Annotated in this window: 77 protein-coding genes; 41 read left to right on the top strand and 36 right to left on the bottom strand. The window is 44.1% G+C overall.

The annotated features are described in order from the left end of the window. On the top strand, window positions 1-555 hold a 555-nt coding region (locus R7P67_RS16135; protein WP_170894384.1), incomplete at its 5' end, for a flagellin. 116 nt (window positions 556-671) lie between these two features. Beyond that, window positions 672-1,796, top strand: a complete 1,125-nt coding sequence (locus R7P67_RS16130) for a flagellin (RefSeq protein ID WP_262652592.1) — start codon at window positions 672-674, stop codon at window positions 1,794-1,796. 94 nt (window positions 1,797-1,890) lie between these two features. Here R7P67_RS16130 and crr read toward each other — a convergent pair whose 3' ends face one another. From crr to cysZ, 5 genes are all read right to left on the bottom strand, one after another. After that, complete coding sequence (gene crr / locus R7P67_RS16125) at window positions 1,891-2,400, bottom strand: PTS glucose transporter subunit IIA (protein ID WP_005382041.1); 510 nt, start codon at window positions 2,398-2,400, stop codon at window positions 1,891-1,893. A gap of 121 nt (window positions 2,401-2,521) precedes the next feature. Continuing rightward, window positions 2,522-4,246 (bottom strand): phosphoenolpyruvate-protein phosphotransferase PtsI, encoded by a 1,725-nt coding sequence (ptsI, locus tag R7P67_RS16120; protein WP_005389298.1) that lies wholly within the window; start codon window positions 4,244-4,246, stop codon window positions 2,522-2,524. Window positions 4,247-4,386: 140 nt separating this feature from the next. Continuing rightward, the gene (locus R7P67_RS16115; RefSeq protein ID WP_005382043.1) at window positions 4,387-4,644 is read right to left on the bottom strand and encodes an HPr family phosphocarrier protein; all 258 of its coding nucleotides are present in this window, start codon (window positions 4,642-4,644) and stop codon (window positions 4,387-4,389) included. A 300-nt stretch (window positions 4,645-4,944) separates the two neighbouring features. After that, a complete protein-coding gene (cysK, locus tag R7P67_RS16110) occupies window positions 4,945-5,913 on the bottom strand; it encodes a cysteine synthase A (protein WP_005382045.1) in 969 nt (322 codons plus the stop codon). Window positions 5,914-6,077: 164 nt separating this feature from the next. After that, a complete protein-coding gene (gene cysZ / locus R7P67_RS16105; protein ID WP_025998633.1) occupies window positions 6,078-6,821 on the bottom strand; it encodes a sulfate transporter CysZ in 744 nt (247 codons plus the stop codon). 251 nt (window positions 6,822-7,072) lie between these two features. On the opposite strand from cysZ, the gene zipA reads away from it, so the two are divergent. From zipA to R7P67_RS16090, 3 genes are all read left to right on the top strand, one after another. After that, entirely contained in the window at window positions 7,073-8,029 is a 957-nt protein-coding gene (gene zipA / locus R7P67_RS16100; protein ID WP_262652590.1) for a cell division protein ZipA, read from the top strand. A 90-nt stretch (window positions 8,030-8,119) separates the two neighbouring features. Next, window positions 8,120-10,132: an NAD-dependent DNA ligase LigA gene (gene ligA / locus R7P67_RS16095; RefSeq protein ID WP_017819968.1), complete on the top strand. Its 2,013-nt coding sequence runs from the start codon at window positions 8,120-8,122 to the stop codon at window positions 10,130-10,132. Between the two features lie 509 nt (window positions 10,133-10,641). Then, complete coding sequence (locus R7P67_RS16090) at window positions 10,642-12,051, top strand: OprD family porin (protein WP_262652588.1); 1,410 nt, start codon at window positions 10,642-10,644, stop codon at window positions 12,049-12,051. Window positions 12,052-12,890: 839 nt separating this feature from the next. On the opposite strand, the gene R7P67_RS16085 is transcribed toward R7P67_RS16090, so the two are convergent. From R7P67_RS16085 to bcsE, 5 genes are all read right to left on the bottom strand, one after another. Continuing rightward, window positions 12,891-13,352: an NfeD family protein gene (locus R7P67_RS16085; protein ID WP_047102904.1), complete on the bottom strand. Its 462-nt coding sequence runs from the start codon at window positions 13,350-13,352 to the stop codon at window positions 12,891-12,893. Between the two features lie 3 nt (window positions 13,353-13,355). Further along, a complete protein-coding gene (locus R7P67_RS16080) occupies window positions 13,356-14,273 on the bottom strand; it encodes an SPFH domain-containing protein (RefSeq protein WP_047102903.1) in 918 nt (305 codons plus the stop codon). 153 nt (window positions 14,274-14,426) lie between these two features. Next, the gene (bcsG, locus tag R7P67_RS16075) at window positions 14,427-16,052 is read right to left on the bottom strand and encodes a cellulose biosynthesis protein BcsG (RefSeq protein ID WP_213903615.1); all 1,626 of its coding nucleotides are present in this window, start codon (window positions 16,050-16,052) and stop codon (window positions 14,427-14,429) included. Then, a complete protein-coding gene (locus tag R7P67_RS16070; RefSeq protein ID WP_191116321.1) occupies window positions 16,052-16,228 on the bottom strand; it encodes a hypothetical protein in 177 nt (58 codons plus the stop codon). Before R7P67_RS16070 ends, bcsG begins: the two co-directional genes overlap by 1 nt. Continuing rightward, window positions 16,225-17,808: a cellulose biosynthesis protein BcsE gene (gene bcsE, locus R7P67_RS16065; protein ID WP_262652586.1), complete on the bottom strand. Its 1,584-nt coding sequence runs from the start codon at window positions 17,806-17,808 to the stop codon at window positions 16,225-16,227. Before bcsE ends, R7P67_RS16070 begins: the two co-directional genes overlap by 4 nt. Before the next feature lie 674 nt (window positions 17,809-18,482). Here bcsE and bcsQ point away from each other — a divergent pair. The 5 genes from bcsQ to R7P67_RS16040 are packed head-to-tail and all read left to right on the top strand — an operon-like array spanning window position 18,483 to window position 29,035. Continuing rightward, window positions 18,483-19,262 (top strand): cellulose biosynthesis protein BcsQ, encoded by a 780-nt coding sequence (gene bcsQ / locus R7P67_RS16060; RefSeq protein ID WP_021484815.1) that lies wholly within the window; start codon window positions 18,483-18,485, stop codon window positions 19,260-19,262. A gap of 3 nt (window positions 19,263-19,265) precedes the next feature. Further along, window positions 19,266-21,899: a UDP-forming cellulose synthase catalytic subunit gene (gene bcsA, locus R7P67_RS16055; protein WP_262652585.1), complete on the top strand. Its 2,634-nt coding sequence runs from the start codon at window positions 19,266-19,268 to the stop codon at window positions 21,897-21,899. Further along, complete coding sequence (gene bcsB / locus R7P67_RS16050; protein WP_262652583.1) at window positions 21,889-24,174, top strand: cellulose biosynthesis cyclic di-GMP-binding regulatory protein BcsB; 2,286 nt, start codon at window positions 21,889-21,891, stop codon at window positions 24,172-24,174. The genes bcsA and bcsB overlap by 11 nt, the downstream gene beginning before the upstream one ends. Then, window positions 24,174-25,280: a cellulose synthase complex periplasmic endoglucanase BcsZ gene (bcsZ, locus tag R7P67_RS16045; RefSeq protein WP_120458615.1), complete on the top strand. Its 1,107-nt coding sequence runs from the start codon at window positions 24,174-24,176 to the stop codon at window positions 25,278-25,280. The genes bcsB and bcsZ overlap by 1 nt, the downstream gene beginning before the upstream one ends. After that, complete coding sequence (locus R7P67_RS16040) at window positions 25,271-29,035, top strand: cellulose synthase subunit BcsC-related outer membrane protein (RefSeq protein ID WP_262652582.1); 3,765 nt, start codon at window positions 25,271-25,273, stop codon at window positions 29,033-29,035. The genes bcsZ and R7P67_RS16040 overlap by 10 nt, the downstream gene beginning before the upstream one ends. Before the next feature lie 60 nt (window positions 29,036-29,095). Here the strand turns inward: R7P67_RS16040 and R7P67_RS16035 are convergent, their stop codons facing one another. From R7P67_RS16035 to R7P67_RS16025, 3 genes are all read right to left on the bottom strand, one after another. Continuing rightward, window positions 29,096-29,950 (bottom strand): co-chaperone YbbN, encoded by an 855-nt coding sequence (locus R7P67_RS16035; RefSeq protein ID WP_005388628.1) that lies wholly within the window; start codon window positions 29,948-29,950, stop codon window positions 29,096-29,098. A gap of 472 nt (window positions 29,951-30,422) precedes the next feature. After that, the gene (locus R7P67_RS16030; protein WP_213912466.1) at window positions 30,423-31,250 is read right to left on the bottom strand and encodes an SDR family oxidoreductase; all 828 of its coding nucleotides are present in this window, start codon (window positions 31,248-31,250) and stop codon (window positions 30,423-30,425) included. Window positions 31,251-31,294: 44 nt separating this feature from the next. Next, complete coding sequence (locus R7P67_RS16025; protein WP_213912467.1) at window positions 31,295-32,209, bottom strand: TIGR01777 family oxidoreductase; 915 nt, start codon at window positions 32,207-32,209, stop codon at window positions 31,295-31,297. Between the two features lie 255 nt (window positions 32,210-32,464). Between R7P67_RS16025 and R7P67_RS16020 the strand changes: the two genes are divergently transcribed. The 6 genes from R7P67_RS16020 (at window position 32,465) to yfcE (ending at window position 35,711) form a co-directional block, all read left to right on the top strand. Continuing rightward, a complete protein-coding gene (locus R7P67_RS16020; RefSeq protein WP_213876700.1) occupies window positions 32,465-33,199 on the top strand; it encodes a DUF1538 domain-containing protein in 735 nt (244 codons plus the stop codon). Further along, the gene (locus R7P67_RS16015) at window positions 33,196-33,987 is read left to right on the top strand and encodes a DUF1538 domain-containing protein (RefSeq protein ID WP_205390755.1); all 792 of its coding nucleotides are present in this window, start codon (window positions 33,196-33,198) and stop codon (window positions 33,985-33,987) included. The genes R7P67_RS16020 and R7P67_RS16015 overlap by 4 nt, the downstream gene beginning before the upstream one ends. Then, the gene (locus R7P67_RS16010; RefSeq protein WP_005382084.1) at window positions 33,977-34,327 is read left to right on the top strand and encodes a P-II family nitrogen regulator; all 351 of its coding nucleotides are present in this window, start codon (window positions 33,977-33,979) and stop codon (window positions 34,325-34,327) included. The genes R7P67_RS16015 and R7P67_RS16010 overlap by 11 nt, the downstream gene beginning before the upstream one ends. Beyond that, window positions 34,324-34,731, top strand: coding sequence for a CBS domain-containing protein (locus R7P67_RS16005; RefSeq protein ID WP_005382085.1), 408 nt, complete (start codon window positions 34,324-34,326; stop codon window positions 34,729-34,731). Before R7P67_RS16010 ends, R7P67_RS16005 begins: the two co-directional genes overlap by 4 nt. 149 nt (window positions 34,732-34,880) lie before the next feature. After that, complete coding sequence (locus R7P67_RS16000) at window positions 34,881-35,090, top strand: hypothetical protein (RefSeq protein ID WP_005382086.1); 210 nt, start codon at window positions 34,881-34,883, stop codon at window positions 35,088-35,090. Window positions 35,091-35,165: 75 nt separating this feature from the next. Next, window positions 35,166-35,711: a phosphodiesterase gene (gene yfcE, locus R7P67_RS15995; protein WP_017634822.1), complete on the top strand. Its 546-nt coding sequence runs from the start codon at window positions 35,166-35,168 to the stop codon at window positions 35,709-35,711. A 39-nt stretch (window positions 35,712-35,750) separates the two neighbouring features. Here yfcE and R7P67_RS15990 read toward each other — a convergent pair whose 3' ends face one another. Genes R7P67_RS15990 through R7P67_RS15975 form a run of 4 tightly spaced genes read right to left on the bottom strand, consistent with a single transcriptional unit; the run spans window position 35,751 to window position 38,258 of the window. Then, window positions 35,751-36,029 (bottom strand): SelT/SelW/SelH family protein, encoded by a 279-nt coding sequence (locus R7P67_RS15990; protein ID WP_005382088.1) that lies wholly within the window; start codon window positions 36,027-36,029, stop codon window positions 35,751-35,753. Between the two features lie 21 nt (window positions 36,030-36,050). Continuing rightward, on the bottom strand, window positions 36,051-36,806 hold the full coding sequence (locus R7P67_RS15985; RefSeq protein WP_042523148.1) for a sulfite exporter TauE/SafE family protein: 756 nt from the start codon (window positions 36,804-36,806) through the stop codon (window positions 36,051-36,053). Window positions 36,807-36,852: 46 nt separating this feature from the next. Further along, a complete protein-coding gene (gene toxS, locus R7P67_RS15980) occupies window positions 36,853-37,368 on the bottom strand; it encodes a transmembrane regulator ToxS (protein ID WP_005382091.1) in 516 nt (171 codons plus the stop codon). Window positions 37,369-37,379: 11 nt separating this feature from the next. After that, a complete protein-coding gene (locus R7P67_RS15975; RefSeq protein ID WP_213962900.1) occupies window positions 37,380-38,258 on the bottom strand; it encodes a transcriptional regulator in 879 nt (292 codons plus the stop codon). A 271-nt stretch (window positions 38,259-38,529) separates the two neighbouring features. Between R7P67_RS15975 and htpG the strand changes: the two genes are divergently transcribed. From htpG to hemH, 3 genes are all read left to right on the top strand, one after another. Further along, window positions 38,530-40,434: a molecular chaperone HtpG gene (gene htpG / locus R7P67_RS15970; RefSeq protein WP_017819957.1), complete on the top strand. Its 1,905-nt coding sequence runs from the start codon at window positions 38,530-38,532 to the stop codon at window positions 40,432-40,434. Between the two features lie 320 nt (window positions 40,435-40,754). Beyond that, complete coding sequence (gene adk, locus R7P67_RS15965; RefSeq protein WP_005382094.1) at window positions 40,755-41,399, top strand: adenylate kinase; 645 nt, start codon at window positions 40,755-40,757, stop codon at window positions 41,397-41,399. A gap of 167 nt (window positions 41,400-41,566) precedes the next feature. Continuing rightward, window positions 41,567-42,529 carry a ferrochelatase gene (gene hemH, locus R7P67_RS15960; protein ID WP_017819956.1) on the top strand — a complete coding sequence of 321 codons (963 nt, stop codon included), beginning with the start codon at window positions 41,567-41,569 and terminating at the stop codon, window positions 42,527-42,529. 49 nt (window positions 42,530-42,578) lie between these two features. Here the strand turns inward: hemH and R7P67_RS15955 are convergent, their stop codons facing one another. Continuing rightward, complete coding sequence (locus R7P67_RS15955; protein WP_005382097.1) at window positions 42,579-43,967, bottom strand: peptide MFS transporter; 1,389 nt, start codon at window positions 43,965-43,967, stop codon at window positions 42,579-42,581. A gap of 333 nt (window positions 43,968-44,300) precedes the next feature. Between R7P67_RS15955 and rfaH the strand changes: the two genes are divergently transcribed. After that, window positions 44,301-44,801: a transcription/translation regulatory transformer protein RfaH gene (rfaH, locus tag R7P67_RS15950; RefSeq protein ID WP_005382098.1), complete on the top strand. Its 501-nt coding sequence runs from the start codon at window positions 44,301-44,303 to the stop codon at window positions 44,799-44,801. 115 nt (window positions 44,802-44,916) lie between these two features. Here the strand turns inward: rfaH and asnB are convergent, their stop codons facing one another. From asnB to nagA, 4 genes are all read right to left on the bottom strand, one after another. Then, window positions 44,917-46,581 (bottom strand): asparagine synthase B, encoded by a 1,665-nt coding sequence (gene asnB, locus R7P67_RS15945; RefSeq protein ID WP_005384979.1) that lies wholly within the window; start codon window positions 46,579-46,581, stop codon window positions 44,917-44,919. A gap of 230 nt (window positions 46,582-46,811) precedes the next feature. Continuing rightward, on the bottom strand, window positions 46,812-48,401 hold the full coding sequence (locus R7P67_RS15940) for a cation:proton antiporter family protein (protein WP_047102890.1): 1,590 nt from the start codon (window positions 48,399-48,401) through the stop codon (window positions 46,812-46,814). Window positions 48,402-48,482: 81 nt separating this feature from the next. Next, complete coding sequence (gene nagC / locus R7P67_RS15935) at window positions 48,483-49,697, bottom strand: DNA-binding transcriptional regulator NagC (protein WP_005382105.1); 1,215 nt, start codon at window positions 49,695-49,697, stop codon at window positions 48,483-48,485. Window positions 49,698-49,699: 2 nt separating this feature from the next. Continuing rightward, on the bottom strand, window positions 49,700-50,836 hold the full coding sequence (gene nagA, locus R7P67_RS15930; RefSeq protein ID WP_151514582.1) for an N-acetylglucosamine-6-phosphate deacetylase: 1,137 nt from the start codon (window positions 50,834-50,836) through the stop codon (window positions 49,700-49,702). Between the two features lie 489 nt (window positions 50,837-51,325). Between nagA and nagE the strand changes: the two genes are divergently transcribed. Both nagE and glnS read left to right on the top strand, forming a co-directional pair. After that, window positions 51,326-52,819, top strand: coding sequence for an N-acetylglucosamine-specific PTS transporter subunit IIBC (gene nagE / locus R7P67_RS15925; protein WP_005384985.1), 1,494 nt, complete (start codon window positions 51,326-51,328; stop codon window positions 52,817-52,819). Between the two features lie 276 nt (window positions 52,820-53,095). Continuing rightward, entirely contained in the window at window positions 53,096-54,766 is a 1,671-nt protein-coding gene (gene glnS / locus R7P67_RS15920) for a glutamine--tRNA ligase (protein WP_262652579.1), read from the top strand. A 222-nt stretch (window positions 54,767-54,988) separates the two neighbouring features. Here the strand turns inward: glnS and fcrX are convergent, their stop codons facing one another. Continuing rightward, window positions 54,989-55,438, bottom strand: a complete 450-nt coding sequence (fcrX, locus tag R7P67_RS15915) for a ferric iron uptake transcriptional regulator FcrX (protein WP_005382141.1) — start codon at window positions 55,436-55,438, stop codon at window positions 54,989-54,991. A 200-nt stretch (window positions 55,439-55,638) separates the two neighbouring features. Between fcrX and R7P67_RS15910 the strand changes: the two genes are divergently transcribed. Next, a complete protein-coding gene (locus tag R7P67_RS15910; RefSeq protein ID WP_005382144.1) occupies window positions 55,639-56,142 on the top strand; it encodes a DUF4442 domain-containing protein in 504 nt (167 codons plus the stop codon). Window positions 56,143-56,194: 52 nt separating this feature from the next. Here R7P67_RS15910 and fldA read toward each other — a convergent pair whose 3' ends face one another. From fldA to R7P67_RS15895, 3 genes are all read right to left on the bottom strand, one after another. Continuing rightward, window positions 56,195-56,728: a flavodoxin FldA gene (fldA, locus tag R7P67_RS15905; RefSeq protein ID WP_005382146.1), complete on the bottom strand. Its 534-nt coding sequence runs from the start codon at window positions 56,726-56,728 to the stop codon at window positions 56,195-56,197. Window positions 56,729-56,776: 48 nt separating this feature from the next. After that, window positions 56,777-56,998, bottom strand: a complete 222-nt coding sequence (locus tag R7P67_RS15900) for a DUF2788 domain-containing protein (protein WP_005393038.1) — start codon at window positions 56,996-56,998, stop codon at window positions 56,777-56,779. Window positions 56,999-57,110: 112 nt separating this feature from the next. Further along, the gene (locus R7P67_RS15895; protein WP_017634814.1) at window positions 57,111-57,878 is read right to left on the bottom strand and encodes an alpha/beta fold hydrolase; all 768 of its coding nucleotides are present in this window, start codon (window positions 57,876-57,878) and stop codon (window positions 57,111-57,113) included. A 92-nt stretch (window positions 57,879-57,970) separates the two neighbouring features. Here R7P67_RS15895 and seqA point away from each other — a divergent pair, with 92 nt between their 5' ends. Continuing rightward, window positions 57,971-58,513, top strand: a complete 543-nt coding sequence (seqA, locus tag R7P67_RS15890; RefSeq protein ID WP_262652577.1) for a replication initiation negative regulator SeqA — start codon at window positions 57,971-57,973, stop codon at window positions 58,511-58,513. Window positions 58,514-58,605: 92 nt separating this feature from the next. Further along, on the top strand, window positions 58,606-60,252 hold the full coding sequence (gene pgm, locus R7P67_RS15885; protein WP_017634813.1) for a phosphoglucomutase (alpha-D-glucose-1,6-bisphosphate-dependent): 1,647 nt from the start codon (window positions 58,606-58,608) through the stop codon (window positions 60,250-60,252). Between the two features lie 61 nt (window positions 60,253-60,313). Here the strand turns inward: pgm and R7P67_RS15880 are convergent, their stop codons facing one another. Further along, window positions 60,314-61,087 (bottom strand): DUF1853 family protein, encoded by a 774-nt coding sequence (locus R7P67_RS15880; protein ID WP_213973131.1) that lies wholly within the window; start codon window positions 61,085-61,087, stop codon window positions 60,314-60,316. A gap of 232 nt (window positions 61,088-61,319) precedes the next feature. Between R7P67_RS15880 and R7P67_RS15875 the strand changes: the two genes are divergently transcribed. Further along, on the top strand, window positions 61,320-62,078 hold the full coding sequence (locus tag R7P67_RS15875) for a Nif3-like dinuclear metal center hexameric protein (protein WP_170893752.1): 759 nt from the start codon (window positions 61,320-61,322) through the stop codon (window positions 62,076-62,078). Window positions 62,079-62,170: 92 nt separating this feature from the next. Here the strand turns inward: R7P67_RS15875 and R7P67_RS15870 are convergent, their stop codons facing one another. Beyond that, complete coding sequence (locus R7P67_RS15870) at window positions 62,171-63,460, bottom strand: citrate synthase (RefSeq protein ID WP_005382163.1); 1,290 nt, start codon at window positions 63,458-63,460, stop codon at window positions 62,171-62,173. 396 nt (window positions 63,461-63,856) lie between these two features. Between R7P67_RS15870 and sdhC the strand changes: the two genes are divergently transcribed. The 8 genes from sdhC to sucD all read left to right on the top strand — a co-directional run bounded on the left by sdhC (window position 63,857) and on the right by sucD (window position 73,566). After that, on the top strand, window positions 63,857-64,249 hold the full coding sequence (gene sdhC / locus R7P67_RS15865) for a succinate dehydrogenase cytochrome b556 subunit (RefSeq protein ID WP_017634811.1): 393 nt from the start codon (window positions 63,857-63,859) through the stop codon (window positions 64,247-64,249). After that, window positions 64,243-64,587 (top strand): succinate dehydrogenase, hydrophobic membrane anchor protein, encoded by a 345-nt coding sequence (sdhD, locus tag R7P67_RS15860; protein ID WP_005382169.1) that lies wholly within the window; start codon window positions 64,243-64,245, stop codon window positions 64,585-64,587. Before sdhC ends, sdhD begins: the two co-directional genes overlap by 7 nt. Beyond that, the gene (gene sdhA, locus R7P67_RS15855; protein WP_213871776.1) at window positions 64,588-66,354 is read left to right on the top strand and encodes a succinate dehydrogenase flavoprotein subunit; all 1,767 of its coding nucleotides are present in this window, start codon (window positions 64,588-64,590) and stop codon (window positions 66,352-66,354) included. It begins immediately after the preceding gene. A 15-nt stretch (window positions 66,355-66,369) separates the two neighbouring features. Beyond that, complete coding sequence (locus tag R7P67_RS15850) at window positions 66,370-67,080, top strand: succinate dehydrogenase iron-sulfur subunit (protein ID WP_005382174.1); 711 nt, start codon at window positions 66,370-66,372, stop codon at window positions 67,078-67,080. Between the two features lie 171 nt (window positions 67,081-67,251). After that, window positions 67,252-70,077, top strand: coding sequence for a 2-oxoglutarate dehydrogenase E1 component (sucA, locus tag R7P67_RS15845; RefSeq protein ID WP_005382176.1), 2,826 nt, complete (start codon window positions 67,252-67,254; stop codon window positions 70,075-70,077). A gap of 28 nt (window positions 70,078-70,105) precedes the next feature. Next, window positions 70,106-71,314, top strand: coding sequence for a 2-oxoglutarate dehydrogenase complex dihydrolipoyllysine-residue succinyltransferase (odhB, locus tag R7P67_RS15840; RefSeq protein ID WP_017819950.1), 1,209 nt, complete (start codon window positions 70,106-70,108; stop codon window positions 71,312-71,314). Between the two features lie 213 nt (window positions 71,315-71,527). Continuing rightward, entirely contained in the window at window positions 71,528-72,694 is a 1,167-nt protein-coding gene (gene sucC / locus R7P67_RS15835) for an ADP-forming succinate--CoA ligase subunit beta (protein WP_005382179.1), read from the top strand. Further along, complete coding sequence (gene sucD, locus R7P67_RS15830; protein ID WP_005382181.1) at window positions 72,694-73,566, top strand: succinate--CoA ligase subunit alpha; 873 nt, start codon at window positions 72,694-72,696, stop codon at window positions 73,564-73,566. The genes sucC and sucD overlap by 1 nt, the downstream gene beginning before the upstream one ends. A 119-nt stretch (window positions 73,567-73,685) precedes the next feature. Here the strand turns inward: sucD and znuB are convergent, their stop codons facing one another. After that, window positions 73,686-74,471 carry a zinc ABC transporter permease subunit ZnuB gene (znuB, locus tag R7P67_RS15825; RefSeq protein ID WP_005382183.1) on the bottom strand — a complete coding sequence of 262 codons (786 nt, stop codon included), beginning with the start codon at window positions 74,469-74,471 and terminating at the stop codon, window positions 73,686-73,688. Beyond that, entirely contained in the window at window positions 74,464-75,252 is a 789-nt protein-coding gene (gene znuC, locus R7P67_RS15820) for a zinc ABC transporter ATP-binding protein ZnuC (RefSeq protein ID WP_005382185.1), read from the bottom strand. The genes znuB and znuC overlap by 8 nt, the downstream gene beginning before the upstream one ends. A gap of 78 nt (window positions 75,253-75,330) precedes the next feature. Here znuC and znuA point away from each other — a divergent pair, with 78 nt between their 5' ends. The 5 genes from znuA (at window position 75,331) to R7P67_RS15795 (ending at window position 83,362) form a co-directional block, all read left to right on the top strand. Next, window positions 75,331-76,218, top strand: a complete 888-nt coding sequence (znuA, locus tag R7P67_RS15815; protein ID WP_033906913.1) for a zinc ABC transporter substrate-binding protein ZnuA — start codon at window positions 75,331-75,333, stop codon at window positions 76,216-76,218. Between the two features lie 202 nt (window positions 76,219-76,420). Next, the gene (locus tag R7P67_RS15810) at window positions 76,421-79,798 is read left to right on the top strand and encodes a helix-turn-helix domain-containing protein (RefSeq protein ID WP_262580019.1); all 3,378 of its coding nucleotides are present in this window, start codon (window positions 76,421-76,423) and stop codon (window positions 79,796-79,798) included. 833 nt (window positions 79,799-80,631) lie between these two features. Further along, the gene (locus tag R7P67_RS15805) at window positions 80,632-80,859 is read left to right on the top strand and encodes a ferrous iron transport protein A (protein ID WP_005382190.1); all 228 of its coding nucleotides are present in this window, start codon (window positions 80,632-80,634) and stop codon (window positions 80,857-80,859) included. Then, a complete protein-coding gene (gene feoB, locus R7P67_RS15800) occupies window positions 80,859-83,135 on the top strand; it encodes a Fe(2+) transporter permease subunit FeoB (protein ID WP_239932233.1) in 2,277 nt (758 codons plus the stop codon). Before R7P67_RS15805 ends, feoB begins: the two co-directional genes overlap by 1 nt. After that, a complete protein-coding gene (locus R7P67_RS15795; RefSeq protein WP_005382192.1) occupies window positions 83,132-83,362 on the top strand; it encodes a FeoC-like transcriptional regulator in 231 nt (76 codons plus the stop codon). The genes feoB and R7P67_RS15795 overlap by 4 nt, the downstream gene beginning before the upstream one ends. Before the next feature lie 108 nt (window positions 83,363-83,470). Here the strand turns inward: R7P67_RS15795 and R7P67_RS15790 are convergent, their stop codons facing one another. The 3 genes from R7P67_RS15790 to argS form a co-directional block, all read right to left on the bottom strand. Then, window positions 83,471-83,992 carry a YqhA family protein gene (locus R7P67_RS15790; protein ID WP_042523163.1) on the bottom strand — a complete coding sequence of 174 codons (522 nt, stop codon included), beginning with the start codon at window positions 83,990-83,992 and terminating at the stop codon, window positions 83,471-83,473. 150 nt (window positions 83,993-84,142) lie between these two features. Then, window positions 84,143-84,571 carry an HIT family protein gene (locus tag R7P67_RS15785; protein WP_262652573.1) on the bottom strand — a complete coding sequence of 143 codons (429 nt, stop codon included), beginning with the start codon at window positions 84,569-84,571 and terminating at the stop codon, window positions 84,143-84,145. Between the two features lie 174 nt (window positions 84,572-84,745). Next, on the bottom strand, window positions 84,746-86,479 hold the full coding sequence (gene argS / locus R7P67_RS15780; RefSeq protein WP_054576704.1) for an arginine--tRNA ligase: 1,734 nt from the start codon (window positions 86,477-86,479) through the stop codon (window positions 84,746-84,748). 220 nt (window positions 86,480-86,699) lie between these two features. Between argS and R7P67_RS15775 the strand changes: the two genes are divergently transcribed. After that, window positions 86,700-87,296, top strand: a complete 597-nt coding sequence (locus R7P67_RS15775) for a VOC family protein (protein ID WP_167415073.1) — start codon at window positions 86,700-86,702, stop codon at window positions 87,294-87,296. A gap of 72 nt (window positions 87,297-87,368) precedes the next feature. Here the strand turns inward: R7P67_RS15775 and R7P67_RS15770 are convergent, their stop codons facing one another. The 3 genes from R7P67_RS15770 to purU all read right to left on the bottom strand — a co-directional run bounded on the left by R7P67_RS15770 (window position 87,369) and on the right by purU (window position 90,401). Further along, entirely contained in the window at window positions 87,369-87,737 is a 369-nt protein-coding gene (locus R7P67_RS15770; RefSeq protein WP_005382200.1) for a hypothetical protein, read from the bottom strand. A 4-nt stretch (window positions 87,738-87,741) separates the two neighbouring features. Continuing rightward, window positions 87,742-89,361, bottom strand: a complete 1,620-nt coding sequence (locus R7P67_RS15765; RefSeq protein WP_005382202.1) for a S1 family peptidase — start codon at window positions 89,359-89,361, stop codon at window positions 87,742-87,744. Between the two features lie 206 nt (window positions 89,362-89,567). Then, window positions 89,568-90,401: a formyltetrahydrofolate deformylase gene (gene purU, locus R7P67_RS15760; protein WP_005382206.1), complete on the bottom strand. Its 834-nt coding sequence runs from the start codon at window positions 90,399-90,401 to the stop codon at window positions 89,568-89,570. Between the two features lie 218 nt (window positions 90,402-90,619). Here purU and R7P67_RS15755 point away from each other — a divergent pair. Beyond that, a partial coding sequence (locus tag R7P67_RS15755) for an ATP-dependent DNA helicase (protein WP_318086024.1) occupies window positions 90,620-92,322 on the top strand: 1,703 nt, incomplete at its 3' end.

Here is a 92,322-nt window from a genome sequence, read left to right as displayed (position 1 = left end):
GACCTAAAAATCAACCTAACGGACAGCTACGGCCAAGAGCAAGAAATCAACATCAGCGCAAAAGCGGGTGACGATATCGAAGAGCTTGCGACTTACATTAACGGCCAAACTGACCTAGTGAAAGCATCAGTAGACCAAGATGGTAAACTGCAAATCTTCGCTGGCAACAACAAAGTTGAGGGCGAGGTCGAGTTTTCAGGTGGTCTATCTGGTGAACTAGGTTTGGGCGAAGGCAAAAAGGTAACGGTAGATACTATCGACGTAACCTCAGTTGGTGGCGCACAAGAATCTGTTGCCATCATCGATGCGGCACTGAAATATGTAGACAGCCACCGCGCAGAGCTAGGTGCTTTCCAGAACCGTTTCAACCACGCAATCAGCAACTTGGACAACATTAACGAGAACGTGAATGCGTCGAAGAGCCGTATCAAAGATACTGACTTCGCGAAAGAAACGACGGCAATGACCAAATCACAAATTCTATCGCAAGCGTCAAGCTCAATCCTTGCGCAAGCGAAACAAGCGCCTAACTCAGCGCTAAGTCTGCTAGGTTAATCAATTTAACAAAGCAAGAAACCAAAGCCAGGCTCATCCCTGGCTTTTTGCTTATTGGCTATAACGATTCAGATGTGTCCTGACATTATGTTCGATAAGGCATTCATATCGATTAGATGATCTCTTTAAATTCCAATGTTTCTGCGATGGTGGCGCAGAGACACCTGAGTCAAGCAGCTGCGCAAAATGTTGAGTCACAACGCAACCTAACTTCGGGGTTTCGAATCAACTCGGCGAGCGATGATGCGGCAGGTTTACAGATATCGAATACTCTCCATGTACAAACGAGAGGGCTTGATGTCGCCTTAAGAAATGCACACGACGCTTTTTCTATTGCTCAAACAGCGGAGGGAGCATTGCACGAAAGCAGTGACATATTGCAACGCTTACGCTCTCTGGGGCTTCAAGCAGCAAACGGCAGTTATGACTCAAGTGATCGGCAAAGTATTCAATATGAGGTCGTAGCGCTGCAAGATGAGCTTGATCGTGTCGCGATCACGACAACATTTGCGGATAAAAACCTGTTTGATGGATCTTACGGTTCACAAAGTTTCCATATTGGCGCGAACGCTAATTCAATCTCTTTGACGTTACGTAACATGCGTAGCCATATCCCAGAGATGGGAGGGCAGCATTATGTTGGTGATGCGGTCGATAAAGATTGGCGAGTCACTAAAGATAACCAAACCCTAAAAGTCGAATACCAAGACAGTAAAGGGCAAACCCAAACGGAATCCATTGGACTCAAATTGGGTGACCGTATAGAACAGGTCGCCACTTACATCAATGCTCAACAATCGATAGTGAATGCTTCAGTAACGGAAAACAACGAACTGCAATTCTTCGCTTCTACGATGAAGGCGCCAGAGGGTGTGGTTCTCGAAGGGAGTTTAGCGGATGAGCTTGATGTGAGCGCTGGTCAATTAGTCACAATGGATGACATTGATATGTCGACGGCAGGTAAGGCTCAGCTTTCAGTTGGGGTGATTGATGCAGCAATTAAGTACGTTGATTCGCACCGAAGTGAAATTGGCAGCTTTCAGAACCGTGTAAACGGCTCGATGGATAACTTAAATACTGTGAATCGGAGTGTTACAGAGTCCAAGAGTCGAATAAGAGATACAGACTTCGCAAGAGAATCTACGGAAATGGTGCGTTCTCAAGTGCTCCAAGATGCGACAACTGCATTACTCGCTCAAGCGAAGCAAAGGCCGAGCTCAGCACTAGGCTTGCTCAGTTGAACGTGTTTCAGCGATGCACATCGCTCAGAAAAAAGTCAGATAATAAAAAACGCTGCCATTGGCAGCGTTTTTTTCGTGTTCGATTAAGTAAAAATTACTTAGTTACACGTAGAACTGGAGTTTCACCAACAGTTACAGAACCAGAAAGCTTGTTTAGCTCTTTGATTTCGTCCATGTTAGAGATAACAACTGGAGTTAGCGTTGACTTCGCTTTCTCTTCTAGAAGAGCTAGATCGAATTCAATTACAGTGTCGCCAGCTTTAACAGTTTGACCTTCTTCAGCGATACGCGTGAAGCCTTCGCCTTTTAGTTCAACTGTGTCGATACCGAAGTGAACGAAAAGCTCAACACCGTCGTCAGACTCGATAGAGAACGCGTGATTAGTTTCGAAGATCTTACCGATAGTACCGTTTACAGGAGCTACCATTTTGTTGCCTGCTGGCTTGATAGCAATACCGTCACCAACGATTTTCTCAGCGAAAACAACATCTGGCACGTCTTCGATGTTTACAATCTCACCAGAAAGTGGCGCGATGATTTCGATAGCACCAGCGTCAGCGCTGTCATCAGATACAAGCTTCTTAAGTTTGTCAAACAGACCCATTGTGTCATGCTCCTAAGGTTTGGTTTTATTCTGTCGAATTATAGTATACCAATATAGCTCATTAGACGACTTTTTTCGCCGTCTAATGGCCATTAAGTATTGAATTACTTGGTACTACCGATTACTGAGCTTTCTCAGCAATAAACTTTTCTACCACGGCTTCGATTTCTTCTGCTGTCGGTAGAGAAAGGGCTTCTTCAGCCATTGCTTTCACTTCTGCGAAGTTAGAGTTACGAACTACTTTCTTCACTTTAGGGATTGAAATGCCGCTCATTGAGAACTCGTCCAGACCCATACCTAGAAGTAGAAGTGTTGCACGCTCGTCACCTGCAAGTTCACCACACATACCAGTCCATTTACCTTCTGCGTGAGAAGCGTCGATAACTTGCTTGATCACTGTAAGTACAGCTGGTGATAGTGGGTTGTATAGGTGAGAAATCATCTCGTTACCACGGTCAACCGCTAGCGTGTACTGAGTTAGGTCGTTTGTACCGATAGAGAAGAAAGACACTTCCTTCGCTAAGTGGTGTGCGATCGCAGCAGCAGCAGGAGTTTCAACCATAACACCGATTTCGATGTTTTCGTCGAACGCGTGGCCTTCAGCGCGTAGCTCTTCTTTGTACTCTTCGATCGCTTTCTTAAGCTCACGGATTTCTTCGACAGAGATGATCATTGGGAACATGATACGCAGTTTGCCGTGTGCAGAAGCACGTAGAATGCCACGTAGCTGATCACGAAGGATTTCACGACGATCTAGACTGATACGTACAGCGCGCCAGCCTAGGAATGGGTTCATCTCTTTTGGAAGATCCATGTATGGGAGATCTTTATCGCCGCCGATATCCATAGTACGGATGATCACAGCTTGACCGTTCATTGCTTCCGCAACTTCTTTGTACGCTTGGTACTGTTCTTCTTCAGTTGGTAGCGCAGTACGGTCCATAAATAGGAATTCAGTACGGTACAGACCAACACCTTCACCGCCGTTACGAAGGATACCGTCACAATCTTTCACTGTACCGATGTTACCGCAAACTTCTACACGGTGACCGTCAGTCGTTTCTGCGTGTAGGTCTTTCAGTTTCGCTAGCTCTTCTTTTTCAGCTAGGAATGCTGCTTTAACCGCTTTCGCTTCTTCTAGCTCAGCTTCTGATGGGTTGACAACAATCTTGTTGTTCATTGCGTCAAGAATCAGCATGTCGCCATTCTTAACTTTCTTCGTGATGTCGTTAGTACCAACGATAGCTGGAAGCTCAAGTGAGCGAGCCATGATTGAAGTGTGAGATGTACGACCGCCGATGTCACAAGCAAAACCAAGCACGTAGTCTAGGTTAATTTGTGCAGTTTCAGATGGCGTTAGGTCGTAAGCAACAAGAATTACTTCTTCGTTGATATCGCTAAGCGAAACAATGTTGATGCCTAGTGCGTTCTTAACAAAACGAGAACCGATATCGCGGATGTCAGTTGCACGCTCTTTTAAGTATTCGTCGTCTAGAGACTCAAGAGCACATGCTTGCTCTTCGATCACTGAGTGGATAGCGTGATCAGCAGTCATCTTGTCGTTTTTGATAAGTGCTAGGATTTCCTCTTCTAGCTCTTCGTCTTCAAGAAGCATGATGTGACCTTCAAAGATCGCTTCTTTTTCTTCGCCAAACGTTTCAAGCGCTTTTTGCTTGATAGTTTCTAGCTGAGCTGCAGATTTGTTACGAGCGTCAAAGAAACGCTGAACTTCAGCTTCTACTTGATCGTCAGAAATAGTGTTTGTGTTTAGGACAATTTCATCTTCTTGAAGTAGTAGTGCTTTACCGATTGCAATACCAGGAGATGCTAGGATGCCTGAAATCATAGCCTTACCTTAAGTTTGGTCAACTTTATAAAACGGGAGAATAATGGGTGCGCTAACGAATAGTTTTAGCTTAGTTTTGAGCCTATTTCCAACGAAGCCATTTTGCTTTCACAAAATGGCTTCTGGAGTAGGAGACCGGATTAGTGTAGTTGGTCCATTAGAGCAACTAGGTGGTCAACTGCTTGCTGAGCTTGTGGGCCTTCAGCAGAAATAGTAACTTGAGTACCTTTCACTAGGCCTAGTGTTTGTAGTTTGAACAGGCTCTTAGCGCTAGCGCTTTTACCGTTAGAAGTCACAGTGATGTCTGCGTCGAATGCTTTTGCTTCTTTAACAAACTGTGCAGCTGGACGAGTGTGAAGGCCGTTTTCTGCTGTGATTTCTACTTGCTTCTCGTACATGTGATATACCCCAATAAATGTATTTTTTTGTTAGTTTGTGACCAGATTTTAGCTTAACTGCTTTACATCTTGTGCGCTAGCACGGGAAGAGTTCAAAGCGCGTCAGTTCTGATACTAGTCAAAAGTTTGGTAACTACGCAACTGTTTGCGTGCGTAATCACTTTGAAACCTTTTTGTGTTCTGCTTCTTTATTTTGAAGCTAGAAATAAAACACCCTGATATTACCAAAGGTAGGGCAGGGATCAACAAAAAAGCCCCTAAACGGGGCTTTTTTAAACTAAAAATTGATTTGAACACATATTATTGTTGGTTCTCTTTTTCGGTAAAGATACCTGCAAAGAGTGCTGTACTTAGGTAACGCTCACCGGAACTTGGCAAGACAGTTACAATTGTTTTTCCTTCAAATTCAGGTAGTTCTGCAAGTCGGTTCGCTGCAACAACCGCTGCGCCAGATGAGATACCAGCTAGGATACCTTCCTCTTCCATTAGGCGACGAGCCATCTCAATCGCTTCTTCTGAGGTAACTTGCTCAACACGGTCAATAATGTCTAAATCGAGGTTACCAGGGATGAAACCAGCACCGATACCTTGAATTTTGTGTGGGGCAGGCTGGATTTCTTCGCCAGCAAGTGCTTGTGCAATAACCGGAGACTCTGCTGGCTCAACTGCAACAGAAGTGATGGCTTTGCCTTTTTCACCTTTGATGTAACGGCTAGTACCTGTAATAGTACCGCCCGTACCAACACCAGCAACGAATACGTCGATTTCACCGTCTGTCGCTTCCCAAATCTCAGGGCCCGTAGTCTTTTCGTGGATTTCTGGGTTCGCTGGGTTGTCAAATTGTTGAAGAAGTAGGTACTTCTCAGGGTTGCTTGCTACGATTTCTTCTGCTTTAGCAATCGCCCCTTTCATGCCTTTCGCCGCTTCAGTCAGCTCAAGGTTCGCGCCTAGTGCTTTTAGTAGCTTACGGCGTTCTAGGCTCATTGATTCAGGCATGGTCAATGTTAGCTTGTAACCGCGAGCAGCCGCTACGAATGCTAGAGCAACACCAGTGTTACCACTGGTAGGTTCTACAAGCTCTACACCTGGCTTAAGAAGGCCCGCTTTCTCTGCTTCCCAAATCATGTTTGCACCGATACGGCACTTAACACTGAAGCTAGGGTTACGCGCTTCAATTTTTGCGAGAACTTTGCCTTTACTTACTTTGTTTAGACGAACGAGAGGTGTATTACCAATAGTAAGAGAGTTATCTTCGTAGATTTTGCTCATAGTGATGTTCCTTCATTACACGTTGTGTGAATATGGATAGAAGAATATGCGGTATGAAAAAAAGGGAAAAGGATTAAAAAGTTATATCTTATTAGGTTGGCCCAGAACTTGATAAAAGAAAAGGGAAAAGCTGGCGCTGATCCCTTTCCTTAATCTCTAATCGACTATCGTTGGTGCTTAAACTCCGCGACCCACATAGCGGTTGCACCACATATTGCTACAGGCATGACAATGAGGTTCAAAATTGGGATCGTCGTAAATACAGACACCAATACCCCAAAGCCATAGGCCTTACCTTGCTTTTGTTTCAATTTGTAACGCATGTCGTTAAATGGGATTTTGTGGTTATCAAACGGGTAGTCACAATATTGAATCGCGAGCATCCAGGCGGTAAAGATAAACCATAAAAATGGGCCTACTGTTTGTCCAAGGGCAGGGATGAGCAATAACAGGAATAGGCCTATTGCTTTAGGTAAAATGTAAAGGAGCTTTCTCCACTCACGAGCTAAAACGCGAGGAACATCTTTCAGGACGGCAGTGAAACCATCATCATTTACTTTTTGTCCCGTTAAGTACTCTTCCACTTTTTCAGCCAAGAGGCCATTGAATGGCGCGGCGATAAAGTTCGCGAGCGTGCTGAAAAAATAGGAGAAGGTAGCGAGTATCGTCAGAGCGAGTAAAGGCCAAAGAATGTAAGTTAACCAGGATAAAAACTCAGGCAGCTGCCCAATCCAGCCTTCTATCCATATATTAAGGTTTGAAAATAGATAGAAGATGGCACCACCTACAAGCAAGATATTTGCAAGTAGAGGTAAGATGACAAAGCGCCTGATTTTAGGGGCAAGTGCCAATTGTATCCCGTATAGAAAATAACCGAACCCGGTTCTCTGCTGATTGTTTTGCTTCATGTCTATTTTGGCTTCGTGTAAATGAAAACTCATTGTACCTGTGAGGACTTTTCTTTCAATGCCCTGACAAATGACGTCTTGTTAAGTGGAATCGTGGCAAGAATCACAACAAAAAACGGAACTTCTTGCATTAAGTTGTTCTAAATCTACATATAGTTTTGGTAAAGTAAACGTATCATTCAGATTTATTGCACTTGGGTTGCTGCTCAAGGAACTGCGAGTAGTAAAAACAAGTATATTGAGAGTAAATAATGCAGGAATTGCGATTCGTACTCATTGTTGTTGGCGCATTAGCCATCGCGGCATTACTGTTTCATGGTTTATGGAGCAGTAAAAAAGAAGGCAAAGCAAAGTTTGGTAACAAGCCACTTGGTAAGCTGGATGTTAACCAAGAAGACAAAAATGATCTTGTTGAGAAAGAACGAGACTTCGCTCCCGCTCCTGAAGATGACTTTGAGATCATTCGCAAAGATCGCAAAGAACCAGATTTTGGGATGGCGAGCTCTTTCGACAACAAGTTTGAATCTGACCCGTTATTCGGTGGTCCATCTGAAGTCAAACAGACGCAGCAGGAGCCGGATGACATCCCTTCATTTGTTGCAGAAAAAGATAAAGAAGAGGACGTTGAGCCTGTTGTTCAAGTAACAGTAGCTGAAGAGCCATTCCAGCCCGCTTTGGAAGAAGACGCTATTCCCGCCGCGTTTGATATTACGGAGAAAGAACAGCAAGTCGAAACGGTTAGTGAGCCTGTCGTTGCAGAGCCTAAGGAAGAGCCAAAGCCAGAACCTGAAATGCAAGTGATTGTATTGAATGTGCACTGTGCTGGTGAAGAGCCATTTGTTGGTACTGCTTTATTTGAAAGTATGCAACAAAACGGTCTAATTTATGGCGAGATGGATATTTTCCACCGTCATGTCGACTTGTCCGGTAACGGCAAAGTGCTGTTTAGCGTCGCTAATATGATGCACCCTGGTACGTTTGAGCATGCTGATCCTGCTGAGTTTACAACGAAGGGTATTTCATTCTTCATGACATTGCCCTGTTATGGCGAGGCTGAACAGAACTTTAACTTAATGCTCCGAACTGCGCAGCAAATTGCTGATGACTTAGGTGGTAACGTACTTGATGACCAGCGCAACTTAATGACGCCAGATCGTTTAGCATCTTATCGACGTCAAATAGTTGAGTTTAATGCCGCTAACGCATAATCTTAACAGCAAATAATAATAGGGCTCCGGATGGAGCCCTTTTTCTTGGATTTCCCAACCTCACCGATTGAAAATACACGGGGCTTTACTATGTCTGAATCAGTACTTCAGCGACTAGAAGAACTAAAAGAGTCGTTGCATTACCACGCTGTGCGTTACTACGTGGAAGATAACCCAGAGATCCCTGATGCCGAGTACGACCGTTTAATGCGAGAGTTACTGGATATTGAAGCTGAGAACCCTGACTTAATAACCGTAGACTCGCCAAGCCAACGTGTCGGTGGACAACCTCTTTCTGCGTTTAGCCAAGTGACACATGAAGTACCGATGCTTTCGCTTGATAACGCGTTTGATGATAGTGAACTTGATAGTTTCCACAAGCGCGCACAAGAGCGCGTGGGCAGCCAGAGTGTGAAAGAATACTGTTGTGAGCCTAAATTGGATGGACTCGCCGTAAGTTTGTTATATGAGAATGGCGTGTTAGTTCAGGCGGCCACTCGAGGCGATGGTACTACGGGTGAAAACATCACAGAGAATGTGCGTACGATTAAAGCCATTCCTTTAAAACTCAGGGGTAATGACTGGCCAAATCGTCTTGAAGTTCGTGGTGAAGTCTTTATGCCGAAAGCTGGGTTTGAAAAGCTCAATGAATTAGCAAGGAAGAAAGGCGAGAAAATCTTTGTTAATCCACGTAACGCTGCGGCAGGTAGCTTACGACAATTGGATTCACGTATTACGGCTTCTCGTCCGCTTAGCTTCTATGCATACAGTGTAGGCGTGGTGCAAGGCGCAGAATTGGCAGCAAGTCATTACGAACGCTTTTTGCAAATCAAATCTTGGGGGCTGCCAATGTGTCCGGAAACTAAGCGAGTTGAAAGCTTGGCGGATGTAAAAGCTTACTACCAAGATATATTGCAGCGTCGTGATGCCCTCCCTTATGAGATCGATGGTGTCGTTATTAAAATTGACGATATTGCCGTGCAAGAGCGTCTGGGGTTTGTTGCTCGCGCTCCACGTTGGGCGATTGCCTACAAATTCCCAGCTCAGGAAGAAATGACGACACTGAATGAAGTGGAGTTCCAAGTCGGTCGCACTGGTGCGATTACACCTGTTGCTAAACTAGAGCCTGTATTTGTTGGTGGTGTAACGGTAAGTAATGCGACGCTTCATAACGCAGATGAGATAGAACGTCTGCAGGTCAAGATTGGTGATCACGTTGTGATCCGCCGTGCTGGCGATGTTATTCCCCAAGTCGTATCTGTCATCAAAGAGCGTCGACCAGAAACAGCACGAGATATTGTTTTCCCAACTCAGTGTCCTGTTTGTGGTTCGCATGTTGAGCGGATCGAAGGAGAAGCGGTAACACGTTGTATGGGGGGCTTAGTTTGCCAAGCCCAACGCAAACAAGCGCTAAAACACTTTGTTTCTCGTAAAGCGTTAGACGTTGACGGTTTAGGCGATAAAGTGATCGAGCAGCTTGTTGATCGTGAGATGGTGAAAACTCCTGCTGACTTATTTAAGTTATCAGCGGGGATTTTAACCGTACTAGATCGCATGGGGCCAAAGTCTGCGCAGAATATTGTGAATGCGTTAGAAAAATCTAAAGAAACAACTTTACCTCGGTTTTTGTATTCACTGGGGATCCGTGAAGTTGGCGAGGCAACCGCAGCAAACTTAGCAATGCACTTTAAAACGTTGGGAGCGATCCAAAATGCTACCGAAGAGCAGTTGATTGAAGTGCAAGACATCGGTGCTGTGGTTGCTCAACATATTACGACTTTCTTTAGTGAAGAACAGAACCAAGCGGTGGTTAAAGATTTGCTTGAACAAGGAATTCATTGGCCAGAGATTAATACTACTGAGCAGGTGGGGGAATTACCATTAGAAGGTAAAACAGTAGTATTAACGGGAACACTTTCTCAACTGGGGCGTACAGAAGCCAAAGAAGCCCTCCAAGCACTGGGGGCTAAAGTGACGGGTAGTGTTTCTAAGAAAACCGATATTTTGTTTGCTGGTGAAAATGCAGGTTCGAAGCTCGCAAAGGCACAAGAACTGGGTATCGAAATTAAAACAGAACAAGACTTACTCGAACTGATGAATTAAGTCTTCTCAAAAAAGCTAAAAAATAACTAAAAGCCCCGTATGGTAAGCATGCGGGGCTTTTTCTTGTTCATAATTAAGTGTTTTTTATTGAGTAATTGATGCCTTTGTTCTTTTCAGTGATCAAGATCGAACCTTGGGTTATTGGTTTTTTTTGCTTTTTAAGTCTGCGAGTGACTTCAAGTTGATACTTTTAAGTTCAATTTAAGTTTTTGATTTTAAATGACATTTTATTGTCTTGTGTTGGTATTGTTAAAAATAAGATCTGGATCAATAAGTCATATGGAACTTTGGAGTGGCTCATATTTTTTTAGAAAAAAAATAAGTTCCATTTGGATGTTTTTAGCTGCGAAGTTAGTCTTAATCACGTGGATACACGGTGTGTATGCAGGAACTAAAAAAAGCCAAATTAGAAATAATGAGGTTTGATCAGGAATTTACTTCTCTCCTTCGGCGGCCAACTAAAGGTGAGATAGAAAAATACAGCTATATCCATTTTTAGGAGTTTTTCCATGGACAAATTTTTTAAGGTTTCAGCGTTAACCGCAGCAATGTTTGGTGTTGTTGCTGTCGCTCCAGCTATAGCGTCTACTGAAAGTGCAGCAGGTGGCGAGTACGTAGAGAAAGTGAACGAATTTATGCAAGACTCAAGTCTGAATGCATTATTCATAGTTGATACTCGTTCACGAACTCGTACAACAGGTAAGCCCGGCGGTGAAAATGGTGACCGTTGGAGTCGTCTAAACTACTCTTCTTACAACGCAATTTTAGACTTCACTTCTGGCTACCACGATGGTTGGGTGGGCGCAGATGTTGCGGCTTACTACTCTGGCGATCTTTACAACGATAGTCTTTACAATTCAAACGAAGGCTACCTATGTAACGAAATCTCAACTTGTAACAACCTAGACTGGGGTGCAGGTGATGGTCAGCAGCTTAAAGTTTACAAAGCAGCGCTGAAATTCAAAGCAAACGAAAACTTTAATGCTCGTTTCGGTATGTTACAGGCTGGTGGTAACGGTACAATCGGTAACGTTTGGAGCTTTGTACCTGGTACTTACCGTGGTTTCGAACTAAACGCTAAACTTGGGGATTTCAACCTAAGCTACTTTGGCGCAGACCAATTTACAGCACCTTGGCTGCTTCACGAAGATGATTACGCACCAGCGCTTTGGTCTGACACGTCATGGAGCTACCTACACTCTCTAGGTCTAAATGGTAACCTAACTGATAGCCTGTTTATGCAACTTGGCCTAGGCCAAGCAACTGGCGTTCAATATGCAAATGGTGTTGACTGGGGTGCAGGTCAAGTGACTAGCTACCACAACGAGACTGATAACACATCTTACAAAGCGTATTTGAAGTACACAGTGAGCGATCGTACAACTCTAGCATTTGATTTCTACGGTGTTGATGACGATGTGAAATACGATGGTCTAGGTTTCCACACTGGTCTGTCTTTGAACCAATCTTTCGGCAAGCTAGCTTGGATGTCTGAGTTGCGCTACACAGACACAGATAACCGTGCGGACTTCGTTCCTCGTACTATTCATACATATGGTATGAACAATGGTACTTGGTCTCAGTGGTGGGATGCGCTATCTGACTGGAACAAAGCGGGTGAGCTAGCATGGTACAACCGTCTATCTTACAACCAAGGTAACGGCTGGAACTACTATCTAGGCTTTGGTTACGGTACTGGCGCTGACTCTGCAGCAAGCGGAGCATCAGGTGACTGGGATTACGAAAGCGAATACGCAGTTAACGCAACAGTATCTTACTCACTACAAAGTGGCGCGCTTAAAGGTTCTACCATTCGTTTACACGGTACAATCCTAGAACGTGATGAGTACGCAGGTGCTGGCGATGCGGATGAAACAGACTTACGTCTACAAGTTCTTATCCCTTACAGCTTCCACTAATACTTAATGAGATAATAAAAGGAGCCGCTAGGCTCCTTTTCTATTTCACTTCTCGGCCGTCGTATATTTTGCAATATAACGGTGGCAACATATGTACATTACCGTTTGGCAACTCACACTTTATCTCTGGGCCTAACGTACGACCACCGGATGCACCATTAGCATGAGTGGTTAACGGAATTATGGCAAAAGATATTACTAATAGACCAGATAAAAATCTCATAATCATCACCTTAATATAAACTTTAAATATCTACGTACTTGTATAAACCGTGACTACGCAGAAAGGCAAGGTTGAATAGGGTTCTTATATCAAACTAAGCTCTTACTTCTTTACTATTCCCATTCCCCACCTCTAAATCGACACATTTCACTTGGAATATTCGTAACGTCGCCACTTGGCATCTTACATTCGACTATAGGTCCCAAATTAGTTGTACCGCCGTTTCCGTTGTTGTAGGCAAAGGAAGAAAAAGAAAAAATACCGCACAACATTAAAAAGAGAAGCTTATTCATAGTACATCCTCTTACTTACCAAATAAAAAGCACTCAACTTAAATGCTTATGCGTTAAGTATGTATCCGAGGATAAAAAGATCAAAAAATAATTCAATAAAGTTTTATTTTTAAAATAAATTTAGATCGATAATTTACCTAGATATATTTCTATCTTATTGATTGTCGTGTGTTGAATAATTAAATAATAGGAAATGGTAGGTAGGGTATTAATAATATTACTAATACTTATTTTTTTCTCGATTTTAATTAAGGTAATGAAATGAAAGCAGTTGTTTAGATTAAAGTAATGGAGCATGATTTGCCCCATTACTTTGGCATAAATTAATTAGAATCAGGCTCAATGATTAAAATAATACCTTCAACATCGGTGATTCTTACGCGGGTACCGGCTGGAAGTGCTTGATCCGATTGTGCGGACCATGTGGTATCGGCTACTTTGATGCGATTGAGCCCGACGGAAAAGTCTTCTTCAAGGATAAGAGTACGCCCAATTAACTGCTTGTACTTTTGGTTCAGATCTCTTTCTTGGTCTTCTTGCTTGTCTTTAGACCATTGTCGTCGCCACCAAAGCCAGGTGGTGATTAAGCTGAAGCTTGCAAAGCAAAGCCATTGTAATTGCCAGCTCATTGGCAAAACGGTCATGATTGCTCCAACGATAAGTGCAGACACCCCGAGCCAGAGAAAATACCCTGCGGTACCAAGTAGCTCAACTGCTAAAAGAGCAAAGCCAAACGCTAGCCAATGCCAGAAAGAGATACCTTCCAGCAAACTAAAAAAGTCCATAAATTATTCTTTACCTTGCTGTTTAAACATTTCTGCTATCCCTGCAACCGAGCCCATTAGTCCGGTTGCTTCTAATGGAAGCATAATGATTTTACCATTTTCGGCTTGACCAATGCTCTTGATCGCTTCGGTATAACCCTGTGCAATGAAGTAATTGACGGCTTGCATGTCACCTTTTGCAATGGCTTCGGAAACCATGTAAGTCGCTTTTGCTTCTGCTTGCGCGGCACGCTCACGTGCTTCTGCATGGAGAATAGCAGACTGCTTTTCGCCTTCAGCTTTTAATATCTCTGATTGTTTATGACCTTCGGCCTTTAATATCTCAGCTTGGCGAACCCCTTCTGCTTCAAGAATTTCCGCACGCTTATTACGCTCGGCTTTCATTTGCGCATTCATTGCAGCGGTCAGATCGGCTGGTGGCTGGACATCTTTAATCTCAATTCGTGTGACTTTTACGCCCCAAGGGTTTGTTGCTTGGTCAACAATCGCCAACAGCTTAGAGTTGATCATGTCGCGTTGGCTCAGCATTTCGTCCAGTTCCATTGAACCTAAAACGGTACGAATGTTCGTAAGGGTCAAGTTTCTAATAGCGTGTTCTAAGTCGTTGACTTCATAAGCCGCTTTTGCAGCATCGATCACTTGAACAAATCCGACAGCGTCAATAACCACGTTAGCGTTATCTTTTGAAATGACCTCTTGCGCAGGAATATCGAGAACGCGCTCCATCATGTTTACTTTTTGACCAACTTTATCAACGAATGGAATGATCAAGTTTAAACCCGGCTTTAATGTGTGGGTGTAGCGTCCGAAGCGTTCAACTGTCCAGTTGTTTCCTTGCGGAACCGTTTTAATGGCTGAAGATAAGATAACGACAGCAAGAACGACGAAAATACCGATGGTGATCAGTGAATCAATTGGCATGAGTTATTCCCTTAAGTGCATAATGTTCGATCCATTTTTACCTATTTATAGACAATAGACAATTGAAGTTCTGAGACCTTTGAGAGGTTATTGGTTTTTTATATGACAAAGGCCGGAAACACCGGCCTTTGTCATTGCATGGTTTTACTCTCGCTATTTCGCGGGGTATTCAATCCAACTTGAACCATCAAGAGAAACATAATACTTCCCTTGTACTTCAATCACAGTAGAGCCTGAGTTCTGCGCGACAACTCGTGTTTCTGGTAGGTTCTCTGTCAATATTGAAGGGCTAAACGTCTTACTTTGATAAATGTTTTTATCCAGGATATTCGAAACGAGCTGCGACAATGCCAGATAGCTAGATGGCTCGCTTACGTGTTCGGTGTCGCCCTGACGCTGAATTCCTTCTCCGAAGATTTTAATTCCTACCGGTGTATGAATGATTGTCGGTGCAGGAATTTCTCGCATACCTGAAATTTGCATGCGGTCTCCTCGCATACCACCACCATGTTCTGGTACCAAAGCGACAACGATGTTGTGTTTTGAGGACTCTAAGGTTTTAAAGAACGCGTGGAGGTCATCAAGCAAATTCTTAAGGCGCATTTTGTAGCTAGCAATAGATGTGCTTGAGTTCGCATTGATGATCCTGTTGCCATCATGTAGTGAAATTGAGTTGTAGAGTGCCACGACTTTGTCGTCACTGCTGTTAAGTCTTTGCTGCCACCAGTTATCCAATACTTGCTTATCGCGGAAGATCGAAGAGCCATCAAAAGATTTTTGGTAAGGAGTTAAGCCTTCTTGAGACATAAGAGCCCCTTGTAAGTCGCCGTCTTTTTTGATCAACTCAAGGAAGCTATCAAAGACACCATTGTGGTTCATCAGTAAATTTTCTGTGAAGCCTAGTTCTTTCAAACTTTCGAACAAGTAGCACTGCTTTGATGGTGCTGGCTGGAACAGTTGACTGTGTTCTTGTTGACCACAATTGGCTCGTAGCAGACGAATGACAGCAGGCCCACTGTATGACGTAGCGGAGCTAAAATTGTCGAACATGATGTCAAACTCTTTGAACAGAGGATGATCAGCCAGTCCTGCAATTTCGATGTCATCCCACGCGACCGAACAAATACTCAAGAACAGCAAATCAAAAGGAGCATCCATTGCGCTGTTGGTATCGAATGTTACATGTCGGGAAGCTTCTTTAGAAAAGAAATCTGCAGTTAACGTGTTGAGACTGGCATCATTAATTTCCGTTATTTGAGGTTGTTTGCTAGTAGTAACCTCGGTTGGTGGCTGTTGTTGAGTTACTTCTGCAGCCACTGTTGTCTGAGGTTCAGTCGTCATAGGAATACTTATATAGACCATCGCAATAACCACAAAGACTGAAACCCTAACAAACTTGCTCAAAATAAAGTACGCACCACACAAAGCGAGCAATCCGAGTATTGCTTGGAATGATAAAAATCGTCCCAAAAGCTCGACCAGATAACTCAATTCAAACTGCATTAACTGTCCCGCTTGAGCCCAAAGACGGTTTAGAGGAGGTAGGTAAGAATCGTAATGCAAGAGCCACGCTGCGGCGACAAATGAAACGATATGGCGCACCGCATTTAGGCTTTTCATCGAGATAGGAAGCAGGATGAAGATCAACAGCGCAAAGTTTTCCATTGGATGGAAATCGATGATTCCTTGAAAATAGAGCGCTGTTTTTGCGATAAAGTAAATGTTCCACCAGCCCAATCCTATAGTGAGGGGGGTAGAGTCATGAGAATGCGATGTCATTACTTAAGCTTCTTGGTGTTAGTGGCTGATGTATCTAGCTCAAAATAGCGCGAGCGTTTTAAGTGTTTGTGGTAAAAGCGTCGGGTAGCGTTTACTAGGTCACGTAGAAAGTATCCTAGGAGTAGGCCAATACCTGAACTGATACTCACGGTCAGTAAAAAATCGTTAATATTCATGAACGTTCCTTGAGCTCAATGGTTTTTTTCACAGCAAACAAAGGAGGAACATCAACCATAGAATTAATGGCGTTATGGAATATTTTCCTCTCTGTCGCCAGAGCTGAAACGTCGTCGGATATGACGGCTTCATCTTGAACGATGAATTTTAACTCTGTTTCGATATCTAATTGAGTATCAAACGTGTGAGTTGAGTGAAATAAGTCTCTCACTGGGAACTCAAATATATTGTTGAGTGCAATGTCAATATCGCTATGTCGAATAGCACTGAACAAGACATACAGAGCTTTGTTGCAGGCTGTCACAACGTCACCATCTCTTCGAATATGGCAAAGACGTAAACATTCCTCTGCCGTCATACCTGGTAATAAGTTCAGCTTGATAAGCGCAAAGTTCACATTTGAGTGTGTTGAGTGGGAAATGACGTCAATACAGTATTGGCTAAAGTCCTGGTTTTGTAAGTAGCCTTTGCTACCAAACTTAAGGTCATACTTTAAGAGCGCCTCTAAACTGTCAGGAATTGGACGCGTAAGCATCTGGCCTTGAATTGCTTCAACCTGAGTCATAAAGCGCATTGGGGGGATTTGCGCGTGAGAAATGAAGTTTGCCCCCGAGCGAAGTAAGAACTTTTCATCTGCATATCTCAGACATTGTTGGGTCTCCCTGACAATAATCTTTAGCTGACGGCCATACGCGGACCTTAAACGGTAGCAATCTAACGCGATCTGTTGAACTTCGCTTTGGTTATCACAGCTGAAAACAATAGTTGAAGAGCGAGGGTTGTTTAACATCGCTATGAGCTCTTGATTACTCTCAGCCATACTCATCCCTTTTGGGGCTTTCTCGCTTTCTCTGAAGGCTCCTCTGCTGATATATATTCTATCACTATCCGATTTGTCTTCCTGTATGGCACGAGGCTGATGCGTTTCGTAAGACGTTGCTTTTAGCTTCTTATCTTTAGTGTTAGAGAGAAGGTATTCGTCTTGGGAAATTACACCGTGTTTATTGGACCAAAAATCCACAAGATAGCAGTAGCGAGCATCATCTAATGATGTCATGGTCGCCAAACCGGCGATGTATCTATTATGAGAAATAAGAATGGGCTTTAATAGTGAAGTCGTCAGATGCCCATATATACAAACACTAATAGTGAGTTTTTTATTATTTGCTAGTTCATTTAAGTTTCGTAGGAAAATACTTACAAAATAATCATCACTTGATGATAGTAGTGAATCTGGAACTACTAATATATATGTGGAGAGTTTCTTTATATTTGTTTGGTGAATGTCTTTCACAAGATTTATAGCGTTCGGCGCTTTATTTGTGAATTTGTTGCTAAGAAAGAAACACTGTTCAATATCGAGTGTGGATAACTCATTGAATTTGCATAAGGCTTCATCATTCAATGCAGACAAAAAAGTTTCCTTGTCTGTAAAGCTTGTAAGTGAAGTGTTGTTATTTTCTGGTAGCGTACTGAACAAATAATCAATGACCATTTGCTTATGTGTAAACAAGTTTACATAAACAGAACTTATCTCTTTTTCAGAAGTAATAGCGGATAACCCGGAGATTGCTGACATCAAAAGGCCTTATATTCAATAGTTTACTGTCATTGTGCGTTGTGGCTTACAATCCGCTGTATGCTAATCGTTACAATGTTAACTTTTCTTGGCGACAAGAAAATGACGCCAAGATATTAAACGAAATTGATCAAAAATTAAAATAGTTATAGCATTGCTTCATATGATGTTTATAAGTTTAAATTCAATAATTTTCAAGCCTATGATTTTGCTGTAAATTATTTATTTCACTTATATGTCGTAAATGGATAATTACAATTCACCTTCATAACCCCTGTTTCTGAAGTCAAACATCATTTAGGGATTTATTAATTATGTGAACTAATAAACAGCCCTGTTCACATTCATTAGCATTCTGTAAATATGAGACGCATAGTTCGATGCGTCAATTTTTTAACAATGGAATTTATACTGCAAAGAGTAATTGGCGGGATTGCCATTACCGCAGTTTAAACACCGTTATATTGTGAAAAAAATGTTGTGACTGAGTCTGCAAAAGATATTAATTCGATCTACTCTTCTTATAACTTAACTCAACATAAGTATATTGAAACAACAGAAAACGAGTCTTACGTGCAAGCTAAAAATAAGTGGTTGGTCTTTCAAGCCAATGGTGCTCGTAATGCTCTGTTTCAAGTGCGTATTAAGCAGACAGGTTTAGAGACTGAAGCGATATGAAACGCCTTCTTTTTGTTAGTCTAAAAGGTGGTTGTGGCTCAACGACCGTCGCTGCGAACTTGGCACAAGCATTAGTTAAGATAAACAAACAGGTACTGGCCATTGAGGTGGTGCCTAACAGTTTACTGCAAACTCATCTTGGCTTGCCGCAGGAAGAGAAAGATGGCTGGGCGAAACAACTTCTTTCAGATAAACCTTGGACCCAGGCTGGTTATGAAAGCCCACAAGGTGCACTTTTTTTACCGTTTGGCCATCTGAATTCTGAGCAGTTAAAAGCGTTTTTTAACGAGCGTTCTCACTACCTGTCAATGCTAGGTGAAATGACGTTGCAAGTGAGTGAAAACCGTGGTGAGCAGTGGCTGCTTTTTCACGCCGACTTAGCAGAGCTTACTGATCCTGAAGTGCGATCTTTTGTCGACTCAATGGATATGATTGTGGTGGTGGTAACGGCAGACGCCCTGAGTTATCTCACTCTTCAATCTTGGCTACAACATGAAGAGCTATCGAGATTGCTTCGCTCTGACAAATTGCGTTTTTTGGTGAATAAGTATCAGCCAGAAACCGAAATTGGTCGTGATTTCATGTTGGTGCTGAAAAAAGAACTTAGTGAATCCTTGATTCCTGTTTCGATTCATCGAGATACGGCATTGCTTGAATGTGTGGCAAACCTGACGACCGTTCAACACTATTCGCCATCGAGCCAAGCCGCAAAAGATTTTCAGTCTTTTGCTTTTTGGTGTGTATCAGCGTTATCAAGCGCTCAGGACCAAAGCTAATTTATGCGAAGTCTTAATCTGATTTTCCAACGTTGGGTAGTGGACCAATTCAGACTGCAGAAGAACGCTTACGAGCAAGCCTGGAATTGCAAAACAAACTGGGTTGGTGAGTGTGCTTTGTCTTTTTGGTTTTCATTGAGTTTTGTATTTTTAAAGCCAGTTATTTCGGGTGTTCCCTCATGGAAACTGCCTTTGGTTTACTATCCAAACGTTAATTTTGCTGCGCCAAGATGGTTTGATCCTGTACGTTTTTTTATCCAAAGCGTGTGGTTGCTTTGCTTCAAGCAAAACGTAAATACAGCATGGTCCAAAAAAACCAGCAGCTTAGCGATGACTTTAGCCGAGCAAATTCGCAATGCGTTCTACTTGCCATTTGAATTGGTTGCAAAAGGCGTCCGCTGGTTAGAACAGACAGCGAACAACATCAAAGATCCGCAAGTTCGGGAGCGTATTAAAGCAAGTAAGTCAGCGATGGCGTTGAACTACACCTTGCTGTTTTTCGTGGTGTTAATCGCTTTGCTTTGTTTTACGGTGCCATTTGGTTATCAGGCTCAGACTGTCTTTGTGCTGTTACTCTGGGCATTAGCGATGATGGTCCGTCGCATGCCGGGTCGTTTTCCTACCATGCTTTTGATCATCTTGTCGGTTACGGCCTCATGTCGATACTTGTGGTGGCGTTATTCGTCTACCCTGAACTGGGACGATCCTGTTGCTTTGTTTCTAGGGGGCGTTTTACTTCTAGCTGAGACGTATTCTTGGATTGTGCTAATGCTTGGCTATTTCCAAAATATCTGGCCATTGAATCGCAAACCAGTATCGATGCCACCGGATCAGTCAACTTGGCCAACCATTGACTTGATGATCCCTACTTACAACGAAGATCTCGATGTTGTGAAAGCGACGGTTTATGCCTCGTTAGGTGTCGATTGGCCGAAAGACAAACTTAACATCCACATTCTGGATGACGGCAAGCGTGATAGCTTCCGAGATTTCGCCAAAAGTGTAGGGGTGAACTACATCCGCCGCCCAACGAATGAACATGCGAAAGCCGGTAACATTAACTATGCGTTGAAGCAGACCAGCGGTGAGTTTGTTGCGATTTTTGACTGTGACCATATTCCTACACGAGCATTTTTTCAGCTCACAATGGGGATGTTCCTGAAAGATCCAAAGTTGGCGCTTATTCAGACGCCGCACCATTTTTTCTCACCGGATCCTTTTGAGCGTAACTTATCGAACTTTCGTAACGTGCCAAACGAAGGCAACTTGTTTTACGGCCTGATTCAAGATGGTAACGACTTATGGGATGCGACTTTCTTCTGTGGCTCGTGCGCTATTTTACGTCGAGAGCCTTTAGAGGAAGTCGGTGGTATTGCAGTCGAAACCGTGACGGAAGATGCGCACACGTCTCTGCGCATGCACCGTTTAGGCTATCGTTCTGCATATCTTAAGCAGCCGATTTCTGCTGGTTTGGCGACAGAAACATTGTCTGCACATGTTGGGCAACGCATTCGTTGGGCTCGCGGGATGGCGCAGATATTTAGGGTAGATAATCCATTGACTGGAAAGGGGCTTAAGCTCTCTCAACGGCTTTGTTACGTCAATGCCATGCTGCACTTTCTATCTGGTATCCCGAGGATTGTATTCCTGATCGCACCCTTGGCTTATTTGTTGCTGCATTCCTACGTGATTTATGCGCCAGCGCTGGCGATCATTTTGTACGTATTACCCCACATGATTCACGCCAGCATGACCAACTCTCGTATGCAGGGTGACTACCGTTATTCGTTTTGGGGTGAGGTATACGAAACCGTGCTTGCTTGGTACATCGCAAGGCCAACAACAGTAGCTTTGTTTGCGCCCCATAAGGGGACATTCAACGTAACGGCAAAAGGCGGTTTGGTTGAAAAGTCTCACTACGATTGGGTGATCTCCCGACCATATTTGGTTTTGGTTGCACTCAATATTTTGGGCTTCGCTGTAGGGATTTACCGAATGGGGTGGGGGCCTCAAGACGAAATCGGTACGGTTATCGTGAACCTCGTTTGGACGATGTACAACTTGTTGATTTTAGGTGCTGCTGTCGCCGTTGCGGTAGAAGCCAAACAAGTGCGAAAAGATCACCGAGTAGAGGTGGCGATTCCTGTCGCGGTAAGGCTTCACTCAGGACACTTGATTCAAGCGCAGATGAAGGATTTCTCTTTGGGTGGCGTGCGCATTGAAATAGACGGAGTCGATGAACCAACCTGTGCGTACCTACTTGGCCAAACCTTAGAAGTGATCCTCAATCGCGGTGGTCAAGAGTTCGTGTTCCCGATGACGGTTGCCTATGCTCATAAGGGGATATTTGGTTTACAACTCAACGAATTGTCTCATCAACAACAAATCCAATACGTCCAATGTACATTTGCACGTGCAGATACGTGGGCGAAATGGCAACAAGGCTATCAATCAGATAAGCCTCTCTCGAGTATGCAGGCTGTACTGCAAGTCGGCTTTAATGGATACAAACGCTTGTTGCAACATTGCCCTAAATTTGTTCAGGCCAGTGTGGATGCACTTTTATTTTGTATCGAATTTATTTGGTCACTAAGACCTCGTTATGTCCCAATCAGGACCTCAAGTCATGCTAAATAATAAAAAACTAACAGCGTTGACGACGGCTATCACTCTCATGTGTATGTCGGGCAGTCTCGCGGCACAAGAAGTAAGTCAGCAACAACCAACGCCTTTGGCACAGCAAGATGCTGAAAATTCGACCGTATTTAAGCGTGTCATTCCATTTAGTCAATTGGGTTACAGTGGTTCAATTGCTATTCAAGGTAGTGAGGCCAGTGCTTATATTGGTTTCGGTTCGCGACTCGATGAGGTGGTGTCTAAAGCAACGTTGTACTTTGACATCACACCTTCACCAGCGTTGCTCTCTTTGGTTTCTCACGTCAAAGTGTATTTGAACAACGAGCTTATGGGAGTGGCGTCAATCGTCGATGGTCAGCAAGGTAAAAAATTGAGCTTATCGATGCCGCTGGATACTCGTTACTTCAGTAACTACAACCAAATTCGCTTTGAGTTGATTGGGAATTCTCAGAAAGAGTGTGCCAATCCAAATGACTCGAGCATTTGGGCTGAGATCAGCCAAAGCAGTCGAATTGAAATGTTCGCCCAAAAGACAATGCTGGAAAGTGACTTGAGCTTGTTGCCAGCGCCGTTTTTTGATGTCCGTGATTTCAGCCAGTTAAATCTGCCTGTCGTTATGGGCGGCAAATACGATCTGGATGATGTCAAAGCTGCCGGTGTCTTGAGCTCTTACTTTGGTGCTCTTGCGGGTTGGCGTGGCGCTCAATTCCCTTTTAGTGTCGACACGTTACCTAAGAGCAACGCCATTGTCTTTGTTACCAATGACAACAAACCTGAGTTTCTGAGAGATTTTCCAGACACGGATGGGCCTCGTCTTCAAGTCATCACTCACCCAACGGACCCGTACGTGAAGCTTCTTCTAGTGATAGGCCGTGACAGTAAGGATCTTAACGTTGCGGTGCAAGGTTTGGCGTTGGGAAACCAACTTCTTACTGGGCCAATCGCGAAGATTAATGAAGTCAAACAAATCAAACCACGAGTCCCGTACGATGCGCCAAACTGGGTGAGTACGGCTCGTCCCGTTGCATTATCTGAATTAGTCGAACAAAAAAGCATGTTGCAAGTGGAAGGCCGAACGCCTCCTCCAATCAATGTGAGTTTGCGCTTACCACCCGATCTCTTTACTTGGCAGAGCCGTGGTATACCGATGGATCTTAACTATCGGTATTCGCCACCTGCTGCGGATCATTCTGGTTCTCGCCTGACTTTGAGCATCAATGACCAGTTCATTGAGGCGTTTAACTTAACCACAAAAGGCCAAGGTGGTGAGTCTAACCGTGTGCGTGTTCCTCTGCTAGATGACAGTATTCTGAGTGGTGATGCGCTTGTTCGTATTCCGGCATTTAAAGTTGGCAGTAAAAACCAAATCGAGTTTGAGTTTGGTTTTGCGTCGGTGACTGATGGGCAATGTCAGGTGACGCAGCCAAGTAAGCAATACGCGGTAATTGATGGTGACTCTACGGTTGATTTTAGTGGTTTCCCTCACTACATCGAAATGCCAAATATGCGCGCTTTTGCTACTTCTGGCTTCCCTTACACACGCATGGCCGATTTGTCAGAAACTGCGATTGTTGTTCCAGAGAGAGCTCCAAAAGAAGTGTTGCAGACCTTCTTAAACGTCATGGGCTCGTTAGGAAGTGATTCTGGGTACCCAGGTATTCAGGTGCTTTTGACAGATAAATGGAATGCTGAGCAACTAAAAAATAAAGACATCCTGACGATTGGTGTTGTGGATGCACTAGAAGAAGCCGCTAATAACCCTGACCAAGTTAACTTAGTGGTTAAAGAAGGTCAGAGACAAATTCGCCTGCCAAGCAAAAATGAAAAGCAGCTCGGAATGAACTGGATGAGTCCAAGTGATGCTCGTCAAGTGGCCGCGGATTATGTTTCTGTTGAGGCAGAAGGCTCTTTTGCTGCTATTTATGGTGCAGAATCGCCATTTACGAAAAAACGCAGCGTCATTTCTATTATGGCGGCTCACCCGTCAGATTTTGCGTCGGTTGATCGCGCGTTGGCTGACTCCGGTAAAGTGGAGCACATGTTTGGCTCGGTAGTGACTTTGAGAAATAACGAAGTAGCTAGCTACAACGTGGGTTCGCACTACTATGTTGGTAAGCTTCCTGTGTGGCAGCTCGTTTGGTATCACTTCTCTAATCACCCAGTCATCGTTGCGTGCTTTGCCGCCTTGCTAGTGGTGATTGTAACCATTGTGCTTTGGCGCGTATTACGTCAAGTCGCGTCTAGACGTTTAGAAAAAACTGAGGAAGAGGAATAATGAAAAAACTCATCTCATTCCTTATGTTGTTCGTGTCTCCTTACTTGTGGGCTAACACCTGCGAGTGGCCACAATGGGAAACATTTAAGTCTGTATACATGGAGCAAGGCCGAGTCGTTGATGGCAGTGACGAGCGTATGATTACAACCTCGGAAGGCCAATCTTACGCATTGTTTTTTGCCTTGGTTGCCAATGACCCTAAAACCTTCGATCAGGTTTTAAAATGGGCTCAATCACATTTAGCTGGTGGGGACTTGACGGCAAGGCTTCCTGCTTGGTTGTGGGGAAGAAAAGAAAATGGTCAGTTCGGAGTGTTGGATTCTAACCCAGCGTCAGATTCTGATTTGTGGATAGCTTACTCTCTTGTTGAGGCGGGGAGGTTATGGAATAACTACTACTATCAGACCCTTGGACATCTGATCGCGAGTCGTATTTTACGTGAAGAAACCGTCAACATAGCGGGAGTTGGAACGGTATTGTTGCCAGCTCCAACGGGCTTTGATGCCGACGGCCAGTACCGTGTGAATCCGAGTTATGTTCCGTTACAACTGATTGCTCGTATGCAGTCGCTGTACCCGCAATACAACTGGGACTCAATGTATAAGGCAAGTGTTCACATGCTAGAGAAAACGATGCCAGCAGGCTTTAGCCCAGACTGGGCAGTATTGAGAAATGGTCGTTATAGCTCAGATGTGGTTACAGGGCCGATGGGCAGTTACAACGCCATCCGCACTTATCTTTGGGCGGGTATGCTAAATGACCAAGTTTCAGAAAAAGCAGTATTAGTACAAAAAATGCAGCCGTTTGTCGCGGCAACCAAAGCCCTTGGTGCGCCAGCGAGAGAAGTAAATACTGAAACGGGTAAATATACCCAAGCAGGAAGCGCAGGTTTTTCTGCTGCGGCTCTTCCGTTACTCGCGGCTTCTGGTGAATCTACGCTGTTGGAGACGCAGTTTCGTCGTGCTCAAAATGAACTTGTGGTGGACAAAAACGATCATTATTACGACAACGTATTAAGTCTATTTGGACTTGGTTGGCATGAAGAACGTTACCGTTTTGGTGTGCAAGGTGAATTGCTTCCTGTATGGAGCGAGAGATGTCAGTAACAGGACGCGTGTTATGGTGGATTCCACTGGTTGCTTTGGCGGCTGGTGGCGTCGGCACTGTGCATGCAGAAAGCTTTAGCTCAACACCTCTGACAAAGTCGCAGCTCGCACAGGTCTACAAGCCTATCGAGCTGGTTCAATTTTCCACATCATTAGCACGAGTTGACTCGGTTGAGTGGTTGGTTGAGCAGCTAAAACTGGCGGATGCGATTGGCCGAGATGATATTGTCGAGAGTACTCTGGAGAGGCTGTTCGCGATTGAAGAAAGCAATCCAACGGGGCTTTTCTATCAAGCGAATATGTATCTGAAACGTAAGCAGCCAGAATTAGCAAAACTGGTATTTGAGCGCTTAATCAGACAGGCGCCTCATTCGACTCAAGCGAAAAACTTGTCATCGATTATGGCTATTCAGGGAGAGAAAAGAGCGGATTATCAGCGCGCTCAGTTGCTTGCAAAATCTGGTCGTTACGATGAAGCGATTCAAGCTTACAAAGCCCTTTTCCCAAATGGAATGCCATCACCAGCGTTACAACTAGAATTCCTACAGTTGCAAAGTAATTTGCCTGGCAGTTGGAGCTCGGTAAAACAGGGACTGGAACGTTTAAATGCAAATTATCCTAGTGTTCCGTCTTTTCAACTCGCGTTAGCCAACCACATTCGCAAAGAGAATCCTGCCGATCCATGGATTCTCGATACCTATAAAAAGTTAGCGCTTGCTCCTTCGGTTGGAACAAATGCGGCAACGTCGTGGTTGCGTGCATTGGATCAATTGCCTATTTCAGATCAAGTTGTTCAGCAATATGCCATCTTAGCTAGCTACTACCCGTCTGACATGGAGATACAAAGAGCGAATCAAAGCGCGAAAGATCGCTGGAAAAAGGAAAAGGAACTACGCAAAGACCCCACTTATCTCGCCAAGCTCAAAGGGTTAGCGTTGCTCGAGGAAGATAAAACCGACCAAGCAGAAGCTCAGCTGCGTTATGCGTTGACGACTCGTCCGCAAGATCCTGAATTGCTTGGTGCTATGGGTAAGGTTTATCTACGTAGAGGGCAGCAACAAAAAGCGCTCGGATACTTTAAACAGGCTCAGCACTTAGATCATAATCCTGACTCGGCCTCAAAATGGGCAGCGCTAATCGAGACTTCTCAATATTGGGCGTATCTTGATCAAGGTGATGCCTTGGTCGAAAAAGGCCAGTTTAAGCAAGCAGAAAGCGCTTATCAAAAAGCGATTCAAGTAGATAAATCCCAACCTTATGCTTATTCATCATTAGGCTCTTTGTATCTGGTACAAGAAAATTATGCCGCGGCAGAGAAGGTTTTCAAACAAGCTTTGCAACTGGATAGCAGCAATAGCTCTGCATTGCGTGGTCGCTTAGATGTTCGTATTCAGCAGCAAGATTGGTCTGGCGCGGAAGCACTCGCGCGCAGTTACTCAGCCCCACAGCAGAAAGTGGTCGCTGAAAAAATAGCGAGCATCAAGTCGGAAGTTATTTTGACTCGTCTGCGGATCGCAATCGCTCAAAATGATCAGGCAACGATGAAAGCGTCCGTAGAGGAATTGATTGCGCTACAGCCAACCTCCCCATGGTTAAGGCTTGATATTGCTGACGTGGTTCATTCAATGGGCGACAAAGTACGCGCGGATACGCTGATGTCCGATTGGGCTACATCTAGTAATGACCCTGAAATGAAATTTGCTTACGCGCTTTATCTCGCGCAGGACTTCAAAGTGAATGAGGCCATCGCTGAGCTAGAGAGCATCGCACAACATGACATGACAGACGCAATGCAGCGCAATTTAACTCGCTTGAAGCTTGATGCCCAGTTGAGAGAGATTCAAACGCGTTACTTAGCTTCTCCTGAATCAGTAACGGCGACATTACGTGCGCTAGAGTCGGATTATCAAGGTCAAATTCAACCGCTCGCTCGTCTAGTGAGTGCGTGGTTAGACATTGATGAAGTTAAGGAAGCTGAGAGGATTTTCCAAAGCATTTCGTTTGCAGAAGATTGGTCAACCGATGACAAACTGGCTTACGGCAGCATGATGGTAAGCTTGAATCACTTTGAAGATTTTGATAGTTGGTATGCGAGCTTAGCATTAAATTCCGCAACACAAGATTTAAGTGCTTCGGAAGCATTACAGCTTGATGAACTCAAAACCCGTCGACTGTTGAGTCAAGCGGATCTGATGCTGGTTAATCAACAGCCTAAGCTTGCGTTGGATTTGTATGAACAAGTTTCTTTAAAGCCTGAGCCATTTAAAACTCAAGCAGAAATTGGCATGTTGCAAGCTAGTGCTTTGACTGGATATGAAGCGACGTATCACGACATGCACCTCATTTTGAATAAAAAGCGCGATAGCTTAACTGCGGCACAGTTGATGACAGTGGCCGCGGTGTTTAATCAACAAGGCTATCGAAATGACGCTAATGCGCTAAATCAGTTGTTGGATGCGATGCCTGATGCTGACGCATTAGCATTTCGCAATAGCATGTCTATAGCAATGGAAAATCAAAAGTGGGCGTTAGCTGAAACACGCGCCTATCAAGCCTTAAATCGTGACCGAATGGATAAAAATCGTGAAACTGAAGAGGCGAAAAAAGAACCCCTAAGCTTACGCGAGCTATATGATACTGCTGACGACTACTGGTTGACTCGTAACGTCAAATCGGACATCGATAAACTGCATGATCGGAGTGATGGGCATGTCATGATTGGCTGGGATTACAGTGCACGAGATGGCCGTAATACTTCGAATCAAGTGCCCATAGAAGCCCGAATCCCGATAGAGAGCTGGGATGGGCACCTGTTGCTAAAAGCCGATTATGTTTCTATCGATTCAGGTCAGTTGGACTATTATGAAAAAACTACCGATTCTGACAGCACTTCGTTCCAAAATGACGCATCAGGTATGGCATTTGGAGTGGGCTGGCAGGCTGAAGATTGGTTGGTCGATATCGGCACGACACCAATTGGTTTCGACCATACCACATGGGTTGGTGGTGTGCGCATCAATGGGGACCTGGGTGAGTTTGGTTGGACGGCAGAAGCTTCGCGTCGCCCAGAGACCAGTAGCACGCTTTCTTATGCTGGAATGTCTGTCCCTAGCGGCACGACTGACCCGCAAGGGACTAAATGGGGCGGAGTTGCTCGTACTGGTGTGAAGTTGAGCTCAAGTTGGGACATTGGTGGCCCTTACGGTTTTTGGAGTAGCTTGCAGTATCATGTTTTGACTGGTGAAAAGGTTGAGGACAACACTCGTTTAGGCGTGCTAGGTGGAGCGTACTACAAGTTAATTGCAACGGATGACCAGCGTTTAAGTATAGGTACGAACTTAATGTACCTTGATTACGACAAAAATCTGGGTGAGTACACGCTAGGTCACGGTGGCTACTACAGCCCGCAAAGTTACTTCTCGGTGTCTTTACCTATCAACTTTTATGGCCGATACAACAGTTCTTGGTCATATCAATTGAGTGCATCCGTCTCTAACTCTTGGACTAAGGAAGACGCGCCATACTTATCGACAGTAGCGGAGTCAGACAAAGGTGGTGGTTTTGGTACGTCGTTGCAAGCGGCGGTGGAAAAGCGAGTCAGCAAACGTTGGTATCTTGGTGCGTTAGTCGATGTACAACGTTCTGAGTTTTATACACCAAACCATTTCATGCTTTATGCCAAGTACACCTTTAATGATCGTTGGCAACCAATAGAGTATCCGCCAGCAGCACCAACGTTGTATAGCGACTTCTAACAAAAAACAAAGGCCGGAAATCCCGGCCTTTGTTGTCTTATTCTTAGAAGAATGCGGCGCTTAGTACAAAATTGAGTAAAGCTGGCGACGATATTTGCTTGCTAATGCGTTACCTTGACCTAGCGCACTGAGAATATCCATAAAAGTCTTCTTCACGTCACCGTCTTGGGCGCCCAAGTCTTTTTTAAGAATATTCCACAGCAGTTCCAACGCTTCTTCATCCCGACCAACTTGGTTGTATTGTACCGCCAATTCACAAGCGAGTTCGAAGTTTGCCATGTCTGCTGCGTATGCTTGTTCTAGTCGCTGTAACTCAGGGCTATCTGCAGCCTGCAAATGCAGCTCGAGCTTGGCTATTAGGCTCTTGTAGTAGTTATCTTGATACTCGAGAGGGATAGCGTTCAGTAGTTCTTGGGCAATATCAAATTGTTTGGTTTCTAGCAAACAATCAGCCATCGCGAGTTTCACATCACCACGCTCTTGCAGCTCTGGCGGCAAAGTGTGGATGATGCTCAAAGCCTGAGCATGCTCACCTTGCTGAAGAAGTTCACTGACTTGTTTTAATAGTTGTTCATCTGGGCTTGGCAAATGCTTTTGTAGCATGGTAGCAATGGCATCAATTGGCTGGGGGCCTCCCAGACCATCGACGGCTTGACCATTTATAAACAGCGCGATAGTTGGCAATACTTGCACGCCAAATTGAGACGCTAAAGCGGGCTGATCTTCACAATTTAGTAGAGCAAGCGTAAATGCACCGTTGTACTGTTGAGCAAGAGATTGCAACTCAGGGAGTATCTGTGCGCTTTCTGGCTGAGCGTTGGCCCAAAAGTGGATCAAAACGGGCGTGTTCATTGATCCTTCAAGCGTTTCGCGAAAGTTCTGTTCTGTTATCTCAACGATAAATGGGGATTGCATCAGAGTATCCTTGCCTTGTGTCTTGTCGTTGATATTAGATATGGAGTTGATTTAGGTGAAATTCAAGCGACATTCACCATCAATAATGAATCATTCTATTTTGAGAAAACGTGAGGTAATAGAGTGAGGTTATTGCTGCTCAGGTGTTAGATAAAAAGAAAACGCTGCCGAAGCAGCGCAATTCTAATGCTATTTGTTAGTGCGGTATCAAAATAGGATGAACATGGTCAACACTACACCCACACTAAGCCAGTTAAGCTGATTTAATGTCATTGTTGCCTCGCAGTAGTATAAACATTGCTACAAAACGTAATGGGTGGCGATACCAAATCTAAGCAACTCAATCACTTTGGGCGAAAGAATCCCCGCTGAATTGCGTAGAAATTGATTCGTTTAGTTGAGGTTTTTTTAACCTACATGTTCATAATGACATCACATTGTTACGGTGAAATTACATTTCGACAAAACTTTTTTATGCAGCCTGTCGCAAAATTTTATCAAGTACATGGGTTGGTAATAGTCTTTTCAAGACTGCGAATAATTTAGTCGGTGTAGTAATTCGATAACGAATTTTCGGTGAAACGCTAGTTAATGCATGAAGAACTGGTGCGATGCAAGACTCTGCAGGCAAAACAAATCGATTATTAGACTTGTCGTTGTTGAGTCGCTCTCTTTGTCCTTCATAAGCATGACGATGGGGGCTAGATTCAATATCAACCCACTTCTCAAAGGCTCGTAATGCATTGTTTCTAAATTGAGTTTCGATCGGTCCTGGTTCTATCAATGCCACTTTGATATTCGTATCCGCAAGCTCTAGCCTGAGCGTATCTGTCCAGCCTTCTAAGGCAAATTTTGATGCATTATAGGCACCACGGTATTTCATTGCGGCAAAACCAAGAACAGAACTGTTTTGTATGATGCGTCCTTCGCCTTGCAGGCGCATATGAGGAAGCACTTCTCTGACCAACTGGTGCCAACCAAAAAAGTTGGTCTGAAATTGATCTTGAAGAGCCTCGGTGGGTAAGTCTTCCAGTGCTCCGGGCTGACCATAGGCACCATTATTGAACACTGCGTAAAGCTTACCTTCTGCTAACTCTAGCGCTTGCTTCACGCCCGAAGAAATGCTTTCTGGGCTGTTTAGGTCTAGATTGATGCAGGTTAGCCCTTCATTAATTAGGCGCTGGACATCTTGTTCTTTCCTACAAGATGCAATGACATTAAATCCCTTGTTTTGTAGGGCGTGAGCGCACACGTAACCGATGCCGGTTGAACAACCCGTAATGAGAATCGATTTTTTCATAATTTAATTTAAGACTCAGAAACATTGATTAGAGCCATCATTCATCAGCTCCGTTCATGAAGCAAGTGCTTGAGTGCTGGCTCTATTCTGGAGTAGCTAAATTTAAAGCCCAGTTCGGTGAGTTTTTTGGGTTTGGCTCTCATGCTATCAAACAACAAGCAGGAAGATTCTCCCATTAGGAGTTCCATCGCCCATTTAGGCGTGAACAAGATATGCGGACGTTTTAGCGTTTTAGCTAGTGTGCCGCTGAATATACGATTAGTCACAGGGTGGGGCGCGCACATATTGAATGCACCGTGGGCATGTGGTGTTTCAAGCAAGTACATGATGGCGCGGACCATATCTAGGATGTGAATCCAAGGCATGTACTGATTACCGTTCCCAAGTGGGCCGCCTACGCCAAGCTTGTAAGGTAATAGCATCTTTGCCAACGCACCACCATTAAGGCCGAGTACCACGCCAGTTCTCATTAGACAAACCCGAGTTTGTTCCGACTCTGCGCGCTTGGCTATTTGCTCCCACTTTGCACATACCTCGTGAGGAAAGCCGTCGCTATTAACATGTAAGCACTCATCAAACGGATGATCTTGTTGATCACCATAGTAGCCAACTGCCGAGCCACTAATAAAAACAGAAGGAGGTTCGGTACTAGCGTGGATCAGCTCAACAATTTGCTCGGTAATTTTCCAACGACTTTTGCAGATTTTTTCTTTTTGCTCGCTGGTCCACCTTTTATCCGCAATACGCTCACCTGCAAGATTAATGACGGCATCAACGTGATTGAGATCGGCGAACGACTCGAGCGAGTCAAGGTATTCGATATTACCCAGATCAGCATGCTGTAGGCGTTGTTTTGCTCGCTCTGGAGAGCGTGTAAGTAGCATAACCTGGTGAGTTGATAGCAGCTTGAGCAACTCCGAGCCAATAAACCCAGTGCCACCTGTGAGTAATATCTTCATGTTATCTCTTTGAATGTACACGTATTAGAACATTATAGTCGTTTTGTGCTTAGCTTGATCATCTCAACACCATTATTTCTGGGATAGTGACAAGCTGACAGAGAGGCTATTAACTTCACATATTAGAAAATATGTAACTAAATGTTATAGATGGCGCTAGTGCATTCACGGTAGAAGAGTGAAATCTATGCCAGACTAAAAGTTATCGCTCATTGGAACGAGCGTAATCAGTTTGCATAATCAAGGAGGATAGGCATGGAAGCATTTGTTGCGCTTTTTCGAGCGCTCCTCAATAGTGCTCGTGACTTATTACCCATCATCATTGTTATCACTTTTTTTCAATTAGTCGTTTTGCAAGAGCCGCTGCCCAACCTGGTCTCCATTCTTTTTGGCTTGTTGCTTGTCGTTTTAGGATTAACCTTTTTTATCTTTGGCCTAGAACTTGGTCTTTTTCCTATCGGAGAGAGTATGGCTCAAGCCTTTGCAAAAAAAGGCAGCGTGTTTTGGTTATTAGTCTTTGCGTTTTGTTTGGGGTTTGGCACCACGATAGCTGAACCTGCATTGACCGCGGTAGCGGAAGAAGCCTCAGAAGTTGCGGCAGAGGGCGGAATGATCGCTAACTCAGAGCAGTCCATGCAGGATTATGGACAAGGGCTACGAGTAACGGTGGCACTTTCTGTGGGGATCGCTATCGTTATTGGCGTTTTGCGTATCTTAAAAGGGTGGCCAATTCATTACATGATCATCGGCGGCTACGTCGGCGTTGTAATACTGACGTGGTTTGCACCTGAAGCCATTATTGGCGTTGCTTACGATTCCGGAGGTGTAACCACGTCCACCATAACAGTACCTTTGGTCACTGCACTGGGCGTCGGTCTAGCGTCTTCTATTAAAGGGCGCAACCCTATGGTGGATGGCTTTGGTTTAATCGCTTTTGCCTCGCTGTTACCGATGATGTTTGTGATGGTTTACGGAATGGTCGTAACATGATTTCAATTGATCATTTCCTAGACACTTTATTATCGACCGTTCGAGACGTCGTTCCCATCGCCAGCATTATTTTTGGTTTTCAGTTAGCGGTTTTAAGGCGTCCTGTTAGCAACCTTAAGAAAGTTTTGCTTGGGTTCGTTTATGTGATTCTCGGGCTAGCTCTTTTTTTACTTGGATTAGAAATGGCATTGTTTCCACTTGGGGAGACGATGGCTGTGCAATTAACGGCGCCGGAGTTTTTACAAGAGTTTAAAGTATCGGTAGGGAAAGCCTTAATGTGGGTCGACTATTATTGGGTTTACACCTTCGCCTTTTTTATAGGCTTTAGTACCACGATTGCAGAGCCTTCTTTAATCGCTGTAGCGATAAAAGCAAACCAAGTCTCTGGAGGCAGTATCAGTATTAACGGCTTGCGCGTAGCCGTTGCGTTTGGGGTGGCAATTGGTATTGCATTAGGTAGTTACCGGATTGTCGTGGGCGATCCCATTCATTATTACATCATCGCGGGTTACATCGTCGTTGTGATTCAAACGTTTTACGCTCCTAAGCTTATTGTTCCACTCGCCTACGATTCTGGAGGCGTAACAACTTCTACCGTCACTGTCCCACTTGTAACTGCATTAGGGTTAGGGCTCGCTTCGACCGTCCCTGGAAGAAACCCAATGATTGATGGCTTTGGCTTGATCGCGTTTGCCAGTCTATTTCCTATGATCTCTGTGATGGGCTATGCGCAAATAACCCAGTGGCTGAATAAAAACGTCTCGGAGGAAGAAGAAAATGCGCTTTAAATTGATACTTGCGTTTGTTGAAGACAGCAAAACAGACAAGGTGTTGGACGCTGCACGCGATGCTGGTGCGACCGGTGCAACAGTGATTAACAATGCTCGCGGGCAAGGTTTAAATCAAAAGCGAACGTTTTTTGGTTTAACGCTAGAAGTGCAAAAAGATGTGCTGCTGTTTGTGGTCGAGGAACATCTATCTCGACACATATTAGAGACCATTAATGAGGTTGGTGAATTTGACAGAGAGTCGGGACAGGGGATTGCTATTCAGATCGATATTGAAGATGCAGTCGGTGTCGCGCATCAAGTCGAGACATTGACCAAAGTAGTCGAGGATGAATTATGAGTGATCAAACGATAATTAGAGTTCGAGATGTTATGGCGGCAACGTATGTAATGGTTGATGGACTGATGACCGTATACGAAGGCATAACGCTAGCGAAAAAATACCAAGTCAAAGCGCTGGTGGTGAAAAAGCGAGATGATAATGATGAATATGGCATCGTGTTGATGAATGATATCGCCAAAAAGGTGCTGGCGAATAATCGTTCTCCTCAGCGCACAAATATTTATGAAATCATGACCAAGCCCGCTTTGTGTGTCGAACCAGATATGAACGTAAAATATTGTGCACGTTTGTTTGAGCGATTTGGCATAAGCAGAGCGCCGGTCATTGAAAGTGGCGAGGTCATTGGGATGGTGAGTTATAACAATATTGTCATCAACGGTATGGTGCGAGAAGAAGTGTAATAGGTTGATATAAATGAAAAATCAACGAATTTTTTCTCAAGTCAGCGACTGTTACAAAGAACTAAAATATTTAATATATGTTAGGTTGCATATGTGTTAATTCACCATTATTCTTTGCGCCCTAAGCCTAATGTCGAGGAATCTGTATCATGCCTTTAGTCTCTTGCCCCGTGTGTGAGAAACAAATCTCAAAACGCGCTCATGCATGTCCAGGATGCGGAGAGCCCGATCCGCTGCACCATCTAGCCAAATCAAAGTTTATGTCGATGGTGTTTTGGATACTGGTGTTGGTTGGAACAGCGTATGCAGCATGGTTCTATGTTTTGCCTATGGTCATTGAATCATTGCGCTATCAGTAGTATTCAAACCGTCGTAGGTTGAGCTGCTAAAAAAATGCCGTAGAATGACCTCATACTTTTTGAGGAGACAATGTCGTGAAACTATTTTTTGCCTCAGACCTGCATGGCTCTTTGCCAGCAACTAAAGAAACCATTGAGCTATTTCTGGCCTCTGGTGCGCACCACCTGATTTTGCTAGGAGATACGCTAAACCATGGGCCGCGAAACCCTATTCCGGAAGGCTACAACCCTCCACAGGTAGCAGACTTATTGAACCAATACAGTGATCAAATTATTTCTGTACGTGGCAACTGTGATAGTGAAGTGGACCAAATGCTATTGAAGTTTCCAATGATGATGGATTACTCATGGGTGCTACTTGAATCTGGCAAGAGAATCTTTTTGACTCATGGTCACTTGTACAACTCTGAAAAACGGCCGCCACTACGTGAAGGTGATATCATCGCCCACGGTCATACACATGTTCCCGTCGCAGAGATGCAAGATGGAGCCATTATATTCAACCCAGGCTCGATGACATTCCCACGTAATGGCTTACCGAGAAGCTTTGGTACTCTAGAAGACAATAAGCTAACGGTAAAAACGCCAGAAGGCGAAGTATTAGCACAAACCATGATTTAACGGTTTTACTAAGTAAAAAAATAGGGAGCGAATTGCTCCCTATTTTGTGTCTGAATGTCCTAAATCGCGTTCTGGGTCGATAATGTCTCTAACGCGCTGTTTTAGCACCTTGGCTTCAGGAAAGCCGCTGTCTTTTTTCCGTTCCCAAATTTGCTGGCCATTACAGAAAATTTCGAAGCGACCACCTGTGTCTGGGTGTAAGCTGATTGTTTCTATTTCTTCACTAAAAGTATGCAGTAATTCTTGCGATAGCCAAGTTGAACGCAACATCCAGTTGCACTGGCGGCAGTAATAAATATCAATGATTGCTTTATCCATGAAACTTTCCTTTTAATCTTTTTAAACCAGCAACTTGATGCCCACGGCAAACGTGAGAATTTCGAATGCAACTTTAATCACTCTGTTACTGTATCGAGTCGCGGCCCATGCGCCTAAACTGCCGCCTAGAAATGAGCTTAACAATAAAACAGGCATCCAAGCCCAGTGAATAGGGGCCCCTGCCTGTACGACGGCAATGCCTCCAATGCCATTCCAAAACAGGCCGACACAAATCATGGTGTAAGCAACGGCTTGTTTGTAGTCGTAACCAAACCAGCGCACCAAAAATAGTGTCACGAGCAAACCAGAACCTGCGGTAAGAGATCCGTTGATGATGCCGATAAACAGTAAGCCAATTCCACCAATAACCCAACCGATAGGATGACGGTTACGTATTACTTCAGCTTGGCCTAGCGATGTCTTAAATCGCGAGTAGATACCTAGCGCTAGGATCATCGTGCCGAGCATCTTTTCCGCGATACCATCAGGGATCTGTACAATTAAGTTAGCCCCTAAAATCACGCCAATACTACCGGACAAGATAAGGTAGAGCGCGATTTTCCATTTAATAGTGCCTGATCTCAAATGCGTGCTTGCTGCGCCTAAGCCTAAAGCGACCGAAGCCACCTTATGTGTGCCTAGCGCAACGGAGAACGGTAAGCCGAGAAAGATGAGTAAAGGGAATTGAAGCAAGCCTGCTCCGCCACCAGAAAGTGAAGCCAGCGTGTTGGCGATTAGTGAACCGAAAAAGAGAGTAGTGGTATCTAGCCAATCCATAAGCAAAACAAAGGGGGCGTCTTGCCCCCTTATCATCCAATCAAAATTAGTTTTTAAACAGTACCGAAGAACCGTGGTTCAAGCTAGTGAGCAAGAGTGTTTTTTCGTTCACGACGTCAATACGACGACTTTGCTCCGCATCTAGCTTAAAAATTTGAGTAATCAAACGTAGCTGTGCTTCGGAAAAGTCTTTTGATTGAGAAGATGAAATATCTTTAAACTCCGAAGGCGAGACCAACAAATAGTTGTCACTTACTTCCCAGCGGCCTTTTTCCGAGATATTTATCGTTGATTCTGCGGTTGAACCTTGAGCGAATAGTTTTATATTTGCTACGCGAATATAGTCACCATTAGGGAGATATTTCACGTTTGATTCAACATTAACTCGGCGTAGTGGGCCGACAGTATCGTCAGGCAAGCTGTCTGTAATGACTGTCACCATGGTCGACTGCCATTCGTTTGCTGTGAGGAGCTGCTCCACTTTTAGGTCACTTCCCCAATACAACCAACTACTGAAAAGAACGGATACGGCCAAAACCGCAGATGCTAATTTAATCTTCATATTGGCCTCCTTTATTTACAGATGTCTGTTGGATCGTTTTGACCTGCGAAAATACGCAGTGTTACGTTCTCGTAAGAGTGGTTACTGTCATGAATGTAGTTCAGAATCAGCTGGTTATTTTGTCCGCCAGTGGCAATCACTTCCACTGGCAACGAGTCTTCTGCATGGTGCTTCACGTAGCGCTCAATGCATTGCTCTATTGAGGGCAACCAGTTGTTGATTTGAGGGTGATTTACAGGTGTCATCACTGGTACATTTTGATACTCACCAATCTGACGGAATTGGGATTCCGCAGGGTTCGTGAATAACAATACGCAAACAGGAAGCAGCAGAGACAAAAAGATAATGACACGCGGTAGCCAGTTAATCGTGTTAGATGCTGGCTTCGGCTGAGTTTTAGTCGGCTCTACTTGAGGCTCAATATCAGCAGTAGTATCGGTCACTACCTCTGTCGGTAGCATATCGCTCGCTTCTAACTCCACTGCTGGCGCTTCTTGTTCAGAAGCGGTTTCTTCAGCGTCAGTGTTAGAGTCAGTAGAAAATGGGCTCAAGCGTTCCACTGAACAAATGAGTTGGTAGCCACGTTTAGGTACCGTTTTAACAAACTCTGGAGATTTTGTTGAATCCTTCAACATCTTACGCAGAGTAGAAATCGCTTGAGTCAGGCTTGAGTCATCCACCTCAAAACCTTGCTCACGCCAAACAAACTCGTGAAGCTCGTTACGGGTTAAAACTTCGTTTGGTCTCTCTGCCAACATCAGAAGTATACGGCTTTCGTTGCTTCCTAATCGTACAACGTCGTTGCCGTTTTGTTGGTCAGCGAGCGAATTACTATTTGGATCAAAGGTGAACCTTTGAGCAAGTAGAAATTTGGTGCCAATGTTAGTCATTTAGTTCTTCTTAGATGGATGATGTTGTAATTATGGTGATTTATGTCACAAAATTACCGGGGCGCTTGGAGTGCGCACGACATTTTAGATGCTTTTAGACGGGTAGGATAATTAAAATTTTCTAAAAAAACACCGTTTTTAGCAATATTGACCTTGAATTTACATTTGTCAGCCACATGTTAAATGACATCTCGGTAAGGTGATTTCAAGGGGAAAGTCACAAACTTGTCCCTATGAAAAAGCCAATTAGTTTAGATGTTATGGAGCACACATGAGCGAAACCGTATCTCAAAATAAAGAAACTCGTGGTTTTCAATCAGAAGTAAAACAACTACTGCATTTAATGATCCATTCTCTTTATTCAAATAAAGAGATCTTTTTGCGCGAGCTGATCTCTAACGCATCAGATGCATCAGACAAACTGCGCTTTCAGGCGTTATCTAACCCAGATCTATACGAAGGTAATGCAGACCTTTGCGTGAAACTGTCGTTTGATGAAAGCGCAAATACCTTAACCATTTCTGATAACGGTATCGGTATGAGCCGTGATGATGTGATTGAGCACTTAGGTACAATCGCAAAATCTGGAACAGCCGAGTTTTTCTCAAAGCTATCTGAAGAGCAGAGCAAAGACTCTCAGCTTATTGGTCAGTTTGGTGTTGGTTTCTACTCGGCATTTATCGTTGCTGACGCCGTTACCGTGCGCACTCGCGCTGCGGGTCTAGCCGCTGATGAAGCGGTACAATGGCACTCAGCGGGTGAAGGTGAGTACACCATCGAAAACATTACCAAAGAGTCACGTGGTACCGACATCATTCTTCATATGCGTGAAGAGGGTAAAGAGTTTTTGAATGAGTGGCGTCTACGTGACGTTATCAGTAAGTACTCTGATCACATCGGCATTCCTGTTTCAATCCAAACTGTCGTTCGTGATGACGAAGGCAAGGAAACAGATGAGAAAAAGTGGGAGCAAATCAACAAAGCCCAAGCACTGTGGACGCGTAACAAATCTGATATTTCAGAAGAAGAGTATCAAGAGTTCTACAAGCACGTATCACATGACTTTGCCGATCCCTTGGTCTGGAGTCATAACCGTGTAGAAGGTAAAAACGACTACACGAGCTTACTATACATCCCATCGAAAGCACCTTGGGATATGATGAACCGCGACCACAAATCAGGCTTGAAACTGTACGTACAGCGCGTATTCATTATGGACGATGCAGAGCAATTTATGCCGTCATACTTACGCTTCGTACGTGGTTTAATAGACTCAAACGATTTACCGCTAAACGTATCGCGTGAGATTTTACAAGACAATAAAGTGACTCAGTCTCTACGTAATGCTTGTACTAAGCGCGTGCTAACGATGCTCGAGCGTATGGCCAAGAATGACGAAGAGAAATACCAATCATTCTGGAAAGAGTTTGGTCTTGTGATGAAAGAGGGCCCTGCGGAGGACTTTGCAAACAAAGAGAAAGTTGCAGGTTTATTGCGCTTTGCTTCAACTGAAGTGGATTCTTCTGAGCAAACTGTGGGCTTGGCGTCTTACGTTGAGCGCATGAAAGAAGGTCAAGATAAGATCTACTACTTGACGGCAGACAGCTATGCAGCTGCGAAAAACAGCCCTCACTTAGAACAGTTCAAAGCGAAAGGCATTGAAGTTATCTTGATGTACGACCGCATTGATGAGTGGCTGATGAACTACTTAACTGAGTTTGATGGTAAACAGTTCCAGTCAATCACTAAGGCTGGGCTTGATCTAAGTCAGTTTGAAGATGAAGCAGAAAAAGAGAAGCAAAAAGAAACCGAAGAAGAGTTTAAGTCGGTTGTAGAGCGCACGAAGTCTTACCTAGGCGATCGTGTGAAAGAAGTTCGTACGACCTTCAAACTCGCATCCACGCCTGCTGTTGTGGTAACGGACGATTACGAAATGGGCACTCAAATGGCGAAGCTTCTTGCGGCAGCTGGTCAAGCTGTGCCGGAAGTGAAATACATCTTTGAGCTAAACCCTGAGCACGAATTGGTTAAGCGTATGGCTGACGAAGCCGATGAAGAAGCGTTTGGTCGCTGGGTTGAAGTTCTGCTTGGTCAGGCAATGCTAGCGGAGCGAGGCTCTATTGAGGATCCAACAGAGTTCTTAGGAGCCGTTAATCAACTTTTGACTAAGGTGTAATAACCTCTGCAAATCAAAAAGCTCGCATTTCGCGAGCTTTTTGTTTGTTGTCGCAAAATTTTGCATCTCAAGTGCTGAGTTAATAATCAATAGGGCGTGAAAGAGGGTACTGTTAACATTCTTTAGTCTTAATACACTCTTTGCTCAGAGAACCTGTGATAGAATCTGCGACTTGAATGTGAGTAATAAGGCGTGTATTTTTGCTCGCCTATATACGTTATACCGAAACTTATCGTTGCAGGTGCTTCTCAGGTTTGATGTCTAAGAGGTCAGCTATTGTGAGCTTCGGTATAAATCTTAAATATTAAAGAGGATAAATCATGCGCATCATTCTTCTAGGTGCTCCAGGTGCAGGTAAAGGCACACAAGCAAACTTCATCATGGAAAAATACGGTATTCCACAAATCTCTACTGGTGATATGCTTCGTGCTGCTATCAAAGCAGGTACAGAGCTTGGTAAACAAGCCAAAGCTGTTATTGACGCTGGTCAGCTAGTTTCTGATGAAATCATCCTTGGTCTTATCAAAGAGCGCATCGCTCAAGAAGACTGTGCAAACGGTTTCCTACTAGATGGTTTCCCACGTACTATCCCTCAAGCTGACGGCCTAAAAGAAATGGGCGTAGACGTAGACTACGTTATCGAATTTGACGTTGCAGACGATGTAATTGTTGAGCGTATGGCTGGTCGTCGTGCTCACCTTCCTTCTGGTCGTACTTACCACGTGGTTTACAACCCGCCTAAAGTGGAAGGTAAAGATGATGTAACTGGTGAAGATCTTGTTGTTCGTGATGACGACAAAGAAGAAACAGTACGTGCTCGTCTAGGTGTTTACCACGAGCAAACTGCACCGCTAATCAACTACTACGGCAAAGAAGCTGAAGCAGGCAAGACTAAGTACCTTAAGTTTGATGGTACTAAGCAAGTAGCTGAAGTTAGTGCGGATATCGAGAAAGCACTATCTTAATTTGCTGAAGTCAAAAATTTAATATTTTGATATATTGAAAGCGGCCCAAGTGGTCGCTTTTTTTAGTTTACTCGTAAACATATATCTAATTAACTTCAGCTCGGCTATTCGTTACTTCGAGGTTACTTAAATATATGAACCAAGCCGTTTACCATGAATAGGATGTTATGAAAGAGAATAATAAACAGGGTGTACTCCTAGTTAACCTGGGAACTCCTGACGCACCAACCGCTCCTGCCGTAAAGCGCTTTTTAAGTCAGTTTCTTCATGATCACCGAGTGGTAGACATGACTCGATGGCTTTGGTGTCCACTATTGCACGGCGTTATCCTTCCTATCCGAGCTCCTAAAGTTGCCAAACTCTATCAATCAGTATGGATGGAAGAGGGCTCGCCGTTGATGGTGTACTCTAAACGCCAAACGGAAAAGTTAGCACAAAAGCTTGATATACCTGTAGAACTTGGTATGACGTATGGTAACCCAAGTTTGCAATCAGGCTTTGAAGCCCTATTGGCGCAAGGCGTTGATGAAGTCATTGTTTTACCGTTGTATCCGCAATACTCGGGCACAACAACGGCAGCGGTTTCTGACGGAATCACTAAAGCATTTAAGAACCTGCCTGTGATGCCAGGCTTTAGCTTTATTCGTGATTATTACAATCACCCGAAATATATTGAAGCGTTAGCGCATTCAGTTCGTGAACATTGGCAAAAGAATGGTCAGGGAGATTACCTGCTGTGTTCTTATCATGGTATTCCAAAACGCTATGCTGACAATGGTGATGTTTACCCACAGCATTGTGAAGAGACGACTCGCTTGCTTGGGGAAGCGTTAGGTTTAAGCGAACAACAAATTGGCATGACGTATCAGTCCCGATTTGGGAGAGAAGAGTGGCTTCAACCTTATACCGATAAGACCCTAGAAGCACTTCCTGCAAAGGGTGTGAAAAATATTAATGTTGTGACCCCTGCATTTTCGTCAGATTGTTTAGAGACGTTGGAAGAGATCTCTGAAGAGTGTAAAGAGATTTTCCTTGAAGCTGGTGGCGAAAACTTTACCTACATCCCTTGTTTGAACGATAGTGAACTTCATATCGAGATGATGGTTGAGTTAGTTCAATCTAAACTTTAGATACAAAAAAGGGTCGCAATAGCGACCCTTTCTACGTTTAGTTGAGCGATCAAGCAACTTGTACTTGCTGCTCTTCTACTTGCTCTGCCGTGCTGTGCGTATTTTCAGCGCCATGCATCCAGCGAACGAGTGTATTAGAGAATAGGAGCAAAATTACGCCACTTACGGTTGCGCTGACCGCAATACCACTAAAGATAGCCATAGCGCCTAACTCGCCTACGTGAGAGCCCACATAGCCCGCAACATAGTTAGCAATCGCATTACAGCCAAACCATGCCCCCATCATAAGTGAAGCTAAGCGAAGCGGTGCTAATTTAGTCACCAATGAAAGACCAATTGGTGATAAACACAGCTCGCCTAATGTGTGGAAGAAGAAAGCGCCGACCAACCATAACATCGATGTTTTTACTGTTGTATCTCCACCTTGTTCTAGCACTGCGCCAACCATACAAAGGAAACCAATCGCCAAGAAAAATAGTGCCATCGCAAATTTCACTGGCGAAGTAGGTTCACGTTTACCCAATTTTACCCAAAGGACAGCCAGAACTGGCGCTAGAGTAATAATGAAAAATGGGTTTAGTGATTGGAACCACGCAGCAGGAACTTCGAAACCACCAATCATGCGATCAGTATATTGTTGAGTGTAGATGTTCATCAGACCACCAGCTTGTTCAAAGCCTGCCCAGAAGACAATAGTGAATAAGCTCATGACCAGAATTACTTTTAGTCGATTCACTTCTTCTTTGGTGAGTGGCTGCTTCGTGGTGGCGTTTTTGTTGTTTAGATCTCGTTTCGCCGCTGGTTCGCGACCAATATCACCAAGCCATGATTGAGCCAGTACCATTTGCATCACTAGGCTAACCAGCATACCCACACCAGCGGCAACAAAGCCTGCTTTCCAACCGTAAGAGGTTGTCACAGAGCCAGAAACGACGCCGGCAAGTAATGCACCTAAGTTGATACCCATATAAAAGATAGTGAATGCGCCGTCACGACGGTTGTCACCTTCTTGATAAAGGTCGCCAACCATGGTTGAGATATTTGGCTTAAAGAGACCGTTACCAGTGATAAGTAAACCAAGGCCTAAATAGAAACTGTGTAGCGAACCAATACCTAAAGCATCAGCAGGAAGTGCAAGAGTAAACTGGCCGATGGCCATTAACGCGCCACCAAGCAAAATTGAGCGACGTTGACCTAAATAGTTATCTGCTAGGTATCCACCAATAAGAGGCGTGATATACACAAGCCCTGTGTATATGCCGTATAGGTCTAATGCGTCTTTGGTTGACCAGCCAAGGCCGCCGTTCATTGTTGTATCGGTGAGGTAAAGCACGAGAATGGCACGCATTGCGTAGTAAGAAAAGCGTTCCCACAGTTCAGTACCGAACAATAAGAACAGGCCACGTGGATGACCAAAATATTGATGTTGGTTTGACATAAGCTCTTCTAATAATAGTTATTACATTTTTTAACGACTTCTACGTATACAATGCAATTCAACGAGTGACAAATAATAAAATTTTGCCATTCAACTATTTTTGTTTGTTAAGTGGCTGTTTTTGATTAGATTTGCAGATTATATGATGGTGTATTGGTTGTGTTACAAACTTAATTTCCATTTTTGCCTATGGACTTCTTTGTCGTAAGTTGCTGAAAAATTTCGTTAATGCGAGCGATGTATAATCATACTTTTATAGATAAACTGAATATCAATGACTCAACTTTGGCTTAATGCTAGGATAAAAACAAAATAGAATTGGCTAGTAAAAAGATGAAACGTTGGTATCTACTTTATTGTAAACGTGGGGAGCAGGTTAGGGCGAAACAACACCTTGAAAACCAAGGTGTAGAGTGCTTTTATCCAACTGTAGAAGTTGAGAAGATTTTGCGCGGTAAAAGACAAAAAGTCGAGGAACCGCTGTTTCCTTGTTACGTATTCGCTTACTTTGATTATGAGCAAGGGCCAAACTTCACCTCAGTCCGCTCTACTCGAGGTGTTGTTGACTTTGTGCGTTTTGGTGCTCAACCGAAAGAAGTTCAAGGTGACTTGGTCTTCGAATTGATGCAGCTAGAAAAGTGTTGTAATGACAATACCGTTTCTGAATGCATGCCAAAACCAGGCGATCAAATTAGAGTTAAAAGCGGTCAATTTGCGGGCATAGATGCCATCTTCCAAGAACAAGATGGTGAGAAACGCTCAATTATGCTAGTTCAGATGATCACCAAGCGTGTGCCTGTCAGCATAGACAATAGTGATTTAGATTTAAAATAGCCTAATTCCATCAAACATAAAAAGAGGTGCAAAAGCACCTCTTTTTGATCGTATCTAATTTTTTGTCTGTTTTAAAAGGGTTGGACGAACCAACCCTTATCTTTATCGTAGAGAATTAGTATGAGTCGTTGTGAACGGTCTGTACTGCACGACCTGATGGGTCAACACAGTTTTGGAACGATTCATCCCATTCAATCGCCTTCGCTGAAGAACACGCTACTGAAGGGCCTCCTGGTACACACTCTGCTGCTGATGGAAGTGGGAATAACTCTTCAAAGATTTCACGGTACACGTAGCCTTCTTTTGTCGTTGGCGTGTTGTATGGGAATCGATATTGAGCTGTTTCCATCTGCTGGTCTGTCACTTTCTGTTCTGCTACTTCTTTCAGCGTATCGATCCAGCTGTAGCCAACGCCATCAGAGAACTGCTCTTTTTGACGCCATGCGATCGATTCTGGCAGGTAGTGCTCGAAGCACTCACGAAGGATGTGTTTCTCCATTTTACCGTTGCCACACATCTTGTCTGCTGGGTTCAAGCGCATTGCTACATCAATGAACTCTTTATCTAGGAAAGGTACGCGTCCTTCAACTCCCCATGCTGCCAGCGACTTGTTAGCACGAGCACAGTCGAACATGTTCAGAGCAAGCAGTTTACGCACAGTCTCCTCGTGGAACTCTTTCGCGTTTGGCGCTTTGTGGAAGTAAAGGTAGCCACCAAAGATTTCGTCAGCGCCCTCACCAGACAATACCATCTTGATACCCATCGCTTTGATCTTACGACCCATTAAGAACATAGGTGTTGATGCGCGGATAGTCGTCACGTCATACGTTTCAATGTGGTAAATCACGTCACGAATCGCGTCCAAACCTTCTTGAATCGTGTACGTCATTTCGTGGTGAACGGTACCAATTTGGTCGGCAACTTCGCGAGCGGCTTTCAGGTCAGGCGCGCCTTCTAGGCCAACAGCAAAAGAGTGCAGTTGAGGCCACCAAGCTTCAGACTTTTCATCATCTTCAATACGCATCGCTGCAAAGCGTTTTGCTACCGCAGATGTAATAGAAGAATCTAGACCGCCCGAAAGAAGTACACCGTAAGGCACGTCAGTCATTAGTTGGCGTTTAACAGCCGCTTCTAGCGCTTCAGTCAATTCTTCTTTGCTAGTGCTGTTACCTTGTACTGCTGCGTACTCGTTCCAGTCACGAACATAGTAACGTGTTGGCTCAGTATCTTTAGAGCTGTAATAGCTACCAGGAGGGAATTCACTTACTGTTTTACATACTGGAACAAGAGCCTTCATCTCTGATGCCACATAGTAGTTACCATGCTCATCGTGACCTTGATAAAGAGGGATAATACCAATATGGTCACGTCCGACTAAATACTCATCTTTTTCTTCGTCGTAGAGCACAAAAGCGAAAATACCGTTTAGTTCTTCAAGGAGATCTGCACCCATATCTTGGTAAAGTGCAAGAATGACTTCACAGTCTGAATCGGTTTGAAATTCGTACTTTCCTTCGTAACGAGCACGAATTTCTTTATGGTTGTAGATTTCACCATTGACGGCAAGGATGAGCTTCTTATCAGGGCTGTATAGCGGCTGTGCACCACTATTTAGACCAACAATCGCCAAGCGCTCGTGCGCTAAAATAGCACGCTCTGAAGAGTAAATCCCAGACCAGTCTGGGCCACGGTGACGAAGTTTTTTCGACATCTCTAATGCGATAGGGCGCAATGCGGCTGCATCGCTTTTAATGTCTAAAATGCCAAATACTGAACACATACTACATCCTTACTAAACTAAACAATTTCTAATCGGTATGGTTTAAATTTGCCATTACTAATAAAAAAAGCAACGTTTTGTGATTAAAAAAATGATAAAAGGCCTTGTTGTATGGAAAATATTTAACTCAACCGTTGTTTTGGTGAATGAGGTCAAGGTTTGGTATAAAAACTATACAAAAAAGGCTTTCTATCAATAGAAAGCCTTCCGAAAAATATCAGTGCTGTTGCTTATTTAATTGGTGTGAATTTAGGTTGAAGTTGTTTACAGACGTGTCGAGCAAAACCGCTACCAGCTTCACTATAAATATTGAATGCTGCGTCAACGCCATTTTCAAGTAAGCCTTCCAATTGATCTGGGTATTCGGCGATAGCGGCAATTTGCCCCTTATATTTTCTGCGTTTAAGCTGCTCAAGTGCTGTTTGGTTACCTTGATGATGTGGCATTGCAAGCAGAACCAGTTTTACATGACCTGTATCTAAAATTCGCTCCCAGAAATCCGGGTCGGTGGCATCACCAGAAATAACATTTCTTCCTTCTGAACGATGATGATGTGCAGCGTCTTCACGAATTTCTATACCCAATGAAATTTTGCCATAGCGTGAGCGTAGCTCATCATAAGCGCCCGTCCCAATACGCCCCATACCTAAGATCAATACTTGGGCATGACCTGGGTTGATGAGTTGGTCGCGTTGATTGAGCTTTTCTACCGCTGTCTCTTGCAGCCACTTACCTGAATGTTGATAAATTTTATGGCTAAGGCGGTTAAGTGGCGCGGAAATTACAAAGGATACCGACACCGCAACCGCAATCGCAGCAAGCATATCACTTGGCATCCAGCCCATTTTATAGGCCAACCCTGCAACAATAAGACCAAACTCACTGTAGTTAAATAGTGATAAAGAGGCGAGCAAAGAGGTACGTACTCGAAACTTAAAATGATTAATAGTAACGAAGTACAAGAGTCCTTTGATTGGTAGCAGTAAGATAAATAGCAGGGCGAGAACGACGCCATTCACGCTCAATGAGGCGGATAAACCAATGTTTAAAAAGAAGCAGACTAAAAAGAGCTCCTTCATATTGAATAATGACTTGGATAGTTCTGAGGCTTTTGGGTGACCTGCGAGTAGCATGCCTAAAATTAGCGCGCCCAAGTCTGGTTTCATCCCGACCAACTCGAATAGCCCAGCACCGATAACAAGCGCGAAGAAAATACCGAATAGCACTAGCATTTCGCCGTGGCCAACTTTATCGAGCAGCTTATAGAATAGAGGACGAAGGAAAGGCAGTGCGAACAAACCGATGGCATACCATTCTGGGACTTTTCCGGTTGAAGCAGTCAGGAATACTACGGCAAAAATATCTTGCATAACCAAGATACCGATCGCGAGTGTGCCGTAGGTCGCGTTCATTTCGCCTTTTTCTTGCAATGCTTTTACGGCAAAAACGGTACTAGAGAACGATAGTGCAAAAGCTAAAAGCAGGATTTGGCTGCCGTCCATACTGGCTAGCGAAGTCAAGCCCAGTAGTTTTAAGCCGGATAACGCTAGGGCAAAAAAAGCGGTAGAGAGTATGTTGTGGGCGGTTGCCCCTCCCCATATTTCTTTGGACAGCAGGGTTTTTACATCGAGTTTGAGTCCAATAGTAAACAGAAGAAGAGTAACACCAAGATCTGCGAGAGTGACGATAACGTCATTGCTTTGGTAACCAAATGCATGCAAGCCAAATCCAGCTAGTAGAAAACCAACGAGGGGAGGGAGGCTGCATTTAAGCGCAATAAAACCAGCTAAAAAAGCGGCTGTAATTAGAATAATTTCCATACTGTTAAGCTGTATTCCTGATATACAAAAACGGGCTGTGAAAACACAGCCCGAGATTGTAACTCAATTGGTTGTATAAACTTAGTCTTCCAGTAACTTTTGTAACAAAACTCCGTTCAGCATAGCGCGTTTAATCATCGCAAATGCGCCCATCGTTGGCTGCTTATCAATGTGAGAAGCCACGATAGGGAGGTCGTTATGGAAAGTTTTAAGAGATTGGTTCTCTACATTGCGTTGAATTGCAGGGAAAACAATATCTTGTGCTGCAGTAATATCGCCAGCAATTACAATTTTCTGTGGATTAAATAAGTTAACCGTAATCGCAATCGCTTTACCTAGCTGGTTGCCCACTCGCACTAAACTCTGTTTCGCAAGTTCATCACCATTCATTGCGTGCTGACATACCGCTTCAATTGTGATGTTTTCAAGGTCGGTTAAGCTTGATTCGTATCCTTGAGTAATCAGTTGCTTCACTCGTTGAATAATCGCTGGGTTTGCAGCTACGGTTTCTAAACAGCCAAAGTTTCCACATTGGCATTGCTCACCAAGCGGGTCAATTTGGATATGACCAATTTCACCGACGTTGCGGTTAAAACCAAGAAAAACCTGGCCGTTAACGATAATACCTGCGCCAGTACCGCGGTGGACGCTAACCAAAATAGAATCCTGGCAGTCTTGGCTTGCTCCAAAGTAGTGCTCAGCCAACGCCATGCCACGTACGTCGTTGCCAACAAAGCATGCTGTATTAAACTTCTCTCCAACAATTTCACCGAGAGCAAGATTATCGATATCGGTATTAGGCATGTATTCGACCACGCCAGTTGTTGGGTTAACAAGGCCCGGTAAAGTGATGCCGATAGCGATGAGTTGATCAATTTTGTCTTCGCAACGGCTTACGAAATCTTTTAATAAATCGATAAGCCCTGCGATTAAGTCTGCTTGGTTAGTGTAGTGCAATTCATGCTGATCTTCTGCCAGCGCGGTGCCACCTAAATCGTATAAACTGAACTGTACGTAATCTCGACCTAAGCGAACGGCAATCGAATGAAAAGGTTTGACTTCAGTAGTCAAAGAGATCGCACGACGACCACCAGTTGAAGCTTGTTGGGCGACCTCCTTAATAAGGCCGCGCTCTAAAAGTTGGCGGGTTATTTTGGTAACACTAGCAGGCGCGAGCTGACTCACGTCCGCGACTTGAATACGGGAGATAGGACCTTGCTGATCAATCAGCCTATATACCGCAGCGCTGTTAAGCTGTTTTACTAAATCTACATTACCAATCTGTCCGCCATTCATGCTTAATTTTGCTCGTATTGTCCGTTAACAACCGTCGCTTTTACTTTAAAGTCACGATCGAAAATAGTCAGGTTTGCAACCATCCCTTTTCGAACTCGGCCAAGGCGATCCTCAACACCAATTGCTGTTGCTGGGTATAACGTGGCCATTCGTAGAGCTTCGTCTAAAGCGATCCCCGCGTGCTCAACTGAATTCTGAACTGCTTCAATCATTGTCAAAGCTGAGCCGCCTAGCGTGCCATTTTCATCAACACACTTACCATCTCGGTAATATACTTTCTTACCGACAAAAATAAAGTGATCAATGTTAGCACCTGCTGGAGCTGTGGCATCCGTCACCAAAACAAGCTTGTCACCTTTGATTTTATGAGCAATTCGGATGTTTGCGTAGTCGACGTGAAAACCATCAGCAATAATGCCAGCGTATACGTCAGGAGTATCGTAAATTGCACCAACAACTCCTGGTTCACGACCAACCATTGGTGTCATTGCATTAAAGAGGTGTGTAGCAAAAGTAATGCCTGCTTCAAAGCTTTTACGTGCTTCGGCGTAGGTTGCATTTGTATGGCCAATTGAAACCACGATGCCAGCAGCCTTTAATCGCGCAATATGCTCTGGGTCGTTATGCTCAGGTGCTAGTGTTACTTTCGCTACGATATCGGCGTTTGCGCAGATAAGGTCGATCATGCTTTCGTCTGATGGGCGAATAAAATCGACGTTATGGATGCCTTTTTTCGCGACGTTAAGGTAAGGACCTTCGAGGTGTAAACCAAGCGATTGATTTTGATACTTGTTGTGGTACTCACGAGCTGCGGCAATTGCAGTTCGCATATCTTCATCAGATGACGTAATGAGTGTTGGCAGGAAGCTAGTACAGCCAGATTTGAGGTTTGCCTGGTGCATGATTTGCATGGTTTTAGGGGTAATTGCATCGTTTAGCATTACACCGCCACAACCGTTCAACTGCAGATCGATAAAGCCTGGACTTAGATTAGCGCCTGCAAGGTCTTTTACTTCGATGCTTTGAGGTAGCTCAGAAACCGGCACAATAGATTGAATAAGATCGTTTTCGATGATGACCGCATGATCGGTAAGAACATCACTACCGGTATAAATTTTACAGTTACTTAGCGCGTACATAGTCAGCTAGTCCTTATAGATGAGAATTCAATTTCTATATCGTTATCTAAGTAGAGACTGCTTCAGTCATATGGGTACTTAGTTTGTATCACTGAATTAGATAACGAGTCACATACAGCAAGTCGCGTTTTATCGATGTTATTGTCATAGTAACTCACTGAAAAGTAATAATTGTATGGTTTTTTATGATTCTTTTTCAGAGCAAAGTTACAGTGATTTACCCGCCTAGATACCAAAATAACACTGATTCTGCCTTGCATAAAGTGCGAGAATATTATCTTTAAAACGCCATTTTTTCGTATAATAAAATAAGTTTTATGATCTCGCTAGCAAAAACCTTCCGAAAGGGCAAATTGTGGTGATTATGATCACAAACGGTGAGCTTTTAATTTGCGGAGCAAAATTAATATCATAAACTTAGGATGACTAAATTGGACGGCTGAAATAAGTCATTCAACATAACATCTAATCCTATAGGGGGAACTTAAGGTGAACATTCTCGGATACTTCCAGAAGGTGGGTAAGGCGCTTATGGTGCCGGTTGCCACACTTCCTGCAGCAGCAATACTCATGGGTATTGGCTACTGGATCGACCCAAATGGCTGGGGCGCAAACAGTGCACTTGCTGCATTTCTTATTAAAGCTGGTGCAGCGATCATTGACAACATGTCAGTATTGTTCGCTGTTGGTGTTGCTTACGGAATGTCTAAAGACAAAGATGGCGCCGCTGCACTTTCAGGCTTCGTGGGCTTCTTAGTTGTCACAACGCTTTTGGCCCCTGGTGCAGTATCACAAATTCAAGGCATTGACCCAAGTGAAGTACCTGCTGCATTTGGTAAAATCAATAACCAGTTCGTCGGTATCTTGGTTGGTATTGTTTCTGCTGAGTTGTACAACCGTTTTTCTCACGTAGAGCTGCACAAAGCACTGGCGTTTTTCTCTGGCAAGCGTCTTGTACCGATCCTAACGTCTTTTGCTGGTATCGTTATTGCGTTCATCCTGATGTACGTTTGGCCATCAGTTTACGGCGGTCTGGTCAGTTTTGGTGAAAGCATTCAAGGTATGGGTGAAGCAGGTGCAGGTGTTTACGCATTCTTCAACCGTCTTCTAATTCCTGTTGGTCTGCACCATGCACTAAACTCAGTGTTCTGGTTTGATGTTGCTGGTATTAATGACATTCCAAACTTCCTTGGCGGTGCGAAATCATTAGCTGAAGGCACGGCAACGGTAGGTGTTACGGGGATGTACCAAGCGGGCTTCTTCCCAATCATGATGTTTGGTTTACCAGGCGCTGCTCTAGCGATGTACCATACTGCGAAATCAAAGAATAAAGAGAAAGTGGCATCTATCATGATTGCAGCTGCGTTTGCTTCATTCTTTACAGGTGTAACAGAACCACTTGAATTTGCATTCATGTTCCTTGCTCCAGGACTGTACGTTCTTCACGCAGCGCTGACTGGTCTATCAGTTTATATCGCGGCATCAATGCAGTGGATTGCAGGTTTCGGTTTCTCTGCTGGTTTAGTCGACTTAGTATTGTCGACTCGTAACCCGCTAGCGGTAAACTGGTACATGCTCATTGTACAAGGTCTTGGTTTCTTTGCGGTTTACTACTTCGTGTTCCGTACCGTGATTGTTAAGTTTGGCCTTAAAACACCGGGACGTGAAGATGATGAAGAAGCTTCATCTAACGTGGCTGGATCAAGCAATTCTTCAGAGCTTGCTCGTCAGTACTTGAAAGCACTTGGCGGTCATGACAACCTAAGTTCTATCGATGCCTGTATTACTCGTTTGCGCCTTTCTGTGAAAGATATGAGCGTTATCAATGAGAAAACTCTGAAAGATCTTGGAGCTATGGGAGTTGTGAAGCTAGGTACAAACAACCTACAAGTTATCCTTGGTCCACTAGCAGAGATTGTTGCTGGTGAGATGAAGAATGTATCTAAAGATGAAGACTTAAGTGGTGTTCAGTTACCAGCTTAACTGTTTAATAGTGGTGCGATTGTTTGTTATTGGTATTGCAAACAATTGATACTACAACATCGCAAAAGGCCTCCGCAGGAGGCCTTTTTTCGTTTAGGCCCTTTGAATCTGCTTTGCTTTCACGCCAACTCGATAAATATTGTCGTTTTAGAGCGAGTTCTTGTTGTCTAATTGCTTAGAATTGTGGATCATTAGGAACAATGTACTCTGTGAAACCATACTTGGATACAGGGTTCCGTTTTCTCTGACAATACTAATATTTTTGAGGTGCTATAGATGAGTGAAGCTGATGCTCGTCCATCAAACTTTATTCGCCAGATCATTGATAAAGATCTAGCGGATGGTAAACACACTAGCGTGCATACTCGATTCCCGCCGGAGCCAAATGGCTACCTGCATATCGGTCATGCTAAGTCTATCTGTTTGAACTTCGGTATTGCTCAGGACTACCAGGGTCAATGTAATCTGCGTTTCGACGATACAAACCCTGAAAAAGAAGACATCGAATACGTTGAGTCTATCAAGAAAGATGTAAACTGGTTGGGCTTTGAGTGGAATGGTGAAGTATGTTACTCATCAAACTACTTCGATAAGCTTTACGAATATGCAATTGAATTGATTAACAAAGGCTTAGCGTATGTAGATGAGCTAAGTCCAGAGCAAATTCGTGAATACCGCGGCACACTAAAGGCGCCAGGTAAACCAAGTCCATACCGTGACCGTTCTGTTGAAGAGAACTTGGCGTTGTTTGAAAAAATGCGCGCTGGTGAATTTGAAGAAGGTAAAGCGTGTCTTCGTGCTAAAATCGACATGGGTTCTTCATTCATGGTCATGCGCGATCCAGTTTTATACCGAGTGCGTTTTGCTACGCACCACCAAACTGGTGATAAGTGGTGCATTTACCCAATGTACGACTTTACGCACTGTATTTCTGATGCATTAGAAGGCATTACGCACTCTATTTGTACGCTTGAATTCATGGATAACCGTCGTCTGTACGATTGGGTTCTAGACAACATCACGATCGAAAGCCGTCCACATCAATACGAGTTCAGTCGTTTAAACCTTGAATACACAGTGATGTCTAAGCGTAAGCTTAACCAGCTAGTTACTGAAAAACTGGTTAATGGTTGGGATGATCCACGTATGCCGACTGTCTCAGGTCTGCGTCGTCGTGGCTTCACACCTGCATCTATTCGTGAGTTTTGTAAGCGTATTGGTGTAACGAAGCAAGAAAATATGATCGAGTTTAGTTCATTAGAATCTTGTATTCGTGATGACCTAAACGAGAACGCTCCGCGTGCAATGGCTGTACTGGATCCTGTTAAAGTTGTTATCGAAAACTTTGAAGCAGGCGCAGTAGAAAACTTGACAGTTGCCAACCACCCAAATAAACCTGAAATGGGCGTGCGTGAAGTGCCATTCACGCGTGAATTGTGGATTGAGCGTGAAGACTTCCGTGAAGAAGCGAACAAAAAGTACAAGCGTTTAGTGCTAGGTAAAGAAGTTCGTTTACGTGGTGCTTACGTGATCAAAGCTGAGCGCGTTGAAAAAGATGCCGAAGGCAACATCACAACGATCTTCTGTTCTTACGATGCAGATACGCTAGGTAAAAACCCAGCAGATGGTCGTAAAGTGAAAGGCGTTATTCATTGGGTGTCAGCTGATAAAGCTCTTCCAGCGGAAATTCGTCTGTACGATCGTTTATTTACGGTGCCAAACCCAGGCGCAGCGGAAGATTTTGCTTCTACTATCAACCCTGAATCATTAGTTGTGATCAATGGCTTCGTCGAGCCTAGCCTAGCTTCCGCAGAAGCAGAAAAAGGTTACCAGTTTGAACGTATGGGTTACTTCTGTGCAGACTCGAAAGACTCTTCAGCAGATAATCTAGTATTCAACCGCACGGTTGGTCTACGTGATACCTGGGCAAAAATTGAGAATCAATAATCTCAATTAATGCTGAGAACGATGAAAAAATGCCAGCAAACGCTGGCATTTTTTATACCTAATCCCACAGAGTGCTATATAGATGTGCAAAACTGTGGAGAAAAAAGATGGGTGTTTAGTAGCTTTTGTTCTGTAACCAAAGTACTGACGTCTAAGGTTCTGACTTCTAGAAACAAAAAACGCCAGCATGTGCTGACGTTTACTTTTTAAATTAACAAACCCTTATTTTTTCGGTTTGTGTGCATCTGGATTGTCTTTACAACCACCATCGCTACACTTGCCGTACAAGTATAAGCTGTGGTTTGTTAGTGTGACATTGTACTTAGCTGCAATCTCTTTTTGACGTTCTTCAATAAGATCGTCAGAAAATTCAATTACCTCACCACAGTCTAGGCACACTAGGTGGTCGTGGTGATGTTGAGTCGATAATTCGAAGACTGACTTTCCACCTTCAAAGTGGTGACGAGTTACAATACCAGCATCGTCGAACTGGTTTAGAACTCGGTAAACAGTTGCTAGGCCAATTTCTTCACCTAGATCAATCAACTTTTTGTACAAATCTTCAGCACTGATGTGCTGGCAGTCTGGCTGCTGAAGTACTTCTAGAATTTTTAGCCTCGGAAGGGTTACTTTTAAACCCGCATCCTTCAGCGCCTGATTATTATCTGACATATACTTTCCCGTTGGATCATCTGCAGCGATTTAACAGAATTCAATCTTCCTACCATTATAGGATAAGCGTTCGGAACATTAAACCACGAACTTCAAAGGGTTAATAGAATCTTTTTGTAAATTAGAAACAGGTCTATTATATTACAGCTCTGACCAGTTACAATTATGTAACATTAAGCTTGGAGAGGGCAGAGATAGCGATGAATAGGCGACTAGCGAAGATATACAAACCAGGAATTGTAAAGTTCGCACTCAATATTTGGCCTCCTTTTTGGGGGGCGGGTATTAAAATCTTACATATTTCTCAAGACTTCCGTACTGTAAAGGTACGTTTAAAGCTTCGCTGGTGGAATAAAAATGCCAATCGCACCCAATATGGCGGCAGTATTTTCTCTTTAACTGATCCTATTTACTCGTTGATGCTGATGGGGATTCTACGAGAGGAATATTATGTGTGGGATAAAGAGGCAAGCATTAACTTTATTAAGCCGGGGCAAAGTGATTTGTTTGCAGAATTTGAGGTCACTGAAGGGATGCTGGAAAACATTTATCAAATGACACGGAATGGAGAAAAGTGTTTTCCTGAGTTTATTACTCATGTAAAAGATAAACAGGGGAATGTGGTTTCAGAGGTTCAACGCAAGCTTTATGTAAGAAAGAAACCTCAGTATCGCGAAGAGGAAGTACTTACCGATGCTGTGTGACAATACATACAAAAAGACCTCCAAGTGGAGGTCTTTGCATCATTCAATTTGATTAGCCTTCTAGCTCAGCTAAACACATCTCTTCATAGATCTGTTTAACCCAGCTTTCAACACGCTCGTCAGTCAATTCTGGTTGGCGGTCTTCATCAATACATAGACCTACGAATTGGCTTTCGTCACCTTCAACAAGTGCTTTAGACGCTTCAAATTCGTAGCCTTCTGTCGAGGTATGGCCAAGAATTGTGCCGCCTTTAGACTCAACGATATCACGGACTGTGCCCATCGCGTCACAGAAGTATTCTGCGTAGTCTTCTTGGTCGCCACAGCCAAAGATAGCCACTAGCTTAGTAGAGAAGTCGATTTGCTCAAGTTCAGGGAAGAAGTCATCCCAATCACATTGTGCTTCGCCGTAGTACCAAGTTGGGATACCTAGAAGAAGAAGATCGAAGTTATCAATGTCTTCTTTGCTGCTTTTCGCGATGTCTTGAACGTGAACTAGATGTTTACCTAGTTGCTTTTGAATCATCTTTGCAACGGCTTCAGTATTACCTGTGTCGCTACCGAAGAAGATACCTACACTTGCCATAGAGTCTATACCTTTACATTGTTTGTTATTGGCGATGCTACTAAGGGTTTAACCTAACCCTGAGCCTTCCCAAGTTAGCTGAATTACACCTTTTGCAATAAAGCCAGCACAGCCTAGGAAAAGGACTAACCACACAATACGACGACCAAAAACAGGTACATTGCCTTGCTTTAGCACATCTTTTATCGCCATCCCGATGAAAAAAAAGATAGCAGCAAAAAGAAGATCGAGCCCAATAGACTCGAGCATATCCATATAGTCGTAAAGCATTTTAGCCCTTCATGCCGAAAAATCTTGGGCGCACTATACCACTGTTAAACGGTAAAGTTAATGCACTACAAGAAGGGTTATTTCAATAATCTAGTGTTGCTTTTCGAATTTGTTAACTCGAAATGTATTTTCGAATGACTCTCATTACTTCTGTCGGTTTCTCGGCGTGTAACCAGTGACCAGTGCCAGCGATAATGTGTGCTTTAGCATGGTTAAATTGTCGCTTCACTGCCGGCTGATGTTCTGGCATTAAGTAGTCAGAGTCGCCGCCTTTGATAAACAAAGTTGGGATATCTGTTGGTGTGATTTCTTGCCAGCCAATAATTTGGTCATAATTATCAAAAAGGCTCGGTACGTTAAACCGCCAATCCATCTTATCGCCATTTTTGTACAGTGATTTAGAGAGAAATTGTCTTACACCATCGAGTTCAATATGTTGAGCTAGGATATCCATGGCTTGCTGTCGATTTGCTGGTTTTTCATTAATAACAGCATGTAAGCCGTTAAAAACATTATCGTGACGGTTCGTAGTGTAGGCAACAGGCGCCATGTCGAGAACGACTAACTTCTTGACTACATTTGGAGCAATGTCCACAAGAGCCATCGCGACTTTTCCGCCCATGGAGTGCCCAATAACAATAGATGGCTCAACGTTTAAGTGCTGAAGGAGCTGAGCCACATCTTTTGCCATATCGGTATAGTTATGGACTTCGGAGTGGAAAGAGAGGCCGTGATTTCTCAGATCAATACTGATCACCGTGTGATCTTTAATAAGATCGCGGGCGAGTAGACCCAGATTACTTAAACTACCAAACAATCCGTGAATCAAAACAACTGTTTGGCCTTGGCCTTCCTGCTTATAGTTGAGTAATGCTGACATTTTATCTTATTCGTGATGGGTTTAACGTGGAGTATCCGCGTGGATCTCGTTATAATCCCCCAGAGTTTAAACATTGAGAATGTGAAAAGCGAATGAAAACAATTGAGGTTGATGAGGATCTATACCGTTATATAGCTAGTCAAACTAAGCATATCGGTGAAAGCGCCTCGGATATTTTGCGACGCCTTTTAAACCTTGATGGTCAGTTGCAGGAAGCTAAAGCCGCGCCTGTAGTAGAGAAGCCACAAGGGATTGTAGTAAGTAAAGATGCGGGTAAAACGGAATCTGTTGATGTAGTGAAAGAAATGCGTTTGCTGCTTATTTCTGATGAGTTTGCCGGTCTAAAAAAAGCGATTGATCGCTTTATGTTGGTATTATCGACCTTACATAAATTGAATCCAGAAGGTTTCGCCCAGGCTACGAATGTAAAAGGACGCAAACGCGTGTACTTTGCAGATAATGAAGAAACCTTGCTAGCAAACGGTAATACGACCAAGCCAAAAGCCATTCCTGGCACACCGTTTTGGGTTATCACGAATAACAATACAAGTCGTAAAAGACAGATGGTTGAACAAGTGATGGCACACATGGGGTTCCAACCTGACTTAATAGAAAAAGTAACAGGTTCAATCTAAGAAACCTGATAGAAGCCTCATAATGCGTCGCAGTGAGCGGATATTATGAGGCTTTTTTAATTTTATTTGTATTTAAAGAAAGGATGTCAAACATGGCTATGCACCCTCGTGCTGGGCAAAAAGCGCAGCAGGAAGATCTTCACAATATCCCAGCACTCGTTGCTAACTACTTCTTACTTCAACCAGACGCGGCAAACGCAGAACACAAAGTTCAATTTGGTACTTCTGGCCACCGCGGTACTGCAGACAAGCACACTTTTAACGAAAACCACATTTTAGCGATCGCTCAAGCGGTAGCAGAAGTTCGTGCTGAGCAAGGCACAATTGGCCCGTTGTTTGTGGGTAAAGACACGCATGCGCTATCTGAGCCTGCTTTCTCAAGTGTGATTGAAGTACTGATTGCAAACGGTGTGAAAGTGATTGTCCAACAAGACAACGGTTACACGCCAACACCGGGTATTTCACACGCGATTCTGACTTACAACATCAAACACGATGAAAAAGCAGACGGTATCGTTATTACCCCATCACATAACCCACCACAAGACGGCGGTATCAAATACAATCCGACACATGGTGGTCCTGCAGAAGCTGAGTTGACTCAAGCTATCGAAGATCGTGCGAACGAATTGATTGCTGAAGGTTTACAAGGTGTTAAACGCCTACCACTAGCAGAAGCAAAAGCATCGGATCTGTTTGTAGAGATGGACTTGGTGAAGCCATACATCGATGACCTGGTGAACGTTATCGATATGGAAGCAATCCAAAAAGCGAACCTGAAGATTGGTGTAGATCCATTGGGTGGCAGCGGTATCGATTACTGGCGTCAAATTGGTCAGGCATACAACCTAGACCTAACGCTAGTAAGTGAATCGATCGATCCTTCTTTCCAATTCATGTCGCTAGATAAAGACGGCGTTGTGCGTATGGACTGTTCTTCTCCTTACGCAATGGCGGGTCTATTGGCACTGAAAGACGAATACGATTTAGCATTTGGTAACGATCCTGATTACGACCGTCACGGTATCGTTACGCCAAAAGGTTTGATGAACCCGAACCACTTCTTAGCCGTTTGTATTGACTACTTGTACCGTCATCGTGACGAGTGGGGTAAAGATGTCGCTGTTGGTAAAACACTAGTTTCAAGTGCGCTGATTGACCGTGTTGTTGCGGATCTAGGTCGTGAGCTATGTGAAGTGCCTGTTGGTTTCAAATGGTTTGTAGACGGTCTGTACACTGGTAAGTTTGGTTTCGGCGGCGAAGAAAGTGCTGGTGCGTCATTCCTTCGTAAAGATGGCACGCCTTGGTCAACAGACAAAGATGGCATCTTGCTATGCCTTCTAGCAGCAGAGATCACTGCGGTAACGGGTAAGAACCCTCAAGATTACTATGAAGAGCTAGCGGCGAAGCACGGTGAGTCGAAGTACAACCGTATTCAAGCTGTAGCAAATGGCCCACAAAAAGACGTATTGAAGAAGTTGTCACCAGAAATGGTTGCGGCTGAAACTCTAGCAGGTGATGCGATCACTGCTCGTCTAACGCATGCACCAGGCAATGGTGCTGCGATTGGTGGCCTTAAAGTAACGACAGCTAACGGTTGGTTCGCTGCTCGTCCATCAGGTACAGAAGATATCTACAAGATTTACTGTGAAAGCTTCAAAGGTGAAGAACATCTGAAACAAATCGAAGCTGAAGCACAAGAAATAGTTAATCAAGTATTTGCAGCCGCTGGTTTGTAAAACATCCAATGGTCAATGTATCTAGCAAAGGGTTGATGTGAAAACATCAACCCTTTCATGTTTAAGTGCCCCGAACAGCTTTATCTCCGGGCCATGAATCTGGTACCACAAACCAGAATTGACCGTCTTCCGTTTGTGCGTGTATGAATCGATCTAAAGGCTTTTCAATAGGTTGAGAGAAATCGTCTGTACCGATCGCCCAGCATGGTTTATGTAAATGATAAAGTGGTTTACCAATTAAATCCCATTGACTTTGATAGCACCAGTAACCACTAATCTGACTTGGATTTAATTCATAACCCAAGCACTCCTTAGGAGTTGGCTCTGGAGTAAACGGATTAATATAGAGTCGTCCTTGCATCATTAGGCGCTCTTCTGGAGAGTCGTTTAAAGGAATTATTTTTTGAAATTCCGGGCGATCGCTCATTTTCAGCTGATGCGTGAGCATTCTATCCAATTTTGCATGTAACTGGTCGTGAGCATTCGGGCCATACCAAATGCCGTTGTAAAGAAGATAAAACTTAATCGCCACTTCCCAATGTTCTATCTGATTTGATTCTGTATTCCTCAACACCAAATCGACAGCACCAATGGTCTTACCTTCAGCGTCGTTTAACTGAATTTCTTCGGCAATAATCTGATATCGTTCTGAATTAGAAAGAGCCGCAGTGCATAGGTGCTGATATAAAAAACCCAGTCTCGGATTACCATTGTATTGTTCTGAGCTATTCAAAGGTTTGACCGAGACATCTTCTAAGGTTGCAAACGGAGGGCGTAACTTGAAAAGCGGAGGTGAAGTGGCGATCCATTGGTAAAAGCGTTGCAGTTGGTTCATCCGTATCCCTAAATTTATGGTGAGGCGACAAGCTTTGTTATTGTAACTAAATTTGCTTTTGAGGGTAGGGTGGCTAGCATCGATATTAGGGTTCGAGATACACTTTAAAGACCTAAATGATATCAAGGTGCCAGATGTCAAAAACGTTGTTGTATCAACTAGGTTGCACTCTTTCGTCTGATTCCATCGAGAGGTTATTTAGGTTTACATGCGCTAGAAATTGGAAGTAATAATGAATAACTTAAAGCTAGAACAGATTCTTAATGACAAACTGTCACCGCAGTTAATTAAAGATTACGCGCCAAATGGGTTACAGGTAGAAGGGAAATCAGCGGTAAAGCGTGTTATCACTGGCGTAACCGCCTCTCAAGCCTTAATCGATAAAGCGATTGAGCTTAATGCAGACGCATTGCTTGTTCATCATGGCTATTTTTGGAAAGGTGAGCCTGAGCCAATTCGTGGCATGAAAGGTAAACGAATTCGTAGCCTGATCAAAAATGATATCAACTTATATGGTTATCACCTTCCTCTAGATATTCATCCAGAGCTAGGCAACAACGCTGAATTAGCTCGCTTACTTGAAATCGAAGTAGAAGGTGGGCTTGAAGGGCACCCTCAGTCAGTTGCTATGTTTGGGCGCTTGAAAAAGCCGATGTCTGGTGTTGAATTTGCGAGTAAGATCAACCAAGTTCTTGCTAGAGAGCCTCTGCATATCGCTCCAGAGAATACCGATAAGATGATTGAGACAGTCGGCTGGTGCACTGGTGGAGGGCAGGATTTCATTGAACTTGCTGTACAGCACGGGCTGGATGCATTTATCTCTGGAGAAATTTCAGAGCGCACCACTTATACCGCTCGTGAAATGGACATTCATTACTTTGCTGCAGGTCATCATGCTACTGAGCGTTATGGTGTTCAGGCCTTAGGCAAATGGCTAGCGGATGAATATGGCCTACATGTGGAGTTTATCGATATTGATAATCCGGTTTAGCGTTTTCCATTAATAACGTTAAACGCAAAAAAGAAAAAAGGGTTGAGACGAAAATCTCAACCCTTTTGTTTGTCTATCTTCGTACTAAAAGATCATTCACGTTCGTGAAGTGGAGAAAACTCACGTTGTGTTTCGCCAGTGTATAGCTGACGAGGACGACCGATGCGGTTCAGTGGATCGCTGTGCATTTCGTTCCAGTGAGCAATCCAGCCGATGGTACGAGAAATCGCGAAGATAACCGTAAACATAGAAACTGGAATACCAATCGCTTTAAGAATGATACCTGAGTAGAAGTCTACGTTCGGGTACAGCTTCTTAGACACGAAGTACTCATCAGAAAGCGCAATGCGCTCAAGTTCCATTGCAACGTCTAGCAGAGGGTCTTGAATGTTTAGCTCTTTGAGAACTTCATGACACGTTTCGCGCATTACTGTCGCACGTGGGTCATAGTTCTTGTAAACGCGGTGACCAAAGCCCATTAAGCGGAATGGGTCATCTTTGTCTTTCGCGCGGTCTACATATTCAGGGATGTTATCGACGCTGCCAATCTCTTCTAGCATTCTCAAGCAGGCTTCGTTTGCACCACCGTGAGCAGGTCCCCAAAGGGATGCAATACCAGCGGCAATACATGCAAATGGGTTCGCACCAGAAGAGCCAGCTAGACGAACAGTTGATGTCGACGCATTCTGTTCGTGATCCGCGTGTAGAGTGAAAATCTTATCCATCGCACGGGCAACCACAGGATTTACTTCATACTCTTCGCAAGGGTTTGCGAACATCATATGCAAGAAGTTCTCTGCGTAGCTAAGGTCGTTACGAGGGTAAATAAATGGCTGACCGATAGAGTATTTGTAACACATCGCCGCCAGTGTTGGCATTTTTGACAGCAGACGGTACGCTGCAATTTCGCGGTGTTCGTCGTTGTTAATGTCAAGAGAGTCGTGATAGAAGGCTGCAAGTGCTCCAACTACACCACACATTACCGCCATTGGGTGAGCATCGCGTCGGAAGCCATGGAAAAAGCTTGCGATTTGCTCGTGTACCATTGTGTGACGAGTAACGGTCGTTTTGAATTGCTCGTATTGTTCTCGGGTAGGGGCTTCACCATAAAGAAGGATGTAACATACTTCTAAGTAATCTGCGTTATTGGCTAATTGATCAATCGGGAAACCGCGGTGCAAAAGAATACCTTTGCCGCCATCGATGTACGTGATTGATGATTCACAAGATGCAGTGGCAAGAAAACCTGGGTCAAAAGTAAAGTAACCATTGGCTCCCAGCTTACGAACGTCAATTACAGGTGTACCTAGCGTACCGTCCATAATTGGCAGTTCGATTGGCGCTTGACCTTCAACATGAAGGGTCGCTTTCTTATCCGCCATAACAATCTCCTTTGTTTATTATTTAATCCGTCCAGGATGTTTATGTGCCATTTTTGTACTGTTGTTAAAGCTTAAAGTCAATTTTTCTCCATCTTTGTGTGCACTTGTTATGATTTTTCTCATGAAAATCGTTAAAAATCTGTTCTATGTAGCATAATTTGTTACACCAATTGTATTAGAATGTTGCTCGCCGTATATTGGCAAAGAAAATTTTAGTTAAATCCTTATAAATTCGGGGCTAGAAACAAAGAGTGAGGTTTGTTGCTGGATTCCGTTTGTTAACAACTTGTTTACAATTATCTGAGTGGTTACTCGCGATATTTGTTAAATAGATGTTAACTTTTGTACGTTTGGAAGCTGAAATTGGTTATAACAATAAATGCTCAATGGAGCTGAGTGAGCAAGCCCGTGAAAGAAAGAAAGTCAAGACCTGTTAATTTAGATTTACAGACCATCCACTTTCCTATCACAGCAATCGCATCCATCCTACACCGTGTGTCTGGGGTAATTACGTTTGTTGCGGTGGGTATATTACTGTGGTTACTATCCATTTCTCTGTCATCCCCAATGGGTTTTATGGAAGCCGCTGACATCGTCGATAGCTTCTTCGTAAAATTCATCCTGTGGGGAATTCTTACTGCACTTGCCTACCACATCGCAGGTGGTATCCGTCACTTATTGATGGATCTAGGTCACTTTGAAGAACTAGATTCAGGCACGATGAGCGCTAAAGTCGCGTTTGGTGCAACAGCAGTATTATCATTATTGGCGGGGATCTTGGTATGGTAAAACACGTATCTTCATTTGGTCGTAATGGTGTACACGATTTCCTACTAATTCGTGCAACTGCAATCATTATGACGCTATACACGATTTATCTGATTAGCTTCTGTGCATTTTCAGATATCTCTTACGCATCTTGGACCCAATTCTTTGGTGGTACCTTCACTAAAGTATTCACCATGTTGGCACTTGTCTCGATCCTGATTCACGCTTGGGTTGGTTTGTGGCAGGTATTAACTGATTACATTAAGTGCGCGAAACTACGTGGCGCACTACAACTTGGTGTTATTGCCGTGCTATTCGGCTATGTCTTCTCTGGTCTATTTATTCTGTGGGGTGCGTAAGTGTCTATTCCAGTTCGTGAGTTTGATGCCGTAGTAATCGGCGCTGGTGGTGCAGGTATGCGCGCTGCACTACAAATTTCAGAACAAGGCCTATCATGTGCTTTGTTGTCAAAAGTATTTCCAACACGTTCTCATACTGTGTCTGCACAGGGTGGCATTACTGTTGCTCTGGGTAACTCGCACAAAGACGATTGGCAATGGCACATGTACGATACCGTTAAAGGTTCCGACTACATCGGTGACCAGAACGCGATTGAATACATGTGTAAAAATGGTCCTGAGTCAGTTATCGAGCTTGAAAAAATGGGTCTGCCATTCTCTCGTTTCGATAACGGTACCATCTACCAACGTCCATTCGGTGGTCAATCTAAAGAGTTTGGTGGTGAGCAGGCTGCTCGTACAGCCGCTGCTGCAGACCGTACTGGTCACGCACTTCTTCACACGCTTTACCAGCAAAACGTAAAACACAAAACAACCATCTTCTCGGAGTGGTACGCTTTGGATCTTGTGAAAAACCAAGACGGCGCAATCATGGGTTGTACTGCGATTTGTATGGAAACGGGTGAAATCTGTTACTTCAAATCAAAAGCAACCATTCTAGCTACAGGTGGTGCAGGTCGTATTTACGCATCGACCACTAACGCGCACATCAACACGGGTGATGGCGTTGGTATGGCACTTCGCGCAGGCGTTCCAATGCAAGACATGGAAATGTGGCAGTTCCACCCAACAGGTATTGCTGGCGCGGGTGTTCTAGTGACGGAAGGTTGTCGTGGTGAAGGTGGTTACCTTCTAAATAAAGATGGTGAACGCTTCATGGAGCGCTACGCACCAAACGCGAAAGACCTTGCTGGTCGTGACGTGGTTGCTCGTTCAATGATGATTGAAATCCGCGAAGGCCGTGGCTGTGATGGTCCTTGGGGTCCACATATCAAGTTGAAACTTGATCACCTTGGTAAAGAAGTACTTGAATCACGTCTACCAGGTATCTGTGAACTGTCTCGTACATTTGCACACGTTGACCCTGTGAAAGAGCCAATTCCAGTAATTCCAACTTGTCACTACATGATGGGTGGTGTACCTACTCAAGTGTCTGGCCAAGCAATTAAGCAGAAGGCCGACGGTAGCGAGATGGAAGTACAAGGCCTTTACGCATGTGGTGAGATTGCTTCTGTATCGGTACACGGTGCTAACCGTCTTGGCGGCAACTCATTACTAGACTTGGTCGTATTTGGTCGTGCCACTGGCTTGCACCTTGGCGAAACGCTAGCAGCGCAAACGGAAGCTCGTCCTGCAACAGAATCTGATATTGAAGCGTCTCTAGCGCGTACTATGCGTTGGGAAAACAGCACTGGTGGTGAAGATCCAGTTCAGATTCGTAAAGACCTACAAGCATGCATGCAAAACAGCTTCTCGGTATTCCGTGAAGGCGATGCGATGGCAACCGGCCTAGAAGAGTTGAAAGTGATTCGCGAACGTTTGAAAGATGCGCATCTAGCGGACAAGTCTTCAGAGTTCAACACGCAGCGTATCGAGTGTCTAGAACTTGATAACCTGATGGAAACCGCGTTTTCAACTGCCGTTGCAGCGAACTACCGTACAGAGAGTCGTGGCGCACATGCTCGTTTCGATTTCCCTGAGCGTGATGATGAGAACTGGCTATGCCACTCTATCTACAATCCGGAAACAGAAGCGATGACTAAGCGTGATGTGAACATGACGCCAACGCATCGTGAAGCTTTCCCGCCGAAAGTACGTACATACTAAAGGGAGGATACGACTATGAAATTAAACTTCTCTTTATACCGTTACAATCCGGATGTGGATACTAAGCCTTACATGAAAGAGTATACCCTTGAGGTAGACGAAGGCTCAGACATGATGGTGCTTGATGCATTGATTCTGCTAAAAGAGCAAGATCCAAGCATCGCTTTCCGTCGCTCATGCCGTGAAGGGGTATGTGGTTCTGATGGTTTGAATATGAATGGTAAAAACGGCCTAGCGTGTATCACACCGTTATCTGCTCTACAAGGCGATAAGATAGTTATTCGTCCACTACCAGGGTTACCTGTCGTGCGCGATCTTATCGTTGACATGACGCAGTTCTATGATAACTATGCGAAAGTTAAACCATTCTTGATTGATGATGGTGCATTACCACCATCACGTGAGAATCTACAATCGCCTGATGACCGTGCGCATTTAGATGGATTGTACGAATGTATCATGTGTGCATGTTGTACAACGTCTTGCCCATCATTCTGGTGGAACCCTGATAAATTCATCGGCCCAGCTGGTCTTCTCGCAGCGTACCGTTGGCTAATTGATAGCCGCGATACGGCAACAGATGAACGTTTGTCTGATCTTGATGATGCATTTAGCGTTTTTCGTTGCCATGGCATCATGAATTGTGTAAGTGTTTGTCCTAAGGGATTAAATCCGACGAAAGCCATCGGTCACATTAAGTCGATGTTGGTTAATCGTTCGGTTTAATTTACTCGCTCTTAGGAATGTCGCAGTGTTGCGGATCACCCGATATGACCGCTTCACTGCTTCAGTAATATTCGAGTAAAGAATACAAAAATTGCCGACCGTATTTTTAGTCGGCTCTTATAGCTCGGCAAAGACCGAAGCAAACGTGAAAACTACTGGTTAAGGGAAAATATGCACAACGGCGTGATGAAGGCATGGCTCGAGTCTTCACACTTGGCTGGCGCCAATGCAACGTATGTAGAGGACCTCTACGAACTGTATCTAAGTGATCCCGATCTGGTAAGTGAGGAGTGGAAACGTGTTTTTGAAGGCTTGCCTAAGCCATCAGAAGAAGTGGCAGAACAACCACATTCACGTGTCCGTGACTACTTCCGACGACTCGCTAGAGAAACAAAGCATTACAATGTCCAAGTTAGTGACCCAGATGTCGATGCAAAACAAGTAAAAGTTCTACAGCTAATCAACGCATACCGTTTCCGCGGGCATGAAGCTGCAGAATTAGACCCACTAGGTCTATGGCAACGCCCAACCGTGGCGGAGTTAGACCCTGCTTTTCATAATCTTACCGAAGATGACTTCGAAGAAACTTTCAACGTAGGTTCTTTTGCTGTTGGGCAAGAAACCATGAAGTTGAAAGATATCTATGAAGCCCTCAACAAAACTTATTGCGGTTCCATCGGTGCTGAATACATGCACATGACTGACACAGAGCAAAAGCGTTGGATTCAGCAACGCCTTGAGTCTGTCGTAGGCCAGCCATCATTCAACAAAGATGAGAAGCGAACATTCCTAGAAGAGCTAACAGCCGCTGAAGGTTTGGAGCGTTACCTCGGGGCGAAATTCCCAGGTGCAAAACGTTTCTCTTTAGAAGGTGGTGATGCGCTGATTCCGATGACGAAAGAGTTGATCCGTCATGCGGGTACAAGTGGAATGCGTGAAGTGGTTATCGGTATGGCTCACCGCGGTCGTTTGAACATGCTGGTGAACGTACTTGGTAAGAAACCTCAAGACCTGTTTGATGAGTTCGCCGGTAAACACGACGAAACTTGGGGTACGGGTGATGTGAAATATCACCAAGGTTTCTCTGCTGATTTTGCGACTCCAGGCGGTGATGTTCACTTAGCACTTGCATTTAACCCGTCGCACCTAGAAATCGTAAACCCAGTAGTCATGGGCTCAGTTCGAGCACGTCAAGATCGCTTGGGTGATAATCAAGGTAGCAAAGTGCTTCCTATCACCATCCACGGTGATTCTGCAATCGCTGGTCAGGGTGTGGTTGCCGAAACTTTCAACATGTCTCTTGCTCGTGGGTTCCAAGTTGGTGGTACGGTACGTATCGTCATCAACAACCAAGTAGGCTTTACGACGTCTAATCCTCGTGACACGCGTTCTACGATGTACTGTACCGATATCGCGAAGATGGTGCAGGCGCCAATTTTCCATGTAAATGCAGATGACCCAGAAGCAGTTGCTTTTGTTACTCGCATTGCATTGGATTACCGTAACGAGTTCAAGCGTGATGTCGTGATCGATCTTGTATGTTACCGTCGCCACGGTCACAATGAGGCGGATGAGCCAAATGCGACTCAGCCTTTGATGTACCAGAAAATCAAAAAGCATCCTACACCACGCAAATTGTATGCAGATGTTCTGATCGACAAAAATGAGTCAGATATCGAGACGGCGACTCAGTTAGTCAATGAGTATCGCGATGCATTAGATCGCGGTGAAGTGGTTGTTAAAGAATGGCGTCCAATGGCGTTGCACTCTGTAGACTGGTCCCCTTACTTAGGGCACGAATGGGATATGGAGTGGGATTCAAAATACGACAAGACACGCCTTATTGAGCTAGGCAATCGTCTGTGTCAGTACCCAGAAAGCCATAAACTGCAAAGCCGTGTTAATAAGCTATACAACGATCGTCTAGCAATGATGACCGGTGAAAAAGCCATTGACTGGGGTATGGCTGAAACATTGGCGTATGCTACATTGGTTGACGATGGCAAGCGTATTCGTCTTTCTGGTCAGGACTCGGGTCGTGGTACTTTCTTCCACCGTCACTCGGTTCTTCATAACCAAACCGATGCAAGCACTTACATTCCATTAGCGAATATTCATGACAACCAAGGGCCATTCCAAGTCTTTGACTCAGTATTGTCAGAAGAAGCAGTGTTGGCGTTTGAATACGGTTACGCAACAGCCGAACCAGGTGGTTTAACTATCTGGGAAGCACAGTTTGGTGATTTTGCCAACGGTGCACAAGTTGTTATCGACCAGTTTATCTCGTCAGGCGAGCAAAAGTGGGCGCGTTTGTGCGGTCTTACTATGCTTCTACCTCATGGTTATGAAGGTCAAGGTCCTGAGCACTCATCTGCACGTTTAGAGCGTTACCTTCAGCTTTGTGCTGAGCAAAATATGCAGGTTGTGGTTCCTTCAACACCGGCTCAGGTGTACCACATGATTCGTCGTCAGGTTGTACGCCCAATGCGTCGACCTCTCATTGTTATGTCGCCGAAATCTTTGCTGCGCCACCCTCTATGTACTTCAACGATTGAAGACTTGGCGGATGGTACATTCCAATCTGCAATTCCAGAAGTAGATGATTTAGAACCAAGCAAAGTGAAACGTGTCGTGTTCTGTGCTGGTAAGGTTTACTTTGACCTACTAGAGCAGCGCCGTAACAACGAGCAAGACGATGTTGCTATCGTGCGTATTGAACAGCTTTACCCATTCCCAATGGAAGAAGTACAAGCAGCAATTGCTCAATACACTAACGTTGAAGACTTCGTGTGGTGTCAGGAAGAACCTCAGAACCAAGGTGCTTGGTACTGTAGCCAACATAACTTCCGTGCCGCTATTCCTGCAGGTGCAAATCTTAAATACGCAGGTCGCCCAGCTTCTGCTTCGCCAGCAGTTGGCTACATGTCGGTGCACTTGAAACAACAAAAAGCGTTGGTTGAAGACGCTCTGAACGTGAACTCAAAAACTTCGAATTAAGAACTAGAAGTTAAAGGAAGAAACAGATATGACAATTGAAATTCTGGTTCCAGATTTACCTGAATCAGTTGCTGATGCAACCGTAGCGACATGGCACAAACAACCAGGCGACGCAGTAGAGCGTGACGAGGTTTTGGTTGACATCGAAACAGACAAAGTTGTGCTAGAGGTTCCAGCTCCGGAAGCTGGCGTTTTAGAAGCTATTGTTGAAGCAGAAGGTGCGACAGTACTTTCTAAACAAATCATTGCTAAATTGAAGCCAGGCGCAGTTGCAGGTGAACCAACTGCAGACAAAACAGAAGGTACTGAAGCATCTCCTGATAAGCGCCACAAAGCTGCGCTTAACGAAGAAAGTAATGACGCATTAAGCCCAGCAGTGCGCCGTTTATTGGCTGAACATGGCTTAGAAGCAAGCCAAGTGAAAGGCACTGGTGTTGGTGGTCGTATTACGCGCGAAGATATTGAAGCGCATCTTGCGAACGCTAAATCTGCGTCAAAAGAAGACTCGCCAGCAGTGGTAGACGTGCCGGCAGCGGCTCGCAGTCAGAAACGTGTTCCAATGACTCGCCTTCGTAAGACAGTTGCTAACCGTCTGCTAGAAGCGAAGAACAACACGGCAATGCTAACGACGTTTAACGAAGTCAACATGAAACCAATCATGGACCTTCGTAAGCAGTACAAAGATCAGTTCGAAGAGCGTCACGGTATTCGTTTGGGCTTCATGTCTTTCTACGTGAAAGCAGTAACAGAAGCGCTTAAGCGTTACCCAGAAGTAAATGCTTCGATTGATGGCGATGACATTGTTTACCACAACTACTTCGACATTAGCATGGCGGTATCAACGCCACGTGGTCTAGTTACACCTGTCCTAAAAGACTGTGACAAGCTTGGTTTCGCTGATGTTGAAAAAGGCATCAAAGAGCTGGCTATTAAAGGTCGTGATGGCAAGCTAACGGTAGACGAGCTAATGGGCGGTAACTTCACTATCACAAACGGTGGTGTGTTCGGTTCACTAATGTCTACACCAATCATCAACCCACCTCAATCAGCGATTCTTGGTATGCATAAGATCCAAGAGCGTCCGATGGCAGTGGATGGCAAAGTTGAAATCTTGCCGATGATGTACCTAGCGTTATCTTACGATCACCGCCTAATTGACGGGCGTGAGTCAGTTGGTTTCCTAGTAACGATTAAAGAGTTACTAGAGGACCCTGCACGTCTCCTATTAGACGTTTAATATCGCTAAAACGTCTAGTTATCGTAGGTAGCTAGACGTTAAAAATTTCAATGGCTAGACTAGCTCAACGTTTGGCCTTCATTTGAATCCTTCAGTATGAGTACTCGTTATGAAGGATTGATTTGAGAAGACCCTACAGACGTACAAGCAGCCAAGACTGCAGCGTTATGGAAATAATAAATCCCTTAAGGGAAAAACAAACGGAATATCGAAATGAATTTGCATGAATACCAAGCCAAACAGCTGTTTGCAGAATTCGGTTTGCCTGTGCCAGAAGGCTACGCGTGTGATACACCACAAGAAGCTTTTGAAGCCGCAGGCCGTATCAGTACAGCCAAGAAAGTAGTTAAATGTCAGGTTCACGCTGGTGGCCGTGGTAAAGCGGGTGGCGTAGAGCTACACGATACAAAAGAAGGCGTTAAAGAGTTTGCACAGAAGTGGTTAGGTAAAAACCTAGTAACTTACCAAACTGACGCTAACGGTCAGCCAGTAACAAAAATCCTTGTTGAAGAAGCTTCAAATATTGCGAACGAACTATACCTAGGTGCGGTAGTTGACCGTGCTAGCCGTAAGATCGTTTTCATGGCTTCTACCGAAGGTGGTGTGGAAATTGAAAAAGTTGCGGAAGAAACGCCGGAGCTCATCCACAAAGCAGCCATCGATCCACTAGTAGGCCCTCAAGCTTACCAAGGTCGTGAGCTTGCGTTCAAACTTGGTCTTGAAGGCGACCAAATAAAACAATTCGTTAAGATCTTTATGGGTCTTGGCACTATGTTCTCTCAGTACGATCTTGCTCTGCTAGAGATCAACCCACTTGTGATTACTGGCGAAGGCAACTTGCTATGTCTTGACGGTAAGATCAACATCGACTCAAACGCACTGTATCGTCAGCCTAAGCTTCGTGAAATGCACGATCCTTCACAAGAAGATGAGCGTGAAGCACACGCAGCTCAGTGGGAGCTGAACTACGTAGCACTAGACGGTAACGTTGGCTGTATGGTTAACGGTGCAGGCCTAGCAATGGGTACGATGGATATCGTAAACCTACACGGCGGCAAACCAGCTAACTTCTTAGATGTAGGTGGCGGCGCGACGAAAGAGCGTGTTGCTGAAGCATTCAAGATCATCCTATCTGATGACAATGTGAAAGCGGTACTTGTTAACATCTTCGGTGGTATTGTACGTTGTGACATGATCGCAGAAGGTATTATCGGTGCGGTTAAAGAGGTAGGTGTAAGCGTACCTGTTGTTGTTCGTCTTGAAGGTACTAACGCTGACCTAGGTCGCGAAGTTCTTGCTAATTCTGATGTTGATATCATTGCTGCTGAGTCGCTAACTGACGCTGCTCAGAAAGTTGTTGCTGCTGCGGAGGCTAAATAATGTCTGTATTAATTAACAAAGACACTAAAGTAATCTGTCAGGGTTTCACTGGTGGTCAAGGTACTTTCCACTCAGAGCAAGCTATCGCATACGGTACGCAAATGGTTGGTGGTGTGTCTCCAGGTAAAGGCGGCCAAACTCACCTAGGTCTACCTGTATTCAACACAGTACGCGAAGCAGTAGAAGCGACTGGCGCAACAGCGACAGTCATCTACGTACCAGCACCTTTCTGTAAAGATGCAATCCTAGAAGCGATTGATGCGGGTATCGAGCTAATCGTAACGATTACTGAAGGTATCCCTACTACAGATATGATCGACGTGAAAGTGAAGCTAGAAGAAACTGGCGTTCGCATGATTGGTCCTAACTGTCCGGGCGTTATCACTCCTGATGAGTGTAAGATCGGTATCATGCCTGGTCACATCCACAAGAAAGGCAAAGTAGGTATTGTATCTCGTAGCGGTACTCTAACTTACGAAGCAGTTAAACAAACCACTGACGAAGGTTTCGGCCAGTCTACTTGTGTTGGTATCGGTGGTGACCCAATCCCGGGTTCAAACTTCATTGATATCCTAAAACTGTTCCAAGAAGACCCTGAGACAGAAGCGATCGTTATGATCGGTGAGATCGGTGGTACTGCAGAAGAAGAAGCAGCAGCATACATTAAAGAAAATGTAACGAAGCCAGTGGTTTCTTACATTGCTGGTGTAACTGCGCCTCCTGGTAAGCGTATGGGCCATGCTGGTGCGATTATCTCTGGTGGTAAAGGTACTGCTGAAGACAAATTCGCTGCACTAGAAGCGGCTGGCGTTAAAACTGTGAAATCTCTAGCAGAGATTGGCCAAGGTCTACGTGAAGTGACGGGTTGGTAATCGACCACACTGCTTAATAAGTATTAAAAAGCCTGCGATTTCGCAGGCTTTTCTTTTTCCGTTTCAGTGGATTTATGTTTGTTGTTAGCAAGGCCTTTCGCGTTTAATGTTCAATGCGATTATGCTTTGCTTTTAATCAGCTGGCTCAGCATAAATAAGGATGTTGCGCTGATCACTACGGAAGGGCCGGCCGGTGTATCGAAGTGCCATGATAGGCTAAGCCCCATCAGTACTGCCACAGAGCCAATAATGGATGCGAACAATGCCATTTGCTCTGGTGATGAAGAGACTTTACGTGCTGTTGCGGCTGGGATAATTAGGAGCGAAGTCATGATCAACGCGCCAACGAACTTCATACCTACTGCGATTACTACACCCACCATTAGCATTAACACCAATCTAACTAAGTCTGTATTCACGCCCTCAACAGCGGCAAGTTCTTCACTAACAGTGCTAGAAAGCAGTGGGCGCCAGAAGACGTACAAACACGCACTTACCGCAACAACACCTGCGTAAATAAACATCAGGTCTTGTGGAGAGACGGCAAGTAAGTCCCCAAATAGGTAGCTCATTAAATCGACGCGCACGTTTTCCAAAAAGCTAACCGATACTAAACCGATAGAGAGTGCACTGTGTGCCAAGATACCTAACAACGTGTCTGTAGCCACAAGTTGTTGCTTTTGCAGAGTGACAAGCAAAACGGCCAGAGCTAAACAGCAGACGAGTAGCGCAAGGTAGAGATTTACGTTGAGCAAGAAGCCCAGCGCTAAGCCCATTAACGATGCATGAGCTAGGGTATCTCCGAAGTAAGCCATTTTACGCCAAACGACAAATGACCCAAGTGGACCGGCAATGATCGCGATACCAATACCAGCAAGAATAGAAGGTAGGAGAAACTCAATCATGATGGTGATGTCCGTGTTTATGGTGGGAGCATGATGTCGCATCACCGCTTACTGGCGTTCCGGATAAATCGTGATGATGGTGCTCATGGTCGTGATGATAAAACGCGAGAGACTCTCTCGCTGCATTGCCAAATAGTGCGATGTAAGAAGGGTGCTGAGTAATAGTGGCAGGTGAACCTGAGCAGCAAACATGGTGATGCAGACAAATAACATCGTCCGTTTTCGCCATCACTAAATGTAAGTCATGCGATACCATAAATACGCCACAATCAAAGCGGTGACGAATGCTCTCAATTAAGTCATAGAGATCGATTTGACCTTGGATATCCACCCCCTGAGCTGGTTCGTCTAATACCAATAGCTGAGGACGTTGAAGCAGAGCACGAGCCAGTAACACTCGTTGGTTTTCACCACCGGATAAGCGATGCATATTACTATTAAGTAAATGTTCAGCGCCAACAAGCCGTAATGCATCAATGCACTCCTGCTTACTGTATTTTCCTGCTAAATTTAGGAAGCGGGTTACATTCAATGGAAGGGAGTCATTGAGCTTCAACTTTTGAGGAACGTAACCAATTTTCAGTTTTCTTTGTCGGTTCAACTTGCCGCTAGTCGGCTTTTGAAGACCTAAGATAACTTTGACTAACGTTGATTTTCCCGCTCCATTGGGACCAATTAGGGTAGTTATTTTGCCCTTTTCTAATTCCATACTAATGTTATCGAGAACTCTGCGGCCATCGAACTCGACGCATAACTGCTCAAGATGGACTAAGGAAGACATGAATGAAACTCATTTGCAAATCAATAATGTTATAATGTAACATTATCTCACTTTCCACGCCATATCCCAAGTAAAACTATGAAAAGAGCATTAATTCTTGCTGCCTCAGCAATGTTAACACTGCCAGCACAGGCGGTAACGGTACTGACGAGTATCAAACCTATTCAGTTGTTAGTAACAGAGCTTACTCAAGGAGTAACTTCACCAGACGTGCTATTGCAGTCTAACACATCACCCCATGACTATGCTTTGCGTCCATCGGATGTTAAAAAGGTCGCTTCGGCTGATTTGGTTATCTGGTACGGACATGATCTTGAACCGTTTCTAGAGAAAGTTGTTTCGGATAGATCGAATACTTTGACTATTAGTCAAATTCCAAATCTAGAATTGCGTGAATTTGATAGTGAGCACAACCATGACCATGATGGGCACGATCATGGCTCACATGATCCGCACTTTTGGCTAGGTGTAAGCCAAGCACAACAAGTGGCCAAGGCTGTTGTGAATCAACTTGTATCACTTGATCCGGAAAATGCAGCTCAATATCAAGCGAACCTCAAAAAGTTTGAACTCGAGCTAAAAGACACTGACCAACAGATAAAGCAGAAGCTGGCACCAGTAAAAAACAAAGGTTACTTTGTATTCCATGATGCTTACGGTTATTTCGAAGATCGTTATGAACTAAATCAAATGGGGCATTTTACTGTGAGCCCAGAACGCAAGCCAGGAGCGAAGACCTTAATTCAAATTCGTCAAAAGCTAAGTGGTGGAGATGTGGCTTGTGTATTTTCTGAACCTCAGTTTACCCCGGCTGTCGTTCAGAGCGTAATGAGAGGCAGTGATGTCGCTAAAGGCGAGCTTGACCCGTTAGGGAGTACAATTGAAGCAAAACCTGGCAGTTACTTTACTTTTCTCAACAATATGGCGAATAGTTTTGAGCAATGCTTGAACAAAAAGTCAGATTAAGTGCTGTCGTAATGTAGGAGTAGTCTTTTTAACGTGATCCAGTAGTAAGAATTACAACCTTTGGTAAGGCGAGCCTTTTCTCAGAAAGTAATTGAGATATCATTACCAATAATTATCAGCTCAAAATAACCGTATCAATCCATGTTTTACAAACGATGAACGGTCACTTTCAGAGCACAAATTGATACAAAAGGTTTTCGTCTTGCTACGCCAATTAGCCCTTGCTCTGTTGGGCTTTGTCTTATCCTACCAAGCATTTGCGCTTCATAATGCAAATGCAATCTTTTACCCTTTGCCAACTCAGGCAAAGGGTACTTTTATCGCGGCTAAAAAGTTGTTCTTGGGTGAAAAGGGCGGTTTGTGGATTCATGACGTACACGGGAGAGTCCTGTTTTACGATGGTCAAACTATATTGCCTAAATCAGGTAGCTTCCTACAAACGTCGGCCAAGCAGTTGGCCTATCATAAAGGTGCTTTTTGGACCTTTATTGAAAATGAGGTCTATCGAACTTATCCAAATCAGGAGCGACGTTTAGTCTTTAGTTTAAATCCAGGCTCACAAATAAGAAAAATAGGGTCTTCAAAGAACTATATTTGGGTGAGTGATGGCGCGCATTTCTATACCTACAATATCGACACTAGCGAGTTAAACTCTTTCTCTCTATTGCAGCTCTATCAACATAGTAATAATAGCTACGTTTACATTAATGATGCGGTGCTAGTTGAAACGAAGTGGGCACTAGCAACGACTTCCGGCTTCTATCTTTCTGAAGGTGATAAGTTTGACCATGTCGCTGCCTCAGGTCAAAACTACATTGAGAAAGTCTATTATTCACACACGCGAAGAGAAATTTTGATAGGTACATTGCGTGGCGCTTTAATTTTCAACATTTACCAGCCTGATAAAGAAGTGATTAGAATTGGCGGCTCACATGTTTTGACATTCGCAGAGACAAATCAAGAGTATTGGGTGGGGACAGAGCATGGCCTTTATTTGTACTCATTTTTTTCAGGTGAGATCACCGAAGTCGCGCCTGCAAGTTTTCTTGAGTTAGAGTTAGATAACACGAAGATTTATTCGTTGTTGAGTGACAATATGGGAGGGATGTGGATTGCGACTAACCAAGGTATTCGTTATTACTCGCTATTTAGTAAAAAATTTGAACGAGTGACCTTTAGTAGTTATGACTCACACACCCTATCAGGACGAATTCGGCAAACTATTGAAGGTCCTGATGGTGCGCTTTGGTTTGCTGATGACCGAAAGATTTATCGTTCAGGAAAGAGTGGGATTAACCAAGTCTTAGAGTTGGAGTCGCAGATCAATGAATTTGCGTTTCAAAACGGCATGCTTTGGCTTGCAACCTCAAAAGGGCTGGAAATATTTGAGCTAAATGGTCTCAACAAGATTACATTTCCTTATTTACAGGTTATGGCCGGACATGCCGTAGAGCATGTGACCGTTGATGGTGATGACCGTCTTTGGGTATCAAGCGGATACCATCTTTACAATGTTGATACTGCTGCACAAAGCGTACGAAACTTTGGAAGTGAGTGGCTGGTAAGTCAGTATTTGCCTGCTAAGGTTACGCGCCTATATGATACTGAAGACGCCCTATTAATAGGCACCGATCATGGCGTATACCAATACAGTAATGACAACATCCAGTTTATCCGTTTTTCAGAAAAGTTTGGTGAATCATTAGACATGACCACGGCGGTTGATGGCAGCCAGTGGTTTGCTTCATCTTATGGTGTGTTTAAAACTGATACACGAAGCGATGAAAAACGTGTTGTTGAAATGAGTGAGCCCAACGCCAGACCTGCTTGCTTGATCAGAGACAGGCAAGGTGTATGGTTAGCTTCCTCTGTCGGTTTAAGCTATTACCACCTTTCGGGTGAGTTAGTGAAACATTACTCATCGTCATCAGGCTTAATGAACAATGAGTTCCTCCCTGGTATTTGTAGCGTTATACAGCAGACAGAAATTGGTGAGCGAGAGCTTGTTCTGGGGTCGAAGTACGGACTCGTAAAAGCAGAAGCATCCAAGCTGCTTGTATCTAATCCCCCAGAGTCTAAGTTTATTGTTAGCCAAGTTGTGCTTGAAAATGAAGTTCTGCAAGTTGGTAGTGCCGATCTGAATGGGCTCACACTGCCATATGGATCTTCGCTGAGTTTTTTATTCGGTGTGATGCCAAAACCAGACAGTCAAAATTTGTACTATCGATTGAACAATGATGACCCATGGCAAACGTTAGAGGGGGGCCAACTGACACTCGAGCACCTTAGTTCCGGTGAATATCACTTGCAGGTCAGTAATGAGTCTCAAGTTGCCGCTGGAGTCGTTGGTTTAGAATCTCACTTTATCGTCCTTCATCCTTGGTATCTATCGCGATTTGCTATTTTAGGCTTTGTCGTAGCTAGTATTGCGGTCGTTGCAGTACTCGTATTCTGGCGCTCGCGCTACGTTGTACAGGCTAACCGTGATCTAGCAGCTCAAGTGACCCTCAAAACGAATCAGTTAAGACATCAAAGTAGAGTGTTGCTTACGAGCAACCAGCAATTACGTAAACAGATTCAAGTTAGAAACCTACTCGTAGACCATGTAGCTCTATCCATAAAATCAAGCGTCGACTTTATTGTGGCGAAACTACCTATGCCTCTGGATACTGCGACAGAGGATCATTTGGCTAAAACGAATTGGCAGTTAAATGAACTCAAAAGTGTTCCAAGTGATGTAAGTGGTGGGAGTCAGAACTACAACTTGAGTCAGATAACTCAGTCAGTGGTTGATGTATGGCAAGATGACTTTGCAAAAGCGGGTATTTTGGTAGAGCTAGAAGATGAGAGTAAGCAGAGCCGGGTTGCTCTGGAAAGCTTTAATCTTGATGTTATTTTCAATAGCATTTTTGCCAATATCATCAAGCGCTCTTTCCGAGGTCAAACAGTCAGAATTATGCTAGAAGAGGGGCATGATATTGTGTCATTGAGCTTTCTTGATTACGGGACGCAATTACCTAATAAAGTCGCGACTGGGCTTCCGTCTAACTTAAATCACTCTGAGTTGAGTATTGACCACCTTGCCCAACTAGTGACAACGAGTGGTGGTTACTTGGCTGTCTTCTCTTCTGATGCTCAAAACAAAGTCGAGATTACATGGCCATCTGCGAAGGAAAGGAGTTATCTGGATGAACCGCAGCAAGAACTCAATCCTGTAACTATTGCAGAAGATCAAGTCACACCAGAGAAAGAGTGGTTGCAAAAAGTCTATCAATTAGTGGCAGAGCATTACCATGATCCTGAATTTGGCACTGCGTCAGCCGCTAAAATGCTGTATATGTCTGAACGCTCTTTGCAGAGACGTTTTAAATCTGCCTCGTCAAGAACGTTAAAAGACTATGTCACAGAGGTTCGTTTGGAAACGGCGTGTGAACAGTTATTGGCGGGTGAGAAAATCAGTGAAGTCGCCTTTAACTGTGGCTTTAATGATCCATCTTACTTTAGCCAAAAGTTTAAGCTACATTTTGGTTTGCCCCCGTCCAAGTTTGCTTTGACTCAAGAAAGCCAAGAAATTAACTAGAAAACCTTCATTATACGCTCCCTAGTTAATAGTTAAGATGCTGGGGAGCTGCATGCAGTGCTCTATTATTGCTGCAGTTGCTAACGCAGTGAGTTTCATTGTTTCTTCATCACATCTAGCCTACAAATCCATTCTCAACACGTAAGCACGATCACGTTCTATCTGTTAGTCGCGATGTTCATAGCAATAAGCATAAATGGCTTCAAGAGAATGATTTACTGATAGTTGCAACAAATAAATGACAGTTGTATTGCTGTATCAAAAGAGCGTTGTTCATTTGGGGGAGTGATGGCATGCGACATTCGTGAAAACGAAAACTGTGTTGAAAAGATGGATAAGGTAAAGAAGTTTTGAAAGAGGTGAAAAAAAATATCGTGGTATAGCCGGGGGGACTATACCACGGGTGTCAAGGACACCTTCGCTTGCTGCCGGAGTGACATGTTGCCATGCCACCTCTGGAATTTATTAGAGAGGTTGCCCTCTCGATGGAGTAACTATACGAGAGGTTACTTATTTTTCTTATAAAAATAACGCCATGTTTATATGAGAAAAGCGACAACGTTTGGTTTTTTACTTAAATCATTGTTTTAATTTGAATTTTTTGTTTTCTGTCTTGGTTTGTGACATTTTTGTTTCGTTAGGTGTCATTTTTAATTGTTAATTTTGACGTAAATAACGAGAGGAAATTTACGAAGTTAACGTTTGAAAGCGTGAAAACATTTACGGAATCTTTGATTTCACACAAGGATTGAAGGGGTATAGGGGAGTAATATTGGCAACCTAAACTTATTAAATAATAATATTTCTCATTAGCAATACTCTTAAGGGCCACTATGAAGTTATCAGAGATTAATCCTGGCGATACGGTGACGATTCGGTTGTTAGATGGTCTTTCATCAGATATCAGAAAGAAACTCATGGTAATGGGGCTGCTTCCCAATACAGAAGTCAAAGTGATTCGACGTGCGCCAATGGGCGATCCTTTACAAGTCGAAGTCCGTGGTGTGTCTGTCGCATTGCGAGAAACAATTGCTCAGAAAATTGAAGTGGAGCGAGTGTAATGCAATATCAAGTGCTAACCGTAGGTAACCCTAATAGTGGTAAAACGACGCTATTTAATGGTTTAACTGGCGCAAAACAGCAAGTTGGTAACTGGGCAGGCGTCACGGTTGAAAAGAAAACGGGACAATTCAAGCATGCTGGGGATGAGTTTTTGCTCACTGACCTTCCGGGTATTTACTCATTAGACAGTGGTAATGATAGTAATAGTATTGATGAATCCATCGCATCGCGTGCGGTTCTAACTCATCCTGCTGATCTCATTATTAACGTGGTGGATGCTACAAGTTTAGAGCGCAGCTTATATATGACGCTGCAACTTCGCGAACTTGGTCGCCCTATGATTGTTGTCCTCAACAAGATGGATGCGCTAAAGCGTGAACGTCAGATGATTAACGTTGCAGAGCTTGAGAAAACGTTAGGTTGTCCGGTTGTCAGTTTATCTGCAACCAATAAAACTCAAGTGGCAGAGTTTAAAGAAAAGCTTCATAAATCCATCGTTCAAGGAGTGCCACTTAAGGAATTGTCTTTGCATTACGGTGAGAAGATGGAGTCGGCAATTCAAACGGTTTCCGCACTTTTTAACGACCAAACCGTCGCTCATCGTGCACTAGCGATTCGTGCGCTTGAAAAAGACACAATGGTGCTCAATAGTCTTTCTGATATTGATAGAAGCAAAGTATTGGAAGTCATTACGACGTTAGATTTGGATATCGATTTGCATGTCGCGGATACTAAGTACACGCATCTGCATGAACAGTGTAAAAAAGTTCGCCGAAGCGAAGGCAAGTTAAGTCGTAGTGTGACTGAAAGACTCGACCAGTTTATTTTGAACAAGTGGATTGGAATTCCTTTCTTCTTTGTTGTTATGTACCTGATGTTTATGTTCTCGATTAACATCGGTAGTGCATTTATCGACTTTTTTGACATTGGTGTGGGCGCATTGTTGGTTGATGGTGGTCACCACTTGTTAGACGGTCATTTGCCTGTGTGGTTAGTGACGGTTCTTGCTGATGGTATCGGTGGTGGTATCCAGACGGTTGCAACCTTCATTCCGGTTATCGCGTGTTTGTACCTGTTCCTAGCGGTACTTGAGAGCTCAGGTTACATGGCTCGCGCAGCATTCGTACTAGATAAAGTGATGCAGAAGATCGGTCTACCGGGCAAAGCATTTGTACCGTTGGTTCTTGGTTTTGGCTGTAACGTTCCGTCAATCATGGCAACTCGCACTCTAGACCAAGAACGTGAGCGTAAACTGGCTGCATCTATGGCGCCATTTATGTCATGCGGTGCTCGTCTGCCTGTATACGCACTATTCGCTGCGGCATTCTTCCCAGGTTCTGGCCAGAACATTGTATTCGCACTTTACCTACTTGGTATTGTGGCAGCGATCTTCACAGGTCTTTTCCTTAAGCATACGCTTTACCCAGGTAGCAGTGATAGCCTAGTAATGGAAATGCCAGACTATGAACTTCCGACGCTACAAAACGTGGTGATCAAAACTTGGCAAAAGCTAAAGCGCTTTGTACTTGGTGCAGGTAAAACCATCGTTATCGTTGTTGCTATTCTGAGTTTCTTCAACTCATTGGGTACTGATGGCAGTTTTGGTAACGAAGACAGCGAAAACTCTGTGCTTTCTAAAGCAGCGCAAGTAGTGACTCCAGTATTCTCACCAATCGGTGTTCAAGAAGACAACTGGCCAGCGACGGTAGGTATCATTACTGGTATCTTCGCAAAAGAGGCGGTAGTTGGTACTTTGAACAGTCTATACACTACGCCAAGCGACGGTGAAGACGCAGAATTTGATCTAATGGGCAGCCTAGAAGAGGCAGTAATGAGTATCCCTGAAAACCTAGCCGGTTTGAGCTACTCAGATCCACTAGGCATTGAAGTGGGTGACTTAACTGACTCAAATGCCGTTGCCGAAGAACAAGAAGTCGATGCTTCTATCTTCGGTAACATTAAATCTCAGTTTGCTTCTGGCAATGCCGCATTTGCTTACCTAATCTTTATCCTACTGTACACACCTTGTGTGGCGGCGATGGGGGCTTACGTACGTGAGTTTGGTCATAAGTTCGCACGCTTTATTGCGGTTTGGACAATGGGCTTGGCTTACCTATGTGCGACGTTCTACAACCAATTGACGCATTTCTCAGATAGCCCAGTAACAAGTGGTATTTGGATGGCTGTGATCGTAGCTATCTTCTTTGGCACATACCGTGTGTTCAAACAAGTTGGTAAGAAACAAAACGGTGCATTAGAGGCGCAAATAGCATGATTTTAAAAGAGCTTTATCAATACATTGCAGACAAAGGAACCGTCTCCCAGTCAGATCTGGCTAAACAGTTTGGGATGAGTGAAGATGGCGCCGACGCGATGTTAAACGTGTGGATTAAGAAGGGCAAAATTAGCCGCCTAGTCGACACTAATAAAGCTCATGACGTGACTCGTGTTCGCTACTCAGTGACTAAACAAGATGGTTTGTCTCTGACAGTCACCATGTAGCGACTATCAAAATTAGTCACCTAAAAATTATCACGTAAAAACGACAAAGCCGCATCAGCAATGATGCGGCTTTTCTTTTGCTGGTTATTGTTTGTGAATACAGCGAAATTAATGCTCTTCAGAGTGTTTAGTCGCGCCTAACCCTAGGAACTTCAAACCAAGACTTAAAACTAAAATCGAAATAGGTAATGTTAAGATCGTCCAATCTAAGCTGTCGAAGTTAATCAGCACGAGCTCTAAGAATTTCACAAACAAGATCACGATGATGACTTCAGCCAAAATGTTTTTTAGATGGCCGATGTTTGGGGTTCTGATCCAATGCAAAACCGACTGCTCTTGTGTTTTCGCTTTAGCTTTGTTGGAAATAAATAGTGTGTAGATGCCGTGAGCAAAGATGAACAAAACTAGTGCGACAAGAAACGTATCCAGTGACTTGATCAAATAAGCGATCGCGATGTCTGCTTTATCTAAATGTGCGAGTGCTTCTGGAGGTGTTTGATTAAGAATGAAGACCGCAAATGCTGAATAGGTTTTTGCTGCACCCATAAGAAAAAGCAAGAATGAAGCAGCCATAGAACAGATGATGGCGATCCAGCTGACGTATCGGAATGTGTTGAAGACTTGTTTCATGATGACCCTCTCTAACTGAGCTGGTAGTCTAAACAAGTTTTATTTTAGTGATAATCCCAGAAAAATGAGAAAGATTGTTACAAATACGTATTAATCTTTCTCTGTCTATTTCAGCCGTATTCAAAGGCGAATTATTTTCGCTTACAGTGCTTATGCTTTTTGGAAAATAGAGCTCAGTGATAACACGTTCTTAATACGACCAAGCAATTCGTTTTGCTCTTCTTCTGTACGGAATTCACCTTTGGTTTTACCCCAAACCGGTCCCGGCCATGCTATGTCATCTTTGAAGCGAGCGATATGGTGAATGTGCAGTTGCGGCACCATGTTACCTAGTGCACCGAGGTTTAACTTGTCTGGACGGAATGTTGCTTCCAGTGCTTGGCTTACCGCTTGAGACTCTAGCAAAAACTGTTGCTGTTCTTTCATTGGCAAGTGGTGAAGCTCTTTTAGGTTTGCACGTTTTGGTACCAAGATAACCCATGGCACAGCATTGTCTTTATGCAGAAGCGCCACACACAGAGGGAAGTGACCGATAACGGTAGTGTCTTTTGCCAATTGAGGGTGCAGTTCAAAACTCATTATATTATCCGATTTGAATTGAATGACATCAGTATACGCCAGATAAAACAAAAGGTTGACGCTTTCACGCCAACCTTTTGAAATCATATCGATTCTCGATTCTCGATTCTCGATTCTCGATTCTCGATTCTCGATTCTCGATTCTCGATTCTCGATTCTCGATTCTCGAATCGCTTACATGCGCTCTAGAGTATCAATACCTAGTAGAGACAGACCTTGCTTGATGGTCTTCGCTGTTAGCGCTGCTAGTTTCAGACGGCTTTGTTTCACTGCTTCGTCTTCAGCAACTAGGATAGGGCACGCTTCGTAGAAGCTAGAGAACTGACCTGCTAGTTCGAATAGGTAGCTACACATGATGTGTGGTTGACCTTCGCGAGCGACAGATTGAACCGCTTCTTCGAACTGCATAAGCTTAGCAATAAGTGCTTTCTCTTTCTCATCAGTGATTTTGATGTCACCTTGGAGAGCGTCCATAGCAACACCAGCTTTAGCGAAAATAGAAGCTACGCGAGTGTATGCATATTGCATGTATGGTGCTGTGTTACCTTCAAACGCTAACATGTTGTCCCAATCGAACACGTAGTCAGTCGTACGGTGTTTAGATAAGTCAGAGTATTTAACCGCTGCCATTGCAACTGTTTTAGAGATCTTCTCTTTTTCTTCCGCATCTAGCTCAGGGTTTTTAGATTCGATCAGTTGTGCTGCACGAACTTCTGCTTCATCTAGAAGGTCGGCAAGGCGAACGGTACCACCCGCACGAGTCTTGAATGGCTTACCATCTTTACCAAGCATCATGCCGAACGCGTGGTGCTCAAGAGATACTGACTCTGGCACGTAGCCTGCTTTACGAACAATTGTCCAAGCTTGCATTAGGTGCTGGTGTTGACGTGAGTCGATGAAGTAAAGCACACGGTCTGCGCTTAGCTCTTCATAACGATATTTTGCACATGCGATGTCTGTTGTTGTGTATAGGAAACCGCCATCGCGTTTTTGAACGATAACGCCCATTGGTTCGCCATCTTTGTTCTTGTATTCATCTAGGAATACAACTTGCGCGCCATCATCTTCAACGGCAAGACCTTGTTCTTTTAGGTCTGCAACGATCTTAGGAAGCATGTCGTTGTACATGCTCTCGCCCATCACGTCGTCACGAGTCAGTGACACGTTTAGACGGTCGTAGTTGCGCTGGTTTTGGATCATGGTTACATCAACGAGTTTTTTCCACATTTCTGCACAGTACTCGTCACCGCTTTGCAGTTTCACAACGTAGTTTCGCGCCTTTACTGCGAAGTCTTCATCTTCGTCGTACAGCTTTTTCGATTCGCGGTAGAAGCCTTCAAGGTCCGCAAGTTCCATAGAAACTTCGCCAGACTCTTGTTGTACACGCTCAAGGTTTGCGATAAGCATACCGAACTGAGTACCCCAGTCGCCGATGTGGTTCGCACGGATCACTTTGTGACCTAGGAACTCAAGAGTACGTACTACCGCATCACCGATGATGGTTGAACGTAGGTGACCAACGTGCATTTCTTTAGCAACGTTTGGTGCAGAGTAGTCAGCAACGATAGTTTGAGCTTCGTCTTCTGCAACGCCAAGACGTGAGTCAGCCAGTGCTGCTTCCGCTTGTTTTGCTAGGAACTCTTCGCTTAGGAAAATGTTGATGAAACCAGGGCCAGCGATTTCTGTCTTGCTCGCAATACCATCTAGGTCTAGAACATCCAGTACTTTCTGTGCAAATTCTCGTGGGTTAGTACCCAGTTTTTTAGCAACGCCCATTACGCCGTTTGCTTGGTAGTCACCAAATTGTGGCTTTGCTGATTGGCGTACTGCCGCAGGACTGCCTGCAGGTGCGCCAGCGGCTTCTAGAGCCTGAGATACTTTGTCATTAATAAGTGCTTGGATATTCACACGCGTTTCCTTCAATTCAAGGACGAAGAACTCGGCGAAGTAAGTGCCGAGTTCTGTTGGAGTTCACAAAAATGGGGCTAATGATAACAACTTTATTGCTTTTCATACAGAGAGGAATTGGGGAAATTTATACTTTTTCGATTGAATGGAAATGTGGTTTGGTTTGCGTTTACTATTGCGCTCAGAGTAATGAGATAAATCGCCCCAAAAGAGAACCACAATGACGACTCAACTAGTTGAAAAACGCCTAGCGCCTAAATTGATGATCCAAGATCTGGATGCATTTATGGCGAAGATTGAAGAGCTTGCATCCCTGTTAAAACTGGATCTGAGCTTTGCTCAAGCTGACCATATTGCGCTGCGAATTAATGATACTGAAACAGCAAAAGCCGCGCATGAAGCATGGAATCAATACGGTAAGGTGATTTCACAAGCGAAAATCAACGGTCGCCCGATTATTGTTATTGAATTCGACAAAGCGTTAGAAAGCCGTGGCTGGAAGATAGAGTGTCTGGAACTGCCATACCCTGCGGAAGGCAAAATCTACCCAACTGAAAGCTGGGAACATGTGGAGTTTGTTATTCCGTCTCATACCGAAACTGCAGACGAGTTTCTTGCTGATTTGAAACATACTTACCCAGCGTTTGGGGCGCGTTTTAATGAGTTGGAAGAGCTGGGTGTGAAGATCAAACTGTCGAGCCCGAAAGGGGATGGCGAACGCTTGAACAACCCAACGGTGGCGTTTAAGTACCAAGGCATTTGTATCAAGCTGCACCCGCATTCACTTAAGCGTATTGTGGAGTCTGAGCAGGCGTAAAACGCTAGGGTGAGAATTGCTGAGTTGCGATAGGCAAAAAGGGAGCCGAGGCTCCCTTTCGTAAGCGAATCACTATTTAGCCAGTGACTTGCTTTTTGGGTTGGTAATGGAAAGTTTTTTGCCTTTCAACTCTTCATCTAAAGGCAGTGTAAAAGTTTTGGCAAACGGCATTCGTTTACAATGATCCGCCTTGTCTCTAACGATAGTAATAAGAGCTTCTGTCTGTGAGCTTTGCTCTATTTTTAGGCTAAAATCATCGTTCTTACTGCAGCCGTTAGACTCTGTGATAAATGAAATTTGACTCTCACTTGTCCTATAAGTCTCTACCATCATTGCTTGGTGCTCAGACGTCTGGTTTGTTTGCAGTCCTGCGTTTGCTGAACATGCAGTTAAACTGATAGTGCCCAAACCAAGTAGGAATATCTTGAGTCTATGTTTCATCTCGTTACCTTTTTTTGCGTCGTACGAATGAACCTGCAGCCATTAACACCAGTAGGCCAATAGATAAACTGCCGCCTGAACTAGACTTTTTATTAACGTCGTTACCAGCATCGCCCGTATTATCTGTGCTGACTGACATATTTATGTTGCGAACAAATGCTTGCGCGCTGTAAATGCCACTTGAAAACGGGTGTTGGACGTATTCAAACGTTATCGTATTAGATGCTTTGTAAAGATCGATCTGGATCTCTTTATAATCGAGGAGTTGGTTGGTGCTATCGTAAATTTCACCATTAACTAAGATGAACAAGTAATCAAAACCATCGGACATTACTTTGAGATCCATGGTAAGTTTGCCCTTCGGAAGATCGGTCAAAACCAGCTCAGATACACCAGGATAAGCTCCCATATCCGCTGATTGCAGTTCACCATTTTCAGCCGTCCAAGCGTTTTGACCGGTATAAACATTTGCGTCTGCTAGCGGAATGGCATTACGCACTGATCTGCTTGCTTTATCTACACCTGAATACTCGAAAGTTGTTGTGAGTCTGGACAGTTTCGGATGATCGGTAAAGAGCTCTATCGTTGTTTCTGATCCCGAATAGCTAGGTTGGTAGCCGACGGTAATTTGACAGCTTTGCGAAGGCTTTAAGGTACCAGTACAAGTGCTTTTCTCGATGGTACTTCCGTATGATATTGTGCTTTGGTAGATGTTGAATGGGATAGTATCGTCATTACGAATAGTAAAGGTCTCTTGCTGCGCTTTTCGCTCAACGAAACGAAGATCTCGGTACTTAGTGAAGCTGATAGTATTGCGATGGCTATCTATCCATCCATTGTGTTGAAAATGAGCGACGTTGGCGTAAACACCATAAGCGTTTGGTTGAGCACATCCATCCCCCCAGCTGACCACGCCTAGCAATTTGTTGATACCGTTATCATCAACGATGAGTGGACCGCCGCTATCTCCTTGGCAGCTATCTTTACCTCCCCAATAGTATCCGGCGCAAATACCGTCATCTGATACATTAGAGTAGTTTCCTGGTAGGTTTTGGCAGGTAGCTCGATCTACGTATTCCAAATCTACTTGTTGTAAAACGGTTGGGTATATTCGGTCTGTCGTGGACGTATTTCCCCATCCAGCCACGTGCAACTTGTCTCCTACGCGTACGCTATCTAAAAGTTCTGGCGTTGCCAGGTCAATAGTTGCGCTATCGATATTGCGTTCTAATTCAATAAGAGCGATGTCATTGTTCGTTGTTATGTTGTTATATTCATCATGTGAATAGATATTTTTAATGGCGATGCGCTGTGCTTGAGACTCTCTGTTTTTGTCATAAAGACCAAGAACGATATCCAGATCGTCCGCATTAAGACCTTCCACACAGTGCGCAGCAGTTAATACGTATTTTCCACCTAGGAAACTGCCACCACAAAAGTGACCAATAGATGTAGGTTGTCCTTTACGTACCAGTGAAGCAATAAATTTCCAGTCGGAAGTGTTGGCAGGTTCGCCGCCGATAATGCGAGTGGATACATCATTCTGAACAGGCTCAAGAGTATCTGCGATTGTGGTTGCTGGTAAAGTCAGCCCAATCAGAAAAGCCACTAACGTTTTTTTCATTTTAATTCCGTAATATTAACGTGGTTTATTATAAGGAGGGCAAATGATAAACGGAATCATTCTCTCAGTAAATAGTTGTGGAGAAATGAAAAATTATAACGTATCGGTTTAACTTTGATGGTTAGAATTGGAGGGGGGATCTTCTGAAAAGATGAAACCCGCCAAGTTGGACGGGTTTCACTATCGTTGTAACTAGTACGGAGGGATTACAGGATCACTGTCTTATTCCCATAAACAAAGACGTGGTCATTGATCACTTTATTCAAAGCCTTACTCAATACGTTCTTCTCTACATCGCGTCCCGCTTGCGCCATATCTTGGGCATTGAATGTATGGTCGACAGGAATTACGTCTTGCTTGATGATCGGCCCTTCATCTAAATCATTAGTCACGAAGTGTGCTGTTGCACCGATGATTTTCACACCGCGATCGTAAGCTTGTTGATATGGCTTCGCGCCAATAAAAGCAGGTAAGAAGCTGTGATGAATATTAATGATTTTGTGGTGATATTTCTCAACAAACGTCGGCGTTAATACGCGCATGTATTTAGCTAGCACCAAAAAGTCAGCATCGTATTGATCGATCACTTCTAGCATCTTCTGCTCGTGTTCTTCACGGCTAAGGTTTTCATGGGTCACGTGGTGGTAAGGAATGTCGAAGCGCTCAGTGAGAGTTTGCAGTTTGTCGTAATTCCCCACCACAGCGGCGATCTCAACATCTAGGCTTCCATCGTAGGTTTTCATCAGAATATCGCCTAAACAATGCGCTTCTTTTGTGACGAGAATGACGATGCGCTTACGGCGAGAGCCAACCAATTTACGCTTAGCACCTTGCGGGAGAGCTTGGTCCAAGTCGGCAAGAAACGTTTGATCGTTGAAGTATCCCTCTAGCTCCGTTCTCATGAAAAAGTGGCCACTGGTATTATCAACAAATTCGTTATTGTGAACGATGTTGAGTTGGTGCTTGTAACAGATATTAGTAATTTTCGAGATGAGACCCGGGGCGTCAGAACAGTGGGTCAACAGTGTTTTCTTTTCCATAAATCAGGTACTTCCATGCATTAATATTTTAGCGTACGAATTTGTTATTATTCCCTGGCGGGTGTAACTGTACTGCCATGTTTCACCATAAATAATCTATTCTTACTTTGGTTTCAACAAAATATCCGCGTGTCGCCGCAAGCTGGTCAGATTGTGGGCTGATGTCACTCCTATTCCTCTGATATACTCTCGATAATTTTTCAAACTCAATACCAAGCATGATCGCAAAAACTTTTTCCTCTGATGGCGCGTTAGGTAAGGCCATTCCTGGCTTTCAAGCTCGTCAGCCACAAATCGATATGGCGGAAGCCGTCAGCAGTGCGATCAAAGATCAAACCCAGTTGGTGGTGGAGGCAGGAACCGGAACCGGTAAGACCTTCGCATACCTAGTCCCTGCGCTGTTGAGCGGTAAAAAAGTGATCATCAGTACAGGCTCGAAAAACTTGCAAGAGCAGTTGTACCATCGTGACTTACCGCTCATGGTCAATGCGCTTGGTTTTTATGGCCAAGTGGCGTTATTAAAAGGGCGTTCTAATTATCTGTGTTTGGATCGTTTGAGCCGCCAAATGGTCGAAAGCCACACTAATGAATCTGACCCGACGTTATTAACTCAACTGGTTAAAGTGCGTGCTTGGTCATCAGAAACCAAAACAGGTGACCTTGGTGATTGTGATGATCTGCCAGAAGACAGCATGATCATTCCGACTATCACCTCAACCAATGATAACTGTTTAGGTAAAGAGTGTCCGAGCTACACCGATTGCTTTGTATTGAAAGCGCGTAAGCGAGCCATGGATTCCGACATTGTTGTAGTGAACCATCACTTGTTTCTTGCTGATTTAGCGATCAAAGAAACAGGATTCGGTGAACTGATTCCAGAAGCCGATGTGTTTATTTTTGATGAAGCTCATCAGTTGCCAGATATTGCGAGCGAATATTTCGGCCAGTCAGTTTCAAGCCGCCAAATTCACGATCTTGCCAAAGACATTGAAATAGCCTACCGCACCGAAGCCAAAGATATGCGTCAATTGCAAAAAGTGGGCGACAAACTCATGCAAAGCGCAATGGACATGCGGATTGTATTGGGTGAGCCAGGCTTTCGTGGCAACTGGCGTGAGGCGTTGCAATCAGGTTCTATTAAGCGAGAATTATTGCGCTTAACTGACAGCCTCGAATTGGCGATTGATGTACTCAAAATAGCTTTAGGGCGCAGTCAATTACTGGATACCGCTTTTGAACGAGCCAATTTGATCAAAGGCCGCATCGACCGCGTCTGTGATGTCGATATTACCGGTTACTCATACTGGTACGATACCTCGCCTCGTCATTTCGCTCTGCACATTACGCCTCTTTCTGTCGCGGACAAGTTCCATGAGCAAATAGAGATTAAACAAGGCGCGTGGATTTTCACGTCAGCAACCCTAGCTGTATCGGGCGACTTCAAGCACTTTACTGAGCGCCTTGGCCTCAAGCCTACAAAGCAATTTTCTCTGCCGTCCCCCTTTGATTATCAAAAACAAGCGCGCCTTTGTGTGCCAAGGTATTTGCCAGAGCCAAACAGTAACGGCTTAGCGGATAAGTTAGTCCGAATGCTTGCTCCGGTGATTGAAGAAAATGATGGTCGCTGCTTCTTTTTATGTACCTCTCACAGCATGATGCGTGAACTAGGTGAGAAGTTCCGAGAAGTACTTGAGCTGCCTGTGTTAATGCAAGGGGAGATGAGTAAGCAGAAAACCTTGGCGGAGTTTATGGAACTGGGTAACGCTTTACTCGTGGCGACGGGCGCTTTCTGGGAAGGGATTGATGTTAGAGGTGATGCGCTGAGCTGTGTTATTATCGACAAATTACCGTTTACCGCCCCTGACGATCCGTTACTCAAAGCCCGTATCGAGGATTGTCGATTACGTGGCGGTGAACCATT

This window comes from Vibrio sp. Vb0937, from assembly GCF_033338855.1.
Note: the sequence above shows the minus strand (reverse complement) of the source record. Positions and strands in the feature narration are given on the sequence as shown.

Bases quoted from the DNA above. Each gene is read 5' to 3' on its own strand.
- seqA (WP_262652577.1), top strand. From the start codon at position 57,971: ATGAAAACAATTGAGGTTGATGAGGATCTATACCGTTATATAGCTAGT.
- R7P67_RS16000 (WP_005382086.1), top strand. From the start codon at position 34,881: ATGCCTTTAGTCTCTTGCCCCGTGTGTGAGAAACAAATCTCAAAACGC.
- znuA (WP_033906913.1), top strand. From the start codon at position 75,331: ATGAAAAGAGCATTAATTCTTGCTGCCTCAGCAATGTTAACACTGCCA.
- R7P67_RS15975 (WP_213962900.1), bottom strand. From the start codon at position 38,258: ATGACTAACATTGGCACCAAATTTCTACTTGCTCAAAGGTTCACCTTT.
- ligA (WP_017819968.1), top strand. From the start codon at position 8,120: ATGTCTGAATCAGTACTTCAGCGACTAGAAGAACTAAAAGAGTCGTTG.
- purU (WP_005382206.1), bottom strand. From the start codon at position 90,401: ATGGAAAAGAAAACACTGTTGACCCACTGTTCTGACGCCCCGGGTCTC.
- R7P67_RS15850 (WP_005382174.1), top strand. From the start codon at position 66,370: ATGAAATTAAACTTCTCTTTATACCGTTACAATCCGGATGTGGATACT.
- crr (WP_005382041.1), bottom strand. From the start codon at position 2,400: ATGGGTCTGTTTGACAAACTTAAGAAGCTTGTATCTGATGACAGCGCT.
- znuC (WP_005382185.1), bottom strand. From the start codon at position 75,252: ATGTCTTCCTTAGTCCATCTTGAGCAGTTATGCGTCGAGTTCGATGGC.
- bcsQ (WP_021484815.1), top strand. From the start codon at position 18,483: ATGAAACGCCTTCTTTTTGTTAGTCTAAAAGGTGGTTGTGGCTCAACG.
- R7P67_RS15955 (WP_005382097.1), bottom strand. From the start codon at position 43,967: ATGTCAAACCAACATCAATATTTTGGTCATCCACGTGGCCTGTTCTTA.
- R7P67_RS16070 (WP_191116321.1), bottom strand. From the start codon at position 16,228: ATGAATATTAACGATTTTTTACTGACCGTGAGTATCAGTTCAGGTATT.
- R7P67_RS15940 (WP_047102890.1), bottom strand. From the start codon at position 48,401: ATGGAAATTATTCTAATTACAGCCGCTTTTTTAGCTGGTTTTATTGCG.
- R7P67_RS15770 (WP_005382200.1), bottom strand. From the start codon at position 87,737: ATGAAACATAGACTCAAGATATTCCTACTTGGTTTGGGCACTATCAGT.
- sdhD (WP_005382169.1), top strand. From the start codon at position 64,243: ATGGTAAAACACGTATCTTCATTTGGTCGTAATGGTGTACACGATTTC.
- R7P67_RS15805 (WP_005382190.1), top strand. From the start codon at position 80,632: ATGAAGTTATCAGAGATTAATCCTGGCGATACGGTGACGATTCGGTTG.
- R7P67_RS16130 (WP_262652592.1), top strand. From the start codon at position 672: ATGATCTCTTTAAATTCCAATGTTTCTGCGATGGTGGCGCAGAGACAC.
- R7P67_RS16090 (WP_262652588.1), top strand. From the start codon at position 10,642: ATGGACAAATTTTTTAAGGTTTCAGCGTTAACCGCAGCAATGTTTGGT.
- R7P67_RS15985 (WP_042523148.1), bottom strand. From the start codon at position 36,806: ATGGATTGGCTAGATACCACTACTCTCTTTTTCGGTTCACTAATCGCC.
- bcsA (WP_262652585.1), top strand. From the start codon at position 19,266: ATGCGAAGTCTTAATCTGATTTTCCAACGTTGGGTAGTGGACCAATTC.
- R7P67_RS16115 (WP_005382043.1), bottom strand. From the start codon at position 4,644: ATGTACGAGAAGCAAGTAGAAATCACAGCAGAAAACGGCCTTCACACT.
- R7P67_RS16025 (WP_213912467.1), bottom strand. From the start codon at position 32,209: ATGAAGATATTACTCACAGGTGGCACTGGGTTTATTGGCTCGGAGTTG.
- bcsB (WP_262652583.1), top strand. From the start codon at position 21,889: ATGCTAAATAATAAAAAACTAACAGCGTTGACGACGGCTATCACTCTC.
- sucD (WP_005382181.1), top strand. From the start codon at position 72,694: ATGTCTGTATTAATTAACAAAGACACTAAAGTAATCTGTCAGGGTTTC.
- R7P67_RS16080 (WP_047102903.1), bottom strand. From the start codon at position 14,273: ATGCCAATTGATTCACTGATCACCATCGGTATTTTCGTCGTTCTTGCT.
- R7P67_RS15900 (WP_005393038.1), bottom strand. From the start codon at position 56,998: ATGCTTTACGACTATATGGATATGCTCGAGTCTATTGGGCTCGATCTT.
- fcrX (WP_005382141.1), bottom strand. From the start codon at position 55,438: ATGTCAGATAATAATCAGGCGCTGAAGGATGCGGGTTTAAAAGTAACC.
- cysZ (WP_025998633.1), bottom strand. From the start codon at position 6,821: ATGAAGCAAAACAATCAGCAGAGAACCGGGTTCGGTTATTTTCTATAC.
- toxS (WP_005382091.1), bottom strand. From the start codon at position 37,368: ATGAAGATTAAATTAGCATCTGCGGTTTTGGCCGTATCCGTTCTTTTC.
- bcsZ (WP_120458615.1), top strand. From the start codon at position 24,174: ATGAAAAAACTCATCTCATTCCTTATGTTGTTCGTGTCTCCTTACTTG.
- nagC (WP_005382105.1), bottom strand. From the start codon at position 49,697: ATGAATGGCGGACAGATTGGTAATGTAGATTTAGTAAAACAGCTTAAC.
- R7P67_RS15875 (WP_170893752.1), top strand. From the start codon at position 61,320: ATGAATAACTTAAAGCTAGAACAGATTCTTAATGACAAACTGTCACCG.
- zipA (WP_262652590.1), top strand. From the start codon at position 7,073: ATGCAGGAATTGCGATTCGTACTCATTGTTGTTGGCGCATTAGCCATC.
- R7P67_RS16020 (WP_213876700.1), top strand. From the start codon at position 32,465: ATGGAAGCATTTGTTGCGCTTTTTCGAGCGCTCCTCAATAGTGCTCGT.
- sucC (WP_005382179.1), top strand. From the start codon at position 71,528: ATGAATTTGCATGAATACCAAGCCAAACAGCTGTTTGCAGAATTCGGT.
- R7P67_RS16040 (WP_262652582.1), top strand. From the start codon at position 25,271: ATGTCAGTAACAGGACGCGTGTTATGGTGGATTCCACTGGTTGCTTTG.
- R7P67_RS15785 (WP_262652573.1), bottom strand. From the start codon at position 84,571: ATGAGTTTTGAACTGCACCCTCAATTGGCAAAAGACACTACCGTTATC.
- R7P67_RS16015 (WP_205390755.1), top strand. From the start codon at position 33,196: ATGATTTCAATTGATCATTTCCTAGACACTTTATTATCGACCGTTCGA.
- odhB (WP_017819950.1), top strand. From the start codon at position 70,106: ATGACAATTGAAATTCTGGTTCCAGATTTACCTGAATCAGTTGCTGAT.
- R7P67_RS16030 (WP_213912466.1), bottom strand. From the start codon at position 31,250: ATGAAAAAATCGATTCTCATTACGGGTTGTTCAACCGGCATCGGTTAC.
- R7P67_RS15990 (WP_005382088.1), bottom strand. From the start codon at position 36,029: ATGGATAAAGCAATCATTGATATTTATTACTGCCGCCAGTGCAACTGG.
- asnB (WP_005384979.1), bottom strand. From the start codon at position 46,581: ATGTGTTCAGTATTTGGCATTTTAGACATTAAAAGCGATGCAGCCGCA.
- R7P67_RS15795 (WP_005382192.1), top strand. From the start codon at position 83,132: ATGATTTTAAAAGAGCTTTATCAATACATTGCAGACAAAGGAACCGTC.
- hemH (WP_017819956.1), top strand. From the start codon at position 41,567: ATGAAAGAGAATAATAAACAGGGTGTACTCCTAGTTAACCTGGGAACT.
- pgm (WP_017634813.1), top strand. From the start codon at position 58,606: ATGGCTATGCACCCTCGTGCTGGGCAAAAAGCGCAGCAGGAAGATCTT.
- R7P67_RS16010 (WP_005382084.1), top strand. From the start codon at position 33,977: ATGCGCTTTAAATTGATACTTGCGTTTGTTGAAGACAGCAAAACAGAC.
- R7P67_RS15895 (WP_017634814.1), bottom strand. From the start codon at position 57,878: ATGTCAGCATTACTCAACTATAAGCAGGAAGGCCAAGGCCAAACAGTT.
- R7P67_RS16085 (WP_047102904.1), bottom strand. From the start codon at position 13,352: ATGGACTTTTTTAGTTTGCTGGAAGGTATCTCTTTCTGGCATTGGCTA.
- sucA (WP_005382176.1), top strand. From the start codon at position 67,252: ATGCACAACGGCGTGATGAAGGCATGGCTCGAGTCTTCACACTTGGCT.
- R7P67_RS15790 (WP_042523163.1), bottom strand. From the start codon at position 83,992: ATGAAACAAGTCTTCAACACATTCCGATACGTCAGCTGGATCGCCATC.
- R7P67_RS15870 (WP_005382163.1), bottom strand. From the start codon at position 63,460: ATGGCGGATAAGAAAGCGACCCTTCATGTTGAAGGTCAAGCGCCAATC.
- R7P67_RS15910 (WP_005382144.1), top strand. From the start codon at position 55,639: ATGAATAGGCGACTAGCGAAGATATACAAACCAGGAATTGTAAAGTTC.
- ptsI (WP_005389298.1), bottom strand. From the start codon at position 4,246: ATGATTTCAGGCATCCTAGCATCTCCTGGTATTGCAATCGGTAAAGCA.
- bcsG (WP_213903615.1), bottom strand. From the start codon at position 16,052: ATGACATCGCATTCTCATGACTCTACCCCCCTCACTATAGGATTGGGC.
- bcsE (WP_262652586.1), bottom strand. From the start codon at position 17,808: ATGTCAGCAATCTCCGGGTTATCCGCTATTACTTCTGAAAAAGAGATA.
- nagA (WP_151514582.1), bottom strand. From the start codon at position 50,836: ATGTACGCGCTAAGTAACTGTAAAATTTATACCGGTAGTGATGTTCTT.
- R7P67_RS15775 (WP_167415073.1), top strand. From the start codon at position 86,700: ATGACGACTCAACTAGTTGAAAAACGCCTAGCGCCTAAATTGATGATC.
- R7P67_RS15765 (WP_005382202.1), bottom strand. From the start codon at position 89,361: ATGAAAAAAACGTTAGTGGCTTTTCTGATTGGGCTGACTTTACCAGCA.
- glnS (WP_262652579.1), top strand. From the start codon at position 53,096: ATGAGTGAAGCTGATGCTCGTCCATCAAACTTTATTCGCCAGATCATT.
- cysK (WP_005382045.1), bottom strand. From the start codon at position 5,913: ATGAGCAAAATCTACGAAGATAACTCTCTTACTATTGGTAATACACCT.
- R7P67_RS16005 (WP_005382085.1), top strand. From the start codon at position 34,324: ATGAGTGATCAAACGATAATTAGAGTTCGAGATGTTATGGCGGCAACG.
- R7P67_RS16035 (WP_005388628.1), bottom strand. From the start codon at position 29,950: ATGCAATCCCCATTTATCGTTGAGATAACAGAACAGAACTTTCGCGAA.
- rfaH (WP_005382098.1), top strand. From the start codon at position 44,301: ATGAAACGTTGGTATCTACTTTATTGTAAACGTGGGGAGCAGGTTAGG.
- feoB (WP_239932233.1), top strand. From the start codon at position 80,859: ATGCAATATCAAGTGCTAACCGTAGGTAACCCTAATAGTGGTAAAACG.
- htpG (WP_017819957.1), top strand. From the start codon at position 38,530: ATGAGCGAAACCGTATCTCAAAATAAAGAAACTCGTGGTTTTCAATCA.
- R7P67_RS15880 (WP_213973131.1), bottom strand. From the start codon at position 61,087: ATGAACCAACTGCAACGCTTTTACCAATGGATCGCCACTTCACCTCCG.
- adk (WP_005382094.1), top strand. From the start codon at position 40,755: ATGCGCATCATTCTTCTAGGTGCTCCAGGTGCAGGTAAAGGCACACAA.
- fldA (WP_005382146.1), bottom strand. From the start codon at position 56,728: ATGGCAAGTGTAGGTATCTTCTTCGGTAGCGACACAGGTAATACTGAA.
- znuB (WP_005382183.1), bottom strand. From the start codon at position 74,471: ATGATTGAGTTTCTCCTACCTTCTATTCTTGCTGGTATTGGTATCGCG.